This is a genomic window from Streptomyces sp. NPDC042100, assembly GCF_055582325.1.
The window spans coordinates 1-112,624 of record NZ_JBVJDK010000005.1 but is presented as its reverse complement, the minus strand read 5'-3'; the positions used below and the strand labels follow the sequence as shown (position 1 = coordinate 112,624).

Sequence of the window (112,624 nt, the reverse complement as noted above, 5' to 3'; positions counted from 1 at the left end):
GACCGAGGCGGGCGTCGCCGAGCAGGTCGTGCCCGTCTCGTACATGAACTCCTCCGCCGACATCAAGGCCTTCACCGGCAAGCACGGCGGCACCATCTGCACCTCCTCCAACGCGAAGAAGGCCCTGGACTGGGCCTTCGAGCAGGGCGAGAAGGTGCTGTTCCTGCCGGACCAGCACCTGGGCCGCAACACCGCCGTCCGCGACATGGGCATGTCCCTGGACGACTGCGTGCTCTACAACCCGCACAAGCCCAACGGCGGCCTGACCGCCGAGGAGCTGCGGAACGCGAAGATGATCCTGTGGCGCGGGCACTGCTCGGTGCACGGGCGCTTCTCGCTGGAGTCGGTCGAGGACGTCCGGGCGCGGATCCCCGGCGTCAACGTGCTCGTCCACCCCGAGTGCAGGCACGAGGTCGTCGCCGCCGCGGACTACGTGGGCTCGACCGAGTACATCATCAAGGCCCTGGAGGCGGCCCCGGCCGGCTCGAAGTGGGCGATCGGCACCGAGCTGAACCTGGTCCGCCGGCTGGCGAACCGGTTCGCCGCCGAGGACAAGGAGATCGTCTTCCTCGACAAGACGGTCTGCTTCTGCTCGACCATGAACCGCATCGACCTGCCGCACCTGGTGTGGACCCTGGAGTCGCTGGCCGAGGGCAAGCTGGTCAACCAGATCCGGGTCGACCGGGAGACCGAGGCCTTCGCCAAGCTGGCGCTGGAGCGGATGCTGGCGCTGCCGTAACCCATGCCGTATCCCATGCCGTAACGATTCGTCTCGGCAACGCCAAGGGGCGCCCCGCGTGATCGCGGGGCGCCCCTCGCCGTGTGCGGCCGGGCCGGGTCAGAGGTCCAGCGCGTCCAGCAGCGTCGCGTCCGCCGGGCCGACGTCCGGCTGCTCGGCGTTGACCGTCGCGTCGTCCTCGTCGCGCTTCTTCGCCTTCGCCGCCTTCTTCGCCGCCTTCTTCGCGGCGCGGCGCTCCTTGCGGAGCTCCACCATCGCGTAGAGCGTCGGCACCAGCAGCAGGGTGAGCAGCGTCGAGCTGATCAGACCGCCGATGACGACCACGGCCAGCGGCTGGGCGATGAAGCCGCCCTGGCCGGTGATGCCGAGCGCCATCGGGAGCAGGGCGAAGATCGTCGCCAGGGCGGTCATCAGGATCGGGCGCAGCCGGTGCCGGCCGCCCTCGACGACCGCCTCGACGACGCCGAGACCCTGCGCCCGGTACTGGTTGATCAGGTCGATCAGGACGATCGCGTTGGTCACCACGATGCCGATGAGCATCAGCATGCCGATGAGCGCGGGCACGCCCATCGCGGTGCCGGTGAGCACCAGCAGGCCGAGCGCGCCGGTCGCCGCGAACGGGATGGAGACCAGCAGGATCAGCGGCTGGATCAGCGAGCGGAAGGTCGCGACCAGCAGCATGAAGACGATCGCGACGGCGGCGAGCATCGCCAGGAACAGGTTGACGAAGGCGTCGGACTGGTCCTCGGAGACGCCGCCGATGGTGGCGGTCGCGCCGGCCGGCAGCTTCAGCTCCTTCAGCTTGGTCTGCAGGGCGGCGCTGACCGCGCCGGTGTTGTCGCCGACCGGGGTGGCGGTGACGGTCGCCGCGCGGGCGCCGTCGATCCGGGTCTTGGAGACCGGGCCCGGGACCAGCTCGACGGTGGCGACGTCACCGAGCTTCACCGGGCCGAGCGGCAGCGCCTTCAGCTCGGCGAGGGTGGTGGCCGGCGCGGCCGAGGTGATGAGGACGTCCCGCTCGGTGTCGTCGAGGATCGCCTTGCCGGACGGGGTGCCGTGCACGGCCTGGCCGACGACCATGCCGAGCGTGGTGGCGTCGAAGCCGAAGTCGGCGGCCTTGGCGTTGGGCCGGACGGAGATCCGGGGGACGGACTGCGAGAGGTCGCTCTGCACGTCGGTGACGTCCTTGAGCTCCCCGACCGCGGTCTTCACCTGGTCGGCGGCGGCCTTGAGGACGGCCGGGTCGGCGGCCTTGACGACGACGCTCAGGTCCTGGCTGCCGAAGGCGGCGCCGGCCGAGATGGTGGTGTCGCCGATGCCGTCCAGCTTGGCGAGGGCGGCCTCGACGCTGTCGTGGACCTTCCCGTACGAGGCGGAGTCCGCGAGCGCGACCTGGTAGGTGGCCTGGTTGGCGCCGGTGCCGCCGCCGAAGGCCGCCATGAAGCCGGAGGAGCCGACGGTGACCTGGTAGTCCTTGACGCCCTCGGTGTCCGCGAGGACCTTCTCGACCTTCTTGGCGGCCTCGTCGGCCGCGCTCAGGCTGGTGCCGGGCGCCAGCTCCTGGCGCACGGTCAGGACCTCCTGCTCGCCCTGGTCGAAGAAGTTGGTCTTCAGCAGCGGGGTCATGCCGAAGGTGACCACGAGGACCGCCACGGCGATGCCCACACTGGTGAGGCGGCGCCGGGTGGCGAACCGCAGCACCGGCACGTACAGGCGCTGGAGCCGGCTCCTGTTCTCCTTCTCCTCGGCGAGGCGGCGGGCCTCCTCCTGGTCCTCGGAGGTGCCCTTGGGGGCGCGCAGGAACCAGTACGAGAGGACCGGGACGACCGTCAGCGAGACCAGCAGCGAGGCCAGCAGGGCCGCGGTGACGGTCAGCGAGAAGGAGCCGAAGAGCTGGCCGATCATGCCGCCGGTCAGGCCGATCGGCAGGAAGACGGCGACGGTGGTGAGGGTGGAGGAGGTGACGGCGCCGGCCACCTCGCGGACCGCGGTGAGGATCGCGGTCTCGCGCTCCTCGCCGTACCCGAGGTGCCGCTTGATGTTCTCCAGGACCACGATCGAGTCGTCGACGACCCGGCCGATGGCGATGGTGAGCGCGCCGAGGGTGAGCATGTTCAGGGAGAGGTCGCGGGTCCACAGCACGATGAGCGCGAGGACGACCGAGAGCGGGATGGAGACCGCGGTGACCAGGGTGGAGCGGATCGAGGTGAGGAAGACCAGGATCACCAGGACGGCCATGACCAGGCCGAGCATGCCCTCGGTGGTGAGGCCGGAGATGGACTTGGCGACGGCCGGGCCCTGGTCGGAGACGACGGTCAGCTCGGCGCCGGAGCCGAGGTCCTGGCGCAGCTTCGGCAGCTTGTCCTTGACCGCGTCCGAGATGCCGACGGCGCTGCCGTCCTGGTCCATGGTGGCGTAGACGGCGAGGCTGGGCTTGCCGTTGGTGCGGGTGAGGGAGACCCGCGGGGACTCCTCCTGCTTCACCTCGGCCACGTCGCCGAGGCGGACCGAGCCGCCCCGCTCGGGCTTGATCCGCAGGTCCTGGATCTGCTGGAGCGAGGTGAAGCCGCCGCCGACCTGGACGGTGCGGCTCTTGCCGTCCTCGGAGAAGGCGCCGGCCGGGAGGGTGGCGCCGCCGTTGCGGACCGCCTCGGCCAGCTTCATGGTGTTCAGGCCCGCCGCGGCCAGCTTGGCCGGGTCGGGGGTGATGGAGACCTGGAGGTCCTGGACGCCCGAGACGGTGACCTGGCCGACGCCGTCGATGCCCTCCAGGGCGGGCACGACGGTCCGCTCCAGCTGGTCGGCGAGCGCCTGCGGGTCCTTGTCCGAGGAGACGGCGAGGACCACGGTCGGCATGTCGTCCGTGGAACCCGCGATGACCTGCGGGTCCACCGTGTCGGGGAGCTGGGAGCGGACCCGGTTGACGGCCTGCTGGACGTCGGCGACGAGCTGCTTGGTCGACTCGTCGCCGTAGTCGAAGCTGGCCATGATGACCGCGCTGCCCTCGGAGGCGGTCGAGGTGACGCCCTTGACGCCGTCGACGGCCTTCAGGGAGTTCTCGATCGGCTCGACGACCTGCTTCTCGACCACGTCGGGAGAGGCGCCCTGGTAGGGGGCGATGACCGAGACCATCGGGAACTCGATCGACGGGAACAGCTGCTGCTTGAGCTGCGGGATCGCTATCGCCCCGAAGAGCAGGGCGACGAGGGACATCAGGCCGATCAGGGCCCGTTGCTTGAGGCTGAATCTGGACAGCCAGGACATGCGGTCTCACTTCCGTGGCGTACTCGGCAGGCGGCCGGCCACCCCCGGGGAGCGCCGTCCGGGCACCGCCAGGGGTGCCCGCCTACACCTTCGGCCATGGGAAGGACAGGATCCTCGGCCCCCGGGCCCAATTCCTTATGCCGCGCATACCGCGTCTGGAGTACGCCGGGGCCCGGTCTCACTCCACCCGTGGACGTACGAGGCCCGACTCGTACGCGGTGACGACCAGTTGGGCGCGGTCGCGGGCGCCCAGCTTGGCCATGGTCCGGTTCACATGGGTCTTGACGGTGAGCGGGCTGACGTCGAGCCGCTCGGCGATCTCGTCGTTGGAGTGGCCGCCCGCGACGAGGACCAGCACCTCGCGCTCGCGGGCGGTCAGCGCCGCCAGCCGGGCGGAGCGGCCGGGGCCCGGGTCGTCCTCCGGCTCCGCGCCGCCGCCCTGCGCGAGGAAGCGGGCGATCAGGCCCTTGGTGGCCGCCGGGGACAGCAGGGCGTCGCCGGCCGCCGCGATCCGGATGGCGCCCAGCAGCTCCTCCGGTTCGGCGCCCTTGCCGAGGAAGCCGGAGGCCCCGGCGCGCAGCGAGCGCACCACGTACTCGTCGACCTCGAAGGTGGTGAGCATGACGATCCGTACGGCGGACAGCTCCGGGTCCGCGGTGATCATGCGGGTGGCGGCGAGCCCGTCGGTGCCCGGCATCCGGATGTCCATCAGGACCACGTCGGCGCGCTCGGAGCGGGCCAGCGCGACCGCCTGGGCCCCGTCGGCGGCCTCGGCGACCACCTCCATGTCCGGCTCGGAGTCCACCAGCACCCTGAAGGCGCTGCGCAGCAGTGCCTGGTCGTCGGCGAGCAGTACCCGGATGGTCACGCTTCCTCCCCGCTGTCGGCGTTCACCGGCAGTATCGCCTGGACCCGGAAGCCGCCCCCGTAGCGGGGTTCGGCGGTGAGCGTGCCGCCGAGCGCGGTCACCCGCTCCCGCATCCCGAGCAGCCCGTGCCCGCCGCCCGCGGAGAGGCCGCCGGGCGCGGCGGGCGGCGGCAGCGGCGGGCCGTCGTCCAGGACGGTGACCTCCACCGTGCGGCCGACCCGGACGACGCTGACCTCGGCCCGGGCCTCGGGCCCGGCGTGCTTGCGCACGTTGGTCAGCGCCTCCTGGACGATCCGGTACGCGGCGAGGTCCACGGCGGCGGGCAGCGCGCCGCCGGCGCCGGTGCGGGCCAGCTCCACGGGCAGCCCGGCGTTGCGGAAGGTGGCCAGCAGGTCGTCGAGGACGGCGAGGCCCGCGACCGGCTCGGTGGGGGCCTCCGGGTCGCCGGACTGGCGCAGCAGCCCGACCGTGGCGCGCAGCTCGTCCAGGGCGGAGCGGCTGGCGGCGCGGACGTGCGCGAGGGCCTCCTTGGCCTGGTCGGGGCGCTTGTCCATGACGTGCGCGGCGACCCCGGCCTGCACGTTGACCAGGGCGATGTGGTGGGCGACGACGTCGTGGAGGTCACGGGCGATCCGCAGCCGCTCCTCGGCGACCCGGCGGCGGGCCTCCTCCTCGCGGGTGCGCTCGGCCCGTTCGGCCCGCTCCCGGATGGCGTCCACGAAGGCGCGGCGGCTGCGCACCGCGTCGCCGGCGGCCGCGGCCATCCCGGTCCAGGCGAAGACGCCCAGGTTCTCCTGCGCGTACCAGGGGGTGCGGCCGAAGAACATCGCGGAGGCGGTGAGCACGCCCATGGTGGCGAGGCCGAGCCGCCAGGTGGTGGGGCGGTCGGTGCGGGCGGCGACGGTGTAGAGCGCGACGACGGCGCTCATGGTGACGGGCGCGGGCCGGGCGTCGCCGACCAGTTCGACCAGGGCGAGGACGGTGGTGACGGCCAGCACCGGGATGGGCCGGCGGCGGCGCAGCACCAGGGCGGCGGCGCCGAGCACCATGAGGACCACGCCCTCGGGGGTGGGCGCGCGGGTGCCGAAGGTGGGGCCGTCGGGGCCGTGCGGGTCGGTGAAGGAGCTGATGACCATGGCCACCAGCACCAGCAGCGCGAGGGCCGCGTCGAAGGCGAGCGAGACGAGAGGGGGGTGCCCCCGGACGGAGTCCGGGGGCGGTGGGGTGCGCTGGCCCGCCCGGGCGCGGGCGAGGAGGGCGGCGTCGGTCGTCACAGCGGGAAACGGTACGGCGCCGGCGGGCCGGGACGCGTGTCCCGGCCCGGATTCCGGCCTCCGGTCAGCCCGGGATCAGACCGTCGTCGGAGAGCATCCGACGCACCTCGTCGAGGCTCGCGTCGGGCGCCGGGAGGATCAGCTCGGACGGTTCGAGGGCGTCCTCGGGCAGTGGCTCGCCGAGCCGCCGCACGGCGTCGAGCAGGGCGCCGAGGGTGCGCCGGAAGCCCGGCTCGTCCCCCGACTCCATCTCTGCCAGCAACTCGTCGTCGAGCGTGTTGAGCTCGGCGAAGTGGCTGTCGGCCAGCTTCCACTGGCCCTCCCCCATGATCCGTACGATCATGACGTGCCGCCCTACTTCTCGAAGCGCGGGTGGGACTGCTGCGTCCGGTCCTGGGGGGCGGCGGCGCCGCCGCCCTCGATGGCCTGCTGCTGCGCCGACGGACCGCCGGCCAGCTCCGCCTTCATCCGCTGGAGCTCCAGCTCGACGTCCGTGCCGCCGGACAGCCGGTCGAGCTCCGCCTGGATGTCGTCCTTGCCGAGACCGGACTGGTCGTCGAGCGCGCCCGAGGCGAGCAGCTCGTCGATCGCGCCGGCCCGTGCCTGGAGCTGGGCGGTCTTGTCCTCGGCCCGCTGGATCGCGAGGCCGACGTCGCTCATCTCCTCCGAGATGCCGGAGAAGGACTCGGCGATCCGGGTCTGCGCCTGGGCCGCCGTGTAGGTCGCCTTGATGGTCTCCTTCTTGGTGCGGAAGGCGTCGACCTTGGCCTGCAGGCGCTGGGCGGCGAGGGTGAGCTTCTCCTCCTCGCCCTGGAGCGTCTGGTGCTGCACCTCCAGGTCGCTGACCTGCTGCTGCAGCGCGGCGCGCCGGGACAGCGCCTCGCGCGCCAGGTCCTCGCGGCCGAGCGCCAGCGCCTTGCGGCCCTGGTCCTCCAGCTTCGCGGACTGGCCCTGCAACTGGTTCAGCTGCAGTTCGAGGCGCTTGCGGGAGGTCGCCACGTCGGCGACGCCGCGGCGCACCTTCTGCAGCAGCTCCAGCTGTTTCTGGTACGAGTAATCGAGGGTCTCGCGCGGATCCTCGGCCCGGTCGAGGGCCTTGTTTGCCTTCGCGCGGAAGATCATCCCCATACGCTTCATGACACCGCTCATGGGCTTCGCGCGCCCCCTTCTGACGGACTGGGCTCCAGCTCTCCAACAGAAACCACAGTACGGTTCCTCTCTCCATTACCGCACTGTTCGGGACCCGATGTGCTCCTCCCCAAGGACGACTGATGATCATCCGGCATCCCGCGCAGGGAGTAGAGGAACCCCGGTGTCCCCTGGCAGGGACGCTGTCCGTTAGCGGATCGTTCCCGCCGACGCTGGGGTCCATGCGCGGCAGCACGTACCCTTGGCCTTGTGTTCCGTAGCCGTTCGAAGGATGAGAAGGCCCCCACCGAGAAGGTGACGGCGGACCTCTCCAAGCAGCCCCGCGACCCCGAGGCCCCCAAGGGCCGCCCGACCCCGAAGCGGAGTGATGCCCAGTCCCAGCGCCGTCGCGCGCAGTCCGCGCCGCTGGACCGCAAGGAAGCCGCCAAGCGCCAGCGCGAGGCGCGCCGCACCGACATGGTCCGGCAGCGCGAGGCCCTGGCCAGCGGTGACGAGCGCTATCTGCCCGCCCGCGACAAGGGTCCCGTGCGGCGCTTCGTGCGCGACTTCGTCGACTCGCGCTTCGCGGTCGCCGAGTTCTTCCTGCCGATGGCGGTGGTGATCCTCGTCCTGTCGCTGTTCGGCAGCAAGGCGCCGCAGCTGCAGACGATCTCGCTGCTGCTGTGGGCCGGTGTGATCGTGATGATCGTGATCGACTCGATCGGCATCGTCTTCCGGCTGCGCAAGCAGCTGAACGAGCGCTTCCCGAACGAGCCGAAGCGCGGCGCCGTCGCGTACGGCCTGATGCGCACGCTCCAGATGCGCCGCCTGCGGCTGCCGAAGCCGCAGGTCAAGCGCGGAGAGCGGCCCTGAGCGCGGAAGGCCCCGGGCTGCCCGTCATCGCCCACTGGCCGGTCGTTCCCGGCGGACTGCGTGACACGGTCCGCCAGGAGCTGATCGCGCGGCAGGTCGACGAGCAGATAACCGGCCGCTACCCGGTGGGGCAGCGGCTGCGGATCCTGGACGCCGGCATGGGGCAGGGCACCCAGGCCCTGCGGCTGGCCCGCGCCGGGCACACGGTGACCGGCCTGGAGGCCGATCCCGAGCTGCTGAAGGCGGCGCGGGAGTCGCTGGCGACCGAGCCGGCCGGGATCCGCGAGCGGGTCCGGCTGATCGAGGGCGAGGGGCGCGAGACCGGGGTGCACTTCCTGCCCGGCAGCTTCGACGTCGTCCTCTGCCACGGCGTGCTCATGTACGCCGACGAGCCCGACGCGCTGCTGGCGGGGCTGGCCCGGATGCTGGCCCCCGGCGGGCTGCTGTCCCTGGTGGTCCGCAACGCCGAGGCGCTGGCCATGCGGCCGGGCCTCGCCGGGGACTGGTCGGACGCGCTCGACGCCTTCGATTCGGACGTCTACACCGACCGCAACGGCACCAAGGTGCGGGCCGACCGGCTGGACGCGCTGACCGCGACCCTCGCCGGGATCGCGGCGCCGCTGCACGCCTGGTACGGCGTGCGGGTCTTCACCGACGGCATCCCGGGCGACGAGGGCCTGCCGGCCGCGGACGAGCTGGAGCGGCTGCTGGCCGCCGAGGACCGGGCCGGGCGGGCCGATCCGTACCGGCGCATCGCGGGACTGCTGCACCTCTGCGGCGTACGGGGCTGAGCGCCCCGGGTCGCGGGGTGCGGGCCCCGGGCCCGCACCCCGCGCGCCCTCTTCTCGGCCCGCCCCTCTTCCTAGCCTTCGGCGTCGAGCGCCATGGGGCCGTAGATCTTCGCCCCGTCCTCGGAGAGCGTCACCTGGTCCGCGCCGCCGTCGAGCAGCTCGCGCCAGTTCTCACCGATCCAGGACTCCGCGTCGCCCTGGGTGGGGAACTCCTCCGGGGTCACCGCCGGTGCCACCTCGGTGCCGTCGGTCTTCTCGAACCGCCACGTCCATGCCATGCCAGCCTCCGGATGATCGGTTTCCTGCCCGCAGCGTAGCCGGGCGCGCACCGCTCGCGGTGACGCGGGAAAATCTCAGGGTGGAACTCACTCTGCTCGGTACCGGCGCGCCCCTCGGACTCCCCCGACCCGACTGCCCCTGCGCGGTGTGCGCGCTGTCCCGCGGGGAGCGGGCACGGGCGGCGACCTCGCTGCTCGTGGACGGGGCGCTACTGCTCGACCTGACCCCGGGGGCGGCGCTGGCCGCGGCCCGGTCCGGGCACTCGCTGGTGGGGGTGCGGCAGGTGCTGCTGACGCATCCGCACGACGGGCCCGCCGTGGAGCTGCCGGCCGGGCTGCCGACGGCGGGGCGGGTGCCGGACGGGCGGGAGCTGACGCTGATCAGCGGGCACCGGGTGCGGGCGGTGCCGATGGACGCGCCGGGCACCGGTTACGAGGTGACCTCGGCGGAGGGCGAGCGGCTGCTGTACCTGCCGCCGGGCGGGGCCGCGGCCGGGCTGCCGGACGACCACCGGCCGCCGTACGACATGGTGCTCGCGGACGTGACGGGCCGCCCGGACGCGCTGGCCCGGCTGCGGGCGGCCGGGGCGGTCGGGCCGAGCACGGACGTGATCGCCGTGCACCTGGACCACGACGCGCCCACCGGGGCGGAGCTGGAGCGGCGGCTCGCGGCGGCGGGGGCGCGGGCGGTGCCGGACGGGACGACGCTGTACGTGGGCGAGTACCACGCGGTGCCGGACGTGCCGCGCCGGACGCTGGTCACGGGCGGTGCCCGGTCGGGGAAGTCGGTGGAGGCCGAGCGGCGCCTGGAGACCTTCCCCGAGGTGCTGTACGTGGCGACCGGCGGGACCCGCGAGGGCGACCCGGAGTGGGCGCAGCGGGTGGGGCTGCACCGGGACCGGCGGCCGGGCTCCTGGCGTACCGCCGAGACCACGGATCTGGTGCCGCTGCTGGCCGGCGAGGGACCGGCGCTGCTGATCGACTGCCTGTCGCTGTGGCTGACGGACGCCATGGACCGGGTCGGGGCGTGGGACGACGAGCGGTGGGCCGCGGGCGGCCGGGAGGCGCTGGCGGCGCGGACGGCGGAGCTGGTGGCGGCGGTGCGGGCGACCCCGCGCACGGTGGTGGCGGTGACCAACGAGGTGGGTTCGGGGGTGGTGCCCGCGACGGCCTCGGGGCGCCGCTTCCGCGACGAGCTGGGGCGGCTGAACGCGGCCTTCGCCGACGAGTGCGAGCAGGTGCTGCTGGTGGTGGCGGGGCAGGCGCTGGTGCTGCGGGGGTAGCGGGCGGCGGCGGGGCGGCCGCGGAGGCGGTTCCCGGGGGCCCGGGTAGGGTTCGAACGTCCTGTGACCATGGCCACGAACGATCGACGTCCCTAGGCGGAACGAACCTTGAACCTCGACGACTTCTCCGATCTGATCGAGCGCCCCGACGGGGGGATCCGGCGTGACGCCGAGGAGCGCAGGGAGCGGCTGAGCGTGCGCCCCGGCGCGCTCGGGCGGCTGGACGAACTGGGCGAGTGGCTGTCGGCGGCGCAGGGCGCGGTGCCGCCCCGGCCGGTGGAGCAGCCCAAGGTGGTGCTCTTCGCGGGCGACCACGGGGTGGCCGCGCTGGGCGTCTCCGGGCGGGCCGAGGGCGGCGGGCACGCGCTGGTGCGCGCGGTGCTGGACGGGTCGAGCCCGGTGGCGGTGCTGGCCCGGGCGCAGGGCGTGCCGGTGCGGGTGGTGGACGCGGGCCTGGACTGCGATCCGGAGCTGCTGCCGGCCGAGGTGACCCGGCGCCGGGTGCGGCGCGGCACGGGCCGGATCGACAGGGAGAACGCGCAGACGCTGGAGGAGACCCGGGCGGCCCTGGAGCTGGGCATCGCGGTCGCCGACGAGGAGGCCGACTCGGGCACCGATCTGGTGGTGCTCGGGGATCTGAGCGTGGGCGGCACGACGGCGGCGTCGACGCTGATCGCGGCGCTGTGCGGGACGGACGCCTCGGTGGTGACCGGCCGGGGCGGCGCCGGGATCGACGACCTGGCGTGGATGCGCAAGTGCGCGGCGGTCCGGGACGCGCTGCGCCGGGCCCGGCCGGTGCTGGGCGACCAGTTGGAGCTGCTGGCGGCGGTCGGCGGGCCGGACCTGGCGGCGACGGTCGGTTTCCTGCTCCAGTCCTCGGTGCGGCGGCTGCCGGTGATCCTGGACGGGGTGGTGGGCGCGGCCTGCGCGCTGGTGGCGCAGCGGGCGGCGTTCCGGGCGCCGGACTGGTGGCTGGCGGGGCAGGTGAGCGGGGAGCCGGCGCAGGCGAAGGCATTGGACCGGATGTCGCTCAACCCTCTGCTCGATCACGGCGTCACTGTGGGCGAGGGAACCGGGGCACTGCTCGCTCTTCCCCTCGTCCGGGCCGCCGCCGCGCTGGCCGCGGAGCTGCCGGAGACCACTCCGGTGGTGGACGAGGTGGTCTGAGCCGGATGACGGGTCCGGATGCGCCCGTACCGCCACGCGCGGACGGACGTATCCGGCGGTCAGTCATGCGGAGCGATGCCCCATATGATCGCTTTTCATGGGAGAGGTCCGCTTGTCCACCGAAGAAGCGCCCCGGACCACGGTCCGCTCGCGGCGCAGCGCCGCGTTCGCCGTCTGGTATCTGCGGGCCGTCACGTTCGTCAATCTGCTGAGCGCGGTCTGGGTCTCGTTCGGCCAGGACCTGCGCCGGCACAACATCGACGAACTCTTCACCCCGTACATGCTCACGGCGGGCTTCGCCTCCGGCGTCTTCACCCTCTTCCTCGCGATCACCATGCGCCGCCGCAAGCGCGCCGCCTGGATCCTCAACCTGGTGCTCAGCGGGCTCTTCCTGCTGCTCTTCGCGCTGGTGATGGTCTTCCCCGAGATCCGCGCGCACGCGCAGAACTGGGTCTCGCTGGCGCTGACCGCCGCCTTCTTCGTCTCCCTGCTGCTGGGCCGCAAGGAGTTCTACGCGAAGGGCGCCCGCTCCAATCCGCCGCTCGCCGCCGGTGTGGCGGTCGGCGGGCTGCTGGTGACCTCGCTGCTCGCCGCGCTCCTGGTCACGGTCACCAACACCGCCGCCGGGCACGCCACCTTCCTGGACCGCTGGAAGTACGGCGTGATGCGGCTGATCACGCTGGCCAGCGACGACTCCGCGTACCCCTCGATCACCACCCCGGGCTGGGTGGACGTGGTGATCAACGTCATGTCCACGCTGCTGCTCTTCGCCGTGCTGTTCGCCGCCTTCCGCTCCCGGCGGGCCGTGGACCCGCTGACCGAGCGGGACGAGGAGCTGCTGCGGGCGCTGCTGGACAAGCAGGGCGAGCGGGACTCGCTCGGCTACTTCGCGCTGCGCCGCGAGAAGAGCGTCATCTGGTCGCCCAGCGAGAAGGCGGCGATCACCTACCGGGTGGTGGGCGGGGTCTCGCTCGCCTCCGGCGACCCGATCGGCGACCCGGAGGCCTGGCCCGGGGCGATCGAGCCCTGGCTGGCGGAGGCCCGCGAGCACGGCTGGATCCCGGCCGTCATGGGCGCCAGCGAGGAGGCCGGCACCATCTACGCCCGGCACGGCCTGGACGCCCTGGAGCTGGGCGACGAGGCGATCGTGGAGACCGACGAGTTCACCCTCGACGGGCGGGCCATGCGGACCGTGCGGCAGGCCTACAACCGGGTCAAGCGGGCCGGCTACACCGTCCGCATCCGGCGCCACGAGGACATCCCCGCCGACGAGATGGACGCGCTGCTCCACAAGGCCGACGACTGGCGGGACGGGGCCACCGAGCGCGGCTTCTCCATGGCCCTCGGCCGGCTGGGCGACCCGCGCGACGGGCGCTGCGTGATGCTGGAGTGCTCCGACGAGTCGGGCGAGCTGCGGGCGCTGCTGTCCTTCGTGCCCTGGGGGCCGGAGGGCCTCTCCCTCGACCTGATGCGCCGTGACCGGGACTCCGAGAACGGCCTGATGGAGTTCATGGTGATCGAGTTGCTCCAGCGCGCGAAAGAGATCGGGATCACTCAGGTCTCGCTCAACTTCGCGATGTTCCGATCCGTCTTCGAACGCGGCTCGAAGCTCGGGGCGGGACCCGTGCTGCGCATGTGGCGTTCACTGCTCAGCTTCTTCTCCCGCTGGTGGCAGATCGAGTCGCTGTACCGCGCCAACGCCAAGTACCGACCGATCTGGGAGCCCCGTTTCATGCTCTTCGAAAAGAGCGTCGACCTGCTGCGCATCGGCCTCGCCGCCGGCCGCGCCGAGGGCTTCCTGGAAGCCCCCGGACTGCCCAAGTGGCTCCACCGCAAGCACCTGGAGGGGCGCCGGTGACAGGGGCGCGAACGGCGCGCGGCAGGCTGCGGGACTTCGCCATACGCGAGTGGGGGCCGCTGTACACGACGGTCCGCACGGCCCTGGTGACCCGCCGCTGGCGGGCGATCCCGATGACGCTGGCCGCGGTCTGCCTGACCTCGGTGTTCCAGATCGTCCAGAACCAGGACTGGGGCTACCAGGCGGTGCAGGACCTCGGCTCGGTACGGGCCGAGGACCCGCTGCTGACGGCCCTGCTGCGGACCCCGCTCTCGCTCTTCGTCCCGGCGCTGAACCTGCCGGTGTGGGGGGCGCTGGCGCAGATCCTGCTGGTCTTCGGCATCGCCGAGATCTGCCTGGGCCGCGGCCGGACCCTGCTCATCGCGTACGCGGCGACCCTGGCCGGCACGCTCTACGCCCGGCTCGGCATCGCGCTCGGCCCGGGCAGCCCGCTCGGGCTGCCCGCCTCCGACGCCCGGGTGGTGGACACCGGCCCCTCGGCGGCGGTGGTCGGCCTCGCCGTCTACATCTGCTGGCGCTACCGGGCCCGGTGGACCGGGACGCTGGTGGTCGTGGCGATGGTGGTCGAGGTGCTGATCAAGAGCAACCTGGCCGGCAAGGAGCACATCGCCGCGATCGCCGCGGTGCTGCTGCTCATCGCCCTCCAGTGGTGGCGCGAGCGCCGCCGGCCCGGTCAGCGCGGCGGCGTGGAGCCCCGCCCCGGGACCCGCTCCTGGAAGCCGCCGATCAGATCCTGAGCCCGGCGGCGGATCCGGGTCCAGCGCTTGTCGTGGCGGTAGCCGCGGATCCAGGAGCGGGCCCTGGCCCGGTGCCGGCGCCGGTAGAAGTGCCGGGCCCACCAGGAGCCGGGGCGGGCCAGCCGGACCGCGCCGACGATCCCGACGAAGGGCACCAGGGTGCCGAGCAGCGCCATCCGCAGCTTGCCCTTCACCAGCGTGACCAGCACGAAGAGGAAGTTGACCGCGAGCGTCAGCAGGAACGAGGCCCGGTCCTGGCGCTCCTCCGCCGACATGTCGTCCACGCCGAGCGGCGAGAAGCCTGCCAGGGTCAGCAGCACCAGGGCGGCGGTGAGGACGACCACCTCGACGCTCTTGCGCCCGTCCTCCGACCAGTACACGTCGTCGAGGTGCAGGATCAGCGCGAACTCGTCTAGGACCAGCCCGGCGCCGATCCCGAACAGCACCGCGAAGACCGCCGCGCCCACCCCCTCGCGGCCGCTGGCGACGGCGCCGAAGCCGCCGAGGACGGTGAGTATCACGCCCGGCACCACGTGGTGGATGTGCAGCCCGCCGGAGGAGACGTTGCGGAAGGGGCCCTTGCCGGCCCGGATCAGGCGCGTCACCGTGCGGGTGACCAGGAAGGTCAGCACGAAGGAGATCAGCGCGAGGAACAGGGGGAGCTTCCCGGGTTCGACGATGTTGCGCGAGAACCAGTGACCCATGCCACCCCTCCGCCGATTGGCCACTTTCGCTGCCATCTATACCAAATAGTCAATTTAGCCTCCCGCCCCGTGGCACTACCCTTCCGCGGATGGACGGCCTGCGTTTCGCCTTCGGCACCCTCACGGTGCTCCCCGCCCGCATCACCCGCTGGGACCGCGACGCGGCCCGCGCCGGGATGCTCTGCGCCCCGCTCGCGGGCCTCGTCGTGGGCCTGTGCGCGGCCGGCGCCGGCGGGGTCCTGCTGCTGCTCGGCTCGGGCTCGCTGCTCGCCGCCGTCCTCACCGTCGCCGTCCCGGCCCTGATGACCCGCGGGCTGCACCTGGACGGGCTCGCCGACACCGCCGACGGCCTCGGCAGCGCCAAGCCCGCCGAGGACGCGCTGCGCATCATGAAGCAGTCCGACATCGGCCCGTTCGGCGTGATCGTGCTGCTCTTCGCCCTGCTCGCGCAGGTCGGGGCGGTGTACGAGCTGTACGGGCGGGGCTGGGCGCACGGCGCTGCCGGGGCCGTCCTCGCCGCCGCCGTCTCCCGGCTCGCCCTCACCCACGCCTCCCGGCGGGGCGTCCCGGCCGCCCGGCCCGAGGGGCTCGGCGCGATCGTCGCCTCGACCGTCCCGCTCCGCCCCGCCGCCCTGCTGACGCTGCTGGTCCTCGCGCTGTGCGCGGCGGCGGGCGCCCTGCTCTCCCCCGCCGACGCCCTGCGCCTCCCGCTCGCCGCGCTGGCCGGCCTGGCCGCCGCCGCGCTGCTGCTGCGGCGCTGCGTGCGGCGCTTCGGCGGGGTGACCGGGGACGTGTTCGGCGCGGTGGAGGAGACGGCGGCGACGGCGGCGCTGGTGGCGCTGACCTTCGGCTGACCAGCCGGGGGCACGGTCAGCAGGTCTGGCGCCACGCCCCCAGCTCGTAGCGCTTGCGCAGCGAGCTGAGGCCGAGGGCCCGGGTACGGGGGCAGAACTCCCGGGTCTCCCGCTCGTACTCGACGTGGAAGACCGCCTTGCCCGCCTTCACGAACGGGGCCAGCCGCTCGCACTCGGCGTACTCGGCGCACTGCTCGTTGACCGCGAAGTCGAAGTCGGCCAGCAGCTCGGGGATCTGGTCCAGGTCGTTCTTGAGGCCCACGGCCAGCCCCCGTTCGCGCGCGAGCCGGGCGATCAGGCGGTTGTAGCGGAGCTGGTCGGCGGCGGTCAGCGGGAAGCCGGTGGCGTTGCGGTAGCCGTCCATGTTGTCGGGCTCGACCGCGTCGAAGCCCTTGGCCCGGCACATGTCCAGGCGCGCCGCCATCAGCGGGGCCAGCAGGTCGGTGCGGCGGATGTCGAGCCAGCGCTCGCCCCGCCAGCCGTTGCCCTTGCCCAGCAGGGACTTCGGGAACGCCGCCGCGTCCGGGCGGAAGTCCTCCCAGGCGCCGGTGGAGAGGTAGCAGATCACCTTGCGGCCCCGGCGGTGCAGGTCGGCGACGGTGGCCGCCGGGTGGTCGAAGCCGTCGATGTCGTAGACCGGCACGTCCACCGACGGGTCGAGCCGCCCGCTGAGCTGCCACTGCCAGTCCAGTCCGGGCTCCGGCCGCCACCGCTCGCCGGGCACCGGCCGCCCCGTCGGCGAGTGCTCCGGGGCGGGCGCGGGGCCGGGCGCGGCGGTGCAGCCGGCCACCAGGAGCAGCAGGGCCAGCAAGGGCAGGGCCGGCGGCGCGAGGCGTCTCATCGGGCGGGCTCCAGGGTGTGCGGCAGGGTGCCCCAGGGGTGCGCGCCGGTGCCCGGCACCGCGCAGTGCACCGGGGTCGCCGGGCGGACGTCGGCCGGGGCCGCGTACACCAGGTGGCAGTAGTGGTCGGCGACCGGGAGGTCCAGGTCACGATAGGCGTCCCAGGGGCCCTCGAAGGTCACCAGGAGGTCGGCCAGGGCCTCGTAGCCGGGGGCGGGGTGGGCGCCGTGGTTGAGGACCAGGGTGCGCAGCCCGGCCGCCCGGGCGGCCACGGCGAGGCGCCGGTAGTGGGCCAGCGCCGCCGGTTCGGTCGGCACCTGGTCCAGGAAGGCGCCGTCCGCCGCGTACCAGTCGCGGTGCCGCACCAGGTCGGCGACCACCTCGGGGTGCGGGCGGCGCCCGTAGTCGGTGTCCGCGTAGCCGAGCACCCGCACCCCGGCGGCCCGGAGCCGGCCCGCCAGCTCGGCGAAGGCGGGGTCGGGCGCCCGGCCCGCGCCGCTGGCCGGGTTGAGGACGACCCCGTAGAGCGCGGGGGCCGCCGCCACGACGGCTGCCCAGTCCTCGGGGCGGTCGGCGGGGTGCTCGTAGAAGGGCACCAGCAGGGAAGGGCCCGACGGGCCGGCAGGGCCGGGCTGGCCGGGTGTGCTGGGTCCGCTGGGTGTGCTGGGTGTGCTGGGTGTGCTGGAGGAGAGAGTCACGGTTCGGCCCTAGAAGCGGTGGGAGGTCGGACGGACCAGCAGGAGGCAGGTGAGCACGCACAGCACGGCCGCCGCCGCGCCCGCCGCCGCGGGACCGGCGGCCGGCAGCAGGGTCTGGGCGGCCGCGGCGAGCAGGCAGACCGCCGCGGCGCCCGTCACGCCGCCGAAGGCCTGCATCAGCAGCCCCAGCCAGAGCACCGCGCCCACCAGGAGCAGCGCGCCGGTCCGGCCGGGGGAGACGGCCTCGGCACCGGGCCAGAGCACGGCGGCGGTGACGGTGAGGGCGGCCAGCACCAGGAGGTAGGCGCCCAGGCAGCGGGCGAGCATCCCGGTGACGGCGCGCCGGAACTCGTACGCGGTGGTCAGCAGCCGCAGCCGGGTCAGGCTCCAGTGGCGGAAGCGGTGCAGCAGCCACTCGGCGGGGCCCATGGACAGGGTGAGCGCGATGACCGCGTCGGCCCCCGCGTACAGCACGAGCAGCCCGCTGCCGAGGCCGAACAGGCCGTACGGGAGGGAGGCGGCGAGCGGCGGGCCGCCTCGGCCCCGGGCCGGGCGGGGCTCGCCGGGCGCGGGCCGCAGGGCCAGGGCCGCGCAGAGGGCCGTGGCGAGCAGCGAGCCGAGCAGCGGGAGGATCCGCAGGGCCTCGGGCAGCTCGTAGCGCAGGGCGGGGACGGCGACGGCGAGCGGCAGCAGCGCGCCCAGCAGGGCCCGTTCGCGGCCGAGGACGAGCAGGACGGTCGCGGCGGCCAGGTAGACCGCCTGGCCGGCGCCGAACAGGGCCGCCGTGGTCTCCCCCGGGCCGGCCGCCGCGACGGCGACGGCCGCTCCCGCGAGGGCGCCCGCCGGGGCGCCGGTGAGCAGGGTGCGGGCGGCGGCCCGCCGGTCGCCGAGGCCGAGCCAGGTGTAGGCGCGGTGGGAGAGCGCCTGGTTCCACACCCAGCCGGTGACGGCTCCGGCGAACAGCGGGACGGTGCCGGGCGGCAGCCCGTACCGGCCGGGTCCGCCGGCCAGCAGCGGGGCGCCGAGCACGTACGCGAGCCCGGGGAGGGCGAAGACGAGGCCGCGCAGCAGGCAGCCGGCGAGTCCGGTGTGCCAGGGGCCGGCGGGCGGGGCCTCGGGGGCGGGGTGGCGGCGGGCGGTGCGGGCGTAGAGGTCCTCGGCGAGGGCGAAGGAGTCGTCGCGGCCGTAGGTGAGCCGGATGTGCGTGTCGGTCATCCCGTCGGACTCCAGGATGGCCGCCAGCTCGTCGGGGTGGACGGCCGCGGCGGCCAGCTCGTCGAGCCGGCCGGCGAGCTCGTCCAGGGGGTCGGCGGCCGGTGCCGCGGGGTCCGGGCCGGCCGTGCGCTGGCGCGGGACGACCGGGAGGGTGTCCGCGCCGGCGCCGGGCCGCAGCCAGAGGGAGCCGCTCATGTCCGGGCACCTCCGAGGAGTTCGGCCCGCCACGGGTCGGTGAGGCGGGTGGTCCAGTCGGCGGGCGCGGCGGGCGGTTCGGGGGCCCGGCGGCCGGCGAGTTCGAGGTAGATGCGGCGGAAGCCGTCGACGGAGCGGTGCAGGGTGAAACGGTCCACCACCCGCTGGCGGGCGTCGCGGGCCAGCGCGGCGCGGCGGGCGTGGTCGCGGAGCAGTCCGGTGGTGGCGGCGGCCATCACGGCGGGTTCGCGGGGCGGGACGACCAGGCCGGTGTCCCCGACGGCCTCGCGGACTCCCCCGACGTCGGTGGAGACGGTGGCCCGGCCGCAGGACATGGCCTCGATGAGGGAGAAGGGGAAGCCCTCGCTGATCGAGGAGAGCATCACGACGTTCCCGGCCGCGTAGGCCCCGGCGACGTCGGAGGTGCGGCCCTCGAAGGCGACCCCGTCGGCGACGCCGAGTTCGGCGGCGAGCTTCTCCAGGCGGGTGCGGTAGTCCTCGTTGCCGGCCGGGACGGGGCCGAAGAGCCGCAGGCGGGTCTCGGGGAGTTCGGCGCGGACGATCGCGTACGCCCGGATCAGGGTCTCCAGGTCCTTGATGGGGTCGACCCGGCCGACCCAGCTGAGGGTGGGTGTCCCGGGTTCGGGGCCCGCCCAGGGGAAGGCCTCGGGGTCGACGCCGTTGTAGACGGTGCGGATGCGGTCGGCGGGGGCGCCGCCGCGCTCCTCCCAGCGCCGGTTGTACTGGTTGCAGGGGGTGATGAGGTCGGCCTGGCGGTAGCCCAGGGAGTTGAGCTCCCGGTAGAAGCCGAGCATGAGGGCCTTGACGGGCCAGCGCTGGGCCTCGGTGCGGTAGCCGAGGTAGCGCTCGCGGAGGTAGATGCCGTGTTCGGTCAGCAGGAAGGGCACCCCTTCGAAGTGCTGGGCGGCGAGCGCCGGCAGCGTGGCGAGACCGCTGGACACGGCGTGTGCCACGCGGTCGCCGGGTATCCGGGCGGCGAGCGGGCGCAGGGCGTGTTCGAGCAGGTCGGTGGCGGTGAGGGCGTCGTGGACGGTGGGCCGGGCCCCGGCCGTCGGCAGGTGGGGCATGGCCCAGATCCACATCAGGGAGCGCAGCACCCGCTCCGTGCGCAGGGCGGCGGTCAGGCGCCCCTCGCGGGCGAGCGCGGCGAGGGCGAGGAGGCTCTCGCCGAAGTCGCAGCCCGCGGTGGGGTCGAGGATCGCGAGCAGGAGGCGTTCGTAGGTGTCGAGGAAGCGCCGGCGGGCCGGGCCGCGGAGCGCCCCGCCCCGCTCCGGGGTGCCCCAGAGCGGGAAGGAGCGGTGCTCGGAGACGTTCGGCGGCAGCTCCCAGGTCACGGGTTCGCGGCCGCTGCCGGTGAGGGCGAGGATGCGGAAGTCGACTTCGGGCATCCCCCGGACGAGCTGGTCGCACCAGGTGCTGACGCCCCCGTGGACGTGCGGATAGGTGCCTTCGGTGAGCATGGTGACGTGACGGCCGCTGCTCGGCATGTGTGTGTCCCCCCAGACAGGCCCTGACGTGGTCAGGCGGTCGGCAGCTTGAGCGTGATCGAGGTCTGCAGCAGCTCGGGCGCGGTCCAGGCGGACCGGGTGCCCGCGTAGGCGGTGCCGAAGGCGGCGGTGCCGAGGAGGAGTTGCTTGCGGGTGCCCTCGGGCGCGGTGACCGGGACGGTGACTCCGGAGGGCGCCTTGACGGTGACGGTGGCGCCGATCCGGTAGGCGGTGACCTTGCCGTCGGCGAGGGCCCGCTCCCAGGCGGTGCGGCGCTCCAGCTCGGCGCCGGCCTCCTTCTGGCGGGGGTTCACCAGGGGCGTGTTCGCGGCGAACAGGGCGCGGTAGTCGGCGAGCACCTTGTCGAGGACCGGGTAGAGGATGCGCTCCTCGGCGAGGTTCGACTGGTGGACGTAGTGCGGGCGCGGGTCGTTGCCCAGGACGTGGGAGAGGGCGGTGCGGGCCTCCTGCGGCACGATGTGGTCCGCGTAGCCGGTGGCGGTGTCGAGCGGGGCGGGCAGGCAGGTGGAGGCCGGGTTGGACTCGCAGATCCCGCTGCCGCCGTCGGCGCGGGAGGTGTAGATCCAGTTGTACTCGTCGGCCATCTCGGCGGCGGTGCCCACGTTGTAGTACACGTTCATGGGGTGGCGGGGCACGGTCAGCGCGGCGAGCGCGCCGGTGCCGACGGAACGTTGCTGCGGCTCGCGCGAGTTGTCCCCGGCGATCCACTCGACGCCGTTGTCGGCGAGCGCGCCGGCCAGGTTGGGGTTGTCCGCGGGCTGCTGCGGGAGGGTCTTCAGGCCGGAGTGCTCGCCGGTGACCAGCTCCGTGCGGTCGACGGAGATCCCCTTGAGCAAGGCCCAGTTGAGGTTGTCGCGGATCTGCGCGGAGATCTCGGCGCGGCTCGTCCACTTCACCGCGCCGGTCGCCGGGTCCTTGGCGCACGTCCAGGGGACGGTGCCGGCGTCCTGCACACAGCCGAGGAAGGGGTGGGTGTAGGTGTGGTTGACCCAGCGGTACTGCGCGCGGTCGGCGATCAGCCGGGTGGCGAGCGGGTCGGTGCCGCCGTGCTCGGTCTTCCACTGCTCGCCCTGGCCGCCGTTGTAGACCAGGTCGAGCTGGAAGCCGGCGGCCTTCTGCCAGGCGGCGGCGTACTGGGCGTCGGCGGCGGTCATCCGGATCGGGTTCTCCGCCTCCCCGTCGCCCCCGGCGCAGTCGAGGTCGCCGGGGGTGCAGTCGCGCGCGCTGTCCCAGCGGGCGTCGGGGGCGAGCACGTCGTCGACGTGGACCGAGAGGTAGTTGCGCTCCTGGCCGAGGTGGACGCCCTGGGTGAGCCATTCGACGATGCCTCGGGCCAGCGCGCGGTACTGCCGCTGGTGGCTGTTGTACGCGAAGGTCACCACCAGCTCGCGGCGCCCGTCGTGGGCGTACTCGCCGATCAGGCTGGCCCGGCCGCCGCCCCCGACGGGCAGGTCGAGGAGGCTGGTGAAGCCGGTGCGGGGGCGGCCCGCGAAACCGTAGCTCTCGTCGACGGACGGGTCGTTGTCCTCGAACTCCACGGTCCCCCTGAGGTAGCCGAAGGGGCCCGCGAGGCCGGCCGGGGTGACGGCGGCGCGGGCGCCGTCGAGGACGCCGGAGTAGCCGCCGTCGGAGGTGTAGTCGAGCCCGACGCCGGGGTGCGCCCAGGTGTAGGCGTCGACCTGCGGGATGCCGAAGGTCTTCTCGTACGCGACGAGGGCGGTCCGCTCGGCGGAGCCGGGGCCGAAGACGGCCTCGTGCGGCAGGACGACGCCCTGGTACCTGGCGCGCGGGCGCCCGGTCGCGCTGTCGGAGGGGTCACTGAGGAAGGCGGCGTCGAGCACCGGCCGGTTCGGGTCGTTCAGGTCGAGCGTGCGGTAGGGCACGCCGGTGGAGCGCAGTTCGTCGGTGATCGCCGCGACGGCGGTGCCGCCGTCGTCGACGACGAGGACGGTGAGGTCGATCCGCGGGGCCGGGTCGGCGGCGGTGGCCTGCGCGGACGGCAGGACGGTGGCGAGCAGCGCGGCGGCGGCGAGGACCGCGAGGCGCCCGGAGAGGGGCGCGCGCGGGGCGCGGGCGGGGCGGCGCGCGTGGGGCGCGGAGGCGGTTCTGGGCGTACGGATTCGGCCGGAGTCCATCAGGTGCTGTCCCCCCTCGCAGGCCCGCCCGGTGGAGGGGGGACCTGTGAAGATGCTGCGGTGGAGACGGAGGCGAGCGCGTCGCCCCCGCGTGATTGAGGCGAGTGTGAACGAGCTCCGCGAGCTGACGGGGTAAACCCGAAAGAGACACCACGGACGAGTGAACCGCCGCCGCCGTGAGCGAACAGCGTGCGCGGGCGTAGGCTCGTTCTCGGCGCTCATCGGGCCGAAATACGATGCGGCGGGGCACGGTCGGCCCATCCCACGACCGCCAAGAACTCAATGGAAGCGAGATTTCACCACCGTGACTGCTCTCACTCTCAGCACCGCCGGAGCGGCGACGCTGCGTGCCGACGCCCTCGTGGTCGGCGTCGCGAAGGCCGGCAAGGCGCTTGTCGTCGCCCCCGGCGCCGAGGCCGTCGACCAGGCCTTCGACGGCGGGCTCGCCGCCGTCCTGGAGACCCTGGGCGCCTCCGGTGGCGAAGGTGAGGCGACCAAGCTGCCCGCCCCCGCCGGGGTGAAGGCCCCCGTCGTCCTGGCCGTCGGCCTGGGCGCGGCGCCGGAGGCGGACGAGGCCTACGCGGCCGAGACGCTCCGCCGGGCCGCGGGCACCGCCGCCCGTGTCCTGGCCGGCGCGAAGAAGGCCGCCTTCGCGCTGCCGATCTCCTCGCCCGAGGACGTCGCCGCCATCGCGGAGGGCGCGCTGCTCGGCGCGTACGCCTACACCGCCTACCAGGACGTCCCGAAGGACGCCAAGAAGCCGCTGGCCGAGGTCGCCCTGCTCGGCGCCAAGCCGCGTGACAAGGCGTACAAGGCCGCCGCGGAGCGCGCCCAGATCGTCGCCGAGGAGATGAACCGCTCCCGCGACCTGATCAACCAGCCGCCGAACGACCTGCACCCGGTCGCCTTCGCCGCCGCCGCCCAGGCCGCCGGCAAGGAGTACGGCCTCAAGGTCCAGGTGCTCGACGAGAAGGCGCTCGCCAAGGGCGGCTACGGCGGCATCCTGGGCGTCGGCGCCGGTTCGGTGAACCCGCCGCGCCTGGTCCGCATCGCCTACACCCACCCGAAGGCGGAGCAGACCCTGGCCCTGGTCGGCAAGGGCATCACCTACGACTCGGGCGGCATCTCGCTCAAGCCGGCCGGCCACAACGAGACGATGAAGTGCGACATGAGCGGCGCCGCCGCCGTGTTCTCGACCGTCGTCGCCGCGGCCCGCCTCGGCCTGGCCGTCAACGTCACCGGCTGGCTGGCGCTGGCGGAGAACATGCCGTCGGGCTCGGCCACCCGCCCCGGCGACGTGCTGCGCATGTACAGCGGCAAGACCGTCGAGGTCCTCAACACGGACGCCGAGGGCCGCCTGGTCCTGGCCGACGCGCTGACCAAGGCCTCGGAGGAGCACCCGGACGCGATCATCGACGTGGCCACCCTGACCGGCGCCATGGTGCTGGCCCTGGGCGACCGCACCTTCGGCATCATGGCCAACGACGACGACTACCGGACGGCGATCCACGAGACCGCCGAGGAGGTCGGCGAGCAGTCCTGGCCGATGCCGCTCCCGGCGGACCTGCGCAAGTCGATGGACTCCCCCACCGCCGACATCGCCAACATGGGCGTCCGGATGGGCGGCGGCCTGGTCGCCGGCCTGTTCCTCCAGGAGTTCGTGGGCGAGGGCATCGCCTGGGCCCACCTGGACATCGCGGGCCCGGCCTTCCACGAGGGCGCCCCGTACGGCTACACCCCGAAGGGCGGCACCGGCTCCTCGGTGCGCACCCTGGTGCGGCTGGCCGAGCGCCACGCGGAGGGCGAGCTCTGACCGGCTCGCGGGCGGGCCGCTGAGCCCGCGGCGAAGGCCCCGGGACCCCTGTGCCCGGGGCCTTCGCCCGTTTCGGGCCTGTTCGCCCGCGACGAAATCCGTGGCTTCGTACGCGCGTATTACCCGGCCGTACGGACGATCGGCCGGTCTCATCCACCGGCCCCGCGTCCCGTCGTCCGTCAACAAGTGCGAAGATGGGTTCTCGGCAGGACAGGGCCCCCACCACAGGGCCGACGAAAAGCGGCCGGACACCGGAGCCGCCGCCCGGTCACCGAAGACCGGCGACGAGCGCACATGCATGGAGGACGTGACGTGGCGAACGACGCCAGCACCGTTTTCGACCTAGTGATCCTCGGCGGCGGTAGCGGCGGTTACGCCGCGGCGCTGCGCGGAGCGCAGCTGGGCCTGGACGTCGCACTGATCGAGAAGAACAAGCTCGGCGGCACCTGCCTGCACAACGGCTGCATCCCGACGAAGGCCCTGCTCCACGCCGGCGAGGTCGCCGACCAGGCGCGCGAGGCGGAGCAGTTCGGTGTCAAGGCCTCTTTCGAGGGCATCGACATCAAGGCCGTGCACAAGTACAAGGACGACGTGATCTCGGGCCTGTACAAGGGCCTGCAGGGTCTGGTCGCCTCCCGCAAGGTGACGTACATCGAGGGCACCGGCCGCCTGTCCTCGCCGACCTCGGTCGACGTCGACGGCCGCCGCGTCGAGGGCCGTCACGTCCTGCTGGCCACCGGCTCCGTGCCGAAGTCCCTGCCGGGCCTGGAGATCGACGGCAACCGGATCATCTCCTCGGACCACGCGCTGACCCTGGACCGGGTCCCGGAGTCCGCGATCATCCTGGGCGGCGGCGTCATCGGCGTCGAGTTCGCCTCGGCGTGGAAGTCCTTCGGCACCGACGTCACCGTCATCGAGGGCCTGAAGCACCTGGTCCCGGTCGAGGACGAGAACAGCTCGAAGCTGCTGGAGCGGGCCTTCCGCAAGCGCGGCATCAAGTTCAACCTCGGCACCTTCTTCCAGTCGGCCGAGTACACCGAGACCGGCGTCAAGGTCACCCTGGCCGACGGCAAGACCTTCGAGGCCGAGGTGCTGCTGGTCGCCATCGGCCGCGGCCCGGTCTCGGCCGGTCTGGGCTACGAGGAGCAGGGCGTCGCGATGGACCGCGGCTACGTGCTCGTCGACGAGTACATGCGCACCAACGTGCCCACGGTCTCCGCGGTCGGCGACCTGGTCCCGACCCTCCAGCTCGCGCACGTCGGCTTCGCCGAGGGCATCCTGGTGGCGGAGCGGCTGGCCGGTCTGAAGACCGTCCCGATCGACTACGACGGTGTCCCCCGGGTGACGTACTGCCACCCCGAGGTCGCCTCCGTCGGCATCACCGAGGCCAAGGCCAAGGAGATCTACGGCGCGGACAAGGTCGTCGCCCTCAAGTACAACCTCGCGGGCAACGGCAAGAGCAAGATCCTCAAGACCGCGGGCGAGATCAAGCTCGTCCAGGTCAAGGACGGTGCCGTGGTCGGCGTCCACATGGTCGGTGACCGCATGGGCGAGCAGGTCGGCGAGGCGCAGCTGATCTACAACTGGGAGGCGCTGCCGGCCGAGGTCGCGCAGCTCATCCACGCCCACCCGACGCAGAACGAGGCCCTCGGCGAGGCCCACCTGGCCCTGGCCGGCAAGCCTCTCCACTCCCACGACTGACGCTCACGTCACTCAGGGCGCGACGACCACTTCCCGCACATTCGATAGGAGCAACCGAAACCATGTCGGTTTCCGTAACCCTGCCGGCGCTCGGCGAGAGCGTCACCGAGGGCACCGTCACCCGCTGGCTCAAGGCCGAGGGCGAGCGCGTCGAGGCTGACGAGCCGCTGCTCGAGGTCTCGACCGACAAGGTCGACACCGAGATCCCCGCCCCCGCCTCGGGCATCCTGGCCTCCATCAAGGTCGCCGAGGACGAGACGGTCGAGGTCGGCGCCGAGCTGGCCATCATCGACGACGGCACCGGCGCCCCCGCCGCTGCCCCGGCCCCGGCCCCGGCCGCCGAGCCGGTCGCCGCCCCGGCGCCGGCCGCCCCGGCCCCGGTCGCCGAGGCCCCCGCCGCCGCTCCGGCCCCCGTGGCCGAGGCCCCGGCCGCCGCCCCCGCCGGTGCCGCTCAGGGCACCGACGTCGTGCTGCCCGCGCTGGGCGAGTCCGTCACCGAGGGCACCGTCACCCGCTGGCTGAAGTCGGTCGGCGAGACCGTCGAGGCCGACGAGCCGCTGCTCGAGGTCTCCACGGACAAGGTCGACACCGAGATCCCGGCGCCCGCCTCCGGCGTGCTCCTGGAGATCGTGGTCGGCGAGGACGAGACCGCCGAGGTCGGCGCCAAGCTGGCCGTCATCGGCGCCGCCGGTGCCGCGCCCGCCGCCGCTCCGGCTCCGGCCGCCCCGGCCCCCGCCGCCGCCCCGGCTCCGGTGGCTCCGGCCGCTCCGGCTCCGGCGCCCGCCCCGGTGGCCCCGGCCGCCCCGGTCGCCGCCCCGGCCCCGGTCGCGCCCGCCGCCCCGGTGGCCGCTCCGGCCCCGGTCGCCCCGGCCGCGCCCGCCCCCGTCGCCGCCGCGCAGCCGGCCGACGACGGCGCCTACGTGACCCCGCTGGTCCGCAAGCTCGCCACCGAGAACGGTGTCGACCTGACGGCCGTCAAGGGCTCGGGCGTCGGCGGTCGCATCCGCAAGCAGGACGTCCTCGCCGCCGCCGAGGCCAAGAAGGCCGCCCCGGCCCAGGCCGCCGCTCCGGCTCCGGCCGCCGCCGCGCCCAAGGCCCCGGCCCTGGAGGTCTCCCCGCTGCGCGGTCAGACCGTCAAGATGACCCGCATGCGCAAGGTCATCGGCGACAACATGATGAAGGCGCTGCACGGCCAGGCCCAGCTGTCCTCGGTCGTCGAGGTCGACATCACCAAGCTGATGAAGCTGCGCGGCCGCGCGAAGGACGCCTTCGCCGCCCGTGAGGGCGTCAAGCTCTCCCCGATGCCGTTCTTCGTGAAGGCGGCGGCCCAGGCGCTGAAGGCCCACCCGGTCATCAACGCCCGGATCAACGAGGACGAGGGCACCATCACCTACTTCGACTCCGAGAACATCGGGATCGCGGTGGACTCCGAGAAGGGCCTGATGACCCCGGTCATCAAGGGTGCGGGCGACCTGAACATCGCCGGCATCTCCAAGGCCACCGCCGAGCTGGCCGGCAAGGTCCGCGGCAACAAGATCACGCCGGACGAGCTCGCCGGCGCGACCTTCACCATCAGCAACACCGGCTCGCGCGGTGCGCTGTTCGACACGATCATCGTGCCGCCGAACCAGGTCGCCATCCTGGGCATCGGTGCCACGGTCAAGCGTCCGGCCGTCATCGAGACCGCCGAGGGCACCGTCATCGGCGTCCGCGACATGACCTACCTGACGCTCTCCTACGACCACCGTCTGGTGGACGGCGCCGACGCCGCCCGCTACCTGACGGCCGTCAAGGCGATCCTGGAGGCCGGCGAGTTCGAGGTGGACCTCGGCCTGTAAGGCGCGCTGCCGGAAGGCAACGTAACAAGCCTCACCTGCGGTGTCCCCGTCCGGATGTGTTTCCGGGCGGGGACACCGTCGTATTGTTCTCAGGGTCAATGACTCCCTAAGGAGCGGCTTCCATGACCATGCCCGTCGTCCATTCGCTGCGCGAGCAGATCCGCGAGCACATCGTGGAGGGCATCGTCAGCGGGCGCTGGAAGCCGGGCGAGCGGATCGTGGAGCGCCGGATCGCCACCGAGCTGGAGGTCTCGCAGACCCCGGTGCGCGAGGCGCTGCGCGAGCTGGAATCGCTGCGGCTGATCGAGTCGGCGCCGAACAAGGGCGTCCGGGTGCGCAGCCTGACCGCGGCCGACCTGGAGGAGAGCTACCCGGTCCGGGCCGGTCTGGAGCAGATCGCGGCGGAGCTGGCGGCGGGCCGGCTGGCGGCCGACTGCTCGACCCTGGAGCCGCACGTGGCGGCGCTGTACGAGGCGGACGCCGCCGCGGACGGCACGGCGCAGGTGCGGCACACGGTGGCCTTCCACCGGGAGCTGGTGAAGGCGGCGGGCAACAGCGTGCTGCTGCACACCTGGGAGGGTCTGGGCATCGAGGTCTTCACGGCGCTGTCGATCCGCTGGCTGGGCACGGTGCAGAAGTCGTACGCGGAGGAGCACCAGGAGCTCGTGGAGGCCTTCCGCAGGGGCGATCCGCACATCGGCGCGCTGGTGAAGGCGCACGTCCTCGGCTGCGCGCCGAGGGCGTGATTCCGGCCACGCGCCCACCCCGTATTCCTTGATCTTTTCTTGATCGTTTCTTGAGCGGGTCCGTTTCGAACGGACCCGCTCATTCGTGCGTACGGGGCCTCAATCGCTGCTCCACCTGCGGAAATCCTTCGAAAACTAGGCACCGGGTGCCCTTTTTCGCGGCACCCTGTGCCGACTTTGGCGCTCCAGGCAAGTTTTTCCCTTCAACACTTTGATCGATCATCGATCGTCGGCTTACAGTCTTCGGCGGGCCGTACCCCGGCCCCTCGCCCTGTCCTGCCAGACACGGCTTCTTTTTTCTGCACCCCCTCCTGTCCGGAAGGCGGCGATCATGACCGATCCCGTAGGCAAGATTCCGAGCGAGCTCGACCAGCTCCCGGACCGTGACACCGAGGAGACCGCCGAGTGGGCGGCCTCCCTGGACGCCGTCACCAAGGCCGCCGGTCCGCACCGGGCCGCCTACCTGATGCGCCGCACGCTCCAGCACGCCGAGGGCGCGGGCCTGGCCCTGCCCAAGCTGCTGGAGACGGACTACGTCAACACCATCCCCACCTCCGCCGAGCCCTCGGTCACCGAGACCGGCGGCGACGAGGAGCTGGAGCGGAAGATCACCGCCTGGAACCGCTGGAACGCGGCGGCGATGGTCACCCGGGGCTCCAAGCACGGCGTCGGCGGCCACATCGCCACCTTCGCCTCCGCGGCCTGGCTCTACGAGACCGGCTTCAACCACTTCTTCAAGGGCAAGGAGTCGGGCGCCGCCGAGGGCTCCGGCGACCAGCTCTACATCCAGGGCCACGCCTCCCCCGGCATCTACGCCCGCGCCTTCCTCGACGGGCGGCTGGACGAGGCCCACCTCGACAACTTCCGGCAGGAGTCCGGCGGCAACGGCCTGCCCTCCTACCCGCACCCGCGCCGGCTGCCCTGGCTGTGGGAGTTCCCCACCGTCTCCATGGGCCTCGGCCCGCTCTCCGCGATCTACCAGGCGCGCTTCAACCGCTACCTGACCAACCGCTCCATCAAGGACGTCTCCGCCTCGCACGTGTGGGCGTTCCTCGGTGACGGCGAGATGGACGAGCCGGAGTCGACCGCCGCCCTGGCGCTCGCCGCCCGCGAGGGCCTGGACAACCTGACCTTCGTCATCAACTGCAACCTGCAGCGCCTCGACGGTCCGGTCCGCGCCAACTTCAAGATCGTGCAGGAGCTGGAGGCCCAGTTCCGCGGCGCCGGCTGGAACGTCGTCAAGACCCTGTGGGGCAACGCCTGGGACGAGCTGTTCGCGCTCGACACCACCGGCGCCCTGGTCCGCCGCCTCCGCGAGGTGCCGGACGCGCAGGTCCAGACGTACCAGACCCGCGACGCCGCCTACATCCGCCAGGACTTCTTCGGCAAGGAGCCGGCCCTCGTCGAAATGGCGAAGCTGCTCTCGGACGACAAGATCCTGGAGTGCTTCCACCTCTCCCGAGGCGGCCACGAGCCGCGCAAGGTCTACGCCGCCTACAAGGCCGCCCTGGAGTTCAAGGGCGCGCCGACGGTCATCCTGGCGCAGACCGTCAAGGGCTTCACCCTCGGTGAGGGCTTCGCGTCGAAGAACGCGAACCACCAGATGAAGAAGCTCACCACCGACGAGTTCAAGAACATGCGCGACCTCCTCGAACTGCCGATCTCGGACGCGCAGTTCGTCGACGGCCAGGTGCCCTACGGTCACCCGGGCGCCGACTCCCCCGAGGTCCGCTACCTCCAGGAGCGCCGCGCGGCCCTCGGCGGCCCCGCCCCGGCCCGCCGCGTGCACCCGCTCGCGCCGCTGCCGGCCCCGGCCGAGAAGACCTTCGCCGCCTTCGACAAGGGCTCCGGCTCGCAGTCGATCGCGACCACGATGGCCTTCGTGCGCCTGGTCAAGGACCTGGTCCGCGACAAGGAGACCGGCAAGCGCTGGGTCCCGATCGTCCCGGACGAGGCCCGCACCTTCGGCATGGAGTCGCTGTTCCCCTCGCTCGGCATCTACTCGCCGAAGGGCCAGACGTACGAGCCGGTCGACCGCGACCAGCTGATGTACTACAAGGAGGCCGTCAACGGCCAGATCCTGAACGAGGGCATCACCGAGGCCGGCTCGATGGCCGACTTCATCGCCGCCTCCACGTCGTACGCGACGCACGGCGAGGCGATGATCCCGTTCTACATCTTCTACTCGATGTTCGGCTGGCAGCGGACCGCCGACCAGATGTGGCAGCTCGGCGACCAGCTCGGCCGAGGCTTCCTCGTCGGCGCGACGGCCGGCCGCACCACGCTGACCGGTGAGGGCCTCCAGCACGCCGACGGCCACTCCCCGGTGATCGCGGCCACCAACCCGGCGGCGCTCACCTACGACCCGGCGTTCGCCTACGAGGTCGCGGCCATCGTCAAGGAGGGCCTGCGCCGCATGTACGGCGAGGCGGCCGAGGGCGAGGACCAGAACGTCTTCTACTACCTCACCGTCTACAACGAGCCGATGCCGCAGCCGGCCAAGCCGGCGGGCGTCGACGAGGGCATCGTCAAGGGCCTGTACCGCTTCAACACGGCCGAGTCTGCGGGCCTGGAGCTCCCGGCGAACGCCGCGCGCATCCAGCTCCTCTCCTCCGGCACTGCCATCCACTGGGCGCTGGAGGCGCAGCGGCTGCTCGCCGCCGAGTGGGGCGTGGCCGCCGACGTGTGGTCCGCCACCTCCTGGACCGAGCTGCGCCGCGACGCGCTGGAGGCCGACGCGGCCCTGCTGCGCGGCGAGGAGCGGGTGCCGTACGTCCGCCAGGCCCTGGAGGGCGTGGACTCCCCGGTCCTCGCCGTCTCGGACTACATGCGCCAGGTCCCGGACCAGATCGCGCAGTGGGTCGAGCAGGACTGGTCCTCGCTGGGCGCCGACGGCTTCGGCCTCTCGGACACCCGCGCCGCCGCCCGCCGCCACTTCGGCATCGACGCCCAGTCGATCGTCGTCGCCGCGCTCGCCCAGCTCGCCCGCAAGGGGCAGGTCCAGGCGACGTCGGTGAAGGAGGCGCGGGAGCGCTACGGCCTGTAAGGGCCCCGGCGGTCACCGGCCCCCGGCCGGTGGAGGCCGCTTGATCCACCCGAGGCGGGCGGCGCGCATGATGGAGTCATGCGCGCCGCCCGCCTCATCAAGTTGGTGCTCCTGCTCCAGTCCCGGCCGTCCATGACGGCCGCCGAACTCGCCGCCGAGCTGGAGGTGTCGGAGCGCACCATCACCCGGGACGCCCTCGCCCTCTCGGAGGCGGGGGTGCCGGTCTACGCCGACCGGGGCCGGGCCGGCGGCTACCGGCTGGTCGGCGGCTACCGGACCCGGCTCACCGGGCTCGCGCGCGGCGAGGCCGAGGCGCTGTTCCTGTCGGGGCTGCCCGAGGCGCTGCGGGACCTGGGGCTCGCGGACGCGGCCTCGGCGGCGCGCCTGAAGGTGGCGGCGGCGCTGACGCCCTCGGTGCGGGACGCGCCGGAGGCGGTCGGGCGGCGCTTCCACCTGGACGCGCCCGCCTGGTACCAGGACCCCCAGACGCCCGCGCTGCTCGCGCCGCTCGCGGAGGCGGTCTGGGACGACCGGCCGGTGCGGGCCCGCTACCGGCGGGGCGACGGCGAGGTGGAGCGCGCGCTCCAGCCGTACGGTCTCGTCCTGAAGGCGGGCGTCTGGTACGTGTGCGCCCGGCCGGCGGACGGCGGCTCCTTCCGCACCTACCGGGTGGACCGGTTCACCGAGGTGGTGGCGGCGGACGGGCGCTTCGAGCGGGACGCGGGCTTCGACCTGGCGGCGTTCTGGACCGAGCGGTCCGCCGAGTTCGCCCGCTCCCTGCTGCGCGCGGAGGCGGTGGTGCGGCTGAGCCCCGAGGGGGCGCGGCGGCTGCCGCACGTGACGGACCGGGCGGCGGCCGAGGAGGCGCTGGCGGCGGGGACCCCGGACGCGGCCGGCCGGGTCACCGTGACGCTGCCGGTGGAGAGCGAGGACGTGGCCTTCGGGCAGCTGCTGGGCCTGGGCGCGGAGGCGGAGGTGCTGTCCCCCGCCTCCCTGCGCGCCCGCTTCGCGGCGGCCGCCCGCGCGCTGGCCGGGGTGTACGGGCCGTCCTGACGGCGGTCCCCTAGCGGTAGTCCTCCACCCGGGCGTCCGGGTCGGTCTCCTTGGCGACGATGAAGCCCCAGGAGTCGGGCCGGGAGCCGTCGGCGTCGGTGAAGCCGTACTCCTTCGCGAGCTGTCCGCTGTCGGCCGAGCGCCCGTTCCAGCGCGCCCGGCCGGGGTCGGCGGCGAGGGCGGCGACGGCCCGGCCGACGTAGACCGGGGACTCGGAGACGCCGAAGTCGGGGAGGTCCTTCACGGCGTCGCGCCAGTTCTCCTCGGTGACGCCGAAGTGGGCGAGCATCTGCTCGGAGCGGAGCCAGCCGGGGCTGACGCAGACGGCGGTGCCGCCGTGCTCCTTCAACTCCTCGCCGAGGCCGAAGGCCATCCGGATCGGGGCGTTCTTGGCGAGGTCGTAGAAGAGGTTCTCGCGGTAGCGGGTGCCGTTGTAGGCGGCGGTGCCGTCGGTGACCTCGACGACGAGCCCGCCGGGGGCGCGGATCAGCAGCGGGAGCGCGGTGTGGGAGGTGATGGCGTGCGTCTTCACGCCGAGTTCCAGCATCCGCAGCCCGCTGTCGAGGTCGTACTCCCAGCTCTTCGTCCCGAAGGTGAGGAGGTGCTCGCCGCCCCAGACGTCGTTGACGAGGATGTCGAGCCGGCCCTGTTCGCGGTCGATCCGCTCGATCAGGGCGCGGACCTGCTCCGGGTCGAGGTGGTCGGTGGGGACGGCGACGCCGGTGCCGCCGGCGGCGGTGACGAGTTCGGCGGTCTCCTCGATGGTCTCGGTGGCGCGGCCGACCTCGCTGACCTTGTCGCGGGTGGTGCGGCCGGTGACGTAGACGGTGGCGCCGGCGGTGCCGAGCTGGACGGCGATGGCCCGCCCGGCGCCTCGGGTGGCGCCGGCGACGAGGGCGATCCGGCCGGTGAGGGGCTGCGTTTCGGTGGTCATGGAACGACCCTGTCAGCTAATCCCGACATCTTCCGTCCGGATTGTTTTCGGCCGTTTCCGGGTGCGTCGCACGGCGGCAGCCACGATGCTGGACCCGTGATGGACGAGACGGAGTTCTGGGAGATCATCGACTCCACCCGGGAGGGCGCCGACGGCGACCCGGAGGAGCACGCCGAGCTGCTCGTGGAGCGGCTGACGCGGCTGGACCCGGACGCCGTCCTGGACTTCGCGCGCCATTTCGAGGCCCGCTTCAACCGGGCGTACAGCTGGGAGCTGTGGGGCGCGGCGGTGGTGCTGTTCGACGGGGCGGACGACGACGCCTTCGACTCCTTCCGCTGCTGGCTGATCGGCCAGGGCCGGGAGGTGTTCGAGGGGGCGGTGCACGAGCCGGACGCGCTGGCGGAGCTGCTGGACGCCTTCGACGAGGAGATCGACGGGGACGGCGAGGAACTGGGCTTCGCGGCGGACGAGGCGTACGAGCGGCTGACCGGGGTGGAGGCGCCGGACCTGGGGATCCCCCCGCAGGCCGCGGAACCGGCGGGCACCCCGCTCGACCTGGCGGACGACGGGGTGCTCGCGGGCCGCTTCCCTCGGCTGTGGGCCCGGTTCGGTCCCGGCTGACGGAGGGGGTGGGGCCGCCGGGACCGGACCGGGCGGTCCGGTCAGCCCCCGAGCCGCAGCTCGGGGTTCTCCCGCGCGAGGATCATGTCGGTCCTCGGCTGGAGGGCGGGGAAGAGCTGTTCGGGCTGCGGGATCGCCCAGTACTTCCCCTCGGCGACCATCTGGAAGACCCGCTCGGCGTGCTCCTCGGCGGTCAGCCCGTGCTCGTCGGCGAGGCGCTGGAGCCGCTCGTTGAAGGCCGCGATCTCCGGGGGCTCGCTCCCGCCGGGCCGGGCGGCCCTGAAGATCTCGCTCTTGACCGAGCCGGGGGTCACGACGGACACCTGGATCGGCGCGCCCTTCATCAGCATCTCGTAGTGCAGCGACTCGCTGAGCGCGAGGGTGCCGAACTTGGTGACGCTGTACGGGGCCATCAGCGGGCTCGGCAGCAGGCCGCCGACCGAGGAGACGTTGACGACCCACGCCTTCTCGCCGCGCTCCAGCATCCGGGGGACGAAGGCCCGGATGCCGTTGACGTAGCCGCCGATGTTGATCCGCAGCATGGCGTCCCAGCGCTCCGCCGGGATCTCCCAGGAGTAGCCCATGGCCATGATCCCGGCGTTGTTGACCAGCAGGTCGACCACGCCGAAGCGGGTGTACGCGGTGTCGGCGAGCGCCACGACGGAGGCGGGGTCGGAGACGTCGGTGACGACGGCCTCGACCTCGGCGCCGGTCGCCCGCAGCTCCTCGGCGAAGGCGGCGAGCCGGTCGGCGGCGATGTCGGCGAGGACCAGCCTCATGCCGAGGGAGGCGGCGTGCCGGGCGAGTCCGGCGCCGATACCGGAGGAGGCTCCGGTGATGACGGCGGTGCGGCCGGCGAAGACCTCGGCGGCCGATACCGGGGCGGCGGACATCAGAAGTGCGTTCCGCCGTCGATGCGGACCTCGGTGCCGGTGATGAACCGGCCGTCCTCGGAGGCGAGCATCGCGACGACGCCGGCGACGGTCTCGGGTCCCGCGAAGCCCTGGCCGAGGGCGGGGGCCAGCTTGGCGAAGAGCGACCAGTCGGTGTCCTCGGGCAGGCCGGGGCCGGCCGACTGCTTGCTGGCGCCGCTGCCGTCGGTCATGCCGGAGGAGATGGAGCCGGGCTGGACGGCGGTGAAGCGGATGCCCTGCTTGGCGTACTCGGCGGCGAGCGCGTGGGTCATGGACTGGATGCCGCCCTTGCTGGCCGCGTAGGCCGCCATGTAGGGGTGGGCGAACATCGCGGAGGTGGAGGAGAAGTTGACGACGGCGGCGCCGTCGCCCTCCAGGAGCGCGGGGATGGCCTCACGGATCATGAGGAAGGTGCCGGTCAGGTTGACCCGCAGCACCTGCTCGAAGGCGTCGAGGCTGGTCTCGTGGGTGTGCGAGGAGCGCAGGATGCCGGCCGCGTTGACCAGGACGTCCAGGCCGCCGAGGGCGGTGACGGCGGCGGCGACGCCCTCGCGTACGGAGGTCTCGTCGCCGATGTTGACGACGAGGGTGGTGAGGCGGGCGGCGTGCTCGCCGGCCTTGGCGACGGTGTCCTTGAGGCCGTCCTCACTGATGTCGGCGGCGACGACGGTGCCGCCCTCCGCGAGCATCCGCAGGACGGTGGCCTGGCCGATGCCGGAGCCGCCGCCGGTGACCAGGGCGCGGCGTCCTTCGTAGCGGGTGAGCTGGTTCATGACGCAACCTCTCGATGTCGAGCTATCTGGGGAGATGTCTGCCACCGTACGCCCAAGTGGCACGTTTTGCCATAGCTGCATGACGTGCACTCCTGGCAGTCGCGGGCGTACGCTGGGTGGCGTGAGCGACACGAACCCCCCTGCCGGCCGCGCCGCCCCCGCGAGGACCCCCTCCCTGACCGAGCGCCGCAAGGCGGCCACCCAGCTGGACATCGCCCGTGCCGCCGCCGAGCTCTTCACCGAGCGCGGCCCGGACGACACCACCGCCGAGGACATCGCCCAGCGGGCCGGGGTCGCGCTGCGCACCTTCTACCGCTACTTCCGCTCCAAGCAGGACGCGGTGGCCCCGCTGCTCGCCGGCGGCGCCGAGCGCTGGCGTGCCGAGCTCGCCGCGGGCACCGCGCCCGGCACGGCGCTGCCCGCCGCCCTGGAGCGCTCGATCGCCGCGTCGCTCGCCGCCGAGGACGAGGAGGCGGCGGAGGGCCTGCGCTGGACCCGCGGGCTGCTGCGCGCGGCGGCGCACGACCCGGCGCTGCGGGCCGTCTGGTACCGGGTCAACCAGGAGTCGGAGGAGCGTCTGCGGGAGGTGCTGTCCGGCCTCGCGGGCCCGGCGGCGGACCCCCTGGAGCTGCGCCTGGCCGCCGCGGCGGCGACGGGCGCGATCCGGGTCGCCCTGGAGACCTGGGCCGAGACGGACGCCCCGGTCCACGGCGAGGGCGCCCCGGCCGCGCTCGCGGTCCGCTGTCTGCGCGAACTGACCGGCGGCCTGCGGATCCTGGGGGCGGACGGGGCCTGAGCCCCCGGGCGCGGCGGGTCCGGGGCCGGCCGCGCCCGCGCGCCGGAGCCACGGACCCCGCTCGGTCCGCCGAGCGCGCTCAGTCCAGCGAGCGCCCCATGAGGACGCCGTCCACGTACGCCCCCTCCAGCAGGAACTCCCCCGGCAGGACGCCCTCGACCGCGAAGCCCTCCGTCTCGTAGAGCGCGCGGGCCGGGGCGTTGTGCCCGAGCACCCCCAGGGTGACCCGGATCGCGCCCTGGTCCCGGGCCCGGTCCAGCGCGGCGCGCACCAGCGCGCGGGCGACCCCCTTGCCCCGGGCGGCCTCGCCGACGGCGAGGCCCTGGATCTGGCGCACATGCGCGGTGCTGGCCAGCGGGACGGCCCGGACCAGCCGGATGAAGCCGACGAGGCCCGCCTCCGGCAGCTCCGCGACGAGGTAGTCCTCGGGCGGATGGCGCTCGTCGAAGAACGGCTCGTCGCCCTGAGGAGCGGGCAGCACCGCGTGCAGCGGCGACCAGGTGGCGCGGTCCAGCGCGGCGAGGGCGGGCTCGTCGGCGAGCCGGGCCGCGCGTATCCGAATCTCCGGAACGATCATGCGGGCCACTGTGCCACGGACCGGCCGGAAAGGGGCAGGATGAGGCCATGCAGCCCTCCTCCCGCCCCGCCCCCCGCAAGCGCGTCGCCGTCACCGGAGCGACGGGCCTGATCGGTTCCGCCCTCGTGCGCTCCCTGCGCGCCGACGGCCACGACGTCCTGCGCCTGGTCCGGCGGCCCGCCGCCTCGGCCGACGAGGTGGAATGGGACCCCGCGCGGCTGTACGTGGACGCCGCCGGGCTCGTCGGGGTCGACGCGGTCGTGCACCTGGCGGGCGCGGGCGTCGGCGAGCGGCGCTGGAGCGAGGCGTACAAGAAGGAGATCCGGGACAGCCGGGTGCGCGGCACCCGCGCGGTCGCCGAGGCCCTCGCCTCGCTGGCCGAGCCGCCCGAGGTGCTGGTCTGCGGCACCGCGCTCGGCTACTACGGCGACACCGGCTCCCGCGCGGTGGACGAGAGCGCGCCCGCGGGCGAGGGCTTCCTGCCCTCGGTGTGCGTCGAGTGGGAGGCCGCGGCGGCGCCCGCCGAAGCGGCCGGCATCCGGGTCGCGTACGCCCGCACCGGCCTGGTCGTGGCCCGCGAGGGCGGCGCCTGGGGGCGGCTCTTCCCGATCTTCCGGGCCGGGCTCGGCGGCCGGATGGGCGACGGCGGCCAGTACTGGAGCTTCATCGCCCTGCACGACGAGGTCGCCGCGCTGCGGCATCTGATGGACACCCCCGGGGTCTCCGGCCCGGTGAACCTGACCGCGCCCGAGCCGGTCACCAACCGCGAGGTGACCGCCGCGATGGGCCGGGTGCTGCACCGCCCGGCCTTCTGCCACGTGCCGGCCGCCGCGCTGCGGCTGGCGCTCGGGGAGTTCGCACAGGACGTGCTGGGGAGTCAGCGGGTGCTGCCGGGGCGCCTGTTGGAGACGGGTTTCGACTTCGCCTTCCCGACCATCGACGAGGCGGTACGGGCCGCCGCCCGCTGAGGGAGGCGCCGGCCGCCGACGGCCGCGCCGGGGCCCCGCCGGCCGCGCCCGCGGCCTCCGGCCCCGGCACCCCCCGCCACCTCGCGGCTTTCCCGCCCCGCCCGTCCCCGCTTCACCCACCCCGCCCGTCCCCGCTTCACCCACCCCGCCCGTCCCCGCTTCTCCCACCCCGCCCGTCCCCGCTTCACCCACCCCGCCCGTCCCCGCTTCACCCGCCGTGCGCTCCCTCGTGCTGCGTGCACCCCGTCGCGCGCGGCTCCACGGTGTGGGAGCGCTGCCTACTCTTCTGCGAACTCGGGCATTCCGGGGGCATGTTGGGGGCATAGGCCTCCCACCAACCGCGCCGACCTGGGGAGGGGCACGTGCTCAACAACTCGGACGTCGTCGTCGTAGGAGCCGGGGTCGCGGGTCTCGCGGCGGCCAGGCTGCTGACCGAGGCGGGGCTCTCGGTCACGGTCCTGGAGGCCGCGCCGCGGATCGGCGGCCGGATGGCGACGGACACCGTCGACGGCTTCCGGCTCGACCTGCTCGGGCCACTGCTGACCACGCCGCAACTGGAGGGCGTCCCGCTGCGCCCCTTCGCCCCGGGGGTCGTCGTGCACAGCGACGGCCGGTACGGGCGCTGGGGGGCGCCGCACGCCCCGTGGACCTCACGGGGCGCGGGAGCCCCGGGGATGGGGGGAGCACGCGCCCGGGCACGCGCCCTCGCGAGCGCCCCGCGGAATCCGGCCACCTCGCTCGACCAGGCGCGGCTGGGCGCCTCGCTGGTCCGGCTGGCCACCACGCCCGCCCAGCGGCTGCTCGGCCGCGCGGAGCGGGGCGCCCGCGAGGCGCTGACGGCCCGGCTGCCCGCCCGTACGGTCCAGGGCGTGCTGCGTCCGCTGGTGGCCGCGCTGCTGGGCGACCCGGACCTGTCGACCTCCAGCCGCCGCGCGGACCTCGCGCTGCGGTCCTTCGCCCGGGGCCGGGTGAGCGTGCCGGCCGGCGGCTCGGACGCGCTGCCGGGGCGGCTCGCTGCGGCGCTGCCGCCGGGCACGGTCCGTACCGGGGTGCGGGTCACCGAGGTGTCGATCGCGCGGGTCACGACGGCGGAGCACGGGGTGTTCGGCTGCCGCGCGGTGGTCCTGGCGACCGGCGGCCGGACGGCGGCGGAGCTCCTGCCGGGGCTGTGCGTGCCGGAGTACCACGCGGCGACCGTGCTGCACCACACGGCACCGCTCGCGCCGACCGGGGAGCCGGTGCTGCTGCTGGAGTCCGACGCGGGCGGCCCGGTGGCGCACACGGCCGTGATGAGCGCGGTCGACCCGTCGCGGGCGCCGGACGGGCGGACGCTGATCACCTCGACGGTGCTGGGGACCGCGCCGGACGACACGGAGCGGCGGGTCCGCAAGCACCTGGCGACGCTGTACGGCACGTCCACGGACGAGTGGGAGCTGCTGGCGCTGCGCCACACCCCGCACGCCTTCCCGGCGATGCGGCCCCCGTTCGACCCGGAGCGCCCGGTCCGGGTGCTCTCGGGCCTCTACGTGTGCGGGGACCACCGGGCCACCGGCACCCCGGTCGGCGCGCTCACCTCGGCGCGCCGGGCGGCCCTGACGCTCCTGGCGGACCTGGGGCTGCGCCCGGCGGGCCCGGCACCCGCGGAGCGGGCGGCCTGACGGGACGGGCGGCCAGGGCTATCCCAGCGCGGCCACCCGGTCGCGGTAGGTGCGGACGGCCGGGGCGTCGCGGTAGGGCTCCAGGCGGCGCTCGAAGTCGCGGACGTACTCGACCGCGCGGGCCGAGCGCATCTCGGAGGCCTGCTGGGCGGCCTCGGCGCCGAGCGCGCAGGCCTGGTCGAGCTCCCCGAGGGCGAGCCGGGCGGAGGCGAGGACGACGCGGCAGAAGAGCCGGCTGCGGGCGTAGCCGGGCGCGCGGAGCTGGAGGGCGCGCTCGGCGTGCTGGGCGGCGGCCCGGTACTGCTGGAGGTCGCGGTGGCAGTGCCCGAACTCGTCCGCGAGCTGGGCCTCGTCGAAGGGCCGCGCCCAGTAGGGCACCTCGTCGCCGGGCCGGGCCGCCTCCAGGGCGCGCTCGGCCCGGGCGAGGGAGGCGCCGCAGGCCCGCGCGTCGCCGAGCACGCCGTGGCCGCGGGCCTCCACCGAGTACAGGAGCGCCTGGACGACGGGCGGGGCGGCGGAGCCGACGCCCTGCTGGGCGACCCGGGCGAGCTGGACGGCCTCGCGGCCGTGCCCGAGGTAGACGGCCTGGTGGCTCATGGTGATCAGGACGTACGAGCCGTAGGCGCGGTCCCCGGCGGCCTGCGCGAGCCGCAGCGCCTGGACGAAGTAACGCTGGGCGAGGCCGTGGGCGGCGATGTCGTACGAGGTCCAGCCGGCCAGCCGGGTGAGGTCGGCGGCGGCGCCGAAGAGGCGGCGGCCGGTGTGCTCCCCGTAGCTGCCGCGCAGCATCGGCTCGGCCTCGTGCTCCAGGTAGCGGACGAGGGCCTGGCGGGCGTGGCCGCCGCCGTAGGCGTGGTCGAGGGTGCGGAAGAGCTCGCCGACCGAGCGCAGGGCCGCGATGTCGCCGCCGGAGACCCGCTGGCCGGGGCCCCGGTCGGTGCCGCGCTGGCGGGGTACCGAGAAGCGGCCCTGGGCGGGCACCCGCTCGGCGGCGGGGCCGCCGGCCTCGCCCCGGGCGACCCGCTCGTCGGCGCGCCCGATCAGCCAGTCGCGGCTGGGGACGACGAGCCCGGCCGGGGTGAAGGCGATCTTCCGCAGCTCGGCGTGGCTGCCGGAGTCCTTGCGCCACAGCCCGCTGACGATGTCCACGGCCTCCTCGGGCGTGGCGGCGAACTCCAGCCCGGCGTAGACCGGGGCGCAGGCGTCGAGCCCGAGGTCCTGGGCGGAGAGCCGGCGCCCGAGGCGCCGGGTGAAGACCTCGGCGATCAGCGCCGGCGTGGTGCCGCGCGGCTGCTGGCCGCGCAGCCAGCGGGTGACCGAGGTCTTGTCGTACCGCAGGTCGAGCCCGTGCTCCAGGCCGAGCTGGTCCACCCGTCTGGCGAGGCCCGCGTTGGAGAAGCCGGCCTCGGTGATGAGCGCGGCGAGCTGGCGGTTCGGGATGCGCTGCGGGGGTCGTTCCGTCATCAGCTGTGCGGTCTCCTGCCTTCCGGGCCCGGGTGGCAGCCCGCCCGGCATGGACCCTCTTGGACCCTCTTGGGCCCTCATGGAACGGCGTGAATTTAGCGGCCTACTCCGCCCTAACCGCCACCTTCGCCCCAGATTCATCCGATCGTGTGAGGAGCAGGGAGCATGGTTGTCGCATCGATCTGACCTGCGACGCTCCGACCTGAGCAACTGCCGCATCTAGATAGGTCAATTCCAGACAGGTGCAGCGGCGCTGATTTGGTGCTGAGACAGAAAGACCCCCCGCTTCGGCGGGGGGGCTCGTTCGTGGGTCTCGTCCAGCAGCCTCCGCGGAGTCAAGCTGCCTGCTTCATGGGAAGCGGGATTATGCGAACACGCGCATAGTCGCGTTCACGCATAGACGGCCCCGAGGGCCTCTCCGTACGGTCATGGTCATCAGGCCCGGCGGGGGCCTAGAACCGAGGGGGCCCCAAGACTTCTGGATCTTCGACCGCTCCACGGTCGTACTCATGCACTACCAGCCGGACGGCAAGCAGATCAGCCGCGAACTGTACGAGGGCGACCCTGCCCCGTTCATCGAGTACCAGCGCACCGCCGTAGAGGCGTCCGTGCCATTCCTGGAGTACATCACTAGGTGAGTGTCGAGCCTGAGGAGCTAGGGCAGTCTGGCGAGGAGCTAGCGGCCCTTCTCAAGGCGGTACGCAAGCGGTCCGGGCTCTCAGGGGTCCGGGCCGCTGCCCGCTGCAACATGTCTCAGTCCAAGGTCAGCCGTATCGAGAACGGCAAGGTACGCCCGTCCCTCGTGGACGTGGAACAGCTCCTGCGAGCCTGTGAGGCTCCCCCGGCTCTGGTCACTCAGGTCATGGCCCTGGCCCGGCTAGCGAACACGGAGTGGCAAGGCGCCCGTGGAATGCGCCGCAAGGGCCTGGACAAGAAGCAGCTTGAGCTTGCCGGCCTTGAGGCATCGTCAGCTCAGTTCCGATTCTTCCTGCTGTCGATGATCACGGGCCTTCTCTCGACGCCGGAGTACATCCGAGCGAGCCTCGCCCACATCGCTGGCGACCACTCCAAGACGATCGCCCGGAAGCTCGAACGGCAACAGGTGCTCTACGACCGCTCGAAGCGGTTCACGTTCGTTCTCACCGAGCAAGCCGTCCGGTGGCCCCTCGTCGGACCAGACGCGTTGGCCGTACAGATCGACCGCCTAGCCTCGCTTACCCACCTGCCGAACGTCAGGCTCGGCGTCATCCCCCTAACGGTGCCCACCGGGCCCGCCCCACTGAACACCTTCACCGTCTACGACGACCGCATGGCGACCGTCGAGCTGTCGTCCGGGGTCATGGTCTTCCGCGACCCTCGGGACGTGATGAGCCACCTTGAGGAGTTCGCCCGCCTTGAGGACCGGGCGCTGTTCGGGGAGGATGCCCGCGCCTTCTTTGAGGGCTGCTCAGCGGCCCTCAGATGATCTTTAGTCCACATCGCGCATGAACCGCCTACACCGCCCCAACCGGGTTGAGGATGACCGCGGACCAAAGGCGACGGCGGAGGGCTCCACATGGCGAACGTGACTACGACCGACGCGCGACAGGGGGAGTACGAGACGTTCGCCCCGAAGGGTGAGACGTGCCCGGCCTGTGACGTGCCACTGCGGACGCTTGAGCCGTGCAGACGCGGAAGCCTGACGCTCCCCGATGGTGTCGGGGCTCTGGTCGGCTACTGGCACAGCCCGTGCGCCCCCGCCACGAAGGCGGGCGGGAAGTGACCCGGGCCGTTCTCCGCTTCGCCAACCACACCATCCGGCACGAGCCTGACGGCGGGACCACCTTCGAGACGTTCTGTGTCACCCCCGGGTGCGGGGCCGGTTCCGGTCCGATGGCCGGGCAGGACGACGCGCAGGACTGGGCCCTCGGGCACACGGGCCTCACGCCCGGACACGACCTGTTCCGACGTGTCTACACCGATCACGCCAGGGTTACCCGGGCTGAGCCGGTCAGGGCGGACGAAGCGCACCATCACCCCTTGTAGCTCAGTCAGGAAGAGCCCGCGCTTTCCCACGATCCCAGGGAACGGCCGGAAGCACGGGGACTCCGGTTCGACTCCGGACAAGGGGACCACTCCACCCTTCCGGGTGGAGGCTCGCAGAGAAGTCGATCGAAGGGAACGCACCTATGTCGGGTAAGCACGGTGGCGGAACCGGCTCCGGAAGCGGCGGGAGCCAGCAGGACGACGGCAGCAGCGGGCGCGGCCACGGCGGCGGCGGCTCGGAGACGAGCGGCGGGAACCCGTCCGACGGCTCCGGCCCCTCGAAGTAGGCGGCCTGTGGACACGCGCACGAAGGAGGCGGGCCCGGCGCGGCTCGCCTCCGCGCTCGTACGGTCGGGCGCACTCGAAACGGACTGGATCCCCACCTACAAGGCCGTACCCCGTGACATGTTCGTCCCCGACCGGGTGTGGCCCGGCATCGCGGACGGCACCCGCCAGAACGCGTTGGTGGACCGTGCGAACGACCCGGACGCGTGGCGTGAGGCCGTGTACTCCGACATCCCCCTGACGACACAGTGGGACGGCGGGGAGCACCAGGGGGACGGGCCTGGGACTACGCCGACGAGTTCCAGCTCCCAGCCGCACATGGTCTTCTCGATGCTGTCCGACCTGAACGTCCGCGAGGGTCACCGGGTCCTGGAGATCGGTACCGGCACCGGCTGGAACGCCGCCCTTCTCGCACACCGGCTCGGCTCGAAGAACGTGACGTCGGCCGAGTTCGACCAAGCTGTCGCGGACGGCGCCCGGCAGAACCTCAAGGGTGTCGGACTCACCCCGCTCGTGGTCGTCGGGGACGGGCGCGCCGGGTTCGCGGGCAACGCCCCGTACCACCGGATCATCGCCACCTGCTCGGTCGGGGAAGATCCCTCCCGCGTGGATCGAACAGACCGTTCCCGGCGGTCTCATCGTCGCCCCGTGGGGGCCGCTGTACGGCGGGGAGGGCATCACGTGTCTCACCGTGCGGGAGAACGGATCGGCCCGGGGCATGTTCACGCGGTCCAGCGCGTTCATGAGACTCCGGCAGCAGCGCCCCGCCTTCCCGCCCCACGACTCCTACCTCAAGGGCCGGGAGTGGCCCGCCGACGGCGCCAGGAGCAAGACCAAGCTCTCACCCGCCGCCGTCGAAGGCTGGCAAGAACAGTTCGTCATCGGCATCCGGGTGCCGGACGTCTTCTGGACCGTCGAGCGGTACGACGACGGTTCGTACACGCTGTGGACGTACAGCCTCGACGGCGAGTCGTGGGCGTCCACCGACTACGAGCCGGACGCCGACACGTTCGACGTCGTACAGGCCGGTCCCCGGAACCTGTGGGACGAGACGGAGACCGCCTACCAGTGGTGGGTGGACAACGAGCGGCCCGGGTTCGAGCGGTTCGGGCTCACGGTCACCGGCCACGGCGAGCACCGCGTGTGGCTCGACACGGAGAGCTGAGACAAGACGTCCTGGACAAGGCGTTTGGGCTCGTCGCCCAGCCGGTGCCGGCCTCGTGCTGGGATGTGCCGGCTCAGAGAGCGAGCCGGTTGCTCAGCCGCAGGTCAGAGAGCCGTTCATTCCCTAGTGTGAGGATCACGGAGGGTTGTTCACGGCCGCGCCCGAAGCGAAGGGCTCCGGAGCAGCGCGCTCGCGGCCCCGAGCGCCTGCCGGACGGCTGTTCGGCAGGTGCTCGGGGCCGCCGTACAGTGGCATGGGCGCGTATGACGCATGGTGCCGAGCCGGCTCCCGCCCCGGGACGACCCCCGGAACCCGGCCTTCGGCATCCAGGAGGAGGCATGGCCGTGAGTGAGCTGCGATTCGTCCGTCTGGGCTTCGGCGAGGACGCCGTGGAGTACCGGACGGCGTGGGACAAGCAGCGCGAGGTGCACGCCGCCCGGTTCGCGGACGAGACCGGGGACACCTGTCTGCTGCTGGAGCACCCGCCCGTCTACACGGCGGGCCGGCGCACCGCCGAGAACGAGCGCCCCCTGGACGGGACCCCGGTCGTCGACGTGGACCGAGGCGGCAAGATCACCTGGCACGGGCCCGGCCAGCTCGTCGGCTACCCGATCATGAAGCTGCCCCGGCCGGTCGACGTGGTCGCCCACGTCCGCCGCCTGGAGGAGGCGCTGATCCGCACGGCCGCCGACTTCGGTCTGGAGACCACCCGGATCGAGGGCCGCAGCGGGGTCTGGGTGCTCGGCGACCCGGTCGAGCGGCGCCCGGCGCTCGGCGGGCTCTCGCTGGACTTCGACCCCCGGCTGACCGACGAGGAGTTCGACCCCCGGCTCAACGGGCCCGAGTACGCCCCCTCCAACGCGGGCCAGCGGCGCGAGGACCGCAAGCTCGCCGCGATCGGCATCCGGGTCGCCAAGGGCGTCACGATGCACGGCTTCGCGCTGAACGTGAACCCGGACAACACCTGGTTCGACCGGATCATCCCCTGCGGCATCCGGGACGCCGGGGTCGCCTCGCTCGCGAACGAGCTGGGCCGGGACGTCACCATCGAGGAGGTGCTCCCGGTCGTCGAGCGGCACCTGCGGGAGGTCCTGGAGGGCGCGGACCTCCGGCCGCGCGAGGTCGAGCGCCCCGCCGCGCCCGCCGCGCCCGCCGAGGCGGGCGCGGGCACCGAGGCCGCGCAGACCGCCTCCGCCGCCGTCTGAGGAATGCGTGGTCCTGGCCAGAGGTTGGCCAGACGTAGTAAGGCATGGGAAGCAACGGCGTACCCTGGTGTGCGCCGAAGAATCGAAGCTACAGGAGCCGATGTGTCCGCAGTCGCACCCGACGGACGCAAGATGCTGCGCCTGGAGGTCCGGAACGCCCAGACCCCCATCGAGCGCAAGCCCGAGTGGATCAAGACCCGCGCGAAGATGGGCCCGGAGTACAACAAGCTCCAGGGCCTGGTGAAGAGCGAGGGCCTGCACACGGTCTGCCAGGAGGCGGGCTGTCCCAACATCTTCGAATGCTGGGAGGACCGCGAGGCCACCTTCCTCATCGGCGGCGACCAGTGCACGCGCCGCTGCGACTTCTGCCAGATCGACACCGGCAAGCCGGAGGCGCTCGACCGTGACGAGCCGCGCCGCGTCGGCGAGTCCGTCGTCACGATGGACCTGAACTACGCCACCATCACCGGCGTCGCCCGCGACGACCTGGCGGACGGCGGCGCCTGGCTGTACGCGGAGACCGTCCGCCAGATCCACGAGCAGACCGCCGCCCGCGCCGAGGGCCGCACCAAGGTCGAGCTGCTCGCCCCCGACTTCAACGCGGTCCCGGAGCTCCTCGAAGAGGTCTTCGCGTCCCGCCCCGAGGTCTTCGCGCACAACGTCGAGACGGTGCCCCGGATCTTCAAGCGGATCCGCCCCGGCTTCCGCTACGAGCGCTCGCTGGACGTCATCACCAAGGCCCGTGACTACGGTCTGGTCACGAAGTCGAACCTGATCCTCGGCATGGGCGAGACCCGCGAGGAGATCAGCGAGGCCCTCCAGCACCTGCACGACGCGGGCTGCGAGCTGATCACCATCACGCAGTACCTGCGCCCCTCCGTCCGGCACCACCCCGTCGAGCGCTGGGTGAAGCCGCAGGAGTTCGTGGAGCTGAAGGAGGAGGCCGACGAGATCGGCTTCTCCGGTGTGATGTCGGGCCCGCTGGTCCGCTCCTCGTACCGGGCCGGCCGCCTCTACCAGCAGGCCATCGAGAAGCGCGCGGGCGCGGCCGAGGGCGCGAACGCCGCCCAGGCCGTCTGACCGGGCCTTTTCCCGCCTCGCCCGGCGCGGCCGTCCCTCCGGGGCGGCCGCGTCGGCGCATCAGGGTTTCATCAGTGTTTGACCGCCGGGTCACGCCCTGGTAACACCGATGCGTGAGGCTGTACTCACTCACCGCCACCGAGCGTTCACGGAGGCCCCCTCCCATGCAGGCCGCGCAGATCCGCGCCACGGCGCTCCCGTCCGTCACCGACGCCCTCCGGGCCGTCGAGTCCCTGCTGCTCTCCCGAGGCCAGCGCAGGGCCCGTCGCAACGCCTGGACCTCCGTCCTGGAGGACCGCCGCCGGGCGAAGGACCGGGTCGAGGCCCAGCACGTCCTGGAGGCGGTGTCGGGCCGCGCGTCCCGGGCCACGTAAACTTCTGGACATGGCGAGGAAGGCAAACACGGGCGGCGCTGACGCCGCGAACCCCGGGCGACTGAAGCAGATCGCCCTCACGTACAAGATGACCCGGAAGGCCGACCCGAAGGTCGGTCTCGTCGTCGCGGGCGTGGGCATCGTCGTACTCGGTGTCCTCCTCGCGATCGGCTTCCTGATCGGTCACCCGGTCTACCTGGGCATCCTCGGCTTCGTGCTGGCGTTCCTGGCGATGGCCATCGTCTTCGGGCGGCGCGCCGAGAAGGCGGCCTTCGGGCAGATGGAGGGCCAGCCGGGCGCGGCGGCGGCGGTGCTGCAGAACATCGGGCGCGGCTGGACGGTCACCCCGGCGGTCGCGATGAACCGCAACCAGGACGTGGTGCACCGGGCGGTCGGCCGTCAGGGCGTCGTGCTGGTCGGCGAGGGCAACCCGAACCGGCTGAAGACGCTGCTCGCGGCCGAGAAGAAGAAGGTCGCCCGGATCGTCGTGGACGTGCCGGTGACCGACATCATCGTCGGCAACGACGAGGACCAGGGCCAGGTGCCGCTGAAGAAGGTCCGCACGAAGATGCTGAAGCTTCCGCGGCTCCTCTCCGGCCCCCAGGTGACCGTCGCCAACGACCGGCTGCGGGCGATGGGCGACCTGATGAGCAACATGCCCCTGCCGAAGGGTCCGATGCCGAAGGGCATGCGGATGCCTCGCGGCGGAAAGATGCGCTGAGCGCCTGACGCGAAACGGGAGGCGCCCCGGACCGACCCGGTCCGGGGCGCCTCCCGTTTCGCGTTCCCGCGCCCGGTGCCGCGCCGGGTGCCGCGCCCGCCGTCAGATGCGGACCTGGACGGCGCCGGAGAAGCGGTCGTGCAGACCTCGGCCGTCCCGGTCCCAGATCAGGGCCGGCAGGGCCAGGCAGACGAGGACGCTGCGCAGCACCACGCGCGGGAGGCCGAGCCGTCCGCCGCGCGCCGAGACCACCCGGAGGCCGAAGAGGCGCTTGCCGGGGGTGAAGCCGACCGTGCCGACCGTGAGCACGCTCATGACCAGCAGGATGACCAGCGCCCAGTTGCCGGTGGCCTGGCTGTAGCCGTCGGTGATCAGGCCGTATGCGATCACCATGCAGAGGGCCCAGTCGACGGCGAGGGCGCCGAGGCGGCGGCCGGGGCGGGCGATCGAGCCGGGCCCCTCCTCGGGCAGACCGAGCTGCTGCCCCCGGTAGCCGAAGTCGACACCGGCCTCCTCCGCCGCCGCGCGCGGTCCGGAGAGCCATGATCCGAGTGCTTGCCTGTTGTCCACGCGACCACGGTACTGTGCCCGTTTTCGATCACTTCGGCCTGGGTAGGCGGGAGACCCTGGGTGGCCCGCGGCAGACCCGCCCCGGTTAACTTCGACGAAACAAATGGGTCATGCTTGAGAAATCCCGTCTACCTATGGTCGGGTCCTGCGTGTGCCACCGCACTGGCCGCACGACCGAGCTGCAAACCCCGCCCCTCCCCGGGCCGGGAGTAGGAGGAGTTGGATGTCCGAGAAGCACGGGTTCCAGAACGCCGACGAGGTCCAGAAGTTCATCAAGGACAACGACGTCAAGATGGTCGACGTCCGCTTCTGCGACCTTCCGGGCGTGATGCAGCACTTCACGATCCCGGCGACGGCCTTCGACCCGGCGGATGAGCTCGCGTTCGACGGTTCGTCGATCCGCGGCTTCCAGGCCATCCACGAGTCGGACATGGCCCTGCGCGCCGACCTGTCGACGGCCCGGGTGGACCCCTTCCGCCGCGACAAGACGCTCAACATCAACTTCTTCATCCACGACCCGATCACGGGCGAGGCCTACAGCCGCGACCCGCGGAACATCGCGAAGAAGGCGGAGACCTACCTGGCCTCCACCGGCATCGCCGACACCGCCTACTTCGGCCCCGAGGCCGAGTTCTACGTGTTCGACTCGGTGCGCTTCGAGACCTCCGCGAACCAGGGCTTCTACCACATCGACTCCGAGGCCGGCGCCTGGAACACCGGTGCGGAGGAGAACAACCGCGGCTACAAGGTCCGTTACAAGGGCGGCTACTTCCCGGCCCCGCCGGTCGACCACTTCGCCGACCTGCGCTCGGAGATGTCCCTGGAGCTGGAGAACGTCGGCCTGCAGGTCGAGCGCCAGCACCACGAGGTCGGCACCGCCGGCCAGGCGGAGATCAACTACAAGTTCAACACCCTGCTCGCCTCCGCCGACGACCTGATGCTGTTCAAGTACATCATCAAGAACGTCGCCTGGCGCAACGGCAAGACCGCGACCTTCATGCCGAAGCCGATCTTCGGCGACAACGGCTCGGGCATGCACGTCCACCAGTCGCTCTGGTCCAACGGCGACCCGCTGTTCTACGACGAGGCCGGCTACGCGGGCCTGTCGGACACCGCGCGCTACTACATCGGCGGCATCCTCAAGCACGCCCCGTCGCTGCTCGCCTTCACCAACCCGACGGTGAACTCGTACCACCGCCTGGTCCCGGGCTTCGAGGCCCCGGTCAACATGGTGTACTCGCAGCGCAACCGCTCCGCCGCCATGCGCATCCCGATCACGGGCTCGAACCCGAAGGCCAAGCGCGTCGAGTTCCGCGCGCCCGACCCGTCCTCGAACCCGTACCTCGCCTTCTCCGCCCTGCTCCTCGCGGGCCTCGACGGCATCAAGAACAAGATCGAGCCCGCGGAGCCGATCGACAAGGACCTGTACGAGCTGGCTCCCGAGGAGCACGCGAACGTCCAGCAGGTCCCGACCAACCTGGAGGCCGTCCTGCGCGCCCTCGAGGACGACAACGAGTACCTCCAGGCCGGCGGCGTCTTCACCTCCGACCTGATCGAGACCTGGATCGACTACAAGCGCACCCACGAGATCGCCCCGATCCAGCTGCGCCCGCACCCGCACGAGTTCGAGCTCTACTTCGACCTCTAAGCCGGTGGGGGTCCACGGACCCGCGCGCACCTCGGCACCATGACGGACGGGCCCCGGGCCGGCATCTCGCCGGCCCGGGGCCCGTCCGTCCGTCCGTTCCCCCCGCTCACTCCTCCTCGGTGCGGCAGCGGCGGCGCCACTCGTGGAGCAGGATCACCAGGGCCCCGGTCACGGCCAGGCCGCCGGCCGCGACGAGGACGAAGCCCAGGGCATTGCCGGAGGCCGGTGGCGGCGCCCGGGTCCGGGTCACCGCCGGGCCGCTGGAGCGGATGGTGGTCTTCGACCGGCGGACCGCCCTGGTGGCCACCGATCCGGCGGACCTCGCGAGGGGCGGCCCTGGTGGTCCGCCAGCCGGGCCCGCTGGCCCCTCTGCTCGCCCTCTTCGAGGCCCGCTGGGCGCGTTCCGCCCCGCTCGCGGACGAGCTCCCGAGCCCTGTCGAGGGGCGGGTGCTGCGCACCATGGCGCGGGTGGACAAGGACGAGGCGGGCGCCCGCGAGCTCGGCATGTCCGTCCGGACCTACCGGAGGCACATCGCCGCGCTCATGCGGCGCCTGGGCGCGCAGAACCGTTTCCGGGCGGCGCTGGCGGCCCGGGAGCGGCACTGACTCTGAGGGGGGGGCGGCCGAGCGGTGAGCCCGGCGCGCGGGGCCCGGCGCGCGGAGGCTGCTCTCGGCTTCGGCCCGCGTCGCCGCCTGTGGCGCCGTCGATGTCGGTGTCGGTGTCGTCCCTGTCGTCCCCGTCGTCCCCGTCGTCTGTGTCGTCTGTGTCGCGCGTACGACCGGAATGCGAAGAGGTGACGAATTCCCGCCCCTACTCACCGGTAGACCATTCGCTCTCCGTGACGGATCGGTAGCGTGTCGTCGTCGCTGCCGCCACACCCGGAGCACTGGGCTCCGCTGGGACTAGCTGGCGCGATGAGGAATCGAACGTGACTCAGGCGGCCATCGCCCCTGCAGAGACGCTCCAACTCCAGCCGTACACCGGCCACTGCCGCGTCATCGCCGACGAGGGCGCGCACGTGGTCATCGGCGTCTCCCCGGGGAACAGCTACTTCACGGCCCAGCGACTGCGCGATCTGGCGCGCTGGGGGCTCGCGCACTTCGAGCGGGTCGACTTCGTCTACACCGATCTGCACGTCGCCGACATGTACGAGGCGCTCGGGTACGGGGCCGAGGAGGCGCGGCGCAAGGCCGTGAAGAACCTGCGGGGCGTGCGCGCGAAGGTGCACGCCGCCGTGGCCGAGGAGGACCCCTCGGGGGTGCGCCTGCGGGCGCGCGGGATGTCGGAGTTCACCTCCGTGCCCGCCTACCGGACGCTGCACGTGGAGACCGTCGCGGCGGTGGCCGGGGACCCGGTGGTGCGGCGCACCTGCGACGCGCTGGCCGGGATCTTCCTGGCCGGGAAGCTGACGCCGGGCCAGGAGATCACCGAGCGGCAGCGGGAGGTGTGCCGGGAGTACATCTGCGCCGAGGCGCCGCTCTTCCTGGACACCCCCGCGATCCTCGGGGTGCCGTCCTCGCTCAACGTCTATCACCAGGCGCTGCCGCTCGCCGACCTGCTGTACGCCCGGGGGTCCGGGCTGCGTGCCTCGCGCAACCAGGGGCACGGCATCCTCACGCCCACCGCGCACACCGCGGACGAAGGAGGGTCGCGATGACGGCCACCACCGTCGAGAGCCTGCCCGCCTTCCCCTTCGACTGGGACGGCACCCGGCTGCCCGAGGAGGTCGCGCGGCTGCGGCACGAGCCGGTGCGCAAGGTGCGGACCATCGCGGGCGCGGAGGCCTGGCTGGTCTCCTCGTACGCGCTGTGCCGGCAGGTGCTCGAAGACCCGAGGTTCAGCCTCAAGGACACCTCGGCGCCCGGCGCGCCCCGGCAGTACGCGCTGACGATCCCGCCGCACGTGGTGAACAACATGGGCAACATCACCGGGGCGGGGCTGCGCAAGGCGGTCATGAAGGCGATCAGCCCGAAGGCGCCGGGTCTTGAGGAGTGGCTGCGGCGGCGGGCCCACGCGCTGGTGGACGCGCTGCTCGGCGAGGGGGCGCCCGGGGAGCTGCGGTCCGGGTTCGCCGATCCGTACTCGGCGGGGCTGCACTGCCGGATCCTCGGCATACCCGAGGAGGACGGGCCGCGGCTGCTGCGCAGTCTGGACGTGGCCTTCATGAACGCGCCGCGCGAGATCGAGGCGGCCCGGCTCAACTGGGACCGGGACATGGCGTACATGGTGGCGCGGCTGGACGACCCGGCGACCGGCGGGCTGATGGCGGAGCTGGCGGCGCTGCGGGACGACCCGGAGTACGCGCACCTGACGGACGAGATGCTCGCGACCGTGGGCGTCACCTTCTTCGGGGCCGGGGTGATCTCCACCGCCGGCTTCCTGACGATGGCGCTGGTGTCCGTGCTGACCCGGCCGGAGGTGCGGGAGGCCCTGGTCACGGGCGGGGTCGCCGGGGCGATGGACGAGCTGCTGCGGGTGAACCTGTCCATCGGCGACGGGCTGCCCCGGCTCGCGCTGGAGGACGTGCGGCTGGGTGACGTGCTGGTGCGTAAGGGCGAGCTGGTGCTGGTGCTCGTGGAGGCGGCCAACCACGACCCCGGGCACTTCGCCGACCCGCTGGCCTTCCGGCCCGGCCGGGAGAACGCGGCGGACCACCTCTCCTTCGGCGGCGGCCGGCACTACTGCCCGGCCACCGCGCTCGGGAAGCGGCACGCGGAGCTCGCCCTGGAGACGCTGCTCGACCGGCTCCCGGGGCTGCGGCTCGCGGTGCCGGTCGAACAGCTCGTGTGGCGCACCAACTTCATGAAGCGGCTGCCAGAGCGACTGCCGGTGGCCTGGTAGTCCCGGGGGGCGGTGGTCCCGGGGGGGGCGGGAAGGGGCGCTGTCCGGCACCGGCGGTGCCGGGCAGCGCCCGCCTGGGTCAGCGGCCGTAGCGGATCAGGGCCCGGACCATGTGGCAGGTGGTGTCGGACGGCGGGTGGATGCCGAGCTGGACGGCGGTCGCGCGTATCTTCGCGTTGGTCGCCCGCGACGGGAGGTAGACGCCCGCGTCGAGCAGGGCGATCGCGAGGCGCATGGCCTTCAGACGGCGGTTGTGCGTGACGTACCACTCGCGGGGGCGCCCCGCGGGCAGCGGCTGCTTCTGGAGCGGCTTCCAGGGCTCGATGGACGGTGTCCGGACCACGGCGAGAGCCATGCGCGACCTCCTGGCGAACGGTGGGCGAGAGCCCTCCCCGGGGCCCTTGCCTTCACCCCCGATTTTAGTCGCCCCCACTGACAATCGCCCCTGGTCGGAAGGGCTTTGGCGGCACTTTGGCAGCACTTTGGCGGTACGTTGGGGAGCATGGAGATCTGGATCAATCCCGCCTGTTCGAAGTGCCGCGCCGCGCTGACCCTGCTGGACGCCGAGGGCGCCGACTACACCGTGCGCCGCTACCTGGAGGACGTGCCGGGCCCGGACGAGATCCGGGCCGTGCTGGGTCGGCTCGGCCTGGAGCCCTGGGACATCACCCGGACCCAGGAGGCCGCCGCGAAGGAACTCGGGCTCAAGGACTGGCCCCGGGACGAGGGCGCCCGGGACCGCTGGGTCGAGGCGCTGGCGGCGCACCCGAAGCTGATCCAGCGGCCCATCATCACCGCGGAGGACGGCACGGCCGTCGTCGCCCGCACCGAGGAGGCCGTGCGGGACGCGCTGTCCCGCTGACCCCGGCCCCGGCCCCGGCCCCGGCCCGGCCCCGGCCCCGGCCCGGCCCCGGCCTCTGGTCGGCTCAGGCCGTCGCCCGGGACGCCGCCTGGGCCTCCGCCTCCGCCAGGATCTCGGTGAGCCGGGCCCCGAAGCGCACGTCGCACGGGTGCGGCTCGCCGCTGCGGACGGCCTCCAAGAGGGCGTCCACCGCGCCGCCGAACGCCTCCAGGGCGCCGTCCCAGCCCGGCATCGTCACCCGCCCCCGCTCCCCGTACAGCGAGAGCGCGGCCTCCGCGGCGCCGGGCGGGGCGCTCAGGGTGAGCGTCGCGGTGCTGCTCGCGCCCGAGGTGTGGCGCAGCACCAGGTGCCGGGTGTCGTCGGGGCCGGCGGCGCAGGTCACCGAGGTGACGTCGCCGAGGACCGGCAGGTAGACCGAGAGGACGTGCGGGCCGACGTCCCACAGGCCGCCCTTCTCGCGCCGCCACGGCGAGGCCGCGTACGCGCTGTCCGAACCGGGCGCGAAGAGGGAGCCCAGCCAGTGCGCCTCGCCGAGGAACCAGCCGCCCGCCTGGGCCTGTTCGGCGATCCAGCGGGCGGTGGGCGGCGCGAAGCGCAGGGTGCAGAAGACCACGGAGGCGACACCCGCCCCGGTCACCGCGTCGGCCAGCTCGCGGGCCGCGCCGGGCGCGGTCGCCACCGGCTTGTCGAGGATCACGTGGCAGCCGGCCGCCGCCGCGCGCGCGGCGAGCGGGGCCTGCACGTCCGGCGGCAGCGCGAGGGCGACGGCGTCGCACGCCTCGAACAGGGCGTCCGCGTCCTCGTACGCCCGGGTGCCGAAGGCGGCGGCCAGCTTCGCGGCGGCCTCGGGCCTGCGGCCCCAGACGCCGGCGAACTCCACGCCCTGGTGTGCCGCGAGGGCGGGCGCATGGGTGCGCTCGGCCCAGGGGCCGGTGCCGAGCAGTCCGATTCGGGGCTTCGCGCCGGGGATCTTCGTCATGCCCTCCAGTCTGCCGCGCCGTTCGGACATCCGGCTCCCCGATATCCGTCCGGGCCACCGATGTCCGTCCCCCGATGTCCGCGCGGGTCCCCGGAATCCGTCCCGGGACTCCGTCCCCGATGTCCGCGCGGATCACCGGAATCCGTCCCGCGTGTCCGCGTGGTCCCCGGTCCCGTATTCGATTGGACGGGCGCCCCGCCCCCGGTGCTAGCGTCGGCGGGCCGGCCGCGGGACTTCGGTGCGACTTCCGGGACCTGTCTGTGAAGCATCGTTTTCGCTGTTCGCTCCCCCATTCCCCGGCCGGCGCCCTGTCTCCGGAGCGCGAGGAGCCCGTCCGATGTCCGACCGCGTCGCCGCCGAGGACGTCCTGCTCTTCGTGAACGCGGCCCTCGCGGCCACCGGGCAGCGCGAGTTCCGGGCCGGGGCCGAGGAGCAGCGGCTCTCACTGGACTTCCTGCACGCGTACGTCTGCGGCAACTACCGCCCCCTGTACGCCGCCGTGCTGGCCCTCGACGTCAACGACCACAACGCCGCCCTGATCGCGGAGCGGCTGCTGCGCACACCCGGCGAGGGCGGCCCGGGCGAGGGGCGGCTGGTCGCGGCGCGGCTCGCGGTGATGCCGCCGCAGCGGGTGTACCGGCTGTTCGGCGCCCTGCGCGCGGCCGGGGTCAACAACCGGCGCACCCGCGCGATCGTGCGTGACTGGCTGGCCCGGCGCCCCGACCTCGCGCACGACGCCGTGAAGTACCGGCCCGGTCTGAAGGCGGCCGTCCGGCACGCGCACCTGCCGGTGTCCGGGGAGCTCGGGGACTTCCTCTTCGCGCCCGGCCGCCGGACCCGGTACGAGCACCGCACGCTGGAGGCGTTCCGGCGCGCGCACTACGAGCAGGGGGCGCTGTACGAGCTGCCGTTCACCGTCGCGGAGGGCTTCGCCGCGCGGCACGGGGTGGCCCGCGAGGTGTTCCTGGAGCGGATGGCGCCGCGCATGACGCGCCTGGAGCGGCTGCGGTCGCGCCCGGGGACGGCGGAGCTCGGCACCATGCCGCTGACGCGCCTGGCGCTGTACGTGCTGTCGCTGCCGTTCGCGGAGCGGGCGGCGCGGCGGGCCGAGCTGACGGAGGCGCTGCGGGCCGCCGCCGCGCGGGTGGCGGGGCCGCACGCGGGGAGCTGGGGGCGGGTGGCGGCCGTGCTCGACGACAGCTTCTCGTCCTCGGGTTCGGGGGTGAAGCGGCGCCGTCCGCTGGCGGTCGCGCTGGGCTGCCACTTCCTGCTGGAGGCGCTGGCCGCGCCGGGCGGCTTCGCGGCGCACTGGACCTCGGGCGGCACCGATCCGCTGCTGGTGCGCCCGTGGGGGGCGACGCCGCTGGGTGCCCGGATCCTGGACGCCCTGGACGCGTCGCCGGGCGCCCCGGAGCGGCTGGTGATCGTCTCGGACGGCTGGGACAACGCGCCGCCGGGGCTCGCGGGCGAGGTGCTGCGGGTGTGGCGGGAGCGGCTCGATCCGGGGCACCGGACGAGCGTGGTGCACCTGAACCCCGTATACGACGCGGAGCTCTTCGACGTGCGCCGGCTCGCCCCGGACGTGCCCACGGCGGGCATCCGGGACGCGGAGGACCTGGCGGCGCTGGTGGAGCTGGCGCGCTTCGCCGAGGGGCGGGAGCGGCCGACGGCGCTGCGGGCGTATCTGGACCGGCGGGTGGAGCTGTTCCTCAAGGAGGCGGCGCGGTGACGCGGATCGATCTGACGGGCCTGGAGGTCCGGCCGTCCCAGGTGTGGGGCGGGGTGCGGCTGGTGCCCCTGGTGCGCGCGGAGCCCGTCGAGGGCCTGCGGCTGCACCGGCGGATCTACGAGGGCGCCGGGGGGTCCGAGGGATCCGGAGGGTCTGGAGGATCCGGAAGGTCCGGAGGGCCCGGGGGATCCGTTGGATCCTGCGACTCCGGCGGCTCCGTCGACCTCGGCGGGGGTGTCGCGTACTCCTCCACGTACATCCCGCACGGCTTCGTCGCCGACTGGTCGGACTCCGGTCAGGAGGCCGCCGCGTACGGGACCCGGCTCGGGGCGGAGCCGCCGGCCGCGATCCCGGTGCGGCGGCTCGTCCGGCGCCACCGGGGCGAGCGGCGGCTGCGCTTCCTGCCGCTGCACCTGGCCCTGGAGGGCTATCTGTCGCTGCACTTCGGAGGGCCGTCGATCGCCTGGGAGGAGTGGTCGGGGCAGGCGGTGCGCCGGGGCCTGTCGCCGCGCGCGGAGGCCGCGTACACGGGCCGGCAGGTGCCGGGGCTCGCCGAGGCGCTGCGGGTGTTCGAGATCCATCCGGGGCAGTGCGGGATGCTGCTGTACGTGTCCGACGCGCTGGCCGCGGCCTTCGTGGTGCCGCACCCCGACGACTACCGGGTGCTGCATCCGACGCTGGTGGAGGACCTGTTCGGGGAGCTGGTGCACCAGTACGCCCTCTATGGGGCGCCGGTCGCCGACTTCACGGTCTCTTTGGAGAGCGCCGCTGTACATTCGCTGGCCGATCTGCGGGCCGCCGCGCGGGAGCGGGAGCGGGCCTGGGCACGGGCGCACGACGGGCTGATGGCCCGGGACCTGCTGGAGACCCCGTACGCCTTCGAGCAGGTCCACCGGCTGGGGGGCTTCCGGCTGTTCCGCTTCCTGCCGCCGTTCGCGCGCTCGGGGCGGGAGCAGCACATCGGCGAGCTGATCGCCGACCACCGGGGGCGGACGGCGTATCTGAAGACCTTCCGGCTGTCGGAGGCGCAGATCCGGCGGGGTCATCTGCTGCGCCGCCTCGCGGACTGCGACTGGCACCTGGAGCGGACCGCGCGGGCGCTGGGGACCTCGTACGAGGAGCTGGTGGCGCGGATCCGGCGGGCCGGGTTCGAGACGCTGCTGAACGAGCACGCCGTGGCCCGCCGGGCGCGCGAGCTGAGGGAGAGTTGAGCCGCCCGCGCGGAAGGCCGAGTAACACGGGGTTCACAATCGGGCAACCATCGGGAAATCCGATATTGCGATGCTGCGGCGCAGACACCGCCACCGCAGCTCTCGCAGCGTCGCGAGCGTAGCGAGCCCGGTGCACCGAGCACCCGCAGCGCACGCCAAAGGATGAGGCCCGTGACCTTCAAGGCTGAGTACATCTGGATCGACGGCACCGAGCCGACCGCCAAGCTCCGCTCGAAGACCAAGATCATGCCCGGCACGGGTGCCGCCCTGGAGGAGCTGCCGATCTGGGGCTTCGACGGTTCCAGCACCAACCAGGCCAAGGGACACGCCTCGGACCGCGTCCTCAAGCCGGTCTTCTCCTGCCCGGACCCGATCCGCGGCGGCGACGACGTGCTGGTGCTGTGCGAGGTCCTGAACACGGACATGACGCCCCACGCGTCCAACACCCGTGCCGCGCTGGCCGAGGTGTACGCGCGGTACGCCGCCCAGGAGCCGATCTTCGGCATCGAGCAGGAGTACACCTTCTTCGACGGCGAGCGCCCGCTCGGCTTCCCGGTCGGCGGCTTCCCGGCCCCCCAGGGCGGCTACTACTGCGGTGTCGGCGCCGACGAGATCTTCGGCCGTGACGTCGTCGAGGCGCACCTGGAGAACTGTCTGACGGCGGGCCTCGGCATCTCCGGCATCAACGCCGAGGTCATGCCCGGCCAGTGGGAGTTCCAGGTCGGCCCGCTGGCGCCGCTGGAGGTCGCCGACCAGCTGTGGGTGGCCCGCTGGCTGCTCTACCGCACCGCCGAGGACTTCAAGGTCTCCGCGACGCTGGACCCGAAGCCGGTGAAGGGCGACTGGAACGGCGCGGGCGCGCACACCAACTTCTCCACGAAGGCGATGCGCGAGGGCTACGACGCGATCATCACCGCCTGCGAGTCGCTGGGCGAGGGCTCGAAGCCGCTCGACCACGTCAAGAACTACGGCGCGGGCATCGACGACCGGCTGACCGGTCTGCACGAGACCGCCCCGTGGGACAAGTACCACTACGGCGTCTCCGACCGCGGCGCCTCGGTCCGCATCCCGTGGCAGGTCGAGCAGGACGGCAAGGGCTACATCGAGGACCGGCGTCCGAACGCGAACGTCGACCCGTACGTGGTGACCCGCCTGCTCGTGGACACGTGCTGCGCGGCCCTGGAGCAGGCCGGCCAGGTCTGATCCACCGCCGATCCGCCGCTCATCCGCCGCTGATCCACCGCTGATCCGCCGCTGATTCGCAGCTGATCCGCAGCTGATCCGTGTGCCCGGAAGGGGCGTCCGCCGTTCCGTACGGTGGGCGCCCCTTCCGGCATGTGGGAAGCACATGTGTGCGGCGCGACACGGCTTTTGGCCGACCGAGGGCTGCCCACCGCACTTCCCTCCTGGTTTAATAGGGATATGGCCAGCATCGAGAACGACACCGCGAAGGGTCGCCACGACCTTGAGCCGTTCTGGCCTTCCCGGCAGCACCACGACTACGACCGGTGCTGTCGACGCGTGAGGAACGCGTCGGCCCTCTAAAGCCCCCGACCGGTAGGTCCGGTCGTCCGGCCTTCGGCCGACGCGCATGACGTACGACGCCTGTCCGTCCGTAACTCGCGCGAAAGAGTTGAGCTTTCATGGCCCATGTCCAGGCTGCCGCCACCCTGACCCCGCTGCGTCCCCGCGTCGACCGCGCGGACCGCGCCGACCGCCTCGAACGTGCCGACCGGCACCGGCTGCGGGCCGTCGACCCCGACGAGGTCGCCGGTCTCGCCCAGGTCGCCGACTTCCTCCCGCCGGGCGCCACGCTGCTCCCCGCGCCCCAGCACGCCCTGCCCACGCTGCCCGGCCGCCCGCCGATGGTCGGCTACCTCGTGCTGCTCCCCGCCGACCAGCAGCCGCCGGTCCCGCAGGCGGCGGCGCCGCTCGCCGAGCAGGGGCCGGTGGCCATCGACGGCGTCCAGCGGGTCGCCGTCGTGGACGGGCGGGCGCTCGACCTGACGTATCTGGAGTTCGAGCTGCTCGCCCATCTCGTGGCCCACCCGCACCGGGTGCACACCCGCGACCAGCTGGTCACCACGGTGTGGGGGTACGGGCACGTCGGCGACGGCCGGACCGTGGACGTCCACGTGGCCCGGCTGCGCCGCAAGCTGGGCGCCGAGCACCGCCACACGATCCAGACCGTGCGGCGGGTCGGCTACAAGTACACCCCCTGACCTGAAGGGTCAGGACGTCGTGGCGGGGTTCCGGCTCCGGAACCTCGCCACCAGCCCGGCCGCCGCGTCGACGGCCAGGAACAGCAGCAGGCTGAGGCCGAGCAGCGGCACGAACCAGGCCACCAGGGCCACGGCCGCGAGCAGCGGCAGCAGCATCGTCGGCGGCACCTTGCGCCAGGCGCCGCGAGCGACCGGGCGGCCCGGCCGGCGCAGCCACCACATCCGGTAGCCCCACAGGATCAGCAGGACGAGCGCGAGCCCGAGGGCGGCGAGCGCGAGCTGGTTGAACAGGCCGAGGAAGACGCCCATGTGGGCGTCGATGCCGATCCGGGTGAGCTTGGCGAGAAGCGGGTAGTCGGCGAAGCGGAGCTCGTCGAGGACGGTCCCGTCGGCCGGGTTCACGGCCACCGAGTCCAGCTCGACGGGGAACTGCGTGTCGGTCTCCTTCACCACGTACCCCGCGTCCTCGGCGGGCAGCACGACCGAGATCCGGGGGCTGTCGACGCCGGCCGCGCGGGCCGCCGCGACCGCCTTGTCGATGCCGATGTCCGTGCCCTTCGGGGCGGCCGGCGCGGGCTGGTGGCCGGCGCCGTGGCCCGCGTGCTCGCCGCCGCCCGCCGCGCCGCCGGGGGTGACGGCCGCGGACAGCGCGGGGGTCGCGCCGCCGAGCCGGTCCTGCACGGAGCCGATGTTCTCGCCCGCGTACCGCGACCAGGTCAGACCGGTGGCGGAGAGGGCCACGAGACCGGCCACCGACCACAGGCCGACCGTGCCGTGCCAGGAGAGGGTGCGGCGGCGGGACTTCGGGCCGCGCTCGGGAACGAACAGCGCGCGGCGGTTCCTCCGGCGGCGGCCGAGCCACAGCAGCAGGCCGCCGAGCGCGACCACCCACAGCCAGCTGGCGGCCAGCTCGCTGTAGTTGCGGCCGAGCTCGCCGAGGTGCAGGTCGACGTGGAGCCCGGAGATCCAGGTGCGCAGCGGGAGCGCGCCCGAGCTGCCGTAGCTGGGGAGCTGCCCGCGTATCTCGGCGGTGTACGGGTCGACGAAGACGCCCATGGAGGTGCCCTCGGGCGCCTCGGGGTCGTCCATCAGGACCCGGGTGGTGGCGCCGGGTTCGGCGCCGGGCCACACGGCGGTGACGGTGCCGTCGGGGTTGGCCGCGCGGGCCGCCTCGACCTGGCGGGAGAGCGGGAGCGGGGCCGCGTCGGCGGGGACGGGGACTTCGAGCTCGTGCGCGTACACGAGCTTCTCGGCCGGTACGGACAGGGCGTAGAGCACGCCGCTGAGCGCGGCGACGAGGAGGAACGGGGCGACGAGGACGCCCGCGTAGAAGTGCAGGCGCAGCACGAGCGGGCGCAGGGCCGCCCAGCCGCGCGGCCGGGCGGCGGGTTCGGAGGAGCGGGACTCGGGGGCCTCGGGGGTGTCCGGGCGCGCGAGATCGTCGAGGGTCATGGAAGGTCCTGGGAACGTGTGTCGGCAGGGGGAAGCGGCCCCCGGGTACCGATCCGCGTCAGACGCGGGCTCCGAGGGCCGTGGCGTGGGGGAACACCGGCCCGGGCGGCCCGCGCCGGGAGACGGTGTGCGCGAGGACCACTCCGCGCAGCCTGCGGGTGTACGGGGCGGTGCGGACCGGCCGGAGGGCCGGCGGCACGGGGGCGAGGACGGCCGACAGCCGCCCGACGGCGAGCGCGAGGCACAGCGGCGTGAAAGCGGCGGCGGCGACGGCGCGGGCCAGCGCGAACAGCGCGGCCTCGCCCCGGGCGAGCCAGAGCCCGCAGGCCAGGGCGGCGAGCAGGTGCGCGAGGAGCATCCCGGCGCCGGAGCCCGAGGCCGAGGCCATGGCCACGAGGTGGTCCAGGGCGCCCATGCCGGCCATCGCGTCCATGGACCCCATGGACCCCGTGGATGCGATGGATCCCGTCGCGTCCATGGACCCCATGCCGGGCGCGCCGCCCATGTGGTCCATGCCCGCCATGTGGACCGTGCCCGCCATGTGGTCCATGCCCGCCAGGTGCCCCATGGCGTCCGTGGAACCCATGGATCCCCTCGCGTCCATGGCCTCGGCGTGGGCCGGTGATCCGCCGTGTTCCCCGGCGCCGAAGATCAGGTGCAGGGCCCCCTGGACGCCCGTCAGGCCGGTCGCGATGGCGAGCAGGCCCCGGCGGCGGCCCGCGGCGGCCCAGGCGAGGGCGGCCGTCGCGGCGAAGGCCAGGACGAGCGAGCCGACGGGAATCGCGTGGGCAGACATGGACGAATGCCCCACCGCTGCCAAAGTGACGCACACCGCCGCGAAGAGTGCGGCACGGAGGGCGCGCAGCGGCGACCTGGTGTGCGTCATGGTCCGGTCATGCTGCCATCCCCGCCCAGGGCCTGGAAGACCGCCCCCGACACCCATCGGTTACGGTGATCGGAAGACTGTATTTGTACCGTTTTCATAGGAGTCGACACATGCCCGCGATCCCCGCCGCCACGGTCGCCAACCTCCGCGACCTCGGCACCCTGCCGCTCGGCGAGGGCCGCAGCGTCCGCGAGGGCCTGGTCTTCCGCTCCGGGCAGCTCGACCGGCTCGATCCTGCCGACCCGGCGGTGGCCGCGCTCGGCGTCCGTACCGTCGTCGACTTCCGCACCGCCGCCGAGCGGACCGCGCGGCCCGACCACGTGCCGGACGGCGGGCGGCTGCTGGTGGCGGACGTGCTCGCGGACTTCCTGGCGACCAGCGGGCTGCCGCCGGCCGCGCAGCTGAAGACCCTGCTCTCCGACCCGGCGCTGGCCGAGGAGCACCTGGGCGGGGGCAAGGCGCGGGACGCGTTCCGGCGGACCTACCGGGCCTTCGTGAACACCGAGTCGGCGCGCGCCTCCTACCGGGCCTTCCTCACCGAGCTGGGCGACCCGTACGCCGGTCCGCTGCTCTTCCACTGCACGGCGGGCAAGGACCGCACGGGCTGGGCGGCGACGATCGTGCTCGCGCTGCTCGGCGCGGACGAGGAGACGGTCATGACCGAGTACCTGTCGGTCAACCCGGGGGTGCGGCAGGCCTTCGCCCCGATGATCGAGGGCTTCACGGCGCAGGGCGGCGACCCCGAGCTGGCGCTGGCGCTGATCGGGGTCGTGCCGGAGTACCTGGAGGCGGCGCTGGACGAGGTCGCGGTGCGGCACGGCTCGATGGAGGCGTACGTGCGCGACGGCCTCGGCGTCCCCGACGAGGTGGTCCGGGTGATCCGGGAACGGCTGACGGTGTACGCGGCCTGATGCGGGACCGGCTCGCGGTGTACGCGGCCTGATCCGAGAACGGCTCGCGGTGTACGCGGTCTGATCCGGGACCCGCTCGCGGTGTACGCGGTCTGACGGGCGGGCATCCCCCGTCCAGGGGGTCCGTGGGACCCCTACGGGGGACCCCTCCGGGGTGACCATCGCAAGATTCGCTCGTTCTGCTGAACGTGAGCACCCAGGAACTCGCCCCCTCCGCAGGCCCCTCCCCCGACTCCCCCGGCCCCCTCGACGTGGAGCAGGCCGAGGCCGCGCTGGTCGAGCACTATCCGCGGCTGGTCCGGATCGCCTATCTCGTGCTGCCGCCGTCGCTGGGCCGCAACCGCCGGGTGCTGACCGCGCACGCGCTGGTGCAGCGCTCGCTGCCGCGCCGCAGGACCCCGGCCGCCGCCCTGCCCGGGGCGCGCCGCCCGGAGGACGCGGTGGACCCGGGGTACGCGTACGTCCGGGGCGAGGTGCTGCGGCAGGCGCTGACGGCCGGGCTGCCGCTGCGGCGGCGCGCGCTGCCGCGCCGGGCGCAGTTCCCGCCGCTGCTGCCGCAGGTCTGGGGGCTGCGGCTGTTCCCGAGGGCGGGCGGCGCCGACGAACTGGCCCTGGACCAGCGGCTGTCCGCGCTGTCCGGGCCGGGGCGCGCGGCGTACGTGCTGCGGGGGCTGGAGCGGCAGGGGGATCCCGAGGTGGTGCGGGTGCTGGCGGCGGCCGGGGCACCGGACCCGGAGGGGGCGCTGGCCGAGGCGGACGGGGTGGAGGCGGGCGCCGCGCTCCTGGAGTCGGCCGAGTTCGACCCCTGTTCGCTCCAGGCACGCCCGCCGGACCTGATGCGGCGGCGCCAGCACGGGCGGGCCGCGCTGGCGGCGCTGGCCGCGGTGGTGGTGTGCGGGACGCTGCTCGGGCTGCCGGGGGACGGCTGGGGGCGGAACGGGGCGGCGGCGCCCTCGTACGCGCGCAATCCGGCGGCGGAGGCGGCGCTGGACCCGGCCGGGGTGAAGCGGGTCGGGCCGCTGGAGTGGCGGCTGTCCAGCCGTACGGACTTCTCGGTGTGGCCGGCCCGGGGCGGGCTCACGGGTGACGCGGCGCTGCTGCGGCGGGCGCTGGCGGTGTGGGCGCGGCCCGGCCCGAGCGTGCACGCCTCGGCGACGCCGGGGACGCCGGCGGGGCCGCCGATGGCCTCGCCGCAGCTGCTGTTCGCCGGGGTCGTGGACGCGGCGCGGGTGGTCCTGTTCTACGACGGGCTGCGGGTGGTGCGCTACGCGGAGCCGGTCGACGACACGGGCGGGGCGGCGCTGGACTTCGCGCGGACGGACGGGGCGGACGCGGTGGGCTCGGCGGCGCTCGTGGTGTCGCGGGCGGCGGGCAACGTGCGCTATCTGACGGCGCCATGGGTGACGGGGGCGGCGGTGGCGGATCTGCTGCGGCCCTCGAAGGCGTCGTGGCCGCTGGCCCGGGACGCGTCCGGGGTGACGGACCCGCTGCCGAGTCCGGCGACCGCCCGGACCTGCGAGGTGTGGAACGCGCTCCAGGTGAAGGACGCGACGGGCGTGCGGCTCCTGGGCGACCTGGGCGAGCTGGCCCCGGCCCGGCTGACCTCGGGCCCGCCGACGGCACCGGCGGACGCCACGGGCCCGGCGGCGCGGGAGGCGTGGGCGCGGACGGCCTGCCAGCTGGGCGCGGTGCGCTCGCACGGGGTGCGGGCGGTCAACACCTGGGCGTACGCGACGCAGCCGCTGCCGGAGGGCGCCGGGCGGGCCGAGTGGCTGTGCGCGCGGGCGGAGACCTGGCGGGGCACGGGCGCCCGGGCGCTGGCGCTGTTCCGGGCGCCGGGCGCGACGGGGACGGCGGCCCTGGCGGCGCGCTCCGAGGGCGGTCCGGCCTGCGGGCCCCGGGAGCCCCGGGTGCTGGCGGGCGTGATGTGGCAGGCGCCCGGCCGGCAGTGGTACGTGGTGGCGGCGGGCACCGGGGACTTCGCGTCGCTGGCGCTGTCGGGCGGGGTGACGGGGCGGGCCGAGGGGCACCTGCTGGCGGTGCGGGCGGCGCCGGGCGGCCGGGCGGACCTGACCGGGACGCTGACGGACGGGACCCGGGTGGCCGCGCTGCGGTGACGGGATGGGGATGGGGATGGGGATGGGGGCGGGGGCGGGGCGCCGGCGGAAGCGGGAACGGGAACGGGATGCGCCCGGCTCCCGACCCCGGCTCCCGGCTCCCGGCTCCCGGCTCCCGGCTCCCGGCTCCCGGCTCCCGGCTCCCGGCTCCCGGCTCCCGGCCATGGAAAAGCCCTGCGTGACCTCTGGTCCTCGCGTCTACCCCTCAGTACATTGACGCCATGTCTAATACGCAGCCTGCACCGGTGGCGTCGGAGCACATCGAGCTCAAGGCCCGCAAGGTCTCCTTCGACTGGGAGGAGACCCCGCTGCACTGGGTTCCCGGCGACCCGTTCACCACCCACACCATCAACGTGCTGCACCTGCTGCTCCCGGCCGGCGAGCGCTGGTTCGTGCACGTGTACAAGCAGGTCCTCCCGTACATCACCGACGACCGGCTGCGTGCGGACGTCATCGGCTTCATCGGGCAGGAGGCGGTGCACTCGCAGGCCCACGACGACGTGCTCCCGCACCTCAAGAAGCTCGGGCTCGACCCCACCCCGTACACCGCGCAGGTCGACTGGTTCTTCGAGAAGCTGCTGGGCGACCGGACCCTGCCGCCCGGCCGGCCGCGCCGCTGGTGGCTGATGGAGCGGGTCGCGCTGATCGCCGCCATCGAGCACTACACCGCCTTCCTCGGCAACTGGGTGCTCAACGCCGAGGAGCTCGACCGGGTCGGCGCCGACCCCGTCATGCTGGACCTGCTGCGCTGGCACGGCGCCGAGGAGGTCGAGCACCGCTCGGTCGCCTTCGAGCTGTTCCTGCACCTCGACGGCGGCTACCGGCGGCGCGCCCGCACCTGGGCGGCGGCCTTCTCCGCGCTCGTCTTCCTCTGGCAGCGCGGGGTGCGCTTCTTCATGGAGAACGACCCGTCCGTACTCGGCGCCAAGCCGACCGTCGGCCAGTTCGTGCGCAAGGGCCGCGAGGGCGTGCTGCCCTCCACCCCCGACATGCTGCGCTCCATCCCGCGCTACCTCAGCCGGAGTTACCACCCCACCCAGGAGGGCTGCACCGCCCAGGCCGCCGCCTACCTGGCGAGCTCCCCCGGCGCCAACGGAGGCCGTCACTGATGCCCCGCCTGCGTACCGTCGCCCTCGTCGCCGGGGCCGCGCTGCTCGCCAAGCGGGCCCTGCGCCGCCGGATCGACGCCTCCCCGCTGTGGCCCATGCCCGCGCTCGACGAGCCGGTCTCCGGGCGGGGCCGAGGCTCCACCGTCACCCTCAGGGTCCTCGTCGCCGAGCGCCGCGAGCCCGCCGAGGGGGTCGTCGAACTGCGCCTGGAGGGCACCGGACTGCCCGCCTGGCAGCCGGGCGCGCACATCGACCTCGTGCTGCCCTCCGGGACCGTACGGCAGTACTCGCTGTGCGGCGACCCCGCCGAGCGGGACGCCTACACCGTCGCCACCCGGCTCATCGAGGCCGGGCAGGGCGGCCGGGGCGGCTCCCGCGAGGTCCACGAACAGCTGCACGTGGGCACCGAGATCGAGATCCGGGGGCCGCGCAACCGCTTCCCGCTCACCCCCGCCCCCGCGTACGTCTTCGTCGCCGGCGGCATCGGGATCACCCCCGTCCTCCCGATGGTCCGCGCCGCCGAGGCGGCCGGGGCGGGCTGGCGGCTGCTGTACTGCGGGCGCAGCCGGGCCACCATGCCGTACGCGCGCGAGCTGGAGGAGCTGGGGCGCGGCCGGACCACCGTGGTGGCCGAGGACGAGAGCGGGCGGCCCGACCTCGCCTTCCTCGGCGGGCTGCCCGCCGAGACCGCCGTCCACTGCTGCGGCCCCGAGGGCCTGATGGAGGCGGTGGGGGCCGCCCTGCCGGAGGGCCGGACACCGGCCCTGGAGCGCTTCACCGCCGCCCGGACCGGCGACGGGACGCCCTTCGAGGTCGAACTGCGGCGCTCCGGGAAGACGTTGACGGTGGCGGGCGACCGATCGGTGCTGGCGGCCGTGCGCGAGGCCGTCCCGGGAGTCCTCTACTCCTGCGAGCAGGGCTTCTGCGGGACCTGCCGGCAGGACGTCCTCGCGGGCGAGGTGGACCACCGCGACGAGCTGCTCACCGACGAGGAGCGGGCCGGTTCGATGCTGATCTGCGTGTCGCGGTGCGTGGGCGAACGGCTGGTGCTGGACCTGTAGTCCGTCAGGACGTCAGGACGTCAGGACGTCAGGGCAGGACCAGCCAGTCCAGGGCGAAGGCGGTGAGCAGGCCGCCCGCGAGGAGCCACGTGGCCAGCCTCGTACGCCCGTTGCGGGAGAGTTCGATGACGATCCCGCACAGGATCATGGCGAGGCCGTACACGCCGACGACGAGGACGGAGGTGTGGTTCGCCAGGCGGACCACCAGCACCGCGGCCGTGACCACGAGCAGGACCGAGCCGGCGACGACCCGCAACAGGCGGGCCTGCCGGGGGGTGAGGCCGGCGGCCTCGGCCGGGTCGACCGGCTCGTCCGGCTCGACCGGGTCCGCCGGGTCCGCCGGCTCCGTCACGGTCTCCGGGGTCTCCTGCTCAGAAGCGCTCATGTGGCGGGAGCGTAACGGACTCCCGTTAGGCTGTTCGCATGACGACCGGGGTACGCCGCAGGATGGGCGTCGAGGAGCGCAAGCAGCAGCTGATCGGGGTGGCCCTCGAACTGTTCAGCCACCGCTCCCCCGACGAGGTCTCCATCGACGAGATCGCCGCCGCCGCGGGCATCTCGCGCCCGCTGGTCTACCACTACTTCCCCGGCAAGCAGTCGCTGTACGAGGCGGCGCTGCGGCGGGCGGCCGACGATCTGGCGGGCCGGTTCGTGGAGCCGGCGAGCGGGCCGCTGGGCACCCGGCTGCTGCGGGTGATGGGCCGCTTCTTCGACTTCGTCGACGACCACGGGCCGGGCTTCGCGGCGCTGATGCGCGGCGGTCCCGCGGTCGGCTCCTCGACCGCGCACGCGATGATCGACGAGGTGCGGCAGGCGGCGTACGAGCAGATCCTGGCGCATCTGGGCGTCACCGAGCCGTCCGCGCGGCTCGAACTGGTCGTCCGCTCCTGGGTGTCGCTGGCCGAGTCGACGGCGCTGCTGTGGCTGGACGGGCGGCGGGTGCCGCGCGCGGAGCTGGAGCGGCAGCTGGTGCACGACTTCGCGGCGCTGGCGGCGGTGAGCGCGGCGTACGACGAGGGGATGGCGGCGATCCTGGTGCGGATCCTCGCCGACGAGCCGGCGGACGGGCCCTTCGGCGAGCTGCTGGCCCGGCTGCTCGCCCTCGCGCCGACGCCGCAGCCACAGCCGTAGTCGCAACCACAACCACAGCCGTAGCGACAGCCGTAGTTCACGGCGGGAGCGCGGGCCCGCCCCGGAGGGCGGGCCCGCGTCCGTGTCAGCCGGCCGTGAAGACCGCGACCGTGCGGGCCGGGACCGTGAAGGTGCCCGTGCCCCGGTCGTACGCGGCCGAGGCGGCCACCGGGTCGGCTCCCTTCGCCTGGACCGGGTGCAGGCGGTACGCCCGCCCGGCCAGGGTCCCGACGGTCTGGTCCTGGGCGCGCGGGGTCGCGTTGAAGACGACGACCAGGCCGCCGAGGCGCATGGTGACGACGCCCGGGGTCTCGTCGCGGCCCGAGAGCGGGAAGGACAGGGCCTCCTGGACGCGGGCGGCCGAGTCGAGGGAGAACACCGGCTCGGTGGCGCGGATCCGCTGGAGGTCCCGGAAGGCGGCGGATGCCCCGTCGATCTCGGCGCAGCCCGGGGTGAGCGCCGGGTTGCTCAGGAGCGGCTTCGCGGCGGCCCACTTGGAGCGGTTGTCGGCGGCGGGCGGCAGGCCCCGGCCGAAGCCGTTGCCGTCGCGGCAGTCCCAGTGGATCGCGTTGAACCAGTCGCCGCTGTCGTAGGAGTTGCGGTCGAGGGACTTGGAGCGGAGCAGGTCGGTGCCCGCCTGGGAGAGCGAGGGGCCCTGGGAGAGGGTGGCCGTCGCCATGGCGAGGACCTGCGCCCTGGCCCGGTCGGCCGCGGTGGTGCCGGCCGGCAGCTTGAAGGCGAGGGCGTCGTACAGGGTCTCGTTGTCGTGGGCGTCGGCGTAGGCGAGGGCGTCGCCGGGGGCGGCGGCGTAGCCGGCCGGGGAGCCGTTGTAGTCGACCTCGGCGCCCTTGACCGTGCGCCCGGAGGTGTCGGTGAAGGTGTAGGCGGCCAGGTTGCCGCTGAGGCCGACCTTGATCAGGTCCTGGTAGTGGAGGAGGCGGGCCTTCTGCTCGGCGGGGGTGCCGTTGGCGGGGGACGTGTTGGGGTCGGTGGAGAGGCCGCTGGCGAAGCCCTGGACGCCGGGGTCCTCGTCGAAGGGGCCGCCGCCTCGGACGGCGTCGCGGGCCCGGTCGGAGAAGGTGGCGACGCCGGTGCCGGCCATGTTCTTCTGGGTGGCCTGGACAAAGCGGGCGTCGTCGGCGATCTCGCCGAAGTTCCAGCCCTCGCCGTAGAGGACGACCGCCTTGCCGTCGACGCCGTCCTTGGCGACGGTCAGGGCGTCGAGGGCCTTGCGGACGGCGAGGATGTTGGCCTTGGGGTGGTGGCCCATGAGGTCGAAGCGGAAGCCGTCGACCTTGTACTCCCTGGCCCAGGTGACGACCGAGTCGACGACGAGCTTGCCCATCATGGCGTTCTCGGGCGCGGTGTTGGCGCAGCAGGTGGAGGTGGCGACGGAGCCGTCGGCCTGGAGGCGCTGGTAGTAGCCGGGCACGACGCGGTCGAGGACGGACTTGTCGGACTGTCCGGCGGCGACGGTGTGGTTGTAGACGACGTCCATGACGGTGCGCAGGCCGCTGCCGTTGAGGGACTGGACCATCGAGCGGAACTCGACGGTGCGGCGGGTGCCTTCGGGGTCGGTGGCGTACGAGCCCTCCGGCACGGTGTAGTGCAGCGGGTCGTAGCCCCAGTTGTAGGCGTCCTTGGCCGCGGCGGCGGCGACGCAGGTCTGCTGCTCCTCGGAGTCGGGGGCGTAGACCTTCAGGTCGCAGGCGGGCGCGGTCTGTCCGGACCTCTTCTCGGGGATGGTGCCGATGTCGAAGGCGGGCAGGAGGTGGACGTAGTTCGTGCCGGAGGCGGCGAGGTCCCTCAGGTGGCGGGCGCCCTTGCTTCCGGTGTCGCCGAAGGCGAGGTAGGTGCCTCGGTGGGCGGCGGGGACGGTGGGGTCGGCGACGGAGAAGTCGCGGATGTGGAGTTCCTGGATCCGTGCGTCGCGCAGCGGCACGGCGGCGGGCTTCTTCAGGCCCTGCCAGCCCTTGGGGGCGAGGGCCGGGTCGGTGAGGTCGACGACGAGGGAGCGCGCGGAGTCGGTGGTGAGGGCGGTCGCGTAGGGGTCGGTGACCTTGTTGACGACGAGCTTCTGGACGCTGGGGGCCCAGACCTCCACGGCGTACCGGTAGGGCTTGCCGGTCCAGGACTTCGGGCCGGTGACGGACCAGACGCCGCTCGCCTCGTCGCGGCGCATGGGGACGGTCCGGCCGTCGAGTTCGAGGGCGACGGTCCGGGCGGTGGGGGCCCAGAGGGACAGGGTGGGGCGGCCGGAGCGGAAGACGGGGCCGAGGGCGGCCTTCGTCGCCGCCGGGGCGTACAGGTCGTCCAGGACACCGGCCGTCTGCACGCCGGTGGCGGCGAGGAGGGCTCCGTTGGCGGCGCGCTGAGTGGCGAGGAGCTGGCCGCGCAGGGAGGCGCGGACGCGGTCGGCGTCGCGCGGGTCGAGCGTGAAGGCCGGGTAGTCCCTCAGGTGCGGGAACTTCGCCTTCTGCGCGTCGGTCAGCGTGCCGGGGTTCAGGCGGAGCCACTGACCCTCGGAGCTGAGGGCGCCGTCGGTGACGGTGATGCCGCCGCCGGGCGCGTACACGAGCTGCTGGCTGGTGGCGTCGGTGGCCTTGACCTTCCAGACGACGGTGGTGCGGTCGATCCACTGGGCCTCGGCCTTGCCGAGGTCGAGGGAGGGGGCGCCGCCGGTCTGCGGCAGGAGGTACGCCGGCTGTCCGGCGAGCAGCCAGACCTCGTTGCCGTAGGTCGCGAGGTCGAGGGACTGGTCGGTGGGCAGGTCCTTCTGGTCGCCCTTGTGCAGGATGTACGAGAGGGAGGCCGCGCCGTCGGTGAGCGGGACCTCGTAGACCGCGCCGTAGGCGTCGAAGCGGGCCGGCATGAGCGGCTTGGACCAGTCGGTGGGCTCGGCGGCGCCGGTCCAGGTGTGCAGGCCCCAGCCCGTGTAGTCGCCGTCGGCGCGCTGGTAGTGGACGACGGCCTTCTTCTTGTCCTGCGGCGGGGTGGCGGGGGCGGTGTCGGACTGGCTGTCGGAGCCCTGGGTGATCCAGACCTCGCCGGTGCGGGCGAGGGTGACGGTGCGCTGTGGTCCGTCGGCGGTGCCGTCCTTCTCGACGGTGTACGGGACGGTGGCGGCGCCCTCGGGGACGCGGACCCAGGCGAAGGCGCCGTGGGTGTCGCGGCCGGTGAAGGCGGTCTCCTGGCCCGCGGCCTTCAGCGTCCAGCCGTCGTAGTCCCCGGCCGGGCGCCGGTAGTGCACGACGGCCCAGGTGCGGTCGACGGCGACAGGCTTCTCGGGCGGCGGGGCCTGGCCGGCGGTGGAGGCGGCGAGGGCGCTCGCGGTGCGGCCGGCGGAGTCGACGGCGACGGCCTTGTAGCGCAGGGCGGTGCCGGCGGGGGCGGTGACGTGCTGGGTGACCTTGTAGGGGGCGTGGTCGGCGGTGCCGAGGGTCTGCCAGCGCCCGTCGCCGACCTGGGCGGCGAAGACGACCCGGTTGAGGCCGCCGCCGGTGACGTCGGCGGTGAGCTCGACGGTGCCGGTGGCGCCGGTGGCGGGGGCCTTGAGGGTGACGGCGGGGGCGGTCGCGGGGGCGGGCAGCGGGCGGTCGGCCCGCAGGACGACGGAGGACAGGGCGGGGACGGTGACGGTGACCTTGCCGTCCTGGGCGCGGACGGCGCCCTCGCCGCCGTACAGGAGGCGGAAGGCGGCGGAGTCGACGGGGACCGTGACGGTCTTCGGCTCGGTCGCGCTGTTGGCGGCGACGAGGTACTCGGTCTTCTCCCGGGTGTCGGTGCGGGTGAAGGCGTAGACGGAGCCCTCGGCGTACCGCTCGCGCTGGACGCCGTCGCGCAGCGCCGGGTGGGCCTTGGTGAGCTTGGACAGGGCGGCGATGGAGCGGTAGACCGGGTGCCCGGTGTCGTAGGCGTCGGAGGCGTGGGTGCGGTCGGTGCCGAGCTGGTCGTCGTCGAGGTAGTCGGCGGTCTTCGAGGCGAAGAGGGTCTGGCGGGCGTCCTTGTCGCCGCCGGCGCCGGTGAAGCCCTGCTCGTCGCCGTAGTAGATCACCGGGTTGCCCCGGCCGAGGAACATCAGCTCGTTGGCGAGGCGGGCCCGCTTGAGGAGTTCGGCGTCGGACGCGTCGGGGTGGTCCTGCTTGAGGAAGGTCCCGATGCGGCCCATGTCGTGGTTGCCGAGGAAGGTGACCTGCTCGTAGGCGTTGGCCTTGTCGGTGGTGTAGCGGTAGTCCTCGGCGAAGACCTTGGCGAGCCGGTCGGCGCCGGCGCCCTGGGAGGCGTAGGCGCGGGCGGCGTCCTGGAAGGGGAAGTCGAGGGTGGCGTCGAGCCGGCCTCGGGTGACGTAGGGCGCGGTGACGGCGGTGTCGGCGGAGTAGACCTCGCCGAACATGAAGAAGTCGTCACGGCCGCGCTTCTTGGCGTACGCGTCGAGCGCGGTGGCCCACTGGGTCCAGAAGTCGAGGTCGACGTGTTTGACGGTGTCGATGCGGAAGCCGTCGATGTCGAAGTCGCGGACCCAGGTCTCGTAGATCCGCTTCATGCCCTCGACGACCTCGGGACGCTCGGTCCACAGGTCGTCGAGTCCGACGAAGTCGCCGTACTCGGCGGACTCGCCGGCCCAGGTGGAGTCGCCCCGGTTGTGGTACATCGTCGGGTCGTTGAGCCAGCCGGGGACCTTGGCGTTCTCGTCGCCGGGGCGGACGACGGGGGTGTACGGGAAGGAGTCCGCGTCGGTCCTCGCGAGGCCGGCCCGGTCGGCCCGGTCGGCCCGGTCGGCCCTGTCGTCGAAGGGGCGGCCGTCCTTGTCGAGGTAGGGGTAGGCGCCCTTGGGGCGGTAGCCGTACTTCTTCTCGGCGTAGTCGACGGTGTCGGCGGTGTGGTTGGTGATGACGTCGAAGAAGACCTTCATGCCCTTGGCGTGGGCGGCGGCGATGAGCCTCCTCAGGTCGTCGTTGGTGCCGAAGTGCGGGTCGACCTGGGTGAAGTCGGTGATCCAGTAGCCGTGGTAGCCGGCGCTGGCGTCCTTGCCGGTGCCCTGCACGGGCCGGTTCTTGAAGAGGGGCGCCATCCAGATGGCGGTGGTGCCGAGGCCCTTGATGTAGTCGAGCCGCTGGGTGAGGCCCTTGAGGTCGCCGCCCTGGTAGAAGCCCTTGTCGGTGGGGTCGAAGCCGGTGCGCTCGCGGCTGCCGGTGAGCCCGCCCCGGTCGTTGGCGGGGTCGCCGTTGGCGAAGCGGTCGGGCAGCACGAAGTAGAACTGCTCGCGGGTGAGGTCGTGGCGGGCCGGGGTGGCGGCGAGCGCCCGGTCGGAGGGCGGGGCGGGCGGGCGCGGCGCGGCCGCCGCGGGCAGGACGGGCACGAGGGCCGCGCACAGGGCGGCGGCCACGACGACCGCCGTTCTCTTGCGTGTCACGAGGGTGCTCCCAGGGGTACGGGAAGGGGGGCCGCCCCGGGGGGGGCGGCCCTGGGGTGCGGGGCGGGTCAGGTGCGGAAGGTGTCGTTCAGGACGGTCCGGCCGGAGGCGGGGACGGTCGCGGTGCGGTTGGCGCCGGATTCCCAGGTGACGTTCCCGGCGGCGTCCTTGCGGAGGTACTTGTACTCGAAGGCGGTGCCCGCGGGCAGGGTGGCGGCCAGCTTCCAGACGGGGTAGGCGGCCGGGTCGAGCTTGACGGCGGCGGCGGGGGCCCAGTTGCCGAGCTCGGGGCGGTTGCCGGTGACGTAGATGTTCTGGCCGACGCTGGTGGTGGCGGTGACGTTGAAGTCGGCGCCGGCGGTGGCGGGCTGGGTCGGGCCGCCGCCGCAGGTGGTGGCGCCGGTGTGCAGGGCGAGCGCGGTGTTGGCGCCGAGGGTGGCGGTGAACTGCCCGGCGGAGTTCACGGTCACCGGGGTGCCGGTCTGCACGTCGCAGTAGGAGCCGGCGGGCAGCGAGGTCTGGAAGGTGCGGGTGAGCGCGGAGCCCTCGTGGTTGAGGGCCACGTAGGCCTTGGCGCCTCGGCCGAAGGCGATGGCGTTGCCGCCGTTGTCCCACCAGTCGGTGACGGCCTGGCCGCGCGCGGTGTTGCGGAAGCCGACCATGGACGCTATCTCGCGCCAGGCGTGCTGGCACTTCCAGCCGTCGCTGTAGCAGGCGTTGACCTGGTTGCCGTTGGGGGCGCCGGCGTCCTTGTTCGTCCACTCGTAGCCGGAGTGGACGTCCGGGGAGCCGTAGGGCCAGGCCAGCATGAAGACGGAGGCGAGGGTGTAGTCGGCGCCGTTCTTGTAGCTGAGGGTGTCGCCGCCGCGCTCGGTGTCGTGGTTGTCGACGAAGACGCCGGACTGGCCGGAGGGCAGGTAGCCCCAGGACTCGCCGAAGTTCTTGAGGTAGGCGAGCTTCTCGTTCTGGAAGACCCGCTTGAGGTCGCGGGCGTAGCGGAACTCCTGGACGTCGCCGTTGCCGAGGTACTCGCTGGGCGAGACGGCCTCTCCGGCGCCGTAGATGGCCTCCTGCTTCCAGTAGACGGAAGGGTTCGTCAGGCGCGACTTGACGGCGGCGAGGTCGGCGGCCGGCATGTGCTTGGCGGCGTCGATGCGGAAGCCGTCGACGCCGAGCGAGAGCAGGTCGTTGAGGTAGCCGGCGATCCGGCCGCGCACCCAGTCCTCGCCGGTGTCGAGGTCGGGCAGGCCGACGAGTTCGCAGTTCTGGACGTTGGCCCGGTCCTGGTAGGTCGTGATGGTGGCGCGGCAGTCGTCCATGTCGGCGCCGGAGTAGAGGCCCGGGTAGTCGTACTTGGAGAAGCTCGTGCCGCCGGTCCCGGTGCCGGAGGCGTTGGCCATGTGGTTGATCACCGAGTCGGCGACGACCTTCACCCCTGCCGTGTGGCAGGTGTCGACCATGTTCTTGAAGGCGGTGCGGTCGCCGAGCGGTCCGGCGATCTTGTAGCTGACGGGCTGGTAGGCGGTCCACCACGCCGGGCCCTGGATGCGTTCCTGGGGCGGCGAGACCTGCACGTAGCCGTAGCCCGCCGGGCCCAGCTGATCGGTGCAGGCCTTGGCCACCGAGGCGAAGTTCCACTCGAACATCACCGCGGTGACGTCCTTGGCCCCCGGGGGCGTGGCCTCGGCCACCGGGCTGCCCGTGACGGCCACAGCGGCTCCCGCCACGAGGGCGAGTGCAGCGGCCACGGTCTTTCTTGCCATGTTTCCTCCTGTACGACGTCCCTGTCGCAAGAGCGGGTTCGCAAGAAGTTGCCGAAACTGACAGCAACTGTTTTCAGCCGCGACCGTAGGGGCGTACAGGCGTGCGGTCAACCCTTCCGGACACCGCAAGACGAGGGATCACGCGAGGAGTTGCGCCAGGAGTCACACGAGCGGGCGCTGCGGCGGCTGCGGCGCCTGCGCGGTGGAGCCGCGCACGACCAGCTCGGGCTGGAACACGAACTCCGTGCGCTGCACCGGGTTTCCCTCGATCTCCTCCAGGAGCGCGCCGACGGCCGCCGTCGCCATCGCCTGCACCGGCTGGCGCACGGTGGTCAGCGGCGGGTCGGTGAAGGCGATCAGCGGGGAGTCGTCGAAGCCCACCACGGACACGTCCCGGGGCACGTCGAGCCCCCGGGCGCGGGCCGCCCTGACCACCCCCAGGGCCATCAGGTCCGAGCCGCACACGATGCCCGTGCAGCCCTCGGCGAGCAGCAGGTCGGCGGCGGCGTGCCCGCCCTCGACGCCGAACAGGGTGGGCCGCACGAAGCGTTCGGCCTCGGCCCGTTCGACGCCGAGCTGTTCGCGCAGCTCGGCCGCGAAGCCCTCCGCCTTGCGCCGGGAGGGCACGTAGCGGGTCGGGCCGATGGCGAGGCCGATCCGCTCGTGGCCGAGCTCGACCAGGTGCCGCACGGCCATCCTGGCGGCGGCCCGGTCGTCGGGCGAGACGAAGTTGGCGTCGATGTGCTCGTTGAAGCCGTTGATGAGGACGAACGGCACGCCCCGGGCGGCCAGCCGGGTGTAGCGGGCCGGGTCGGCGGTGGCGTCCGCGTGCAGCCCGGACAGGAAGACGATGCCCGCCACCCCGCGCTCCACCAGCTGCTCGACCAGCTCGTCCTCGGTGGCCCCGCCGGGCATCTGGGTGCAGAGCACCGGCGTGTAGCCGTACCCGGCCAGGACCTGCTCCACGACCTGCGCGAAGGCCGGGAAGATGGGGTTGGTCAGCTCGGGCACGACCAGGCCGATCAGGCCCGCGCTGCGCCGTCTCAGCCGTACGGGACGCTCGTAGCCCAGCACGTCGAGCGCGGCGAGCACCTTGTGCCGGGTCGCGCCGGCCACCCCCGCCTTGCCGTTGAGGACGCGGCTGACGGTGGCCTCGCTCACCCCGGACTGGGCGGCGATGTCCGTGAGCCTCGGGGCGCCGTTGCCGGCGCCCCGGGGCGGAGGAACCGTCACACCGCCCACCAGACGGTGGTGTCGGCGGGCAGCTCCACCACGTCCTCCCCGGGGGAGACGGGCTCGTTGGAGAGGATGAACCGGCCGGGCAGCGGGACGGAGATGGCCCGGCCGGTGGTGTTGGCGGTGCAGACGAAGCCGTCGCGGCGGAAGGCGAGCACCCCCTCGGGCGCCTCCAGCCACTCGACGGCCTCGCCCGCACCGAGTCCGGGCTGGGCGCGCCGCGCGGCGAGCGCCGCGCGGTACAGCTCCAGGGTGGAGCCGGGGTCGCCGGTCTGCGCCTCGACGCTGAGGCCGCCCCAGGCGGCGGGCTGCGGAAGCCAGGAGCCGCCGGTCCCGAAGCCGTACGAGGAGCCCTCGACGGTCCACGGGATCGGCACCCGGCAGCCGTCGCGGAAGCCGTCCTGGCCGGTGGCCCGGAAGAAGGACGGGTCCTGGCGGACCTCGTCGGGCAGGTCGGTGACGTCCGGCAGGCCGAGCTCCTCGCCCTGGTAGACGTAGGCGGAGCCGGGCAGCGCCAGCATCAGCAGGGTGGCCGCGCGGGCCCGGCGCAGCCCGAGCTCGCGGTCGCCGGGGGTGCGCAGCTGGGTGCCGAGGCCCGGCGGGTTGGCGAAGCGGGTGGCGTGCCGGGTGACGTCGTGGTTGGACAGCACCCAGGTGGTGGGGGCGCCGACGGGGGCCATCGCGGCGAGCGAGGCGTCGATGACCTGGCGCAGCTCGGCCGCGTCCCAGTGGGTGCCCAGGTACTGGAAGTTGAAGGCCTGGTGCATCTCGTCGGGGCGCACGTAGTGGGCGGTGCGCTCGACGGTCGGGGTCCACGCCTCGGCGACGAGGACGCGCTCCCCGTCGTACTCGGAGAGCACGGTGCGCCAGGAGCGGTAGATCGCGTGGACGCCGTCCTGGTCGAAGAAGGGCATGACGTCGTTGCCGAGCAGCTTGAGCTGGTCGTGGCTGCCGATGTCGGGCAGGCCCTCGGCCTTGACCAGGCCGTGGGCGACGTCGACGCGGAAGCCGTCGACGCCCATGTCGAGCCAGAAGCGCAGGATCGAGCGGAACTCGTCGTGGACGGCGGGGTGTTCCCAGTTGAAGTCGGGCTGCTCGGCGGCGAAGAGGTGGAGGTACCAGTCGCCGGGGGTGCCGTCGGGGTTCTCGGTGCGGGTCCAGGCGGGGCCGCCGAAGATGGACTCCCAGTCGTTGGGCGGGAGTTCGCCGTGCTCGCCCTTGCCGGGGCGGAAGTGGTAGCGCTCGCGCAGCGGGGAGCCGGGGCCCTCGCGCAGGGCGCGCTGGAACCACTCGTGCCGGTCGGAGGAGTGGTTGGGGACGAGGTCCACGATGATCCGCAGGTCCAGCGCGTGGGCCTCGCGGATGAGGGCGTCGGCGTCGTGGAGGGTGCCGAACATGGGGTCGATGGCCCGGTAGTCGGCGACGTCGTAGCCGGCGTCGGCCTGCGGGGAGGCGTAGAAGGGCGAGAGCCAGACGGCGTCGACGCCGAGCTCCTTCAGATACGGCAGCCGGCCGCGTACGCCCTCCAGGTCGCCCATGCCGTCGCCGTTTCCGTCGGCGAAGCTGCGCGGATAGACCTGGTAGATCACCGCGTCTCTCCACCAGCCCGACTGCGTGCCGGTGGTGGGTGCGGCGTCGGCGGGAGGGGCGAGATGCTGGGTCATGTCTTCCTTGAGTCGGAGTCGTGAGGGGCCGGCGCGGTGCCCGGCTCAGCCCTTGACGGCGCCGGCGGACATGCCGGTCACCAGGTGGCGCTGGGCGACGAGGAACACCAGGGCGGCGGGGATCGCGATGAGCACGGAGGCCGCGGACATCGGGCCCCACTGGGCGCCGTACTGGTTGACGAACTTCTGGAGTCCGCCGGCGAGGGTCAGGTTCTCGTCGCCGACCATGAAGGCGGAGGCGTAGGCGACCTCGCTCCAGGCGGTGATGAAGGAGTAGAAGGCGGTGACCGCGATGCCCGGCTTGGCGAGCGGCAGGATGAGCCGCCAGAAGGTGCCGAAGGGGGTGAGGCCGTCGACGTACCCCGACTCGTCGATCTCGCGCGGGATGGTGTCGAAGAAGCCCTTCATCATCCAGGCGCAGAACGGCACGGCGATCGTGAGGTACGTGATGACCAGGCCGGCCGGGCTGTTGAGCAGGCCCATCGAGGCCATGATGTTGTAGATCGGCACGATGAGGACGGCGACCGGGAACATCTGGGTGATGAGCAGCGTCCACATCAGTCCGCGCTTGCCGGGGAAGCGGTAGCGGCTGACGGCGTAGCCGGTGGTGGAGGCGACGAAGACGCCGAGCACGGTGGTGAGGGCGGCGACGAGCAGTGAGTTCCCGAACCAGGTGAGGAACGGGGTGTCGTTCAGCAGGTTCGTGTAGTTCTCGAACGTCGTCTGCTTGAAGAAGTCGGTGGTGGTCGCGAACTTCGCGGGCTTGAGCGAGGTCAGCAGCACCCACAGCACCGGGAAGACGGCGATCACGGAGGCCGCGATCAGGGTGAGGTGGAGCGCGGTGGAGCTGAGCGGCGAGCGGCGGCCGCGGCGGGGCGCGTTCGCGGGGGTCTCGGCGGCGGGGGCCTTGGCCGTGGCGGCGGGGGTGGTCGTGGTCACCAGACTTCTCCCTGCTTGCGGAGGACTCGCCGGTAGACCGCGGCGAAGACCATCAGGAGGATCAGGATCAGCACGCCCCAGGTGGAGGACTGCGCGTAGTCGCGCGGGCTGATCTCGAAGGAGAACTTGTACGCCTGGGTCACCAGGATCTGGGTGGCCTCGCCTGGCCCGCCCCGGGTGAGCAGGAAGATCACCGGGAACATGTTGAAGGTCCAGATGGTGGAGAGCAGGACCACCGTCGTGGAGACCGAGCGCAGTCCGGGCAGGGTGATGTGCCGGAAGCGCTGGAGGGCGCCGGCGCCGTCCATCTCGGCGGCCTCGTAGAGCTCGCCGGGGATGGACTGCAGCCCGCCGAGGAGGGCGACCATCATGAAGGGGACGCCGAGCCAGACGTTGACGGCGATGACCGAGAACTTGGCCCAGGTCGGGTCGTTCAGCCACGGCACGGCGTCGATGCCGCCGCCCGCGAGGAGCTTGTTGAGCAGGCCGTTGTCCTCGTTGTAGAGGAAGCGCCAGGCGAAGACGGAGACGAAGCCGGGCACGGCCCAGGGCAGGATCAGCAGCATCCGGTAGACGGAGCGGCCTGCGATCCGGCGGTTGAGCAGGTTGGCGAGACCGAGGCCGAGGGCGAAGGTCACCGAGACGCAGGAGACCGTCCACACCAGGGTCCAGCCCAGGGTGGACAGGAACTGGCCGCCGGTGAGCGCGTCGACGTAGTTGTCCACGCCCACGAACTCGTAGGTCGCGGGGATGTGGTTGACGCCGATGGAGCGCTCGACGTTGCGCTCGTTGGCGTCGGTGAGCGACAGCCAGACGCCGCGGACCAGCGGATAGCCGATGATCACGCCGATCACGATCACCACCGGGGCGACCATCGCCCAGGCGTACCAGTGCGTGGCGAGCGAACGCCGCGCAGCCCCCTGCCCCTTGCCAGTTCCGCGGCGCGGGCCGCGGGCGTCGTCGCCCGCGGCCTTCGCCACCGACTGGCTGCTGGTGTCCACAGCCATCAGCCGGTCCGCCTTCCTTCCCGCTTCCTCGTTACTTCCAGTCCTTCAGGAGCTTGCGGTAGGACTCGCCCGAGGTCTTGGCCGCCTGCTCCGGAGTGGTCTGGTTGGTGATGACCTTGGTGTACTCGGTGACCAGCGGCGCGAAGAGGCTGCCGCCCTCGGGGATCCAGGGGCGCTCGACGGCCTTGTCGACGACCGGCTTGAAGAACTTGATCTGCTCGTTCATCGCCACGTCGCTCTTGCCGTAGACCGAGGTGCGGGTCGGGAGCAGGCTGAGCTCCTTGGCGACCCGGGTCTGCGCCTCGGGCGAGCTCATGTACTCGACGAAGGCGTAGGAGGCGTCGAGGTTCTTGGAGCCCGCGTAGACGGCGAGGTTGTGGCCGCCCTGCGGGGCGCCCTGCCCGGCGGAGCCGGCCGGGACCGGGGCGATGCCCAGGTTCGCCTTGTCGGCGAACTCCTTGCCGGCGTAGGTGTCGGTGACGGCCCACGGGCCGTTGATCATCATGGCGACCTGGCCGTCCTTGAAGGCCGTCTGCATGTTGTTCCAGCCGTCGGTGGCGTCGGTCTTGGCGGCGCCCGAGTCGACGAGGTCCCGGACGGTCTTGAAGGCCTTGACGCCGGCCGCGTTGTCGATCGTGACGGTCTTGGTGTCGGCGTTGACCATGTCGCCGCCCTCTCCGTAAAGGAAGGAGAGGAACCAGTAGGCGTCGTCGCCGCGCAGGTAGAGGCCGGTCTTGCCGGTCTTCTGCTTGATCTTGTTGGAGACGGCCTTCAGCTCGTCGACGGTCTTGGGGACCTCGACGCCGGCCTCCTTGAAGATCTTCTTGTTGTAGAAGATGCCCATGGAGTCGATGACCTGCGGGACGGCGTAGGTCTTGCCGTCGTACTTGGTGGAGGCGGCGGCCTGCTTGAGGAAGTCGTCCTGGTCCTTCAGGGCCGGGGTGCCGTCCAGCGGGGCGAGGTAGCCGAGGTTGGCGAAGTCCGGGGTCCAGGCGACCTCGGAGCGGATCACGTCGGGGGCGCCGGAGCCGGACTGGGCGGCGTTCTTGAACTTGTTCTGGGCGTCGCCGAAGGGCACGTTCACGTACTTGACCGTGACCTTGGGGTGCTTCTTCGTGAAGTCCTCGGCGAGCTTCTTGAAGACCTTGTCCTCGGAACCGACGGTGGAGGTGTCCCACCAGGTGACGGTGCCCGACAGCTCTCCCGAGCCGTTCGAGCCGCCGCCGGTGGAACCGTCGCCGCTTCCGCACGCCGCCAGGGACACACCCAGGGCCGCGACCAGCGCGGTGGCCGCTATGCCACGCCGCATGTGAACTCCTTCAACTGATCCCGGATGGTTCGAGGGTCCGGAAAGCCTCCTCATGCGACCGCTCCCTCGCGGCGCCCCGGGTTGCCAGGAACGTAACAGGGATGAAAACGAGCCGAAAGACCTTGCGGGAACTTTCTGCAAGACCCGGCGATCGTTACATTTGCGTGTCCTGAAGGTTGCCGACAGGCCGCTTGACAGCTCCGGAGCCCCTTCCCCGCTTGCAAGAACTTGCGAAAGCCCTGCGGCGAGCGGCCGTGGGCGGCCGGAACCCGCGCTGTGTGGGCAATCCGACGGGCGAGCGGTACAGTCCACTCCCATGACCGCGCGGCTCTCCGACATCGCAGCCCAGGCGGGGGTCAGTGAGGCCACAGTCAGCCGCGTGCTCAACGGCAAGCCCGGCGTGGCCGCGGCCACCCGCGAATCCGTGCTCGCCGCACTCGACGTGCTCGGCTACGAGCGCCCCGTACGCCTGCGCCAGCGCAGCGCCGGGCTCGTCGGCCTGATAACCCCCGAGCTGGACAACCCGATCTTCCCCGCGCTCGCGCAGGTCATCGGGCAGGCCCTCACCCGGCAGGGATACACCCCGGTGCTCGCCACCCAGACCCCCGGCGGGTCCACGGAGGACGAGCTCACCGACATGCTGGTGGAGCGCGGGGTGGCCGGCGTCATCTTCGTCTCCGGGCTGCACGCGGACACCACGGCCGACACCACCCGCTACGACCAGCTGCGCGGCAAGGGCGTCCCGTACGTCCTCATCAACGGCTTCTCGCCCAAGATCCAGGCCCCCTTCGTCTCCCCCGACGACCGGGCGGCGATGGTCCTCGCGGTGACCCACCTCGCCGCGCTCGGCCACACCCGGATCGGGCTGGCCGTGGGGCCCAAGCGCTTCGTGCCGGTGCTGCGCAAGATCGAGGGCTTCCGCAAGGGGATGCAGGAACGCTTCGGGCTGACCCCCGAGGAGTCCGAGGACCTCATCCAGCACTCCCTCTACACCCTGGAGGGCGGCCAGGCGGCGGCCTCGGCGCTGATCGCCCGGGGCTGCACCGCCGTCGTCTGCGCCAGCGACATGATGGCGCTGGGCGCCATCCGGGCCGCCCGGCAGCAGGGGCTCCAGGTGCCGAGGGACGTGTCGGTGGTCGGTTTCGACGACTCCCCGCTCATAGCGTTCACCGATCCGCCGCTGACCACCATCCGGCAGCCCGTGCAGGCGATGGGGCAGGCGGCGGTGCGGGCGCTCCTGGAGGAGATCGGCGGCACCCCGGCCCCGCACAGCGAGTTCGTCTTCATGCCGGAGCTGGTCGTTCGCGGTTCAACGGCCTCGGCTCCCGTACGGGACTGAGGTCCGTCCTGGGTCGGAGCGGGTGCGGCCCGTCTCCGACCGGAGGATGATCGGTCGGAGGAACGCCATCTGGCAGACTCTCCTCCCATGGGTGAAACGACCGTGAAGAGTTTGGAAGACCGGACGACCCCGTCGTCACCCATCGTGACAGGCGGCCGATTCGCGCGCCTGCGCGCCCGGACACCGCGCCGGCCCACCATCTGGTTCGAGATCGCGCTCATCGCGATCAGCTACTGGACCTACTCCCTGATCCGCAACGCGGTGCCGGAGCAGAAGGCCCAGGCGCTGAAGAACGCCGACTGGATCTGGCAGACCGAGCACTCCCTCGGGCTGGCCTTCGAGCAGACCGTCAACCACGCCGTGAACTCGGTGACGTGGCTGATCGTGGGCATGAACTACTACTACGCCACGCTGCACTTCGTCGTGACCATCGGCGTGCTCGTGTGGCTGTACCGCTGGCAGCCGGGCCGTTACGCGGCGTTCCGCACCGTCCTGTTCGCCACCACCGGCGTGGCCCTGGTCGGCTACTACCTGTACCCGCTGGCCCCGCCGCGCCTGATGAACGGCCAGAACTTCATCGACACGGTGCTGGTCCACCACACCTGGGGCTCGATGGCCTCGGGCAACCTCAAGCACATGTCGAACCAGTACGCGGCGATGCCGTCGATGCACATCGGCTGGTCGCTGTGGTGCGGAGTGACCATCTTCCTGCTGGCCAAGGCGCCCTGGGCGCGGATCCTCGGCCTGCTCTACCCGACGGCGACCCTGGTCGTCATCGTGGCCACCGCCAACCACTTCTGGATGGACGCGGTCGGCGGCATGATCTGCCTGGCCTTCGGCTTCGCCGTCTCCTACCTCTGGTACGGCTCCCGCCCCCACCGCCTGCCCAAGCTGGTGGCCCCCGCCCTCCCGGTCGCCCAGGGGGGACCGGCGACGGGCCCGGCCCGGGACCAGGCCCACGACCAGGACCAGGCCCCGGCCCCGGCCGCCGGAGCGGCCGAGGCGGGACAGCGGGAGCGGCGGGTCAGCTCCGGAAGCTGATCCGGCCACCGGTCACCGTCAGCCGGATCGGAGCCTCGGCCGTCTCGTCGGCCGGGGCTTCCGTCGGATCGACGGCGAAGGCCGTGAGGTCGGCGCGGTAGCCGGGGGCCAGGCGGCCCGCCGTCCGCTCCTCCCCCGCCGCGAAGGCCGCGTGGCTGGTCATGCCCTCCAGCGCCATCGCGCCGGTCAGGCCGGGCCGGGCCGCCGCCGCCCCGCGCGGGGCCTGCGCGGTGGCGAGCACCTGCCGGGCGTCGTAGTGCGCGATGGGCCAGTCCGAGCCGAGGGCCAGGTGGGCCCCGGCCTCCCGGAGGTCCCGGCAGCGCCAGGCCCGGTCGGCGCGCTCCTCGCCGAGCCGCTTGGACCACTCGTCGGTGTGGTCGGCGCGGGTGTAGGCGGTGTGCGGGGGCTGCATCGAGGCGACGACGCCGAGCGCGGCGAAGCGGGGCAGCTGGTCGTCGGGGACGGTTTCGATGTGCTCGACGCGGTGCCGGGGCCCGGGGGCGGCGCCGAGGGACTCGACGGTGTCCAGGACGTGGCGGACGGCCGCGTCGCCGATGGCGTGGGTGGCGGTGCCGACGCCCTCGGCGTGCAGGTGCCGGACCGCGGCGGCGTACGCGGCCGGGTCGGGCCAGAAGGCGTCGGTGCCCTGGCCGTGGCAGTCGGCGTGCTCCAGCCAGGCGGTGCCGCCCTCGACGGTGCCGTCCATGAAGAACTTGACGCCGCCGATCCGCCAGCGCCGCCCGGCCCGCTTCTGGAGCCGGACCAGCTCGTCCAGCTCCTCCGCCGTGGCCCCGGGCATGCACCAGGGGGCGAGCCGCAGCCGTACGGGCAGCTCGCCGGCCTCCTCGACGGCGGCGAGCAGGCCGGGGACGTCGGGGCCGCCGAGGTCCATGACGTGGGCGGCGGTGAGTCCGGTGGCGGCCATGGCGCCGAGCAGCTCGACGAGCCGGTCGCGGCGCTCGGCGAACGGCCGGGCGGGCAGCACCGGGTCCATCAGCCCCATGGCGGCGTGCTCGTTGAGGTGCCCGGTGGGGCGGCCCGCCGCGTCGCAGACGATCTCGGAGCGCTGGTCGAAGGCGCGCGGCCCGTCGATGCCCGCCACCCGCAGGGCCGCCGCGCTCGCGAGGGCGGAGTGCCCGTCGTACAGGCGCAGGAAGGCCGGGAGGCCGTCGACGGCCTCCTCGATCAGCTCGTGGTGGATGGGACGGCCGCCGAAGACGTTGTGGTCGAGGCCGAAGCCGACGATCCAGCCCTCGCGCCGCTCGGCGGCCCGCAGCGCGGCGCGCAGCCCGTCGAGGTCGGTGACGGCCGAGAGGTCGGTGCCCGCGGACATCTCCAGGCCCCAGACCGGGTGGCTGTGGGCGTCGGTGAGGCCGGGGGTGAGGGTGGCGCCGCCGAGGTCGACGACCTCGGTGCGGGGGCCGCGCCAGGCGCGGGCGTCCGCGTCGTCCCCGACGGCGGTGATCAGTCCGTCGCGGACGGCGACAGCGGTGTGGCGGGAGAGGGCGGGGGTACGGAGGCGGGCGCCGACGAGGAGGAGGTCGGGCGCGGCGTGCTCCGCGGACTCTGCGAACTCTGCTGACACGAGGGGTCTCCGGATTCCAGGGGGACGGTGGGCTGATCGGTGGCCTGATCGGTGGGCGGCTCTTCGGCGAAGCGGGCGTAGATCTCCGGGCGGGTGCGGCGCAGCCGCCGCGCGAGGAGCAGCCCGAGGAGGAAGACGGCGGGGACGACGGTGACGAGGACGGTGTCCACGGTGGCGGAGGCGCCGGTGAAGAGCTGGACCTTGGAGGCGACCAGGTAGATCGCGACGGTCAGCAGGACGGCGGCGGTGCCGGGGGCGACCAGGGTGCGCAGGGCTCCCTCGGTGTGCGGGACGCGCCGGAAGTGGCGTACGACGGCGAGGGCGGCGAGCAGCATCAGCGCCATCAGCCCGAGCATCCCGGGGGTGTTCACCCAGAGCAGCAGCTGGGCGTACGGGTCGGCGCCCGCGGCGGCGAAGCCGAGGACGACGGCGGCGCCGAGGACGGTCTGGACGGCGCCGGCGACGTACGGGGAGCGGTGGCGGGGGTGGATCCGGCCGAGCGCGGCGGGCACCACGCCCTCCTCGGCGAGGGCGAGGGAGTAGCGGTTGATCGCGTTGTGGAAGGCGAGCAGCGAGGCGATGATGCTGGTCACGATGAAGACGTGCATCAGGTCGGCGGCCCAGGGGCCGACGTACGTGGTGATGGCGGCGAAGAAGAGGCCGCCGGGGTCCTGCGCGGCGGCGGCCACGACCCGGTCCTCGCCGAAGGCCTGGATGACGGTCCAGACGACGAAGGCGTAGAAGAGGCCGAGGAAGGCGACCGCGATGTAGGTGGCGCGGGGGATGGTGCGGTCGGGGTCGCGGGCCTCGCGGCGGTAGATGACGGTGGACTCGAAGCCGGTGAAGGCCGAGAAGGCGAAGGCGAGGACGGCGGCGGTGCCGGGGACGAGGACGTTGCCGGGGGCGAAGGACGCGAGGGAGAGTTCGCCGGTGGCGCCGCCGTCGAGCAGGACGCCGCCCGCGAGGAGCACGAGTATCCCGGTCTCGGCGACGAGGAGGACGCCGAGGACCTTGGCGCCGAAGTCGATGGAGCGGTAGCCGCCGTACCAGATGAGCAGGAGCCCGGCGAGGGCGACGGGGAGCCAGGGCAGGTCGACGCCCCACAGGGCGTGGGCGGTGTCGGCGGTGGCGGAGCCGAGCAGGCCGTAGACGCCGATCTCCATGCCGTTGTAGCCGACCATCGCGATGAGCGCGGCGGCGATGCCTGCGGGCTTGCCGAGTCCCCGGGCGATGTACGCGTAGAAGGCGCCGCCGCCTCGGACGTGCCGGCTCATGGTGGTGAAGCCGACGGCGAAGACGGCGAGGGTGATTCCGGCCAGGAGGTAGCCGGCGGGGGCGCCGATGCCGCCGAGCCCGAGGGCGATGGGGGCGACACCCGCCATCACGGTGAGCGGGGCGGCGGCGGAGACGACGAAGAAGGAGATGTCGGCGGTGCCGAGGGTGCCGGTTCTCAGTCCGGGCGGCTCGTCGGGGGTGCGGGACGACATGGGTGGGGAGGCCCTTCTGCGGCAGGAGCAGGAAACCTAAAGCCTTTCGGTTGGCGCAATGTAGCCTCGTGCCCGACGATTCGGGAAGACCTGAACTGGGAGAAGACCTGCATGGGCCGGCCGCGCACACCCCTCCTCGACCGGGAGCGCATCACCACGGTGGCGCTCGAACTCGTGGATGAGCGGGGGGACTTCAGCGTGCCGGAGATCGCCCGGCGGCTCGGGGCCCGGACGGCCTCGGTGTACCACCACGTGGACGGCCGGGACGGCATAGTCGAGCTGCTGCGGGAGCGGGTCTGCGCGGCGATCGACGGCGGCTCGCTCGACCGGGAGCCCTGGGACGAGGCGATGGCCGCCTGGGCGCGCTCCTATCGCGCGGCCTTCGCGGCGCACCCGCGCGCGATCCCGATGCTGACCACCTCGCCGGTCCGGGCGCCGAAGGTGCTCCTCCAGTACGAGAAGGCGGTCGGGCGGCTCCTGGACGCGGGCTTCCCGCTGGCGGACGTGATGCCGGTGATCATCGCGATGGAGAACCTGGTGCTCGGCTCGGCGCTCGACATGGCGGCGCCCGAGGCGATGTGGGAGCTGGCCGACGAGACCGCCACGCCTCGGCTGGCGCGGGCGCTGGCAGCGATCGACGAGAGCCGGACGGACGCGGCCTTCGAGCTGGCGCTCGCGGGATACCTGGAACACTGCCGGAGACGGCTCGCCGCCGTCTCCGCCTGACCGAGGAGTGCCGCCGTGACCATCGTGATCCTCTCCGCCCTCGTCGCCCTCGCCGCCGCGGGCTGCGGCTGCGTGGTCTGGGCAGCCCGGGGCGGCCCCCGCTGGACCCGCGGGGTGGCCGCCGCGACGCTGGCGGCGGGCGAACTGGCGCGCGGGGTCGCCCGGTCGAACCGGAGGCGCGACGGGCGGGGCGGGGACGACGGCGGGGGCGGCGGGGAGTAGCCGCGCGGGGGGGGCGGGGAGTAGCGGCGCGGGGGGCGGGGAGTAGCCGCGCGGGGGGGCGGTCACGGGCCGCAAGGACTGCGGGGGGGGGTCACGGGGGTCACGGGGGTCACGGGGGTCACGGGGGTCACGGGAGTCGCTTACCCGCACCCCACTATGCACTCCGCGTATACACACTACGTATAGTCGCGTCCATGACCACCGTCTCACGGCCGTTCAAAGCCCTGGCCGTCTCCTCGCTGGCCGTCGGCGCCGCGCATCTGATCCTCTCCGACACCCTCTACCTGGGCTTCGCCGGACAGGCCGCGTCCACCCTGGGCGGCGGCGGCCCCGCCTACTCCGCCGACCAGGCGTTCACCACCGCGCTCATGAACACCGCCCTGGTGATGCCCCTGGTGCTGTGGATCGGGCTGCGGATCTCCGGCGAGCGCGGGCTCTGGGTGACCGTGCTGACCGGGACCGGCGTCTGGATCGTCACCGTGTGGAACGGCGTCGACCTCATCGACGACGCCCCCGGCTCCGTACTCCCGCTGAGCCGGCTCGCCCTCGTGGTGGGCCTGACCGCGCTCGCCTCGCTCGTCCCCACCGCCGCCGCGCGCCGCGCCGCTACGCGCCGTAGAAGCGCTCCTCCACCACCGCCCGCGCCCGGCGCGTGATCCGGCGGTAGTCGTCGACCATCTCGCCGACGTGACCCGGCCCGTAGCCCAGATAGCGCCCGACGGCGGCCAGTTCGCGCGGCTCCGAGGGGAAGGTGTCGCCGGGCCGGCCGCGCACCAGCATCACCGCGTTGCGCACCCGGGTCGCCAGCACCCAGGCGTCGTCCAGGATCTGCGCCTCCTCCGTGACCAGCAGCCCCGCCGCCCGTGCGGCGGCCAGCGCCTCGCGGGTCCGGGTGGTGCGCAGCCCCGGCTCGGCCCAGCCGTGCCGCATCTGCATCAGCTGCACCGTCCACTCGACGTCGCTCAGCCCGCCGCGCCCCAGCTTGGCGTGGAGCGTCGGGTCGGCGCCGCGCGGCAGCCGCTCGGTCTCCATCCGGGCCTTGAGGCGCCGGATCTCGCGCACCGCGTCCTCGCCGAGCCCCTCCACCGGATAGCGCAGCGGGTCCGCGAGCGCGATGAACCGCTCGCCCAGCCCCGCGTCGCCGGCCATCGGCTCGGCGCGCAGCAGGGCCTGGCTCTCCCAGACCAGCGACCAGCGCCGGTAGTAGGCCTCGTACGACTTGAGGGTGCGCACCAGGGGGCCGCTCTTGCCCTCCGGGCGCAGATCCGCGTCGATGAGCAACGGCGGGTCGGCGGTGGGAAGTTGCAGGAGTCTGCGCATCTCGGCGACGACCCGGCCGGCGGCCCGGGACGCCTCCTGCTCGTCGACGCCCTCGCGGGGCTCGTGCACGAACAGGACGTCCGCGTCGGAGCCGTAGCCGAGTTCGCCGCCGCCGAAGCGGCCCATGCCGATGACCGCGAAGCGGGTGGGGAGTTCGTCGCCCCACTCGGCCCGCACGGCGGCCCGGAGGGCGCCCGCGAGGGTGGCCGCGTTGAGATCGGTGACGGCCTGGCCGACCCGGTCCACGAGCGCGCCGGGGTCGGGCTCGCGCGGGCTGTCCTCCGTACCGTACGAGCGGATGAGGTCGGCGGCGGCGGTGCGGAACAGCTCGCGGCGGCGCACTCCTCGGGCCGCCGCCACCGCCTGCTCGGCGCCGTCCGCGCGCCCGACGGCGGCCAGCACCTCCTGCTCCAGGTGCTCCCGGCCGCGCGGCTTGAGGCCCTCCGGGTCGCCGAGGATGGCGACCGCCTCGGGGGCGCGCAGCAGCAGGTCGGGGGCGAGCCGGCCGGCGGAGAGGACCCGGGCCAGGTTCTCGGCGGCGGCGCCCTCGTCGCGCAGCAGGCGCAGGTACCAGGGGGTCTTGCCGAGCGCGTCGGAGACCTTGCGGAAGCCGAGGAGGCCCGCGTCCGGGTCGGCGGAGTCGGCGAACCAGCCGAGCAGCACCGGCAGCAGGGTGCGCTGGATGGCGGCCTTGCGGCTGACGCCGGAGGACAGCGCCTCCAGGTGGCGCAGGGCGGCGGCCGGGTCGGCGTAGCCGAGGGCTTCGAGGCGCTGGCCGGCGGCCTTGGGGCTGAGCCGGATCTCGCCGGGGGCGAGCTGGGCGACGGCGTCGAGGAGCGGGCGGTAGAACAGCTTCTCGTGCAGCCGGCGCACGACGGCCGCGTGCCGCTTCCACTCCTTGGTGAGCTCGGCGACGGGGTCGGTGCGCAGGCCGAGGGAGCGGCCGAGGCGGCGGAGGTCCTCGTCCGCCTCGGGGACGAGGTGGGTGCGGCGCAGCCGGTAGAGCTGGATGCGGTGCTCCATGGCGCGCAGGAAGCGGTACGCCTCGTCGAGCTGGGCGGCGTCGGCGCGGCCGACGTAGCCGCCGGCGGCGAGGGCGGCGAGCGCGTCGAGGGTGGTGCCGCTGTGCAGGGTGGCGTCGCTGCGGCCGTGCACGAGCTGGAGGAGCTGGACGGCGAACTCGACGTCGCGCAGGCCGCCGGGGCCGAGCTTGAGTTCGCGGTCGACCTGGGCGGCGGGGATGTTGTCGACGACCCGGCGGCGCATCTTCTGCACGTCGGGCACGAAGTTCTCGCGCTCGGCGGCGTGCCAGACGAGCGGGGAGAGGGCCTCGACGTAGGCGGCACCGAGCTCTTGGTCGCCGGCCACCGGACGGGCCTTCAACAGGGCCTGGAACTCCCAGGTCTTGGCCCAGCGCTGGTAGTAGGCGAGGTGGGAGGAGAGGGTGCGGACGAGGGGGCCGTTGCGGCCCTCGGGGCGGAGGTTGGCGTCGACGGGCCAGATGGTGCCCTCGACGGTGGTCTCGGAGCAGATCCGCATGAGGTGGGAGGCGAGCCGGGTGGCGGCCTGGATCGCCTTGCCCTCGTCGGCGCCCTCGGCGGGCTCGCCGACGAAGATGACGTCGACGTCGGAGACGTAGTTGAGCTCGTGGCCGCCGCACTTGCCCATGGCGATGACGGCGAGCCGGCACTGGGCGGCGTCCTCGGGCGCGGCGGCGCTCGCGAGGGCGAGGGCGGCGCGCAGGGTGGCGGTGGCGAGGTCGGCGAGCTCGGCGGCGGTCTCGGCGACGTCGGTGGTGCCGCAGACGTCGCGGGCGGCGATGGCGAGCAGGCAGCGCCGGTAGGCGACCCGCAGCGCGTCCGGGTCGTCGGCCTCGGCCAGCCCGCGCTCGAAGTCGGCGACGCCCGGGTGCAGATCGGCGGCCTCGTACGTGACGAGGGCCTGCCAGTCGCGCGGATGGCGGGTCAGGTGGTCGGCGAGCGCCTCGGAGGCGCCGAGCACGCCGAGCAGCCGGTCGCGGAAGGGCTTGGCGGAGAGCAGCGTGGTGGTCAGCGCGGGCCGTTCGGCCTCGGGCTGCGCCTCGACGAGCCGGACCAGGCCGCGCAGGGCGAGGTCGGGATCGGCCGTGCCGCCGAGGGCGTCGAGGAGCACCGGGTCGCCGCGGAGGGCGGACAGCTCCTCCAGGTCGAGCAGGCGCTCGGCGGCGGACGGATCGGTGAACCCGTGCCGCAGCAGCCTGCTGAAGGTGCTGCTCCTGCGTCCCGGCACCGTCATGCCAGCGCTCCCTCCACCGGTCGGTCCAGTACCCGGACGAGCCTAGTCCTCCTGGAGCCGGGTTGGTGTTCCGAGGTGCGTGGCGGGAGATCTTCGTACAGGGTGGTGGGGCCGACCGCAGCCGAGCGAGGAGCCTTGATCGTGAACTGGACCCTGGAAGTCGTGCCCGTGCCCGTCGCCGATGTGGACCGGGCCAAGGAGTTCTACGCCGGGAGGTGCGGCTTCGCGGTGGACCTGGACCAGGAGGTGGCGCCGGGCATCCGGATCGTCCAGATCACCCCTCCGGGTTCGCGCTGTTCGCTGACGCTGATCCAGGGGATGCCGCCGTTCCCGGGCGCCCGGGAGATGGCCCCGGGCACCCTGCACGGCCTCCAGTTCTGCGTCACGGACATCGAGGGTGCCCGGGCCGCGCTGGTGGCGGCCGGTGTGGAGGTGTCGCCGGTGAGGCACGTGGGGGCGACGGGCTGGGAGGAGGGCAAGGGGGAGACCTGGAACTCCTTCATGACCTTCGAGGACCCGGACGGCAACGGCTGGGTGGTCCAGGAGGCCCCGTCGGAGCTGTCGGACCGCTAGGGCCTGTCGTCACACTCCCGTCTGCCTCCGGGCGACGACGGGACTGTGACGACCGGCCCTAGGGGGTGTCCGCGCCGCCGAAGACGATCCGGTAGTTCCGCACCGTCTCGTCCTCTCCCTCGTACGCCATGCCGGCGGCCTCCATCACCCGCTGGGAGGGGACGTTGGCGAGGTCCGCGTCGCCGCGCACGGCGCTCGCGCCGGCCTCGCGGGCCCGGCCGATCAGCGCGCGCAGCGACTCGCTGGCGTAACCGTGGCCGCGGTGGTCCGGGACCAGCCCGTAGCCGATGGTGACGACGCCGTCGGGGCCGGGCGGCCGGTGGAAGCCGATGCCGCCGATGACAAGCCCGTCGGCGGCGAGCCGGATCGCGTACGGCCGGTAGGCCCCCGGGTCGCCGCGCTCGGCGATGCCGTCGAGGAAGGCGCGGGCGCTGCGGACGTCACCGAGTCCGGGATACCCGGGCGCCCACCGCTCGCCTTCGGCGGGACGGGCGTCGACGATGCGCTGGGCGTCGCCGAAGGAGAGCGGGTGCAGGAGCAGGCGCTCGGTCTCGATGATCGTGATCTCAGTCATTGGACGCAGTCTCGGCCAGCCCGGAGCCGGACGCAACGGGTTTGGTGACCGATGGCCCGATCACCCCCGCGCCGACGGTCGGAAGACGACAGCCGCTCGCCCCCTCATCTGGTCAGATCGCCGTCCGGAGCCTCCCGCACGGAGACTTTCCTCTCCTGTCGGCCCAAGCCTTTGGCCACGGCCTGGCGGATGCCGGCCGGGTCGTTCGTCTGCGCCGGAGGCGAGGCGGACCTCTCGATGGCGGTCTTCAAGTACGCGGGGTTCCACGACGAGACGGCACCACTGACGTCGATCCTCTCCACCTTGCTCCTGCCCACCTGTGCCTTGATCGCCGGCAGGATCTGGTCCGAGTACATGCGACCTTCCACCCTGAACAGACTGGCATGACCGCCGACCTTGCCGCCGTCCCGGAGGTAGACGGTGATGGCCAGGCAGCTCGTGACCGAGGGATAGACGATCGTGCCGCCCGGGCCGACTCTCTTGACCTCGCCCTCGGCAACGGTCTGCGTCTCCGCCGTACCGACCGCGGCGCCCCCGTCGGCGGTCTCGTTCTCGACGCGCTGGACGGTCAGGTCCGTGTCATGTGGCGGGTGACCGCGGTAGGCCGCCAGCGCGCGCGTCGTCGCGGCGTTGCCCGCCGTGCGCTGTAGGGCGGTCACCGCCGACGGGCTCAGGGGGCCGGCCGTTCCCCGCGGCAGGTCACCGGTCGGGGCCGATCGCCGCGGTGCCCTGGCGGGCGCCCCGGTCGATTCCGTGTGCGCGCGCTCGTGCTGGTGCAAGGCGTCCCCTCTCGGATGGCTCGGCATGAGCGACTCACTCTGCGACCCCCCGCCGTCGGGACACAAGACACGCGAGGGCAGACGAAAGGGCACTCCTCACTGGGGTGTTGGACGCCCGGGAAACGGCGATCGGCCCACCCGGACGCGTGAGCGCGTCCGGGCGGGCCGAGGACCGGTGGTCCGGACAGCGCCCGCCGTCCGGCCCGCGCCTACAGCACCGGCAGGTTCTTCCGCAGCTCGAAGGCGGTGACCTCGCTGCGGTACTCCTCCCACTCCTGCTTCTTGTTGCGGAGGAAGAAGTCGAAGACGTGCTCGCCGAGGGTCTCCGCGACCAGTTCGCTGCGCTCCATCAGGGCGATGGCCTCGCCCAGGTTCTGCGGGAGGGGCTCGATGCCCATCGCGCGGCGTTCGGCGTCGCTCAGGGCCCAGACGTCGTCGTCGGCGCCGGCCGGGAGTTCGTAGCCCTCCTCGATGCCCTTGAGGCCCGCCGCGAGGAGGACCGCGTAGGTCAGGTAGGGGTTGGCGCCCGAGTCGATGGAGCGGACCTCGACGCGTGAGGAGCCCATCTTGCCCGGCTTGTACATCGGGACGCGGATCAGCGCGGAGCGGTTGTTGTGGCCCCAGCAGATGTACGCGGGGGCCTCGCCGCCGGAGCCCGCGGTGCGGCCCGAGCCGCCCCAGATGCGCTTGTAGGAGTTGACCCACTGGTTCGTCACGGCCGAGATCTCGCCGGCGTGCTTCAGCAGGCCCGCGATGAAGGAGCGGCCCACCTTGGAGAGCTGGTACTCGGAGCCCGACTCGTAGAACGCGTTGCGGTCGCCCTCGAAGAGGGAGAGGTGGGTGTGCATCCCGGAGCCCGGGTAGTCGGAGAACGGCTTCGGCATGAACGTGGCCTGGACGCCCTGTTCGAGCGCGACCTGCTTCATGACCAGGCGGAAGGTCATGATGTTGTCCGCCGTGGACAGCGCGTCCGCGTAGCGCAGGTCGATCTCCTGCTGGCCCGGCGCGCCCTCGTGGTGGGAGAACTCGACCGAGATGCCCATCGATTCGAGCATGGTGATGGCCTGGCGGCGGAAGTCCATGCCCACGTTCTGCGGGGTGTGGTCGAAATAGCCGGAGTTGTCGGCCGGAGTGGGGCGGGTGCCGTCCAGCGGCTTGTCCTTCAGGAGGAAGAACTCGATCTCGGGGTGGGTGTAGAAGGTGAAGCCCAGGTCCGAGGTCTTCGCGAGGGCCCGCTTCAGGACGTAGCGCGGGTCCGCGAAGGACGGCGAGCCGTCGGGCATCAGGATGTCGCAGAACATCCGGGCCGTGCCGGGGGCCTCCGCGCGCCAGGGCAGGATCTGGAAGGTGCCCGGGTCCGGCTTGGCGATCATGTCCGATTCGTATACCCGGGCGAAGCCCTCGATCGCCGAGCCGTCGAAGCCGATGCCCTCGTCGAAGGCCTGCTCAAGCTCGGCCGGTGCCACGGCCACCGACTTCAGGAAGCCCAGCACGTCGGTGAACCACAGACGCACGAAACGGATGTCGCGCTCCTCTAGCGTACGGAGCACGAATTCCTGCTGCTTGTCCATTTCCACACCCATCCTCGCTGGTCAGGCCGCCTGCTGCCACCGCCTCGGGCACATCGGGGGCACCTGAGCATCCCACCACATGGTTTCGTGCACGTTGCACCCCCATAGTGCCTGCTCCGCCGTGACCGAGGTAACGGGGAAGCGGCCGGAAAGCGGCGCCGGTCAGGCATCTTTCCGGTACCGACTGGTACCCCGTCCGGCCCAAGGACCGCCTTCAACCACTACGATCGGCGCCCATGGGAGCCTCCCGGCTCATCGGCCCGCCGCGACACGCGCGTCCCCTGGCACTGGCGAGTGCCGTGGCGACGCTCGTCGGCGCGCTCTTCCTCTGTCTGGGGGTCGGCGAGACCGTCGGCGGCGGCCCCTTCGACGGGCACGAGCGGGCCGCGCGGCACCACACCTCGGTCGTCGAGCAGTTCGTCTGCCCCTACGACCCGGCCGGCTGCTCCCTCTTCCCGGCCCTCTCCCCCGCGGTGCTCAGCGCCCCGCCGCCGGCGGCTCCGCTGCACCCGGAGGGACGGCCCCCGCGCCCCGGCGCGCCGCACCACTCCGGCCCGGCGCCCAGCCCCGGCGCCCGGGCCCGTGCGCCGGACCTCCACGTCCTTCAGGTCCTGCGGACGTAACCGGCCGGGTTATCCCCCTCAGTTCGTTCGCATTTCTTCTTTCACTTCCGAACTTCCGAGAAGGACGACACCACCATGGCCGCGAACCGCTCCACCACCGCCGACCGCCGCGCGAAGATAGCCGAGCTGCGCCGCGCCGAGCAGGCCCGTGAGCGCCGCAACCGTCTCCTGACCATCGGTCTCTCCAGCGTCGTCGTGCTCAGCCTCGTCGGCTTCGGCGGCTGGGTGATCACCAAGGAGAACAAGGAGCAGGACCAGCAGGAGGCCGCCGCGAAGGCGCCCATCAAGGACGAGAAGTCCTGGGACGCCAAGAAGCTGGGCCGCAACCACGTCACCACCCCGGTGAAGTACGACATGAAGCCGCCGGTCGGCGGAGACCACAACCCCGTCTGGCAGAACTGCAACGGCGACGTCTACGACAAGTCCGTCAACGACACCAACGCGGTGCACTCGCTGGAGCACGGGGCCGTCTGGGTGACGTACAACAAGAAGGCCTCCCCCGCCGACGTCGAGAAGCTGAGCGCGAAGGTCAAGAAGACCCCGTACTCGCTGATGAGCCCGGTCGACGACCAGGCCGGCGCGATCATGCTGAGCGCCTGGGGCAAGCAGGTCACCGTGGACGGGGCGAGCGACCCCCGGGTCGACGCCTTCTTCACCAAGTACGTGGGCGGGCCGCAGACCCCCGAGCCGGGCGCCGCCTGCACCGGCGGCGTGGGCGCGGACGGCCAGGGCGGCGCTGGGATGGGCCAGTGAAGCTGAACCGGACGCAGTGGGCGTCCGTCACCGCCGTGGTCCTGGCCCTGCTCTTCGCCGGGGGCGCGGTCACCGTCGCCTCCGCGGACCGCGACAAGACGCCGGGCACGCCCACGGCGGAGTCGGCGGACGCGGGCTTCGCCCGTGACATGTCGGTCCACCACCAGCAGGCCGTCGAGATGTCCTTCATCGTCCGCGACCGCACCGAGGACGAGGCGGTGCGCCGGCTCGCGTACGACATCGCCAACACCCAGGCCAACCAGCGCGGCATGATGCTGGGCTGGCTCGACATGTGGGGGCTGCCGAAGGTGCAGTCCGGCGTGGAGCCGATGACCTGGATGGGCATGGGCTCGATGGCCTCGGGCGGCGAGGACGGCGAGCTCATGCCGGGCATGGCCACCCGCGCCGACCTGGACCGGCTGCGGAAGGCCTCCGGGCGGGACGCCGAGGTGCTGTACCTGAAGCTGATGACCGCGCACCACAAGGGCGGCATCCACATGGCCCAGGGCTGTGTGGAGCGCTGCGTGCCCGGCGTCGAGCGGGACCTGGCCCAGGGCATGGTCGACGCCCAGGAGTCCGAGATCAAGCTGATGGCGGACATGCTCAAGGAGCGCGGCGCCTGACCGCCGCCCCCTGTGCCGATGCGCCGGCCCCCGTGACCCCAGCGGTCGCGGGGGCCGCGTCGCGCCCGGACAATGGGGGTGCTCGGGGACCCCGTACGCACGCCTGCGTCCGACGTCAGGCGTTCGACGAAAGGTACGCGCCCCATGACCACGGCGAAGGACATCATGCATCCGGGGGCCCAGTGGATCCCCGCACACGAGACGCTCGACCGTGCCGCGCAGCTGATGCGCGAACTGAACGTGGGCGCCCTGCCCATCGCCGACCAGAACGAACGGCTCACCGGGATCATCACGGACCGCGACATCGTCGTGGGCTGTGTGGCCATGGGCCACGACCCCGCCAAGATCACCTGCGGTGAGATGGCGAAGGGCACCCCCCGCTGGATCGACTCGGGCGCCGACGTCGGCGCGGTCCTGGAGGAGATGCAGAGCCATCAGATCCGGCGGCTGCCCGTCATCGAGAACAAGCGGCTGGTCGGCATGATCAGCGAGGCGGATCTGGCGCAGCGGCTGACGGACGAGCAGCTGAAGGCGTTCTGCGCGAGCGTGTACGCGGCCTCCTGAGCCGCCCCGGGCCGCTCAGCTCCCGTCCCCCAGCACCGCCCGGGCCACGGCGTCCGGGCGGTCCAGCATCACCAGATGGCCCGACGGCTCGGCCGCCTCGTAGCGGGCGCCGAGCCGTCGGGCCAGCGTGCGCTGGCGGCGCTCCCAGCGGGCGGAGCCGTCGGGCGCGGCGAGCACGGTGACGGGCAGGCCCGGCGGCAGCGGGGCGCAGGCGCGCAGGGCGAGGAGCTCGGCGGCGACGGCGCCGTAGCGGGCGTTCTCGTCGAGGGCGCCGCGGAAGACCCGCGAGGTGCGGTAGACGCGGCGGACGAGGGCGGGCGGGGCCGGGTCGTGCCGTACGGACAGCCTGCGGGCGAGCGGTCCGAGGGCGGCCGGGACCCCGGCGGCGGACAGCAGCGCGCCGAGCACGCGGGCGCGGGCCGGGGCGGTGCGGGAGGCGTGGGGGCGCTCCTCCACGGAGGAGTCGACGAGGACGAGGGCGGCGGTACGGGCCGGGTGCAGCCGTGCGAAGGCCTCGGCGTGGAAGCCGGCGATGGAGTGGCCGACGACGGTGGCGGGCCCGGGCAGCCGCAGGGCGTCGAGGATTCCGGCGATCCGGCCGGCCTCGCCCGCGGCGGTGGCGGGCCCGGCGGCGGGGGCGGAGAGGCCGTGGCCGGGGCGGTCGAAGCGGACGACGGTGCGGTGCGGGGCGAGCAGCGGGACGACCGGCTCCCAGTCGAACCAGCTCAGTCCGAGCCCGGCGGCGAGTACGCAGACGGGCCCGGCTCCCTCGACGACGACGTGGTGAGGGACGCCGCCGACCCGGACGAAGCGGGGGGCGGGGGCGGGGCCCGCCACCGGGCGGGGCGCGTGGGCGGGGCCCGGTGCGGGTGCGGGGCCCGGTGCGGGTGCGGGCGCGGGGCCCCCGGGGCCGGGGACCGGGGCGGAGGCGGTCGCGGGCTCCGGCGGGCCCTCGCGCCGCCCCGCCCGCGCGCCGGGCTCCCGGGTCACGGGCGCCCGCCCCGGGCCCGTACCGCCTGCCCGGGCGGGTCCTCGTCCGGGGCGGCGGTCCGGGCGGTGCGGGTCTCGCGGTGGACCGACCAGGCCAGGACCGCCAGCCAGAGCGCGATCAGGGCGATCTGGAGGCGCTGGCCGGCGCCCAGGGACCACAGGCCCTTGCCCGCCTCGAAGGCGGCGATCGCGGCGAGGGTCCAGGCGGTGGCGGCGAATTCGAGGACGACGAGGACCGGGCCGGTGCGGGCCAGCGGGCGCCACAGGCCGTAGCGGCGGGCGGCGACGGTGAGGGCCACTATGCCGGTCAGCGCGCCGGCCATGGCGAGGCTGGAGCTGACGGCGTGGGCGGTGTGGGTGGCGGGGACGAGTCCGGCGGTCTCGCGGGCCGCGCACTCGGGGTCGGCGGTGGGCGCGCAGCTCAGCGGCAGCCGGGAGTCGACGGCGGTGGCGGCCCCGAACAGGGCGAGGGCGAGCCAGCCCAGCAGCAGCCAGGGGCGGCGGCGGCCCGGCTCGCGGCGGGCCCAGGAGGTCCCGGCGCCGCCCGCCCGGCCGTGCCAGCCGGTGGCCGCGAGGCCGGTCAGCGCGCCCGCGAGGACGAGCAGCCCGGCGACGAGGTCGGTGGCGCGGAAGAGGCCGCCGAGCGGCTGGTCGGCGGCGGCCAGCTCGGAGACGTAGGTCCGGACGGGGTCGAGCCCGGTCTGGACGACGACCTCAAGGACCCACGCGGTGTACGCGAGCGCGCCGAGCGCGAGGAGGACGGCGGCGGCACGCGGGGCTTTCCTGGACACACTCGTCCTACGTCAGGGGGTGCCGGATGGTTCCCGGTGTTCCGGGTGGATCCAGCCTGGCTTGCGGTATTTGAGCAGGGCGCCGGGGATGAGCAGGCCGAGTACGAGCAGGCCGCCGCCGACGATCAGGAGGTAGCGCCACAGCGGCTGGTCGCCGAACTGGTCCGGCGGCACGAAGCCGATGGCGAGGGCGGCGACGGAGGCGACGAAGCCGATGCCGGCGACCCAGGCGACGGCGGGGACCCGGAAGCCGCGCTCGACCTCGGGGCGGGTCCCGCGGAGCTTGACGACGGCGACGAACATCAGCAGGTAGGCGATGAGGTAGATCTGCACGGTGATCACGGAGAACATCCAGTACGCGCTGGAGACGTCGTCGCTGAAGGCGTAGAGGATGCCGATCAGGGTGGTGATCACGCCCTGGGCGACCATGATGTTCATCGGGGCGCCGGCCTTGTTGAACTTCTGGAAGGCGGGCGGCAGGTAGCCCTCCTGCCGGGAGAGCAGGACGAGGCCCTTGGCGGGTCCGGAGAGCCAGGTGAGCATGCCGCCGAGGGCGGCGCAGACGAGCATGACGCCGACGACCTTGGTCATCCAGCCGATCGAGAAGTGGTCGAAGAACGCCTGGAACGCCTGCATGAGCCCGGCGGTCAGGCTGAGCTGCTCGGACGGCATCACCCAGGCGATGGCCAGGGCCGGAAGGATGAAGATCAGCAGGACGAGGCCGGTCGCCAGGAACATCGACTTCGGGTACTCGCGCTTGGGCTCGCGCAGCGAGGAGACGTGGACGCCGTTCATCTCCATGCCCGCGTAGGAGAGGAAGTTGTTGACGATGAGGACCAGGCTGGCGAGGCCGGTCCACGGGGGCAGCCAGTGGTCGGGGCTCATGGGCTGCGCGGAGGGGTTGCCCTGGCCGAGGAAGACGATGCCGAGGGTGACGAGCAGGACGCCGGGGATGAGGGTGCCGACGATCAGGCCGAAGGACGACAGGCCCGCGATCGTCTTCGTCCCGTACGCGGAGATCCAGACCCCGGACCAGTAGACGACGACGATGACGATGGCGACGTAGAGGCCGTTCTCCGCGAGGGAGGGGTCGATGACGTACGCGAAGGTCGAGGCCACGTAGGCGAGCAGGCTCGGGTAGTAGGCGATCGTCATGGCGAACTGGCACCACACGGCGAGGAAGCCGAGCGGTTTGCCGAGCGCCTCGCTGACCCAGCGGTAGATGCCGCCCTCCCAGCCGGACGCCAGCTCGGCGCCGACCAGGGCGGTGGGCAGCAGGAAGACGAGGGCGGGCAGCAGGTAGAGGAAGATCGCCGCGAGGCCGTAGATCGCCATGGACGGCGAGGGCCGCAGCGAGGCGACGGACGCGGTGGTCATGAAGGCGAGGGTCAGCCAGGAGATGAACTGGCGTCGGGTGCCGTCGTCCTGGCGGGGCTCCGCGTCGGCCACGCCGGTGTTCCCGGACGGCTCGGCCGGCTCGTCGGTGGTCGTCATGGGGCCATGATCAGCGGAGCCGGGCGGCTTCGCATGTCGGGGGAACGGGGCGCCGAAGGCCCCGGCCGGGGTGCCGAAGGTCCTCAAGCGGGCCATTTCACCCCGCCGTGGATCACGAACACATCTCGTTCACACATCAAGTGGTCTCTCCACAACCGGCTGGTCTACGGTCATGGCCTCAGGGGTGGGGCGGCCTTGCCCTGCCCCGGACCCGTGAAGGACAGCGCATGACCATGCCCACGTATCCCCCCGGCCAGCAGCCCTGGGGCCCGCCGGGCACCCAGCCCCCGGCCCAGCCCCGCAACGGGCTCGGCACCACGGCACTGGTGCTCGGCATCGTGGGCCTGATCTTCGCCATCATCCCCTTCCTCTTCTGGCTGGGCGGCCTCCTCGGCCTGCTGGCCCTGATCTTCGGCATCGTCGGCATGTCCCGCGCCGGCAAGGGCCTCGCGACCAACAAGGGCCAGGCCGTCACCGGTCTGGTGCTCGGCGCGCTGTCGATCGTCGTCGCGATCGTGTGGACGATCATCGTCACCATCGCGGTCAAGGACGTCGCCGACGAGCTGAAGAAGGAGACCGGCGCCTCCGCGTCGGCCGGCTCCTCCGCCGGCTCCGGCGCGGACGCCACCCCCAGCGCCGACGCCACCCCCGACGCCCCGGCCGACAAGGCCCCCGGCGCGCTGAAGCTCGGCGAGACCTACACGTACGACGACGGCGTCAAGGTCACCGTCTCCACGCCGCGCGCCCACAAGCCCGACGCCTTCGCCGCCGGCTTCACCAAGGGCAACAAGGCCTTCCAGGTGACCATCACCATCGTCAACGGCGGCAAGGCCCCGCTCGACGTCACCACCGCCCTGCCGAACGCGAAGGGCGCCGACGGCGCCGCCGCCGAGATGGTCTTCGACGGCAGCAACGCCACCAAGCCCTTCGAGGGCAAGGTGCTCCCCGGCAAGCAGGCCAAGGCCGACTTCACCTTCGGCCTGGCCCCCGCCGCCGCCGGCGAGCTCCAGGTCGAGCTCGCCCCGAGCATGCTGGAGCACGACTCCGCGGTCTGGACCGGGCCCACCAAGTAGGCGCGAGGACCCGCCGGGCGGGCATGAGGGGGGCGCCCGGCGCCCCCCTTTTTTCGTGCCCGCCAGGACATAGCGTCGAATTGACGATTAGAGTGGGGGCGTGCCTCAACTACGCCTCGCCCTGAATCAGATCGACTCGACGGTCGGCGATCTCGCCGGGAACGCCGAGGCCGTCGTCCGCTGGACCCGGCACGCCGCCACCCAGGGGGCGCACCTCGCCGCCTTCCCCGAGATGGTGCTGACCGGCTACCCCGTCGAGGACCTGGCGCTGCGCCCCTCGTTCGTCGAGGCCTCCCGGGACGCCCTGCGGGCGCTCGGGCGGCGGCTCGCCGACGAGGGCCTCGGCGAGCTGCCGGTCGTCGTCGGCTACCTGGACCGCTCCGCGCGCGACCGGCCCCGGCTCGGCCGCCCGGCCGGCTCCCCGGAGAACGCCGCCGCGGTGCTGTACCGGGGCGAGGCGGTGCTGCGCTTCGCCAAGCACCACCTGCCCAACTACGGCGTCTTCGACGAGTACCGCTACTTCGTGCCCGGCGACACCCTGCCCGTGCTGCGCGTCCACGGCGTCGACGTCGCCCTCGCGATCTGCGAGGACCTGTGGCAGGAGGGCGGCCGGGTCCCGGCGGCCCGCAGCGCCCGCGCCGGACTGCTGCTGTCGGTCAACGCCTCCCCGTACGAGCGGAACAAGGACGACACCCGGCTCGAACTGGTCCGCGCCCGCGCCCGGGAGGCCGGCTGCGTCACCGCCTACCTGGCCAGCACCGGCGGCCAGGACGAGCTGGTCTTCGACGGCGACTCGATCGTCGTCGACGCGGCCGGCGAGGTGATCGCGCGTGCCCCGCAGTTCGCCGAGGGCAGCGTGGTCCTGGACCTGGAGCTGCCCGCCGCGCTCCCGGACGCCCCCGAGGGGGTCGTCGACGACGGGCTGCGGATCGACCGGGTGGTCCTCTCCGGCGACCCGCTGCCCGGGTACGAGCCGGAGGTGACGGGCGGTTACGCGGAGCGGCTCGACGACGACGAGGAGGTCTACTCGGCGCTGGTCGTGGGCCTGCGGGCGTACGTCGCCAAGAACGGCTTCCGCTCGGTGCTGGTCGGCCTGTCCGGCGGCATCGACTCGGCGCTGGTCGCCGCGATCGCCTGCGACGCGGTCGGCGCGGCGAACGTGCACGGGGTGTCGATGCCCTCGAAGTACTCCTCGGACCACTCGCGCGCCGACGCCGCCGAACTGGCCCGCCGCACCGGGCTCTCCTTCCGGACCGTCTCCATCGAGCCGATGTTCGACGCCTACATGGGCTCGCTGGGGCTGACCGGCCTCGCCGAGGAGAACCTGCAGTCGCGCCTGCGCGGCACGCTGCTGATGGCGCTCTCCAACCAGGAGGGCCACCTGGTCCTCGCGCCGGGCAACAAGTCCGAGCTGGCGGTGGGCTATTCGACGCTGTACGGCGACTCCGTCGGCGCGTACGGGCCCATCAAGGACGTCTACAAGTCGGACGTCTTCCGGCTCGCCCGCTGGCGCAACCGGGCCGCCGAGGAGCGCGGGCAGGTGCCGCCGATCCCGGAGAACTCGATCGGCAAGCCGCCGAGCGCCGAACTGCGCCCGGACCAGGTGGACACGGACTCGCTGCCGGACTACGGGGTGCTGGACCGGATCCTGGAGCTGTACGTGGACCGGGACCGGGGCAAGGACGAGATCGTGGCGGCCGGCTTCGACGAGGAGCTGGTGGCCCGGACGCTGCGGATGGTGGACACGGCGGAGTACAAGCGGCGCCAGTACCCGCCGGGCACCAAGATCTCCGCGAAGGGCTTCGGCAAGGACCGGCGGCTGCCGGTCACCAACCGCTGGCGGGAGAGCCGCTCCTGACGCGGCCCCGGTTCAGAGCCGGACGCGGGCCACGACCGGCAGGTGGTCGCTGCCGGTCGCCGGGAGGGTCCAGGAGGCCAGCGGCTCCACGCCCTTGACCATGATCTGGTCGATCCGGGCCATCGGGAAGGACGCCGGCCAGCTGAAGCCGAAGCCGTCGCCGGCCGCGCCCTGGGTGGAACGCAGCTGCGAGGTGACCGCGTTGAGCGAGCGGTCGTTCATGGTGCCGTTGAGGTCGCCGAGCAGCACGATCCGCTGGATCGGGTCGTGGGAGAGGGCCTCGCCGAGGGCGTTGGCGCTGTTGTCGCGCTGGTTGGCGGTGAAGCCCGCGTTCAGCTTGACCCGTACGGAGGGGAGGTGGGCCACGTAGACGGACACCTCCCCGGCGGGGGCGACGACGGTGGCCCGCATGGCGCGGGTCCAGCCCATCCGGATGTCGACCGGCTTCGGGTTCCGCAGCGGGTAGCGGCTCCACAGGCCGACGGTGCCCTGGACCGAGTGGTAGCGGTAGGTGTCGGCCAGTCCCCGCTCGTAGGTCGGCACCATGTCGCCCTTGAGCTCCTCCAGGGCCACCACGTCCGCGCCGGAGGCGGCGATCTGACGGGCCGTGCCCTCGGGGTCGGGGTTGTCGGCGTTGACGTTGTGGCTCAGCACGGTGAGGCCCTCGCCGGGCTCCGACTTGTCGACGATCAGCCCGCCGAAGAGGTTGACCCAGACGAGGGCCGGGAGCAGCAGGGCGATCAGGGCCGTCGCCGAGCGGCGCAGCAGGGCGAGGACGAGCAGCAGCGGCACGAAGAGGCCGAGCCAGGGCAGGAAGGTCTCGGTGAGGCTGCCGAGGTTGCCGATCCGGTTGGGGATGTCGGAGTGGAAGACCATCAGGAGCGTCAGCAGCACGGCGCACAGGGCGAGGAGGACGCCTCGGCGCCAGATGCCGCGGTCGCCGCGCAGGGCCCGCAGACGGCCGGCGAACCGGGAGGAGCGGTGCTCGTCGCGCGGCGCGCCGCCGCTCTCGGTCTCCGTCATGTCCACCCGCGTCATCGCTGCCGTCCTCACTGCCTTGCTCCGCGACCCGGACTCGACCCTAGGCGATTCCGGTTCGGTCGTACTCCCCGAGGGACGACACAGCCGCGTGGCGGGTTCCTGAGAGCGGTGCGAGGCGTTCCGCTGTGACAGAACGCGCACATTCGTACGACTCGTCCCCGGGGGTCAGGAGCGCGGGCGGAGCCCTTCCATGACGGCGTCGACGACCTGTTCCGCGAGGCCGGGTTCGAGGGTGGAGCCGGGGCGGATGACGGTGCGCAGCAGCAGCGGGCCGGTGAGGAGGTCGTTGACGAGCTCCAGGTCGAGGTCGGCGCGGATCTCGCCGAGCGCCATCCCGCGCCGTACGACGTCGAGGCCGAGGCGGCGGCGGGGCTCGATGACGGTCTGGTGGTACGCATCCCACAGCTTGGGATACGCCTGCATCTGCGAGAACACGTTGTGCAGCAGGGCCGAGTTCCGCTTGGCGAGCCCCCGGCGCCGGATCGACTCCAGGAGGGCGACGAGGTCGTCGCGGACGGAGACGCCGGGCAGCACCGGGTCCGGGGGTTCGACGGAGCGCAGCAGGTCGACGAAGAGCTCCTCCTTGCCGGGCCAGCGGCGGTAGATGGTGGCCTTGCCGACCCCGGCGGTGCGGGCGATCTTCTCGATGGACAGCTCGGTGAGCGGGGTGCCGGCCTCCAGCAGCCCGATCGCCGCCTCGAAGATCGCCTGCTCGGCCGCCTCGCTGCGGGGCCGCCCGCGCCGGGCACCGCCGGGGCAGTCGTCGGCGGGCGCCGCCCGGGGCCCGTCGTTCTGCTGCGTCACGTCCGCCTCACCTCTCCGTACGGGCCCCTGGGCCACCGCCGCCGTCTCTCGTCACCTCGTCACCGATTCTCCCGCCTCCGCGCGGCTGCCGGGAACGGCGGCGGGTCCGGCCGGGGCGGCGGGGGTGCGGCCGGGCAGGAAGAGGGCCACGACGACGGCGCCGATGAGGGCGACGGCGGCGGAGCCGATGGCGGTGACGTGCATGGCGTCGAGGAAGGCGTCGTACGCGGGGGCGACGAGTTCGCGCCCGGCCGGGCCGAGCTTCGCCGCGACGGCCAGGGTGGCCTCGATGGACTCGCCCGCCGCGTCGCGCAGGCCGGGCGGGACGGCGCCGAGGTGGCCCTCGATGCCGCCTCGGTAGGTGGAGGACAGGACGGAGCCGAGCACGGCCACGCCGAGCGCGCCGCCGACCTGGCGGAAGGTGTTGTTGATGGCCGAGCCGGAGCCGGCCTTCTCGCGGGGCAGCGCCTGCATCACGGCGACGGTGACCGGCGGCATGATGTGCGCCATGCCGGCGCCCTGCACGAAGAAGACGAGCTCCATGACCCAGACCGGGGTGCCGGCGTCGAAGAAGGCGAAGGCCCCCAGGCCCACGGCGACGGCGAGCATGCCGGCGGTGCACACGGCCTTGGCGCCGAAGCGGTCGACGACGAGCCGGGCGCGCGGTGCGAAGAGCATCTGGGCGATGGCCAGCGGCAGGATCAGCAGGCCGGACTCCAGGGCGCTGTAGCCCCGGACGCTCTGCAGGTAGAAGGCGGAGAAGAAGGTCACGCCGAGCAGGGCGAAGAAGACCAGCGCGATGGCGGCGACGGCGGCCGAGAAGGCGGGCTTGCGGAAGTAGGAGATGTCGAGCGCCGGGTGGTCGCTGCGCTTCTCGTACAGGACGAAGGCGGCCAGGATCGCGAGTCCGGCCAGCGTGGGCAGCAGCACGGTGACGTCGGTGACGCTGGCCAGCTCGCCGCCGCGGATGATGCCGTACACCAGCAGGACCAGGCCGAGGACGGAGAGCAGCACGCCGGGCAGGTCGATCCGGCCGGGCTTGGGGTCCTTGGAGTCGGGCACGAGCCAGGCCATGAGGGCGAGCGCGAGGATCACGACGGGCACGTTGACCAGGAAGATCGAGCCCCACCAGAAGTGCTCCAGGAGGACGCCGCCGGTGATGGGGCCGATGGCGATGGCGAGGCCGACGCTGCCGGCCCAGATGCCGATGGCCTTGGGCTGCTCGTCGCGCTCGAAGACGTTCATGAGGACGGCGAGGGTGGCCGGCATGACGAAGGCGGCGCCGAGGCCCATGAGGGCGCGGTAGGCGATGAGCTCGCCCGGGGAGGCGGAGAGCGCGGCGAGGGCGGAGGCGATGCCGAAGACGGTGATGCCGAAGAGCAGCACCTTCTTGCGGCCGAGCCGGTCGCCGAGCAGGCCGGAGGTGAAGAGGAGGCCGGCGAAGACGAGCGTGTAGGAGTTGATCGCCCACTCCAGCTCGCTCTGGGTGGCGCCGATGCCGGTGGGCGCGGGGCTGGCGATCGTCTTGACGGCGACGTTCAGGATCGAGTTGTCGAGGACCACGATCAGCAGGCTGAGCATGAGCACGCCCAGGATCGCCCAGCGGCGGCGGTGGACGGCCTCGGGTATGCGGGGCACGGTGAGTTCAGGGGACGGCTGAGACATGACGTCCACCCTAGACCCTTTTCGATACGAGACCGTCTCGTATCGATAGCGCTGGAGAAGTCTTTACGTTGCGGCGGTGTGAACAGCGCCACTGCGCCCCACTTCCCCGCCCGCCCGGCGAAGTGCCACCATGGACATGGTCCGGGGACGCCACAGGGCGCCTCGAGATGACAAAAGGAGCCGTTCACCATGACGCTTCAGGCTGCCCAGAAACCGCCCGCCGACAGCGGCAAGGCGCTGTACGGGGGGAAGGGCACCCGCCGCCTCACCGTCCACGACATCGCCGCCGCCAAGACCCGCGGCGAGAAGTGGCCCATGCTCACCGCCTACGACGCCATGACCGCGTCCGTCTTCGACGAGGCCGGCATCCCGGTGATCCTCGTCGGCGACTCGATGGGCAACTGCCACCTCGGCTACGACACCACCGTGCCCGTCACGATGGACGAGATGACCCTGCTCTCCGCCGCCGTCGTCCGGGGCACCACGCGCGCCCTCGTCGTCGGCGACCTCCCCTTCGGCTCGTACCAGGAGGGCCCCGTCCAGGCCCTGCGCAACGCGACCCGCCTGGTCAAGGACGCGGGTGTCGGCGCGATCAAGCTGGAGGGCGGCGAGCGCTCGCTGCCGCAGACCGAGCTGCTCGTCCAGGCCGGCATCCCCGTCATGTCCCACCTGGGCCTCACCCCCCAGTCCGTGAACACCATGGGCTACCGGGTGCAGGGCCGCTCCGACGAGGCCGCCCACCGGCTGCTCGGCGACGCCAAGGCGGCGCAGGACGCGGGCGCCTTCGCCGTCGTCCTGGAGCTCGTCCCGGCCGAGCTGGCCGCCGAGGTCACCCGCTCGCTGCACATCCCCACCATCGGCATCGGCGCCGGCCCCGACACGGACGCCCAGGTCCTCGTCTGGACCGACATGGCCGGGCTCACCGGCGGCAAGGTGCCGCGCTTCACCAAGCAGTACGCCAACCTCCGCGAGACGCTCGGCGACGCCGCCCGCGCCTTCGCCGAGGACGTCTCCGGCGGGGCGTTCCCCGCCGAGGAGCACACCTTCCACTAGGCGCACCGGACCCTCCCGGTAACAACGACAGCCCGCCGACCGTCCCCCGTCGGCGGGCTGTCGGCCGCTGTCGGCGCGTGCAGGCGGGGCTGTCGGTCGGCTGTCGGCGCGTTGTCGGTGGCGGCGTGTTCCATGGTGGACATGACGCGATCACACACCAACGCCGTCGAGGTCCGGGGCCTCGTGAAGCACTTCGGCGAGACGAAGGCCCTCGACGGGGTCGACCTGGACGTGCGCGAGGGCACCGTCCTCGGGGTCCTCGGCCCCAACGGCGCCGGGAAGACCACCCTCGTACGCTGCCTCTCCACCCTCATCGCCCCCGACGCCGGCACCGCCGTCGTCGCCGGCTACGACGTGGTGCGCCAGCCCCGCCAGCTCCGCCGCACCATAGGTCTCACCGGCCAGTACGCCTCGGTCGACGAGAAGCTGTCCGGCTGGGAGAACCTGTACATGATCGGGCGGCTGCTCGACCTCTCCCGCAAGGACGCCCGGGCCCGCGCCGACGAGCTCCTGGAGCGCTTCTCGCTCACCGAGGCCGCCAAGCGCCCCGCGATGAACTACTCCGGCGGCATGCGCCGCCGCCTCGACCTGGCCGCCTCCATGATCGGCCGCCCGGCCGTGCTCTACCTGGACGAGCCGACCACCGGCCTCGACCCCCGCACCCGCAACGAGGTCTGGGACGAGGTCCAGCGGATGGTCGCCGAGGGCGCCACCGTCCTGCTCACCACCCAGTACATGGAGGAGGCGGAGCAGCTCGCGAGCGAGCTGACCGTCATCGACCGCGGCCGGGTCATCGCCCGCGGCGGCGTCGACGAGCTGAAGGCCCGGGTCGGCGGCCGCACCCTCAAGGTCCGCCCGGCCGACCCGGCCGACCTGGCCGCCATGGCGGCGGCGCTGCGCGAGAGCGGCCTCGACGGGATCGCCGGCGCGACCGTGGTGCCCGACGAGGGCGTGCTGTACGTGCCGATCCTCAGCGACGAGCAGCTCACCGCCGTCGTCGGCCTGCTCGGCGCCCGCGGCTTCGGCATCGCCCACATCGGCACCCACCTGCCGAGCCTCGACGAGGTGTTCCTCGCCATCACCGGACAGAAGACGTCCGGCACCGACGCCGCCACCGACACGCTCAGCCAGGAGGTCGCCGCGTGAGCACCACGACCCTGTCCCAGTCCCCCGCCAAGACCCCGGCCCCGGCCCCCCGGACCCCCGGCGCCGCCGACGGCCGCATCGGCCTGCGGGCCAACCTGCGCCACATCGGCGCCCTGGTCCGGCGCAACGCCCTCCAGATCAAGCAGGACCCGGAGTCGATGTTCGACGCCGTCCTGATGCCGATCATCTTCGTGCTGCTCTTCGTGTACGTCTTCGGCGGCGCCATCGCCGGCAAGGGCAACAACGCGGAGTACGTGAACTACGTGGTGCCCGGCCTGATGGCCATGATGGGCATGAACATCGCGATGGGCGTCGGCACCGGCATCAACGACGACTTCAAGAAGGGCGTCATGGACCGGTTCCGGACCATGCCGATCGCCCGCTCCTCGGTCCTCATCGCGAAGATAGTCGTCGAGCTCGGCCGCATGCTGATCGCCACCGCGATCCTGCTGGGCATGGGCTTCCTGCTCGGCCTGCAGATCCACACCTCGGTGCTCCACCTGTTCGCCGCGATCGGCCTGTCCGCCGTCTTCGGCGCCGCCCTGATGTGGATCTTCATCCTGCTCGGTCTCACCATGAAGACGGCCCAGGCCGTCCAAGGGATGGCGATGCTGGTGCTGATGCCCCTCCAGTTCGGTTCCTCGATCTTCGCCCCGCCGACCACCATGCCCGGCTGGCTCCAGGGCTTCACCGAGTACAACCCGCTCTCCAACCTCGCCGACGCCGCCCGCGGCCTGATCAACGGCGGCCCCGTCGCCCACTCGGTGTGGATGACCCTCGCCTGGGCGGCCGGCCTCACCCTGGTCATGGCCCCGCTCGCGGTGTCCAAGTTCCGCAAGAAGACCTGACTCCCGGGGGATTCAGGACTCGGCGCGCCCGTTGATCGCGTCGGCGCGTCCGAGCAGGGCGGCGGCCTCCTCCAACGAGAGGCCGCCGCCCTCGGCGTGCGCGGCCTCGAAGACGGCCGGGTCGCCGAGCGCGTCCCGCGCCAGCCCGGTGGCGCGCGCCGTGTTCTCCCGCTCGATCGGCGGGCACAGGTGCCCGGGCGGGCGCAGCGCCTCGGACGCGCCGAGCAGCACGGCCGCCGTCCGGGCGCCGGGCCCGCCGAGCCCGGCGAGCGCCCAGGCGGCGGTCACCAGATGGGCCGACGGCATCTGCGGGGCGACCATCAGCGACAGGGCACCCGTGGCCCGCTCGTAGGCCCGCCTGGCGAGCTCGAAGGCGACGTCGTAGCGCTGGTCGAGGTTCTCCACCCAGGCCAGGCTGCCGAGGGTGAACCCCTCGAAGATGGACAGGGTCTGCGAACGGAAATCGGTGAGCAGTTCCGTCAGCAGCACCCGGGCCTCGTCGACGCGTCCGGTGCGGCCGAGCAGCATGGCGAGGAAGATCCGGGCGGCCAGCAGCGGCTCGTGCCCGTGCCCGTGCCCGCCTTCCACCACCGCCCGAAGGATCTTCTCGGCCTCCTCGGGCCGCCCCGTCTCGATCAGCATGTCGGCGTAGCGGGCGCGCAGCAGCGCCATCTGGGACTGGGCGCCGACCCGCCGCGCGTAGTCGATGGCGGCGGCGAAGTCCTCGGCGGCGCTGTGGAACTCAAGCCGCCGCTCCCGCGCCTCGGCCCGCGAGGACAGTGCCTCGGCCGCGCCCCAGGCGTCGTCGAGCCGGACGAAGATCCCCAGGCTCTCCTCGGCGTCGGCGGCGGCCTGCGCGGCCAGGTCGGCCCGGTTGGCGAGCAGGTTGGCGCGCAGTTGCAGGGCGTTGCCGAGGTCCCATTCGTAGCCGTAGCGGCGGCAGGCGGCGACGTGGGTGTCCAGGGCCTCGCCCATGCGGCCGGGTTCGGCGATGAGCAGGACGGCGAAGACGGCGAAGGAGCCGGGCAGCCGGCAGGTCTGCGGCAGCCCCGGCGGATACACCTCGTTGATCCGCCGCAGCCGGGCGATCCCCTCGGGAGTGGTCCACCGTCCCGTCTCGTGGTCCATGTTGAGGAGTTCGATCAGCCGCACCCCGCGCCGCGCCTCCCACAACTGGTCCTCGGAGAGCGGCGGCGGCCCGGCGGTGACGGACGCGTGCAGCGGTACGACGGGCCCGGCGTCGGGTCCGAACGGGTCGGGCCCGAGGGCGGCGACCGCCTCGGACCAGTACAGGGCGTCGGCGCGCAGGTCGCGCATGGTCCAGTACCAGAGCAGGGAGTGGACGAGGACGAGCGCCTCGTGCTCGTCGCCCGCCGCGACCGCCCGGCTCAGCGCGGTGCGGAGGTTGCCGTACTCGGCGCCGAACCGCGCGAGGGCCTCGGTCTGCCGCCCGCCCCGCAGCGCGGGGTCGGCGAGGCGGGCCAGCTCGCGGTAGTAGGTCAGGTGGCGGCGCTCGGCGAGCTCCCGGTCCCCGCCCTCGTCCAGCCGCTCCGAGGCG

General features: G+C 73.2%; 98 protein-coding genes, 1 tRNA gene and 3 pseudogenes (1 of these 102 cut by a window edge). 58 read left to right on the top strand and 44 right to left on the bottom strand.

Annotated elements, in window-relative coordinates:
- On the top strand, window positions 1-739 hold the 3' portion of the coding sequence (nadA, locus tag ACZ6J5_RS12925; protein ID WP_469390714.1) for a quinolinate synthase NadA. It extends 449 nt beyond the left edge of the window; only the last 739 of its 1,188 coding nucleotides appear in the window; the start codon falls outside the window, past its left edge; its stop codon occupies window positions 737-739.
- Window positions 740-838: 99 nt separating this feature from the next.
- Here the strand turns inward: nadA and ACZ6J5_RS12920 are convergent, their stop codons facing one another.
- The 5 genes from ACZ6J5_RS12920 to ACZ6J5_RS12900 all read right to left on the bottom strand — a co-directional run bounded on the left by ACZ6J5_RS12920 (window position 839) and on the right by ACZ6J5_RS12900 (window position 7,294).
- On the bottom strand, window positions 839-4,003 hold the full coding sequence (locus tag ACZ6J5_RS12920) for an efflux RND transporter permease subunit (RefSeq protein ID WP_469390712.1): 3,165 nt from the start codon (window positions 4,001-4,003) through the stop codon (window positions 839-841).
- 178 nt (window positions 4,004-4,181) lie between these two features.
- A complete protein-coding gene (locus ACZ6J5_RS12915) occupies window positions 4,182-4,871 on the bottom strand; it encodes a response regulator (protein WP_469390710.1) in 690 nt (229 codons plus the stop codon).
- A complete protein-coding gene (locus tag ACZ6J5_RS12910) occupies window positions 4,868-6,145 on the bottom strand; it encodes a sensor histidine kinase (protein WP_469390708.1) in 1,278 nt (425 codons plus the stop codon). Before ACZ6J5_RS12910 ends, ACZ6J5_RS12915 begins: the two co-directional genes overlap by 4 nt.
- Window positions 6,146-6,209: 64 nt before the next feature.
- Window positions 6,210-6,488 carry a PspA-associated protein PspAA gene (pspAA, locus tag ACZ6J5_RS12905; RefSeq protein ID WP_469390706.1) on the bottom strand — a complete coding sequence of 93 codons (279 nt, stop codon included), beginning with the start codon at window positions 6,486-6,488 and terminating at the stop codon, window positions 6,210-6,212.
- A gap of 11 nt (window positions 6,489-6,499) precedes the next feature.
- Window positions 6,500-7,294 carry a PspA/IM30 family protein gene (locus ACZ6J5_RS12900; protein WP_362477315.1) on the bottom strand — a complete coding sequence of 265 codons (795 nt, stop codon included), beginning with the start codon at window positions 7,292-7,294 and terminating at the stop codon, window positions 6,500-6,502.
- Window positions 7,295-7,543: 249 nt separating this feature from the next.
- Between ACZ6J5_RS12900 and ACZ6J5_RS12895 the strand changes: the two genes are divergently transcribed.
- Together ACZ6J5_RS12895 and ACZ6J5_RS12890 are read left to right on the top strand one after the other, a co-directional pair.
- A complete protein-coding gene (locus ACZ6J5_RS12895) occupies window positions 7,544-8,146 on the top strand; it encodes a DUF3043 domain-containing protein (protein ID WP_469390704.1) in 603 nt (200 codons plus the stop codon).
- Entirely contained in the window at window positions 8,143-8,937 is a 795-nt protein-coding gene (locus tag ACZ6J5_RS12890; RefSeq protein WP_469391352.1) for a methyltransferase domain-containing protein, read from the top strand. The genes ACZ6J5_RS12895 and ACZ6J5_RS12890 overlap by 4 nt, the downstream gene beginning before the upstream one ends.
- Window positions 8,938-9,008: 71 nt before the next feature.
- Here ACZ6J5_RS12890 and ACZ6J5_RS12885 read toward each other — a convergent pair whose 3' ends face one another.
- The gene (locus tag ACZ6J5_RS12885) at window positions 9,009-9,215 is read right to left on the bottom strand and encodes a hypothetical protein (RefSeq protein ID WP_362477309.1); all 207 of its coding nucleotides are present in this window, start codon (window positions 9,213-9,215) and stop codon (window positions 9,009-9,011) included.
- Window positions 9,216-9,295: 80 nt separating this feature from the next.
- On the opposite strand from ACZ6J5_RS12885, the gene ACZ6J5_RS12880 reads away from it, so the two are divergent.
- The 4 genes from ACZ6J5_RS12880 (at window position 9,296) to ACZ6J5_RS12865 (ending at window position 14,260) form a co-directional block, all read left to right on the top strand.
- Window positions 9,296-10,498: a bifunctional adenosylcobinamide kinase/adenosylcobinamide-phosphate guanylyltransferase gene (locus tag ACZ6J5_RS12880; RefSeq protein WP_469390702.1), complete on the top strand. Its 1,203-nt coding sequence runs from the start codon at window positions 9,296-9,298 to the stop codon at window positions 10,496-10,498.
- 108 nt (window positions 10,499-10,606) lie between these two features.
- Window positions 10,607-11,665, top strand: coding sequence for a nicotinate-nucleotide--dimethylbenzimidazole phosphoribosyltransferase (gene cobT, locus ACZ6J5_RS12875; RefSeq protein WP_469390700.1), 1,059 nt, complete (start codon window positions 10,607-10,609; stop codon window positions 11,663-11,665).
- A 97-nt stretch (window positions 11,666-11,762) separates the two neighbouring features.
- Entirely contained in the window at window positions 11,763-13,523 is a 1,761-nt protein-coding gene (locus tag ACZ6J5_RS12870; protein ID WP_469390698.1) for a phosphatidylglycerol lysyltransferase domain-containing protein, read from the top strand.
- Window positions 13,520-14,260, top strand: a complete 741-nt coding sequence (locus ACZ6J5_RS12865; protein ID WP_469390696.1) for a hypothetical protein — start codon at window positions 13,520-13,522, stop codon at window positions 14,258-14,260. The genes ACZ6J5_RS12870 and ACZ6J5_RS12865 overlap by 4 nt, the downstream gene beginning before the upstream one ends.
- Here the strand turns inward: ACZ6J5_RS12865 and ACZ6J5_RS12860 are convergent.
- Window positions 14,197-14,964 carry a hypothetical protein gene (locus ACZ6J5_RS12860; RefSeq protein WP_469390694.1) on the bottom strand — a complete coding sequence of 256 codons (768 nt, stop codon included), beginning with the start codon at window positions 14,962-14,964 and terminating at the stop codon, window positions 14,197-14,199. The genes ACZ6J5_RS12865 and ACZ6J5_RS12860 overlap by 64 nt on opposite strands.
- A gap of 89 nt (window positions 14,965-15,053) precedes the next feature.
- Here ACZ6J5_RS12860 and ACZ6J5_RS12855 point away from each other — a divergent pair, with 89 nt between their 5' ends.
- Window positions 15,054-15,818, top strand: a complete 765-nt coding sequence (locus tag ACZ6J5_RS12855; RefSeq protein ID WP_469390692.1) for an adenosylcobinamide-GDP ribazoletransferase — start codon at window positions 15,054-15,056, stop codon at window positions 15,816-15,818.
- A gap of 16 nt (window positions 15,819-15,834) precedes the next feature.
- Here ACZ6J5_RS12855 and ACZ6J5_RS12850 read toward each other — a convergent pair whose 3' ends face one another.
- From ACZ6J5_RS12850 to ACZ6J5_RS12830, 5 genes are all read right to left on the bottom strand, one after another.
- Window positions 15,835-16,659, bottom strand: a complete 825-nt coding sequence (locus ACZ6J5_RS12850) for an endo alpha-1,4 polygalactosaminidase (protein WP_469390691.1) — start codon at window positions 16,657-16,659, stop codon at window positions 15,835-15,837.
- Complete coding sequence (locus ACZ6J5_RS12845; RefSeq protein ID WP_469391350.1) at window positions 16,656-17,261, bottom strand: spherulation-specific family 4 protein; 606 nt, start codon at window positions 17,259-17,261, stop codon at window positions 16,656-16,658. Before ACZ6J5_RS12845 ends, ACZ6J5_RS12850 begins: the two co-directional genes overlap by 4 nt.
- 105 nt (window positions 17,262-17,366) lie before the next feature.
- Window positions 17,367-18,767: a hypothetical protein gene (locus tag ACZ6J5_RS12840; RefSeq protein WP_469390689.1), complete on the bottom strand. Its 1,401-nt coding sequence runs from the start codon at window positions 18,765-18,767 to the stop codon at window positions 17,367-17,369.
- The gene (pelF, locus tag ACZ6J5_RS12835) at window positions 18,764-20,275 is read right to left on the bottom strand and encodes a GT4 family glycosyltransferase PelF (RefSeq protein WP_469390688.1); all 1,512 of its coding nucleotides are present in this window, start codon (window positions 20,273-20,275) and stop codon (window positions 18,764-18,766) included. The genes ACZ6J5_RS12840 and pelF overlap by 4 nt, the downstream gene beginning before the upstream one ends.
- Window positions 20,276-20,307: 32 nt before the next feature.
- Window positions 20,308-22,431, bottom strand: coding sequence for a hypothetical protein (locus tag ACZ6J5_RS12830; protein ID WP_469390686.1), 2,124 nt, complete (start codon window positions 22,429-22,431; stop codon window positions 20,308-20,310).
- 304 nt (window positions 22,432-22,735) lie between these two features.
- Between ACZ6J5_RS12830 and ACZ6J5_RS12825 the strand changes: the two genes are divergently transcribed.
- The 6 genes from ACZ6J5_RS12825 to ACZ6J5_RS12800 all read left to right on the top strand — a co-directional run bounded on the left by ACZ6J5_RS12825 (window position 22,736) and on the right by ACZ6J5_RS12800 (window position 32,628).
- Entirely contained in the window at window positions 22,736-24,244 is a 1,509-nt protein-coding gene (locus ACZ6J5_RS12825; protein ID WP_469390684.1) for a leucyl aminopeptidase, read from the top strand.
- Between the two features lie 312 nt (window positions 24,245-24,556).
- Entirely contained in the window at window positions 24,557-25,945 is a 1,389-nt protein-coding gene (gene lpdA / locus ACZ6J5_RS12820; protein ID WP_469390683.1) for a dihydrolipoyl dehydrogenase, read from the top strand.
- A gap of 62 nt (window positions 25,946-26,007) precedes the next feature.
- Window positions 26,008-27,783, top strand: coding sequence for a 2-oxoglutarate dehydrogenase, E2 component, dihydrolipoamide succinyltransferase (sucB, locus tag ACZ6J5_RS12815; RefSeq protein WP_469390681.1), 1,776 nt, complete (start codon window positions 26,008-26,010; stop codon window positions 27,781-27,783).
- Window positions 27,784-27,905: 122 nt separating this feature from the next.
- Window positions 27,906-28,529 (top strand): GntR family transcriptional regulator, encoded by a 624-nt coding sequence (locus tag ACZ6J5_RS12810; protein ID WP_469390679.1) that lies wholly within the window; start codon window positions 27,906-27,908, stop codon window positions 28,527-28,529.
- A gap of 331 nt (window positions 28,530-28,860) precedes the next feature.
- Complete coding sequence (gene aceE / locus ACZ6J5_RS12805) at window positions 28,861-31,575, top strand: pyruvate dehydrogenase (acetyl-transferring), homodimeric type (RefSeq protein WP_469390677.1); 2,715 nt, start codon at window positions 28,861-28,863, stop codon at window positions 31,573-31,575.
- Window positions 31,576-31,653: 78 nt separating this feature from the next.
- Window positions 31,654-32,628 (top strand): helix-turn-helix transcriptional regulator, encoded by a 975-nt coding sequence (locus tag ACZ6J5_RS12800; protein ID WP_469390675.1) that lies wholly within the window; start codon window positions 31,654-31,656, stop codon window positions 32,626-32,628.
- Between the two features lie 10 nt (window positions 32,629-32,638).
- Here the strand turns inward: ACZ6J5_RS12800 and ACZ6J5_RS12795 are convergent, their stop codons facing one another.
- On the bottom strand, window positions 32,639-33,562 hold the full coding sequence (locus ACZ6J5_RS12795; protein WP_469390673.1) for an SDR family oxidoreductase: 924 nt from the start codon (window positions 33,560-33,562) through the stop codon (window positions 32,639-32,641).
- 99 nt (window positions 33,563-33,661) lie between these two features.
- Here ACZ6J5_RS12795 and ACZ6J5_RS12790 point away from each other — a divergent pair, with 99 nt between their 5' ends.
- Window positions 33,662-34,183: a DUF4240 domain-containing protein gene (locus ACZ6J5_RS12790; RefSeq protein WP_469391348.1), complete on the top strand. Its 522-nt coding sequence runs from the start codon at window positions 33,662-33,664 to the stop codon at window positions 34,181-34,183.
- Between the two features lie 41 nt (window positions 34,184-34,224).
- Here the strand turns inward: ACZ6J5_RS12790 and ACZ6J5_RS12785 are convergent, their stop codons facing one another.
- Window positions 34,225-35,076, bottom strand: coding sequence for an SDR family NAD(P)-dependent oxidoreductase (locus tag ACZ6J5_RS12785; RefSeq protein ID WP_469390671.1), 852 nt, complete (start codon window positions 35,074-35,076; stop codon window positions 34,225-34,227).
- Window positions 35,076-35,870, bottom strand: coding sequence for an SDR family NAD(P)-dependent oxidoreductase (locus tag ACZ6J5_RS12780; RefSeq protein ID WP_469390669.1), 795 nt, complete (start codon window positions 35,868-35,870; stop codon window positions 35,076-35,078). The genes ACZ6J5_RS12785 and ACZ6J5_RS12780 overlap by 1 nt, the downstream gene beginning before the upstream one ends.
- A gap of 79 nt (window positions 35,871-35,949) precedes the next feature.
- On the opposite strand from ACZ6J5_RS12780, the gene ACZ6J5_RS12775 reads away from it, so the two are divergent.
- Window positions 35,950-36,666, top strand: coding sequence for a TetR/AcrR family transcriptional regulator (locus ACZ6J5_RS12775; RefSeq protein ID WP_469390667.1), 717 nt, complete (start codon window positions 35,950-35,952; stop codon window positions 36,664-36,666).
- 79 nt (window positions 36,667-36,745) lie between these two features.
- Here ACZ6J5_RS12775 and ACZ6J5_RS12770 read toward each other — a convergent pair whose 3' ends face one another.
- Entirely contained in the window at window positions 36,746-37,243 is a 498-nt protein-coding gene (locus tag ACZ6J5_RS12770) for a GNAT family N-acetyltransferase (protein ID WP_469390665.1), read from the bottom strand.
- Window positions 37,244-37,290: 47 nt separating this feature from the next.
- Here ACZ6J5_RS12770 and ACZ6J5_RS12765 point away from each other — a divergent pair, with 47 nt between their 5' ends.
- Both ACZ6J5_RS12765 and ACZ6J5_RS12760 read left to right on the top strand, forming a co-directional pair.
- Window positions 37,291-38,211, top strand: a complete 921-nt coding sequence (locus tag ACZ6J5_RS12765) for a TIGR01777 family oxidoreductase (protein WP_469390663.1) — start codon at window positions 37,291-37,293, stop codon at window positions 38,209-38,211.
- Between the two features lie 362 nt (window positions 38,212-38,573).
- Window positions 38,574-39,869, top strand: coding sequence for an NAD(P)/FAD-dependent oxidoreductase (locus ACZ6J5_RS12760; protein ID WP_469390661.1), 1,296 nt, complete (start codon window positions 38,574-38,576; stop codon window positions 39,867-39,869).
- Between the two features lie 18 nt (window positions 39,870-39,887).
- Here ACZ6J5_RS12760 and ACZ6J5_RS12755 read toward each other — a convergent pair whose 3' ends face one another.
- Window positions 39,888-41,333, bottom strand: coding sequence for a regulator (locus ACZ6J5_RS12755; protein WP_469390659.1), 1,446 nt, complete (start codon window positions 41,331-41,333; stop codon window positions 39,888-39,890).
- 464 nt (window positions 41,334-41,797) lie between these two features.
- Here ACZ6J5_RS12755 and ACZ6J5_RS12750 point away from each other — a divergent pair.
- The 11 genes and pseudogenes from ACZ6J5_RS12750 to ACZ6J5_RS12700 form a co-directional block, all read left to right on the top strand.
- Window positions 41,798-41,971 (top strand): annotated as a pseudogene (locus ACZ6J5_RS12750) (DUF6879 family protein); the annotation flags it as partial.
- Entirely contained in the window at window positions 41,968-42,798 is an 831-nt protein-coding gene (locus ACZ6J5_RS12745) for a helix-turn-helix domain-containing protein (RefSeq protein WP_469390657.1), read from the top strand. The pseudogene ACZ6J5_RS12750 and the gene ACZ6J5_RS12745, both read left to right, overlap by 4 nt.
- Before the next feature lie 197 nt (window positions 42,799-42,995).
- The gene (locus ACZ6J5_RS12740) at window positions 42,996-43,358 is read left to right on the top strand and encodes a DUF7848 domain-containing protein (protein WP_469390655.1); all 363 of its coding nucleotides are present in this window, start codon (window positions 42,996-42,998) and stop codon (window positions 43,356-43,358) included.
- Window positions 43,349-43,447, top strand: a tRNA-OTHER gene (locus ACZ6J5_RS12735). The genes ACZ6J5_RS12740 and ACZ6J5_RS12735 overlap by 10 nt, the downstream gene beginning before the upstream one ends.
- Window positions 43,448-43,501: 54 nt before the next feature.
- Window positions 43,502-43,645: a hypothetical protein gene (locus ACZ6J5_RS12730; RefSeq protein ID WP_469390654.1), complete on the top strand. Its 144-nt coding sequence runs from the start codon at window positions 43,502-43,504 to the stop codon at window positions 43,643-43,645.
- A gap of 118 nt (window positions 43,646-43,763) precedes the next feature.
- Window positions 43,764-44,183: pseudogene (locus ACZ6J5_RS12725) on the top strand (rRNA adenine N-6-methyltransferase family protein); the annotation flags it as partial.
- A gap of 202 nt (window positions 44,184-44,385) precedes the next feature.
- A complete protein-coding gene (locus ACZ6J5_RS12720) occupies window positions 44,386-44,808 on the top strand; it encodes a hypothetical protein (RefSeq protein WP_469391382.1) in 423 nt (140 codons plus the stop codon).
- A gap of 344 nt (window positions 44,809-45,152) precedes the next feature.
- The gene (lipB, locus tag ACZ6J5_RS12715) at window positions 45,153-46,013 is read left to right on the top strand and encodes a lipoyl(octanoyl) transferase LipB (RefSeq protein WP_469391346.1); all 861 of its coding nucleotides are present in this window, start codon (window positions 45,153-45,155) and stop codon (window positions 46,011-46,013) included.
- Window positions 46,014-46,115: 102 nt separating this feature from the next.
- Entirely contained in the window at window positions 46,116-47,093 is a 978-nt protein-coding gene (gene lipA / locus ACZ6J5_RS12710) for a lipoyl synthase (RefSeq protein ID WP_469390652.1), read from the top strand.
- A 164-nt stretch (window positions 47,094-47,257) separates the two neighbouring features.
- Entirely contained in the window at window positions 47,258-47,467 is a 210-nt protein-coding gene (locus ACZ6J5_RS12705) for an SCO2195 family GlnR-regulated protein (RefSeq protein WP_469390650.1), read from the top strand.
- A gap of 10 nt (window positions 47,468-47,477) precedes the next feature.
- Window positions 47,478-48,188 carry a DUF4191 domain-containing protein gene (locus ACZ6J5_RS12700; protein WP_469390648.1) on the top strand — a complete coding sequence of 237 codons (711 nt, stop codon included), beginning with the start codon at window positions 47,478-47,480 and terminating at the stop codon, window positions 48,186-48,188.
- Window positions 48,189-48,290: 102 nt separating this feature from the next.
- Here the strand turns inward: ACZ6J5_RS12700 and ACZ6J5_RS12695 are convergent, their stop codons facing one another.
- Window positions 48,291-48,758, bottom strand: coding sequence for an RDD family protein (locus tag ACZ6J5_RS12695; protein WP_469390646.1), 468 nt, complete (start codon window positions 48,756-48,758; stop codon window positions 48,291-48,293).
- 223 nt (window positions 48,759-48,981) lie between these two features.
- On the opposite strand from ACZ6J5_RS12695, the gene glnA reads away from it, so the two are divergent.
- On the top strand, window positions 48,982-50,406 hold the full coding sequence (gene glnA, locus ACZ6J5_RS12690; RefSeq protein WP_469390644.1) for a type I glutamate--ammonia ligase: 1,425 nt from the start codon (window positions 48,982-48,984) through the stop codon (window positions 50,404-50,406).
- Between the two features lie 106 nt (window positions 50,407-50,512).
- Here the strand turns inward: glnA and ACZ6J5_RS12685 are convergent, their stop codons facing one another.
- On the bottom strand, window positions 50,513-50,713 hold the full coding sequence (locus ACZ6J5_RS12685; protein WP_469390643.1) for a hypothetical protein: 201 nt from the start codon (window positions 50,711-50,713) through the stop codon (window positions 50,513-50,515).
- 32 nt (window positions 50,714-50,745) lie between these two features.
- Here ACZ6J5_RS12685 and ACZ6J5_RS12680 point away from each other — a divergent pair, with 32 nt between their 5' ends.
- From ACZ6J5_RS12680 to ACZ6J5_RS12670, 3 genes are all read left to right on the top strand, one after another.
- On the top strand, window positions 50,746-51,012 hold the full coding sequence (locus tag ACZ6J5_RS12680; RefSeq protein WP_469390641.1) for a helix-turn-helix domain-containing protein: 267 nt from the start codon (window positions 50,746-50,748) through the stop codon (window positions 51,010-51,012).
- Window positions 51,013-51,335: 323 nt separating this feature from the next.
- The gene (locus ACZ6J5_RS12675; RefSeq protein ID WP_469390639.1) at window positions 51,336-52,064 is read left to right on the top strand and encodes a cyclodityrosine synthase; all 729 of its coding nucleotides are present in this window, start codon (window positions 51,336-51,338) and stop codon (window positions 52,062-52,064) included.
- Window positions 52,061-53,248 (top strand): cytochrome P450, encoded by a 1,188-nt coding sequence (locus ACZ6J5_RS12670; protein WP_469390637.1) that lies wholly within the window; start codon window positions 52,061-52,063, stop codon window positions 53,246-53,248. Before ACZ6J5_RS12675 ends, ACZ6J5_RS12670 begins: the two co-directional genes overlap by 4 nt.
- Before the next feature lie 79 nt (window positions 53,249-53,327).
- Here the strand turns inward: ACZ6J5_RS12670 and ACZ6J5_RS12665 are convergent, their stop codons facing one another.
- Window positions 53,328-53,603, bottom strand: a complete 276-nt coding sequence (locus ACZ6J5_RS12665) for a hypothetical protein (RefSeq protein ID WP_362480417.1) — start codon at window positions 53,601-53,603, stop codon at window positions 53,328-53,330.
- Between the two features lie 147 nt (window positions 53,604-53,750).
- Here ACZ6J5_RS12665 and ACZ6J5_RS12660 point away from each other — a divergent pair, with 147 nt between their 5' ends.
- Entirely contained in the window at window positions 53,751-54,110 is a 360-nt protein-coding gene (locus ACZ6J5_RS12660) for an arsenate reductase family protein (protein WP_362480414.1), read from the top strand.
- A gap of 64 nt (window positions 54,111-54,174) precedes the next feature.
- Here ACZ6J5_RS12660 and ACZ6J5_RS12655 read toward each other — a convergent pair whose 3' ends face one another.
- Window positions 54,175-55,089, bottom strand: coding sequence for a Gfo/Idh/MocA family protein (locus tag ACZ6J5_RS12655; RefSeq protein WP_469390635.1), 915 nt, complete (start codon window positions 55,087-55,089; stop codon window positions 54,175-54,177).
- A gap of 337 nt (window positions 55,090-55,426) precedes the next feature.
- Between ACZ6J5_RS12655 and ACZ6J5_RS12650 the strand changes: the two genes are divergently transcribed.
- The 4 genes from ACZ6J5_RS12650 (at window position 55,427) to ACZ6J5_RS12635 (ending at window position 60,251) form a co-directional block, all read left to right on the top strand.
- Window positions 55,427-56,818 (top strand): hypothetical protein, encoded by a 1,392-nt coding sequence (locus ACZ6J5_RS12650; protein ID WP_469390633.1) that lies wholly within the window; start codon window positions 55,427-55,429, stop codon window positions 56,816-56,818.
- On the top strand, window positions 56,815-58,029 hold the full coding sequence (locus tag ACZ6J5_RS12645; protein WP_469390631.1) for an ARPP-2 domain-containing protein: 1,215 nt from the start codon (window positions 56,815-56,817) through the stop codon (window positions 58,027-58,029). Before ACZ6J5_RS12650 ends, ACZ6J5_RS12645 begins: the two co-directional genes overlap by 4 nt.
- A gap of 171 nt (window positions 58,030-58,200) precedes the next feature.
- The gene (gene glnII, locus ACZ6J5_RS12640) at window positions 58,201-59,232 is read left to right on the top strand and encodes a glutamine synthetase (RefSeq protein ID WP_469390629.1); all 1,032 of its coding nucleotides are present in this window, start codon (window positions 58,201-58,203) and stop codon (window positions 59,230-59,232) included.
- Between the two features lie 440 nt (window positions 59,233-59,672).
- The gene (locus ACZ6J5_RS12635; RefSeq protein WP_469390627.1) at window positions 59,673-60,251 is read left to right on the top strand and encodes a winged helix-turn-helix domain-containing protein; all 579 of its coding nucleotides are present in this window, start codon (window positions 59,673-59,675) and stop codon (window positions 60,249-60,251) included.
- Window positions 60,252-60,260: 9 nt separating this feature from the next.
- On the opposite strand, the gene ACZ6J5_RS12630 is transcribed toward ACZ6J5_RS12635, so the two are convergent.
- Window positions 60,261-61,703, bottom strand: a complete 1,443-nt coding sequence (locus ACZ6J5_RS12630) for a PepSY-associated TM helix domain-containing protein (RefSeq protein ID WP_469390625.1) — start codon at window positions 61,701-61,703, stop codon at window positions 60,261-60,263.
- Between the two features lie 58 nt (window positions 61,704-61,761).
- The gene (locus ACZ6J5_RS12625) at window positions 61,762-62,499 is read right to left on the bottom strand and encodes a hypothetical protein (RefSeq protein WP_469390623.1); all 738 of its coding nucleotides are present in this window, start codon (window positions 62,497-62,499) and stop codon (window positions 61,762-61,764) included.
- Between the two features lie 200 nt (window positions 62,500-62,699).
- Here ACZ6J5_RS12625 and ACZ6J5_RS12620 point away from each other — a divergent pair, with 200 nt between their 5' ends.
- The 4 genes from ACZ6J5_RS12620 (at window position 62,700) to ACZ6J5_RS12605 (ending at window position 67,787) form a co-directional block, all read left to right on the top strand.
- Window positions 62,700-63,500, top strand: a complete 801-nt coding sequence (locus ACZ6J5_RS12620; RefSeq protein ID WP_469390622.1) for a tyrosine-protein phosphatase — start codon at window positions 62,700-62,702, stop codon at window positions 63,498-63,500.
- Between the two features lie 188 nt (window positions 63,501-63,688).
- On the top strand, window positions 63,689-65,617 hold the full coding sequence (locus ACZ6J5_RS12615; protein ID WP_469390620.1) for a hypothetical protein: 1,929 nt from the start codon (window positions 63,689-63,691) through the stop codon (window positions 65,615-65,617).
- A gap of 221 nt (window positions 65,618-65,838) precedes the next feature.
- Window positions 65,839-66,726, top strand: a complete 888-nt coding sequence (locus ACZ6J5_RS12610) for a metal-dependent hydrolase (RefSeq protein WP_469390618.1) — start codon at window positions 65,839-65,841, stop codon at window positions 66,724-66,726.
- The gene (locus ACZ6J5_RS12605) at window positions 66,726-67,787 is read left to right on the top strand and encodes a PDR/VanB family oxidoreductase (protein WP_469390616.1); all 1,062 of its coding nucleotides are present in this window, start codon (window positions 66,726-66,728) and stop codon (window positions 67,785-67,787) included. The genes ACZ6J5_RS12610 and ACZ6J5_RS12605 overlap by 1 nt, the downstream gene beginning before the upstream one ends.
- Before the next feature lie 28 nt (window positions 67,788-67,815).
- On the opposite strand, the gene ACZ6J5_RS12600 is transcribed toward ACZ6J5_RS12605, so the two are convergent.
- Entirely contained in the window at window positions 67,816-68,172 is a 357-nt protein-coding gene (locus ACZ6J5_RS12600; protein ID WP_469390614.1) for a hypothetical protein, read from the bottom strand.
- A gap of 38 nt (window positions 68,173-68,210) precedes the next feature.
- Here ACZ6J5_RS12600 and ACZ6J5_RS12595 point away from each other — a divergent pair, with 38 nt between their 5' ends.
- The gene (locus ACZ6J5_RS12595; protein ID WP_469390613.1) at window positions 68,211-68,918 is read left to right on the top strand and encodes a TetR/AcrR family transcriptional regulator; all 708 of its coding nucleotides are present in this window, start codon (window positions 68,211-68,213) and stop codon (window positions 68,916-68,918) included.
- 85 nt (window positions 68,919-69,003) lie between these two features.
- On the opposite strand, the gene pulA is transcribed toward ACZ6J5_RS12595, so the two are convergent.
- From pulA to ACZ6J5_RS12560, 7 genes are all read right to left on the bottom strand, one after another.
- On the bottom strand, window positions 69,004-74,331 hold the full coding sequence (gene pulA / locus ACZ6J5_RS12590) for a pullulanase-type alpha-1,6-glucosidase (RefSeq protein WP_469390611.1): 5,328 nt from the start codon (window positions 74,329-74,331) through the stop codon (window positions 69,004-69,006).
- Between the two features lie 68 nt (window positions 74,332-74,399).
- Window positions 74,400-76,094, bottom strand: a complete 1,695-nt coding sequence (locus ACZ6J5_RS12585; protein ID WP_469390609.1) for a carbohydrate-binding module family 20 domain-containing protein — start codon at window positions 76,092-76,094, stop codon at window positions 74,400-74,402.
- A 162-nt stretch (window positions 76,095-76,256) separates the two neighbouring features.
- Entirely contained in the window at window positions 76,257-77,336 is a 1,080-nt protein-coding gene (locus ACZ6J5_RS12580; protein WP_469390607.1) for a LacI family DNA-binding transcriptional regulator, read from the bottom strand.
- Window positions 77,324-78,994 (bottom strand): glycoside hydrolase family 13 protein, encoded by a 1,671-nt coding sequence (locus ACZ6J5_RS12575; RefSeq protein WP_469390605.1) that lies wholly within the window; start codon window positions 78,992-78,994, stop codon window positions 77,324-77,326. Before ACZ6J5_RS12575 ends, ACZ6J5_RS12580 begins: the two co-directional genes overlap by 13 nt.
- Window positions 78,995-79,039: 45 nt before the next feature.
- Window positions 79,040-79,936, bottom strand: coding sequence for a sugar ABC transporter permease (locus ACZ6J5_RS12570; protein WP_469391345.1), 897 nt, complete (start codon window positions 79,934-79,936; stop codon window positions 79,040-79,042).
- A complete protein-coding gene (locus ACZ6J5_RS12565; protein WP_469390603.1) occupies window positions 79,930-80,940 on the bottom strand; it encodes a carbohydrate ABC transporter permease in 1,011 nt (336 codons plus the stop codon). The genes ACZ6J5_RS12570 and ACZ6J5_RS12565 overlap by 7 nt, the downstream gene beginning before the upstream one ends.
- A gap of 31 nt (window positions 80,941-80,971) precedes the next feature.
- Window positions 80,972-82,249 (bottom strand): extracellular solute-binding protein, encoded by a 1,278-nt coding sequence (locus tag ACZ6J5_RS12560; protein WP_469390602.1) that lies wholly within the window; start codon window positions 82,247-82,249, stop codon window positions 80,972-80,974.
- Between the two features lie 316 nt (window positions 82,250-82,565).
- On the opposite strand from ACZ6J5_RS12560, the gene ACZ6J5_RS12555 reads away from it, so the two are divergent.
- Both ACZ6J5_RS12555 and ACZ6J5_RS12550 read left to right on the top strand, forming a co-directional pair.
- Complete coding sequence (locus tag ACZ6J5_RS12555; RefSeq protein ID WP_469390601.1) at window positions 82,566-83,588, top strand: LacI family DNA-binding transcriptional regulator; 1,023 nt, start codon at window positions 82,566-82,568, stop codon at window positions 83,586-83,588.
- An 87-nt stretch (window positions 83,589-83,675) separates the two neighbouring features.
- Complete coding sequence (locus ACZ6J5_RS12550) at window positions 83,676-84,629, top strand: phosphatase PAP2 family protein (protein ID WP_469390600.1); 954 nt, start codon at window positions 83,676-83,678, stop codon at window positions 84,627-84,629.
- Here ACZ6J5_RS12550 and ACZ6J5_RS12545 read toward each other — a convergent pair.
- Window positions 84,613-86,214 carry an amidohydrolase gene (locus tag ACZ6J5_RS12545; RefSeq protein WP_469390598.1) on the bottom strand — a complete coding sequence of 534 codons (1,602 nt, stop codon included), beginning with the start codon at window positions 86,212-86,214 and terminating at the stop codon, window positions 84,613-84,615. The two genes, ACZ6J5_RS12550 and ACZ6J5_RS12545, sit on opposite strands and share 17 nt — an antisense overlap.
- Window positions 86,215-86,270: 56 nt before the next feature.
- Window positions 86,271-87,701, bottom strand: a pseudogene (locus ACZ6J5_RS12540) (APC family permease); the annotation flags it as partial.
- A 111-nt stretch (window positions 87,702-87,812) separates the two neighbouring features.
- On the opposite strand from ACZ6J5_RS12540, the gene ACZ6J5_RS12535 reads away from it, so the two are divergent.
- The 3 genes from ACZ6J5_RS12535 (at window position 87,813) to ACZ6J5_RS12525 (ending at window position 89,305) form a co-directional block, all read left to right on the top strand.
- Window positions 87,813-88,427, top strand: a complete 615-nt coding sequence (locus ACZ6J5_RS12535) for a TetR/AcrR family transcriptional regulator C-terminal domain-containing protein (RefSeq protein ID WP_469390596.1) — start codon at window positions 87,813-87,815, stop codon at window positions 88,425-88,427.
- A gap of 15 nt (window positions 88,428-88,442) precedes the next feature.
- A complete protein-coding gene (locus tag ACZ6J5_RS12530) occupies window positions 88,443-88,649 on the top strand; it encodes a hypothetical protein (protein WP_469390594.1) in 207 nt (68 codons plus the stop codon).
- A 194-nt stretch (window positions 88,650-88,843) separates the two neighbouring features.
- Window positions 88,844-89,305 (top strand): hypothetical protein, encoded by a 462-nt coding sequence (locus tag ACZ6J5_RS12525; protein ID WP_469390592.1) that lies wholly within the window; start codon window positions 88,844-88,846, stop codon window positions 89,303-89,305.
- On the opposite strand, the gene ACZ6J5_RS12520 is transcribed toward ACZ6J5_RS12525, so the two are convergent.
- Window positions 89,256-92,243 carry a bifunctional [glutamine synthetase] adenylyltransferase/[glutamine synthetase]-adenylyl-L-tyrosine phosphorylase gene (locus tag ACZ6J5_RS12520; RefSeq protein WP_469390590.1) on the bottom strand — a complete coding sequence of 996 codons (2,988 nt, stop codon included), beginning with the start codon at window positions 92,241-92,243 and terminating at the stop codon, window positions 89,256-89,258. The genes ACZ6J5_RS12525 and ACZ6J5_RS12520 overlap by 50 nt on opposite strands.
- 141 nt (window positions 92,244-92,384) lie before the next feature.
- On the opposite strand from ACZ6J5_RS12520, the gene ACZ6J5_RS12515 reads away from it, so the two are divergent.
- A complete protein-coding gene (locus tag ACZ6J5_RS12515) occupies window positions 92,385-92,816 on the top strand; it encodes a VOC family protein (RefSeq protein WP_469390588.1) in 432 nt (143 codons plus the stop codon).
- 58 nt (window positions 92,817-92,874) lie between these two features.
- On the opposite strand, the gene ACZ6J5_RS12510 is transcribed toward ACZ6J5_RS12515, so the two are convergent.
- The 3 genes from ACZ6J5_RS12510 to ACZ6J5_RS12500 all read right to left on the bottom strand — a co-directional run bounded on the left by ACZ6J5_RS12510 (window position 92,875) and on the right by ACZ6J5_RS12500 (window position 95,740).
- Window positions 92,875-93,390 (bottom strand): GNAT family N-acetyltransferase, encoded by a 516-nt coding sequence (locus ACZ6J5_RS12510; protein ID WP_469390586.1) that lies wholly within the window; start codon window positions 93,388-93,390, stop codon window positions 92,875-92,877.
- 104 nt (window positions 93,391-93,494) lie between these two features.
- A complete protein-coding gene (locus tag ACZ6J5_RS12505; RefSeq protein ID WP_469390584.1) occupies window positions 93,495-94,049 on the bottom strand; it encodes a hypothetical protein in 555 nt (184 codons plus the stop codon).
- Window positions 94,050-94,378: 329 nt separating this feature from the next.
- Window positions 94,379-95,740, bottom strand: coding sequence for a glutamine synthetase family protein (locus ACZ6J5_RS12500; RefSeq protein WP_132915727.1), 1,362 nt, complete (start codon window positions 95,738-95,740; stop codon window positions 94,379-94,381).
- A 236-nt stretch (window positions 95,741-95,976) separates the two neighbouring features.
- On the opposite strand from ACZ6J5_RS12500, the gene ACZ6J5_RS12495 reads away from it, so the two are divergent.
- The 4 genes from ACZ6J5_RS12495 to ACZ6J5_RS12480 all read left to right on the top strand — a co-directional run bounded on the left by ACZ6J5_RS12495 (window position 95,977) and on the right by ACZ6J5_RS12480 (window position 98,303).
- On the top strand, window positions 95,977-96,363 hold the full coding sequence (locus tag ACZ6J5_RS12495) for a hypothetical protein (RefSeq protein ID WP_469390582.1): 387 nt from the start codon (window positions 95,977-95,979) through the stop codon (window positions 96,361-96,363).
- Window positions 96,364-96,438: 75 nt separating this feature from the next.
- On the top strand, window positions 96,439-97,116 hold the full coding sequence (locus ACZ6J5_RS12490; protein WP_469390580.1) for a DUF3105 domain-containing protein: 678 nt from the start codon (window positions 96,439-96,441) through the stop codon (window positions 97,114-97,116).
- A 2-nt stretch (window positions 97,117-97,118) separates the two neighbouring features.
- Window positions 97,119-97,739, top strand: a complete 621-nt coding sequence (locus ACZ6J5_RS12485; RefSeq protein WP_469391343.1) for a DUF305 domain-containing protein — start codon at window positions 97,119-97,121, stop codon at window positions 97,737-97,739.
- A gap of 144 nt (window positions 97,740-97,883) precedes the next feature.
- The gene (locus tag ACZ6J5_RS12480) at window positions 97,884-98,303 is read left to right on the top strand and encodes a CBS domain-containing protein (RefSeq protein WP_469390579.1); all 420 of its coding nucleotides are present in this window, start codon (window positions 97,884-97,886) and stop codon (window positions 98,301-98,303) included.
- A 15-nt stretch (window positions 98,304-98,318) separates the two neighbouring features.
- Here ACZ6J5_RS12480 and ACZ6J5_RS12475 read toward each other — a convergent pair whose 3' ends face one another.
- The 3 genes from ACZ6J5_RS12475 to ACZ6J5_RS12465 form a co-directional block, all read right to left on the bottom strand.
- The gene (locus ACZ6J5_RS12475) at window positions 98,319-99,140 is read right to left on the bottom strand and encodes an alpha/beta fold hydrolase (protein WP_469391341.1); all 822 of its coding nucleotides are present in this window, start codon (window positions 99,138-99,140) and stop codon (window positions 98,319-98,321) included.
- Between the two features lie 149 nt (window positions 99,141-99,289).
- Window positions 99,290-100,084, bottom strand: a complete 795-nt coding sequence (locus ACZ6J5_RS12470) for a DUF998 domain-containing protein (protein WP_469390577.1) — start codon at window positions 100,082-100,084, stop codon at window positions 99,290-99,292.
- A gap of 12 nt (window positions 100,085-100,096) precedes the next feature.
- Window positions 100,097-101,578, bottom strand: a complete 1,482-nt coding sequence (locus ACZ6J5_RS12465; RefSeq protein ID WP_469390575.1) for an APC family permease — start codon at window positions 101,576-101,578, stop codon at window positions 100,097-100,099.
- A gap of 227 nt (window positions 101,579-101,805) precedes the next feature.
- Here ACZ6J5_RS12465 and ACZ6J5_RS12460 point away from each other — a divergent pair, with 227 nt between their 5' ends.
- Window positions 101,806-102,651 (top strand): DUF4190 domain-containing protein, encoded by an 846-nt coding sequence (locus tag ACZ6J5_RS12460; RefSeq protein WP_469390573.1) that lies wholly within the window; start codon window positions 101,806-101,808, stop codon window positions 102,649-102,651.
- A gap of 100 nt (window positions 102,652-102,751) precedes the next feature.
- Entirely contained in the window at window positions 102,752-104,509 is a 1,758-nt protein-coding gene (locus ACZ6J5_RS12455) for an NAD+ synthase (protein WP_469390571.1), read from the top strand.
- Between the two features lie 12 nt (window positions 104,510-104,521).
- Here ACZ6J5_RS12455 and ACZ6J5_RS12450 read toward each other — a convergent pair whose 3' ends face one another.
- The 3 genes from ACZ6J5_RS12450 to ACZ6J5_RS12440 all read right to left on the bottom strand — a co-directional run bounded on the left by ACZ6J5_RS12450 (window position 104,522) and on the right by ACZ6J5_RS12440 (window position 108,019).
- Window positions 104,522-105,547 (bottom strand): endonuclease/exonuclease/phosphatase family protein, encoded by a 1,026-nt coding sequence (locus tag ACZ6J5_RS12450; RefSeq protein ID WP_469390570.1) that lies wholly within the window; start codon window positions 105,545-105,547, stop codon window positions 104,522-104,524.
- 168 nt (window positions 105,548-105,715) lie between these two features.
- Entirely contained in the window at window positions 105,716-106,354 is a 639-nt protein-coding gene (locus ACZ6J5_RS12445) for a TetR/AcrR family transcriptional regulator (protein WP_469390568.1), read from the bottom strand.
- A 51-nt stretch (window positions 106,355-106,405) separates the two neighbouring features.
- Window positions 106,406-108,019: an MFS transporter gene (locus ACZ6J5_RS12440; protein ID WP_469390566.1), complete on the bottom strand. Its 1,614-nt coding sequence runs from the start codon at window positions 108,017-108,019 to the stop codon at window positions 106,406-106,408.
- Window positions 108,020-108,208: 189 nt separating this feature from the next.
- On the opposite strand from ACZ6J5_RS12440, the gene panB reads away from it, so the two are divergent.
- The 3 genes from panB to ACZ6J5_RS12425 all read left to right on the top strand — a co-directional run bounded on the left by panB (window position 108,209) and on the right by ACZ6J5_RS12425 (window position 111,066).
- Window positions 108,209-109,072: a 3-methyl-2-oxobutanoate hydroxymethyltransferase gene (panB, locus tag ACZ6J5_RS12435; RefSeq protein WP_469390564.1), complete on the top strand. Its 864-nt coding sequence runs from the start codon at window positions 108,209-108,211 to the stop codon at window positions 109,070-109,072.
- 132 nt (window positions 109,073-109,204) lie between these two features.
- The gene (locus ACZ6J5_RS12430; protein ID WP_469390562.1) at window positions 109,205-110,218 is read left to right on the top strand and encodes an ATP-binding cassette domain-containing protein; all 1,014 of its coding nucleotides are present in this window, start codon (window positions 109,205-109,207) and stop codon (window positions 110,216-110,218) included.
- On the top strand, window positions 110,215-111,066 hold the full coding sequence (locus tag ACZ6J5_RS12425; RefSeq protein ID WP_469390561.1) for an ABC transporter permease: 852 nt from the start codon (window positions 110,215-110,217) through the stop codon (window positions 111,064-111,066). The genes ACZ6J5_RS12430 and ACZ6J5_RS12425 overlap by 4 nt, the downstream gene beginning before the upstream one ends.
- Before the next feature lie 12 nt (window positions 111,067-111,078).
- Here ACZ6J5_RS12425 and ACZ6J5_RS12420 read toward each other — a convergent pair.
- Window positions 111,079-112,624, bottom strand: a 1,546-nt coding sequence (locus ACZ6J5_RS12420; RefSeq protein WP_469390559.1) for a tetratricopeptide repeat protein, incomplete at its 5' end; no start/stop codon positions are given.

Excerpts from the sequence above, each read along its gene's own strand:
- ACZ6J5_RS12920 (WP_469390712.1), bottom strand. The coding sequence starts at position 4,003 with ATGTCCTGGCTGTCCAGATTCAGCCTCAAGCAACGGGCCCTGATCGGC.
- pspAA (WP_469390706.1), bottom strand. The coding sequence starts at position 6,488 with ATGATCGTACGGATCATGGGGGAGGGCCAGTGGAAGCTGGCCGACAGC.
- ACZ6J5_RS12900 (WP_362477315.1), bottom strand. The coding sequence starts at position 7,294 with ATGAGCGGTGTCATGAAGCGTATGGGGATGATCTTCCGCGCGAAGGCA.
- ACZ6J5_RS12885 (WP_362477309.1), bottom strand. The coding sequence starts at position 9,215 with ATGGCATGGACGTGGCGGTTCGAGAAGACCGACGGCACCGAGGTGGCA.
- ACZ6J5_RS12870 (WP_469390698.1), top strand. The coding sequence starts at position 11,763 with ATGGGAGAGGTCCGCTTGTCCACCGAAGAAGCGCCCCGGACCACGGTC.
- ACZ6J5_RS12860 (WP_469390694.1), bottom strand. The coding sequence starts at position 14,964 with ATGGGTCACTGGTTCTCGCGCAACATCGTCGAACCCGGGAAGCTCCCC.
- ACZ6J5_RS12855 (WP_469390692.1), top strand. The coding sequence starts at position 15,054 with ATGGACGGCCTGCGTTTCGCCTTCGGCACCCTCACGGTGCTCCCCGCC.
- ACZ6J5_RS12850 (WP_469390691.1), bottom strand. The coding sequence starts at position 16,659 with ATGAGACGCCTCGCGCCGCCGGCCCTGCCCTTGCTGGCCCTGCTGCTC.
- ACZ6J5_RS12840 (WP_469390689.1), bottom strand. The coding sequence starts at position 18,767 with ATGAGCGGCTCCCTCTGGCTGCGGCCCGGCGCCGGCGCGGACACCCTC.
- pelF (WP_469390688.1), bottom strand. The coding sequence starts at position 20,275 with ATGCCGAGCAGCGGCCGTCACGTCACCATGCTCACCGAAGGCACCTAT.
- ACZ6J5_RS12830 (WP_469390686.1), bottom strand. The coding sequence starts at position 22,431 with ATGGACTCCGGCCGAATCCGTACGCCCAGAACCGCCTCCGCGCCCCAC.
- sucB (WP_469390681.1), top strand. The coding sequence starts at position 26,008 with ATGTCGGTTTCCGTAACCCTGCCGGCGCTCGGCGAGAGCGTCACCGAG.
- ACZ6J5_RS12810 (WP_469390679.1), top strand. The coding sequence starts at position 27,906 with ATGACCATGCCCGTCGTCCATTCGCTGCGCGAGCAGATCCGCGAGCAC.
- aceE (WP_469390677.1), top strand. The coding sequence starts at position 28,861 with ATGACCGATCCCGTAGGCAAGATTCCGAGCGAGCTCGACCAGCTCCCG.
- ACZ6J5_RS12800 (WP_469390675.1), top strand. The coding sequence starts at position 31,654 with ATGCGCGCCGCCCGCCTCATCAAGTTGGTGCTCCTGCTCCAGTCCCGG.
- ACZ6J5_RS12795 (WP_469390673.1), bottom strand. The coding sequence starts at position 33,562 with ATGACCACCGAAACGCAGCCCCTCACCGGCCGGATCGCCCTCGTCGCC.
- ACZ6J5_RS12790 (WP_469391348.1), top strand. The coding sequence starts at position 33,662 with ATGGACGAGACGGAGTTCTGGGAGATCATCGACTCCACCCGGGAGGGC.
- ACZ6J5_RS12785 (WP_469390671.1), bottom strand. The coding sequence starts at position 35,076 with ATGTCCGCCGCCCCGGTATCGGCCGCCGAGGTCTTCGCCGGCCGCACC.
- ACZ6J5_RS12780 (WP_469390669.1), bottom strand. The coding sequence starts at position 35,870 with ATGAACCAGCTCACCCGCTACGAAGGACGCCGCGCCCTGGTCACCGGC.
- ACZ6J5_RS12775 (WP_469390667.1), top strand. The coding sequence starts at position 35,950 with ATGACGTGCACTCCTGGCAGTCGCGGGCGTACGCTGGGTGGCGTGAGC.
- ACZ6J5_RS12770 (WP_469390665.1), bottom strand. The coding sequence starts at position 37,243 with ATGATCGTTCCGGAGATTCGGATACGCGCGGCCCGGCTCGCCGACGAG.
- ACZ6J5_RS12765 (WP_469390663.1), top strand. The coding sequence starts at position 37,291 with ATGCAGCCCTCCTCCCGCCCCGCCCCCCGCAAGCGCGTCGCCGTCACC.
- ACZ6J5_RS12755 (WP_469390659.1), bottom strand. The coding sequence starts at position 41,333 with ATGACGGAACGACCCCCGCAGCGCATCCCGAACCGCCAGCTCGCCGCG.
- ACZ6J5_RS12730 (WP_469390654.1), top strand. The coding sequence starts at position 43,502 with ATGTCGGGTAAGCACGGTGGCGGAACCGGCTCCGGAAGCGGCGGGAGC.
- ACZ6J5_RS12720 (WP_469391382.1), top strand. The coding sequence starts at position 44,386 with ATGAGACTCCGGCAGCAGCGCCCCGCCTTCCCGCCCCACGACTCCTAC.
- ACZ6J5_RS12705 (WP_469390650.1), top strand. The coding sequence starts at position 47,258 with ATGCAGGCCGCGCAGATCCGCGCCACGGCGCTCCCGTCCGTCACCGAC.
- ACZ6J5_RS12700 (WP_469390648.1), top strand. The coding sequence starts at position 47,478 with ATGGCGAGGAAGGCAAACACGGGCGGCGCTGACGCCGCGAACCCCGGG.
- glnA (WP_469390644.1), top strand. The coding sequence starts at position 48,982 with ATGTCCGAGAAGCACGGGTTCCAGAACGCCGACGAGGTCCAGAAGTTC.
- ACZ6J5_RS12670 (WP_469390637.1), top strand. The coding sequence starts at position 52,061 with ATGACGGCCACCACCGTCGAGAGCCTGCCCGCCTTCCCCTTCGACTGG.
- ACZ6J5_RS12665 (WP_362480417.1), bottom strand. The coding sequence starts at position 53,603 with ATGGCTCTCGCCGTGGTCCGGACACCGTCCATCGAGCCCTGGAAGCCG.
- ACZ6J5_RS12660 (WP_362480414.1), top strand. The coding sequence starts at position 53,751 with ATGGAGATCTGGATCAATCCCGCCTGTTCGAAGTGCCGCGCCGCGCTG.
- ACZ6J5_RS12655 (WP_469390635.1), bottom strand. The coding sequence starts at position 55,089 with ATGACGAAGATCCCCGGCGCGAAGCCCCGAATCGGACTGCTCGGCACC.
- ACZ6J5_RS12650 (WP_469390633.1), top strand. The coding sequence starts at position 55,427 with ATGTCCGACCGCGTCGCCGCCGAGGACGTCCTGCTCTTCGTGAACGCG.
- ACZ6J5_RS12635 (WP_469390627.1), top strand. The coding sequence starts at position 59,673 with ATGGCCCATGTCCAGGCTGCCGCCACCCTGACCCCGCTGCGTCCCCGC.
- ACZ6J5_RS12630 (WP_469390625.1), bottom strand. The coding sequence starts at position 61,703 with ATGACCCTCGACGATCTCGCGCGCCCGGACACCCCCGAGGCCCCCGAG.
- ACZ6J5_RS12625 (WP_469390623.1), bottom strand. The coding sequence starts at position 62,499 with ATGTCTGCCCACGCGATTCCCGTCGGCTCGCTCGTCCTGGCCTTCGCC.
- ACZ6J5_RS12620 (WP_469390622.1), top strand. The coding sequence starts at position 62,700 with ATGCCCGCGATCCCCGCCGCCACGGTCGCCAACCTCCGCGACCTCGGC.
- ACZ6J5_RS12610 (WP_469390618.1), top strand. The coding sequence starts at position 65,839 with ATGTCTAATACGCAGCCTGCACCGGTGGCGTCGGAGCACATCGAGCTC.
- ACZ6J5_RS12605 (WP_469390616.1), top strand. The coding sequence starts at position 66,726 with ATGCCCCGCCTGCGTACCGTCGCCCTCGTCGCCGGGGCCGCGCTGCTC.
- ACZ6J5_RS12600 (WP_469390614.1), bottom strand. The coding sequence starts at position 68,172 with ATGAGCGCTTCTGAGCAGGAGACCCCGGAGACCGTGACGGAGCCGGCG.
- ACZ6J5_RS12595 (WP_469390613.1), top strand. The coding sequence starts at position 68,211 with ATGACGACCGGGGTACGCCGCAGGATGGGCGTCGAGGAGCGCAAGCAG.
- ACZ6J5_RS12585 (WP_469390609.1), bottom strand. The coding sequence starts at position 76,094 with ATGGCAAGAAAGACCGTGGCCGCTGCACTCGCCCTCGTGGCGGGAGCC.
- ACZ6J5_RS12575 (WP_469390605.1), bottom strand. The coding sequence starts at position 78,994 with ATGACCCAGCATCTCGCCCCTCCCGCCGACGCCGCACCCACCACCGGC.
- ACZ6J5_RS12565 (WP_469390603.1), bottom strand. The coding sequence starts at position 80,940 with ATGGCTGTGGACACCAGCAGCCAGTCGGTGGCGAAGGCCGCGGGCGAC.
- ACZ6J5_RS12560 (WP_469390602.1), bottom strand. The coding sequence starts at position 82,249 with ATGCGGCGTGGCATAGCGGCCACCGCGCTGGTCGCGGCCCTGGGTGTG.
- ACZ6J5_RS12555 (WP_469390601.1), top strand. The coding sequence starts at position 82,566 with ATGACCGCGCGGCTCTCCGACATCGCAGCCCAGGCGGGGGTCAGTGAG.
- ACZ6J5_RS12550 (WP_469390600.1), top strand. The coding sequence starts at position 83,676 with ATGGGTGAAACGACCGTGAAGAGTTTGGAAGACCGGACGACCCCGTCG.
- ACZ6J5_RS12535 (WP_469390596.1), top strand. The coding sequence starts at position 87,813 with ATGGGCCGGCCGCGCACACCCCTCCTCGACCGGGAGCGCATCACCACG.
- ACZ6J5_RS12525 (WP_469390592.1), top strand. The coding sequence starts at position 88,844 with ATGACCACCGTCTCACGGCCGTTCAAAGCCCTGGCCGTCTCCTCGCTG.
- ACZ6J5_RS12520 (WP_469390590.1), bottom strand. The coding sequence starts at position 92,243 with ATGACGGTGCCGGGACGCAGGAGCAGCACCTTCAGCAGGCTGCTGCGG.
- ACZ6J5_RS12510 (WP_469390586.1), bottom strand. The coding sequence starts at position 93,390 with ATGACTGAGATCACGATCATCGAGACCGAGCGCCTGCTCCTGCACCCG.
- ACZ6J5_RS12500 (WP_132915727.1), bottom strand. The coding sequence starts at position 95,740 with ATGGACAAGCAGCAGGAATTCGTGCTCCGTACGCTAGAGGAGCGCGAC.
- ACZ6J5_RS12495 (WP_469390582.1), top strand. The coding sequence starts at position 95,977 with ATGGGAGCCTCCCGGCTCATCGGCCCGCCGCGACACGCGCGTCCCCTG.
- ACZ6J5_RS12490 (WP_469390580.1), top strand. The coding sequence starts at position 96,439 with ATGGCCGCGAACCGCTCCACCACCGCCGACCGCCGCGCGAAGATAGCC.
- ACZ6J5_RS12480 (WP_469390579.1), top strand. The coding sequence starts at position 97,884 with ATGACCACGGCGAAGGACATCATGCATCCGGGGGCCCAGTGGATCCCC.
- ACZ6J5_RS12465 (WP_469390575.1), bottom strand. The coding sequence starts at position 101,578 with ATGACGACCACCGACGAGCCGGCCGAGCCGTCCGGGAACACCGGCGTG.
- ACZ6J5_RS12460 (WP_469390573.1), top strand. The coding sequence starts at position 101,806 with ATGACCATGCCCACGTATCCCCCCGGCCAGCAGCCCTGGGGCCCGCCG.
- ACZ6J5_RS12450 (WP_469390570.1), bottom strand. The coding sequence starts at position 105,547 with ATGACGCGGGTGGACATGACGGAGACCGAGAGCGGCGGCGCGCCGCGC.
- ACZ6J5_RS12440 (WP_469390566.1), bottom strand. The coding sequence starts at position 108,019 with ATGTCTCAGCCGTCCCCTGAACTCACCGTGCCCCGCATACCCGAGGCC.
- panB (WP_469390564.1), top strand. The coding sequence starts at position 108,209 with ATGACGCTTCAGGCTGCCCAGAAACCGCCCGCCGACAGCGGCAAGGCG.
- ACZ6J5_RS12430 (WP_469390562.1), top strand. The coding sequence starts at position 109,205 with ATGGTGGACATGACGCGATCACACACCAACGCCGTCGAGGTCCGGGGC.